Source organism: Aeromonas sp. DNRA1 (assembly GCF_963888745.1).
GTDB lineage: Bacteria > Pseudomonadota > Gammaproteobacteria > Enterobacterales > Aeromonadaceae > Aeromonas > Aeromonas hydrophila.
In genome coordinates, this window is the sequence record NZ_CAWPKQ010000001.1 from 1,136,389 (window position 1) to 1,250,014 (window position 113,626).

A 113,626-nucleotide genomic window follows, 5' to 3' on the forward strand; every position below is an offset into this window, starting at 1 on the left:
GCCCAATTTTGATGTCAGACAGCTGATGGGCAAGAACATTGATACCTTCCACAAAGACCCTTCCCATCAGCGCAGCATGCTGGCCAAACTGAACAGCACCTATCGCGCCCAGATAACCGTCGGGGGGCGTATCTTCTCGCTGATCGCCAATCCGGTCTTCAACGATGGCGGCGAACGCCTCGGCTCCGTAGTCGAGTGGGCCGATCGGACCAAGGAGATCGCCATCGAGAACGAGATGAAGGCCGCCAGCGCCGCTGCCAAGATCGCCGCAGCAGAGAGTTTGCGCGTCAAGAAGGCGCTCGATGGCGCAAGCACCAACGTGATGATCGCCGACACCGATCTCAACATCATCTACATGAATGAGTCCGTCAAAGAGATGCTGAGCCTGGCTGAACCGGATATTCGCAAAGAACTCTACAACTTCAATGCAGCCACCCTGATGGGGGCCAACATCGACAGCTTCCACAAAAACCCGGGTCATCAGCGCAGCATGCTGGCCAAGCTGAACAACACCTATCGCACCCAAATCCTGCTTGGCGGGCGCACCTTCTCGCTCATCGCCAACCCGGTGTTTGGCGACGATGGCGAACGACTGGGCTCCGTGGTCGAGTGGTCGGATCGCACCAAGGAAGTCGCCATCGAACGGGAGATGTCGGAGATCGTGCAGGCGGTGATCAACGGCGAACTGCACCGCCGCATGGACCTGACCGGTAAAAGTGGCTTCTTCCAGACCCTGGGAGAGGGCATAAATCGTATCGCAGAGGTGATCGATACCAGCCTCAACGACGTGATCCGGGTGGTGCAATCCCTGGCCAGAGGCGACCTGACCCAACAGGTCGAGGCCGACTACCCCGGAGTGTTTGGCACCACCAAGGACTCCCTCAACCAGACCATCGTCTCGCTGACCAATATCGTTACCGAAGTACGGGGCGCATCTGACAATCTCTCCAGCGCGGCCGAACAGGTCAGCGCCACTGCCCAGTCCATCAGCCAGTCAAGCAGTGAGCAGGCCTCCAGCATGGAAGAGACCAGCGCCTCCATCGAGCAGATGAGCGCCAGCATCAACCAGAACACCGACAATGCCCAGGTCACCGATGGTATGGCCAGCAAGGCCGCCAAGGAGGCCGTGGAAGGCGGTGAGGCCGTCAAGCTCACGGTCGATGCCATGAAGCAGATCGCCAAGCGGATCGGCATCATCGACGACATCGCCTACCAGACCAATCTGCTGGCCCTCAATGCTGCTATCGAGGCCGCCCGGGCCGGGGATCATGGCAAGGGCTTTGCCGTGGTAGCCGCCGAAGTGCGCAAACTGGCGGAGCGCAGCCAGGTAGCAGCCCAAGAGATCGGCGAGCTGGCCTCTAGCAGCGTCGACATGGCGGAGAAAGCGGGCCGTCTGCTCGATCAGATGGTGCCCTCCATCAACAAGACCTCGGATCTGGTGCAAGAGATCAGCGCCGCCTCCGCCGAACAGTCCACTGGCGTCAGCCAGATCAACATCGCCATGAATCAGCTGAGCCAGGTCACTCAACAAAATGCCTCCTGCAGTGAGGAGCTGGCCGCCACCGCCGAGGAGATGAGCAGCCAGGCCGAACAGCTGCAACTGGCGATGGAGTTCTTCACGCTGGAACAGCACAAGCACGGCGCCAACCAGAAGGCAGCTGCCCGTGGTGGCCCACGGGGACGCTTCATGCACGATGGCAACGGTCAGGAAGGTATAGGCACCACGCCACGCCCTCACAATGACACCGACTTTGTCCGCTTCTAACCTGATGCGGGTGAGCTAAGCTCACCCGCATCTCGCTCACAGCAGGGAGTTTGCGCGTGTATCAGACCCAGTTGCATGATGATGAATTTGCGCAGTTTCAACGCTGGATCCACCAGACGGCGGGTATCGACTTGTCTCCGGCCAAGAAGGCCCTGGTCGCCAGCCGCCTGTCAAAGCGGCTCTGCCACTACGAGCTGGAGAGCTACGGCGACTATTTCAACCTGATCATGAATAGCCGGGGGGCAGAACTGCAGGTCGCACTCGATCTGCTCACCACCAACGAGACCTATTTTTTCCGCGAACCCAAACACTTTGAATTTCTCGGCAACAAGGTATTGGCACAACTGCCAAAAGAACGGGCGGTGCGGATCTGGAGCGCGGCCAGCTCTTCCGGTGAAGAACCCTACAGCCTGGCCATGACCCTGGCCGACAATCTGAACCATGGCAGTTGGGAGGTGATCGCCTCGGATATCTCGACCCGAGTGCTGGAGCAGGCCAGAGCGGGGCAATATCCCATCGAGCGGGCCCACAACATCCCACAGCCATTTTTGATGAAGTACTGCCTGAAAGGGATCGGTTTTCAGGAAGGCACCTTCATCATTGATCGCAAGCTGCGCGAGAAGGTGCAGTTTCATCACATCAATCTGAATCAGGAACTACCCGACATCGGACTGTTCGACGTCATCCTGATCCGCAACGTGATGATCTATTTCAACCGGGAGACCAAGGCACAGGTACTGCAACGGTTGGTACCGCGCCTGCACAAGGGAGGTTATCTCATCGTCAGCCATGCCGAGAGCCTGAACGGTCTGCCCCATGGCCTGCAACTGGTATCACCTTCCATCTATCTGAAACCATAAGGGTTTCAAGATGAGAGAGGTCACGCTGCAACCAGGTGAATTCTATTTTGGGCAGGATGACACCATCATCCGCACCCATCTTGGTTCCTGCGTGGCCATTACCATGTGGCATCCGGAACAGAAGCGAGGCGGTATGTGCCACTACATGCTGCCCAGCCGCGGTCACAGCACCATGAGTCTGGACGGCCGCTATGCCGATGAGGCAATCCAGTTATTTATCAATGAGATAAGAAAATATCCCGCCCCCATCCGCGAATACGAGGTCAAGCTGTTTGGCGGCGGCAACATGTTTATCGAACAACAAACGCTCAACACCATGAATGTGGCCATCAAGAACATCAAGGCCGCCTGGCAGCTGACCCAGCACCTGGGCCTGACCATCAAGGCCCACCATCTTGGCCATGCGGGACACAGAAGCCTGATTTTTGAGCTGGCCAACGGCAATGTCTGGGTGCGTCATCACCGCTTGCCACATCGCTAAGGGGACGGGAATGAAACAGATCAAGGTCATGCTGGTGGATGATTCCGCCGTGGTCAGACAGGTATTGCAGGCCATTCTCGAGCAAGAGCCCGATATAAAGGTCATCGCCACCGCGTCTGACCCGCTGTTTGCGCTGGAGAAACTGAAAAAGGAGTGGCCGGACGTGATCGTGCTGGACGTGGAGATGCCGCGCATGGATGGCATCACCTTCCTCACCAAGATCATGGCCGAACACCCCACTCCTGTGGTCATCTGCTCTTCCCTCACCGCAAAGGGGGCGGAAACCACACTGCAGGCCATGGCCGCCGGCGCCGTGGACATCATCACCAAGCCCACCGTCGGCCTGAAAAGCTTTCTGCAGGAGTCGGCGCAGGAACTGGCCATGGCGGTGCGCGCCGCCGCCCAGGCCAATGTCAGACGACTGACCAAAGTGCCCGCCCCCAGCGTCGCCCCCAAGCTCAACGCCGACGCCATCATGCCCCCCGCCAGCCAGCATGCCATGGCCCAGACCACCGAGCGGATCGTGGCGATCGGAACCTCCACCGGCGGCACTCAGGCGCTGGAAGCTGTGCTGACCACCCTGCCCCGGGTCTGCCCAGGCATTGTCATCGTGCAACACATGCCGGAGAAGTTCACCGCTTCATTTGCCGAGCGGCTCAACAGCCTGTGTCAGATAGAAGTGCGGGAGGCCAAGAGCAATGACAGGGTGATCCCCGGGCTGGCGCTGATCGCCCCCGGCGGCAAGCACATGCTGCTCAAGCGCAGCGGCGCCTACTATCACGTCGACGTGATGGACGGCCCCCTCATCAACCGCCACCGCCCCTCGGTAGACGTACTGTTTCGCTCGGTGGCCAAGTTTGCTGGCGGCAACGCCACCGGCATCATCATGACCGGGATGGGAGATGACGGCGCCCGCGGGTTGCGGGAAATGCTGGAGGCGGGTGCCAATACCTTCGCTCAGGATGAGGCCTCCTGCGTGGTCTTTGGCATGCCCAAGGAGGCCATCAAGCTTGGCGCCGCCCGCCATGTCTTGCCGCTGCAGGATATACATCACGCCATCGTCGGCCGCTAACAAACTGCAGAGAGATGAGACGACACAGCCCGGCATGACCGGGCTGTTTTATCTCAATGCGGCATATCGTCGAGCAGGGCAAACAGGCGGTCAATCTCGGCCGAGGTGTTGTAGTGCATGCAGCCTATGCGCAGCACCCCATCGCTCACGCCCAGTTGCTCAACCAGTGCCAAGGCATAGAAGTGGCCAGCCCAGCTGCATACCTGATGCTGCCCCAAAAACTCGGCCATTTCGGCCGGGGTATGGCGGTTTGACGTCAAGGCGAAGGTCGGGGTGCGCCCCAGGCTGTCGTGAATGCCGTGCAGGGTGAACCAGGGCCGCTCGGCCAGCTTGGCCAGCAGGTGCTCGCTGAGCTGCCGTTCATGGTCCTGGCTGCGGGCAAACGCCAGATCGAGCCGCTCCTCCAGCCCATGCTCGGTGCCGTCCAACCCGGACAAGGAGGCCAGGTATTCGACGGTGGCCTCCACCCCGGCCAGCGCTTCCCAACTCTGGGTACCTGTCTCCCACTTGTAGGGCGCCACGTTCTTGGCCGGTTCCACCTTGTAGGGAGTGAAATGCGCCAGGTGACGATGCTTGCCGTAGAGAATGCCGAGGTGCGGGCCGAAGAATTTGTAGGCGGAACACCCCAGAAAATCGCAATCCCAGGCCTGCACATCGATACGTTCGTGGGGCGCAAAGTGAACCGCATCCACATAGAGCAAGGCCCCTACCCCGTGCACCGCATCGGCGATGCGAGGGATATCGACCAGGGTGCCGGTGGTATTGGAGGCCGCCGTCACCGCCACCAGCCTGGTCTTGGGCCCCAGCAGACTGAACAGATGCCCATAGTCCAGCCCGCCGGTGGTCACGTCCACTCTTGCCTGATGCACCACCACGCCGCGATCCGCCGCCGCTTGCTGCCAGCTGGAGACGTTGGAGTAGTGATCGAGCGCGGTGACGATGATCTCGTCACCGGCCTGCCACTCCCGCGCCAGCGCTCGGCTGAGCGCAAAGGTCAGGGTGGTGAAGTTGGCGCCAAACACTATCTCCTCTGCCCGCTCAGCCCCCAACAACGTGGCCACCGCCAACCTGGCCCGCAGCGCCTGCTGCTCGGTCACCCTGGCCGAGAAAAAGGGGCCGCCCAGATTGGCGTTGAAGTGACCGAGGTAATCGGTCATGGCGGTGAGTACGGCATGTGGCACCTGAGCGCCACCGGGGCCGTCGAAGAAGATGGGGGCTTTGCCCTCAACCAGCTGATTGAGAGCGGGAAACTGGCCGCGCAACACGGCGATATCGAGAGCCTGCATAGGGAGAGTCCACAATCCATGTTAACAGTTGAATAACATGGCGAGAGTAAAATGCGGCAGCAGTAATGTCCATCAAGGAAGCGGTCAGCCATCACACTTAGAAGAGAAGGTGATTTTTTCAGTACAAAACGCTACTCGACACATGTTGTCTGATGATGCTTCACACCCGCGATGAGTCCTGGATCCGGTCTGACAGCGACAGGGAAGTCGTTGATAAGCGTGAAAAATGAGCGACAAATATCAAAAAATGACCGAATGGCACTTTTTTATCGCCAGATAGGCCCACCAGGGGTTCACAAAGAGCGAAGATCTGATAGTATGCGCCTCGCACTTGGGGAGGGGTTCCCGAGCGGCCAAAGGGATCAGACTGTAAATCTGACGGCTCTGCCTTCGAAGGTTCGAATCCTTCTCCCTCCACCATTCAAGTGCAACAATCAGGAAAATACCACGTGGAGGGGTTCCCGAGCGGCCAAAGGGATCAGACTGTAAATCTGACGGCTCTGCCTTCGAAGGTTCGAATCCTTCTCCCTCCACCATCTTCCTGAACACAACATGCAAGGCCCCTGTGGAGGGGTTCCCGAGCGGCCAAAGGGATCAGACTGTAAATCTGACGGCTCTGCCTTCGAAGGTTCGAATCCTTCTCCCTCCACCATCATTCAAGAAAACCCGGCCCAGTGCCGGGTTTTCGCTTTTAATGCCTCTATCCATTTGACACTGTCAGATCTGACAATTGCCTGTCGGCCCGCTTTTGGAAACAGTATTGCCATCGCATCAAGAGACATGACCATGTTCGAGATCTGGGATGAAGAGGGACAGGCAACCGGGCTGAGTCTGCCGCAGTTGCAACAACGGCTGAGCTCCTATCGCGGCGAGGTGATGGTGCGCTACACCAACCGCATCGGCCTGCCCACCACCCTGTTTCTGACCGTCGACCAGGGCCTTGCCTATCAGCGCTTCAAGGCCGATACCCCTCTGCTCGACTGGGCCTGGCTGGCACAGGCCGTACAGCCTGCCCCCTCTTCAGATCGCCCTGCATTGTCATCTGAGCGCAGCGGCTTGCTGACCACAATCTCTGGATAGTGCCGCTAGCTCATCGACAAGTTGTTGCAAAACATCGCGAAATTTCGTCAGCTCCACCTCGCATCCTGCACGCCCATCTTTGCGGATTTGCTCTTCCAGATGCCATGCCTGCTCTGCCACTTCGTCAATCCTCATCATGGCTATCGTTCCCGCCTGTCGATGCACCCAATCTGCAAGCGCCTTGTCATCCTCATGGCTCAAGCCAAGAGATTGTTCCAGATCCTGACGAAACGACAGCAGCATTGTCTCAAATGAAGAACCAAATGCTGCCTGTAACAGGTTGATATCGAGCAACCTGGGTACTGGCAATATCTGCCACTTCATCAGCATCTGGCGAAGTCCGTCCATGAGTACGGGCTTGCCCAGCACATCATTCATGCCAGCCGCCAGACAGCGCTGCGCCTGCTCCGGCAGTACGTTGGCCGTCATGGCAATGATTGGGAGATGTGCCAGCTCCTCCGTGGCTCGCACCCGGCGGGTGAACTCATAACCATCCATCACCGGCATCTGGCAATCACACAAGATCAGGTCATAGCGGTGAAAAGTCAGCATGGCGAGCGCCTGTCGACCATTTTCAGCCAGATCGCACTGCAGATTGAGCTGTTTGAGCTGGCGCTTTACCAAAACCTGATTCAGGTGGTGATCCTCGACAACCAGCAATCGCTGCTGCAACAGTGGTTCATCCGCTCCAACTGACAGAAAATCGGACGACAGTTGCTCGGCCAAGCCCAGCTGGCGATAACAGACATCCCTCACGGCCTGCCAAGTCAGGGGATTACTGTTGAGGCAATGATGGCCATCATCACAAAGCTGATAACCCAGCACGCTGCCAAGCGGCGCAACCCTGATGGTGGCCGGTTCGCTCAGGTCACCAAACAGCAAGTCTGCGCCCTGCGGGGCTTCACACAACCGCAGCCCCAGCGACAACAGATGCAGCCGCAGCGTGTGGCGAAGTTTGCCATCCGGCAATGCCATAAAGGCACTCAGCCCCGCCAGCTTGGGATCAGGCTCGTGGCGCGCTTCCAGTACCAGGGGGATGGACAATCCGATATGAGTCCCCAACCCTGGGGCGCTCTCAAGGCTCAATCGCCCCCCCATCAGTTCTGCCAGCGTCCGGCTGATACTGAGACCAAGTCCAGTTCCCCCATAACTGCGGGTCGTGGCGCCATCCGCCTGCTCAAACGCATTGAAAATCCGGGCCTGTACATCAGCACTCATGCCAATGCCGGTATCCTGTACACCAAACAGCAACCGCTGCTGTCGCTCTGTCTGTACCTCCAATCTGATCGACAGTTCAATAAATCCGTATTCGGTGAACTTGATGGCATTGCTCAACAAATTGAACAACACCTGTTTCAGACGCAGCGTATCGCCATGAAAACGCGCGCCGACCCCATCGTCGACTTGCAAGTAAAGTTGCAATCCTTTGCGCTGCAACTCACTGCTGGTCATGGTGAGCGTGTTGTCGATGAGCTCGCGCAGCAAAAAAGAAGTGGGAGCCAGCCTCATCTTGCCGGCATCCAGCTTGGAATAATCCAGCACATTGCCTATCAGCTGGAGCAGCCCTTCCGCCCCCTGATTGATGATGCCCACCATCTGGCGCTGCTCAGGATCCAGCGAGGTAAAACGCAGCTGTTCCGCCATGCCGATGATGCCGTTCATGGGGGTCCGGATCTCGTGGCTCATGGTGGCGAGGAAATCGGCCTTCTGCCTGGCTGCCAGCTCAGCCTCCTCCTTGGCGGAGGCGAGATCGGCCTCCACCTCGCGCCGGCGGATTATCTCCTGGCGCAGGCGAAAGTAAGCAATAGAGAGTGAAAGAATAAACAAGGTGATACCGGCGCCGACAGGGATCAGAGTGCTGACCAGCTTGTGCCACGAAATTCCTTCGTTGTAATTGACCGCCAACCAGGTATTGCGGATCTGCCGCTTTTCCTTGTCACTCATGCTGGCCAATACGCGATTGATGAGCGGCAGCAGCGGGGCATAGGCATCTCTCACCGCGACCGCCAGCTCATCTCGGAAAGGTGTGGGTGCCACTATGTGCAGCGAATCATCAAACCGCTCGTTGATAAGCCGTGATATCACCGCCAGATTGCCCATATAGGCATCCCCCTTGCCAGCCGCCACCATGGCCAGTCCCTCTTCCGGACCAGGTACGACTGTGATCCGGATATCCGGGATACGCGCCTTCAGCCCGGCGGTCAACATACTGTCGGTCACGATAAGGTGCTTGCCAGCAAGCTCAGTAAAACCACCGATCGTGTTGCTGCCACGGGCCATGGCGATGACCACGGGAAAGGAAGTAATGGGCTGACTCAGCTGCCAACCTACCATCTGTTGACTGATGCGGGTGGGAATGATGGTCACATCTACCTCCTGATGAAGCAGCGCCTGCAACAGATCGGGCCAACTTTGATCAGCATGGTAGAGATAGGCTAGTCCCAGTTTGTCTTTGAATAACGCAAGATAGTCACTGATAAGACCGGTCAGTTTGCCACTGCTGTCGGCGTAGGAAAAAGGTACCCAGCCGGGAATCAAACCCAGTGTCAGAGGAGGTAAACGGGAGAGCCACTCTCGCTCATCGGGACGCAGCAAAAAAGCACTGTGACCCAGAAAACTCAAGCTGTTGTCACCCAGCCAGCGCTGTTCCAGGGCACTGCGCTGCTCCACCGTCAGCGCCTGAATAGCCGTGTCGAACCGAACCCCCAATCTGGGCTTATGATTGCTGATGCCCAGATAGAGGCTCTCCATCAGCAAGGGGGACTGAGCCACCACAGCCAATTCGGGGTGCCGGGAAATAAATTGATTAGTGACATGCAGGTTGCCAATATAAGCATCCGCTTGTTTATCCAGCACAGCCTGCAAGGCCGAGCTGGAGTCCTGAAACAGAATGCGGGAAACATCAGGATAATGAATGCTGACCAGTTTCTCGGTCAGAAAACCGGCTTCAATAGCGATATGAGATTGATTCAAGCCACTGACATCACGAAAGAAAGGGGAATCATGGCGCACCACGACCACGGTTGGTGACGAATAATAAGGGCGCGTGTATGAAATACATTCCCGCTCTTCAGAGCGAAAGGCATCCAGTAAAATGTCAACCTCACCACGACAACTGGCTGTATATAACCGGTTCCAGTCTGGGTAGATTTCCCATTCAATCTGATAGTCAAGATTTTTGGCCAATATGCTTATCAGCTCGACACTAAAGCCACTGGCATTCTGGCCATCCCACTGCTGAAATGGCCCCCAGCCGCCCACCAATAACCCGACTCTTATTGTTGGTAATACAGCAGTTTTTTTAGCAAAGAGTGGTTGACTGAAAATGCTGATATTAAATACCAGTATTACAATTATGCATCGGGATATAGCCACATGAGGACACCTCATCGTGCCGCCCCAGAAAAAGGTGACATTATATAAACGCTCGAAAAAATGCGGTGCGCAAAGTAGTATAGAAATGAGATGTTTGGTAGTTTAAATATTATTCGCCGTTTTATATGGGGCTCATCCATGTCTTTCAAGATCATTCTTGCCGACGACCATCCACTGATACTGGCAGGTATCCGCAGCCTTATTGCACACAATCAACCAGGTTGCGAGGTTGTTGCCGAGGCGCATCAAGTTTCCGAACTATTAAATACATTACAGCAACATGGCTGCGATCTTTTGATCACCGATTTCAGCATGCCAGGAGATGAGCGCTGCGATGGACTGACTTTGATCCAGCAATTGAAACGAGATTATCCCACCCTGCCTATTCTGGTGCTGACCCAGATCCACAATGCCGGTATCTTGCAATCACTGCTCCAATTGGGGGTAAGCGGTGTCCTGCTCAAAAAAGCGGTGATCAGCGAATTGTCCGATGCCATTCGCCAAATACTATCCGGGCACAGCTATATAGGTAGCTCGGTGAAAACCCTGCTGACCGAAGCGGGCTTGAATCAGCAGACCAGCCTGAGTCAACTTACTCCCAAAGAGAGCGAAGTGGTACGTTTATTGGCCAGTGGCATGTCCGTCACTCAGGTGGCCGAGTACTTGCACCGCAGCGTAAAGACCATCAGCACCCAGAAAAAGAGCGCCATGATGCGGCTCGGCCTACAAAGCGATAGCGCCCTGTTTCACTATGCCAAAGAGCAAGGGCTTGCCTGAACCTTGACCAGGATAAATCAGTCGGACCTTAAATTGCGGCATCATAAATAAGGGTTACATTACCTTTATAAGTGCTTCCCGGATATTCCATCATCAAGGTTAATGCTGGCTTCTGCACTTTAAATATGATGCTTCGTGCTTCATTTATGAAATGTGGACCTCGTACACTTGCTGTGAACCTCTTCTTGACGCCATGCTTCAAGGGAAGCTCTTCTTTGGATTTATTTACATAAATCACATCAAGTCTAACTTGCATCCCGAGTTTTTCATTATTCAACATACAGACTTCACCATAGTTATACTGGCAGTTCAGCCAAACATGATAATCCGCACTGACCCATAACCGATATGGTAATTCTGCAATCAAATAGGGAGGCTGATGTGATTTACCACGATAAATCCAGTCATGCCATCCACCTGGGGGCTGCAACACAATTTTGTCACCACCCGGAGGAAACTCCACTTTTATTTGATGTTGAACTTTCAATGTTAACTCTATTGTCAGTTGACTATCTTCATACGCCCCATTGCCAAGATCTATATCTTTATTTTGGCCCACTGAAAGATTTATTGAACCAGTATAATTTCCATTTGGCATTTCTAGTGGAGAAGGAGGTCTAATCTTGAATCCAAAAAACATAGCTTGTATATCAGATGTACCATCCACTGACATTTCTGTATAGCACGACTTCCCCCCAACATTCCCCCACAATACTATCCAGGCAGTTAGATTTATATTTCCAGCAACCTGTCGCTCAAGATATCTGCACCCACCTTTAGGGTTTGTAAATGATGTGTTATATATTTTCCAACCATCATCTGCATTTACAACAGAATCAAAATGTACTCCCAACTTATCAGGTATAAATAAAACAGAAAATTGCTGCCCTTTATCAGATGTCACAATCATGGTTTTGTTTCCCAACGAGCCTAGAGAAACAAAAGAATCTCTTGTATTTGAAAAATTCTTTTTCACATTACGTTTTACTTTAGTTTTTAATGAAAACAACAAACTATCAAGAGACATTACGCTACCACTACAGGATGAGAGCCACATTCCATCACTGGTTTTCACACATTTTGTAGTGCTAACAAAGGTTCCATTATCAGCCTCATAGACTGCAGGATTATACTCAGCAGTCACTTTAACGACTGCAGCCTGACATGGAACTCCAAACAGCAAGCTTGCCACTAACCACCAATATCCATGCATAGCACCAGCTCTCATTATTTTTTCCTGCTTAAGCACTTACTGACTGGCCAAAGTTTGCGCACTGCAGACCAGATCGCCTAGTAACAACACTTTCTGTTGACGCTCTGCTCGGGCAGTGTCCAATGCCAGATCGCACTGCTGCGTCCCCTGATACTCAACCTGCAAGCTGGGATTGCGCTCACTCATCTCCACTGCAAAGAAGCCGTCGGCCTCGCTGACAGTGCGGCCCGCGTGATTGACCACCATGGCCCCCTTCAATGGCGCCCCTTGCTCATTCAGCAGGCGGCCTATCACTGTCACCGTCTTCATCACGCGGACCTGGTGATAGGCAACACCCCCTTTGTTGAGGTGATAAGGCAGCATGTTGGGGCGAATGCTCACCGAGGGCGCATCGTGCTCTGCCAGATCCAGCTGCACGGAGCCACTGCGATAGGCGGCAACGGGTATCAGGTTGCGACCGGGCCGCAACTTGATATTGCCACCCTGATCGTCATCGGCGCGCAGAGACAGCTCGGGCATGTCGGACTCCAGGTCCACTATCATGCCCGCCTCGTACCCCTGCGGCTGGCCTGTCATTGTCAGGCTGCCCTCACCAAAGGCCAGGGTACTGTCGAGGTTGAGCCCCCCGCTCAGCGCCCGGTTATAGGAGGAAGATTGCAGGTGGGCATCACCGCTGACCAGCTCCCCCTGAAACCTGGCATAGCCTGCCGTGCCGACACCGTAACTGTCGGTGGTCAAGTTGGCCCCCACGCTCTGCAGGGCGCCCCACTCCAGCTGTTGCTGGTACCCAAGGGAGGCGTTGCGCTCCTGCCCGCCGGAGCGGGAGGTTCGGCTGCCGATACCGATAGCCAGCAGGCTACGCTCCCCTCCCAGGTTCATGCTCAGGGATAGCATGCCGCCTCTGTCCCTCGCATGATCGGTACTGATGCTGCCCGGCCGGTCGAACACCGTCAGGTTCCAGCTCACGGTCTGACCGAGCAGATCGCCGTTGTAACGCCAGCCTAGATCGGCGCCCAGCCCGCGCCCCACCTGATGGGCCAGATAGAGGTTGGCGGAGTGGCGCTCATCAAGCCGCTGCTGCAACGACAGGTTGCTCTGCTTGAGGTCACGACTCTCCTCCGCGACTTGCCCTTGCTGGCGCTGCTGCTGATGGCTTAGCACCAGGCTGCCTTCGCCATAGTGGTACAAAGCCTGCAGATCGAAGCCGCTACCGAGCGCCTGTGCCGCCATCAGGTTGCCAAACAACCGCCACTGTTTATCCAGGCTCCAGTCGGCCGAGAGACCGTGCTGCCAGCGCTGGTCGATATACTGGCTGGAGGCCCCGACTATCACAGAAGGGGTGAGCAGATGGTTGAGCATGACGCCGCTGCTCAGAGGCCGGGCCGTGTCCTCTTCCCAGTTGCTGAGCAAGCGGGTCTGCTGGCCCACAAACAGGTTGAAGCGCCAGCTTTCATCCGGGTTTTGCCAGTTCATCGGCTTGTAGATCATCTCTCTGCGCCGCTCGGTCACCTGACCATCTTCCAGCACACGCAGCTCCACCTCGTAGATGCCAGCGGGCAGTACCTTGGTATCCAGCGCTTGCAAACCCGAGATCACCTGCTGCGAGTTGATAAGCTGCCCATCCCGATAGATCTCGACCATGCCGGGTCGGCTCGGGGTGACATAGACAGGCGTGGTACTGGCCTGGCCCTGCTCTATCAACAGGGTGTCGGAGTCCCCCAGCATGACCCCCAGCACGGTCGGGGTTCCGCCGCCAAACAGGGTGGGCTGACGCACCAGACCCTGGGCATAGGGCGAGAAGTAGCCCAACCGGTAGAAGTGCCCCGTTCCTTCGTGTTCGGCATAAAGTTGCTGCACATGGTGCTGCGCCCCCTGCCCGTTGCCAGACTGGCTCACTTCTCCCTCCAGCAGCGGAGTCCACTGTCCTATGCTGCCCTGCGCCATCAGGTTGTAACGGCCACTGCGCTGATCCCCTTCCCCCTGGGTCAGGTTCAACTGGTGACGCAACAGGGCGCCATAGCTGCCCCCACTGGGCAGGTTATGATAACGGGTCAGCGGCTGCCCCTTCTCGGCACCAGCCGTCAGCACCGACAATTGAGAGTTCTCCAGGCTGTACTCCAGCGCCAGCACTTCGTCGGTACACTGATTCAGACATGGGCCCAGTCGATGGGATGCAGCCAGCACCTTGCTCCAGCGCTGGCGGTCCCGTTCTTCCAGCTCGCTCTCGTGGCTGTCGGTCAGAACCAGCAGCTGCACACTGGTGTCTTTGCCCAGCACTATCTCGCCTTCCCCCAACAGCTGCCCATCCACCAGGATGCGCACCGCCAACGGGACGCCGAAGAAGTGATCGGCAAAACCATCAGGCAAATCTTCTGCTTGTTGTAGCAGGTCAAGGGGTTGTGCAACATGTCCCCCCGTAGCCCAGGCCGGTACACACAACACAACCAAGATCAACAGGAAAGAGAAATACGGCACGAGCTATCTCACTCTTCTAAGCACAGACAAAAAGGCTCCCCCGATACAGGGAGCCTCCATCAATCGGCTTATACGCCGCCTTTGGGGGCTTCCGATTCAAATATCATGTTGACCACCCCCTGGTAGTTGCCTGGCTTGTAGCCAGCGACCGGGGCATCCGCCGGGATCACTTCCAGCCCCAGCAACTTGCCGGTCTTGGCATCATCAGCCTTCATTACTTCAACGGAGGTGGTCGACAGGGCGACACCACCCACCTTAACGGTCAGGGGAATGTTGTCGTTGCCGCTGGCCATCACGGCCGGGTTGGTCAGGTAGCCGGTGATGGCACCTATGGTGCTCTTGGCATCCAGCTGTTTGCTCAGCTTGTCCAGCTTCTTGGTATAAGGGTTGTAGGCCAGCTTCTGCGGCGTGCTCATCCAGTTGTCCCCGCCGGTCGGCTGTACATAGAACGCCTCAGTCGGGATCTGGGCGGTCACTGTGACCTGATGCTCAATACGTTCGGCAGCCATCAGATTGGCCGACACCAGCATTGCCAGAGGCGCAGCTATCCATACTTTCATTACTCTCTCCTTTCTCGGATATAAGAAACATCAGTGACCAATCACCATGTTTCTGCTCTTGTCACCCTCAATCAGTTCAAACCGGTAAAGGTGATCGCTCTTTTTCATCAGTTGCTTCTGCATGTTTGGCAACAGATGGATCTTGCTTGGGGTGGAACAGTTTTTTTTCCGCCCATCACACTCTTCAAAAAAATCCAGCACTATGGTGGCGTTGCCCTTATTCACGACTGTCGTCATGGTGTCCGTCTTTATAAATCGGGTATCAAATCGACTCTCTTTTGGCATCACAAAAATGATGGCGCCAAAGCCAGTCAATATATTTACCCCGGCCGAGACTTGCTGCTGTTCCTTCTGAACAGAATTTGCATCAAGATCGAAGCCATCCTCCTGTTTTGGCAACACAGGAATGAAACGGACCCTGAAATAGCGCTCCTTGTCCCGCTCCCCCATAAACAGCAGCCGGGTCGCCTGCACCCCGTTGGCTGGAATAATCATGCGGGAGGGGCTGGCAATCAGTACCCGACGCCCCTCGGTCAACTCTGCCGACTCCTGCGGCTGGCCAGCCGCATCGTAGGTGATCTCGTGAATGGCAACCTTGACGAAGGCGGTCACATCACCCTGATTACGAATACGCTTTAAATAAGTACTCTGCTGACCAGACATGTAGTCATAGAGCGTACCGATACTGATTTCAGCCGATGCCAGCGCATTGCCACTGAATATCAGCGACAAGATAAAAAATATTTTCTTCATGACAGTTCCAGACTGGGTTTCACATGCAGGACTTTTATTTATCAAAAAATACGAGCTGGCTGCATATCACTGAAGTCAGTCTATTTAGAACCTGAGGGGAAGTTAATAAGAATAGTCCTATATTGACTTTGCAAATTCAGCCGCATTATCAGAGGATTCCTACAGAGCGCTACACCATCCCTCCTGTATTATCCTCAGCCATATCCATCAACAGGTGAGTGCCATGTTTGCATTTCAAGAAGAGTACCCAATAAGTGACATGGCAAGCATCTCGGCCACCGAGCTTGCTGTGCCGTTTTATCAGCCGATCATCGGTCGGGATCATCAGGTCAAGGGTTATGAGGTGCTGGCCAGACGCTGGGAGCCTGCCCAGCAGAGCTATCAGGGCATCGACTTTGCCTCCCTCAGTGAGGATCAATCCCTGCATCTGGATATCGTCATGCTCAGGGCCATCATGCGGGATCTGCCGACCCTGGCACAGGCCGGCCCCTATCTGCTCTCCATCAACCTCAATCCGGCCTTGTGCAGCCCGACCTATCAGAACCTGTTGCTGCTGGTGCTGATGCAAGCGCGCAAACTGGGGATCGAGATCTGGTTCGAGGTGCTGGAACAGGCCCCGCTTCAGCGACAGCACAGGGCGCTGATCGAGGTACTGCGCAGCCACGGTGCCCATATTGCCTGCGATGACTTTGGCACCCTGGAGTGCAACTTCCAGCGCATGCTGGCGCTGCCCTATGAGATCATCAAACTGGATCGATCCCTGCTGCTGCAAGCCAGCAAGACGCCCCACGCCCTGCGCATGCTGACCGGTCTGGTGGAATACCTGCAGCGGCTCGGCATGAAGGTGGTGTGCGAAGGGGTCGAAACCCTGCAGCACATCGAGACAGCCAACCGCCTCGGTTGTGACTATCAGCAAGGCTACGCCTACGCCATGCCCTCCCCCCTCTCTCGCTGGGCCTGAACCGCCCATTTTTGGCCGCCGACTCGCGCCGGGGACATTCCCCTGCCAAATTGCATGATACGGTGAGGGCGAGTACAATCTCGCACCCCGTTTATCCGGTACATGCTGCTGCAGCACGGATATGCCGTTATAGGGTCGCGCCGAGCGAGTATCCACTCCCGGCGTAGCTCAACCCATACGGCGCCATCAGGTGGCGCCGTCCTGATTTGCAATCAGATACGAAGAGTCCGCCATGTTTAAACCAGAATTGCTCTCCCCCGCAGGTTCCCTCAAGAACATGCGTTACGCCTACGCCTATGGCGCCGATGCCGTCTATGCCGGCCAGCCCCGTTACAGCCTGCGGGTGCGCAACAACGAATTCGATCACGAGAATCTGCAGCTCGGTATCAACGAAGCCCATGCCCTCGGCAAACAGTTCTACGTGGTGGCCAACATCCAGCCCCACAACTCCAAACTCAAGACCTTCATCCGCGACATGCGTCCGGTGGTGGAGATGAAGCCGGATGCGCTGATCATGTCCGATCCCGGTCTCATCATGATGATGCGCGAAGCCTTCCCGGATATGCCTATTCACCTGTCGGTGCAGGCCAACGCGGTCAACTGGGCCACGGTGAAGTTCTGGCATCAAATGGGCCTGACCCGGGTCATCCTCTCCCGCGAACTGTCGCTGGACGAGATCGAGGAGATCCGCATGCAGGTGCCGGAGATGGAGCTTGAAGTGTTCGTCCACGGGGCGCTGTGCATGGCCTACTCCGGCCGCTGCCTGCTCTCCGGCTACATCAACAAGCGCGACCCCAACCAGGGCACCTGCACCAACTCCTGCCGCTGGGAGTACAAGGTGCACGAAGGCAAGGAAGATGACGTGGGTCAGATCGTCCACCGTCAGGAGCCCATCGCCATCCGCCCTGACAACACCCTGGGCCTTGGCAAACCGACCGATGCGCTGGTGCTGCTGGAAGAGTCCAACCGCCCGGGCGAGTACATGAGCGCGTTCGAAGACGAACACGGCACCTACATCATGAACTCCAAGGACTTGCGCGCGGTCGAGCACGTAGAACGACTGACCAAGATGGGCGTGCACTCCCTGAAAATCGAAGGCCGCACCAAATCCTTCTACTACTGCGCCCGCACCGCCCAGGTCTATCGCAAGGCCATCGACGATGCGGTCGCCGGCCGGCCGTTTGACCGCAGCCTGATGGGCACCCTCGAAAACCTGGCCCACCGCGGCTATACCGAAGGCTTCCTGCGCCGTCACAACCACAGCGAATACCAGAACTACGACTACGGTTACTCCGTCTCCGACACCCAGCAGTTCGTTGGCGAGATCACCGGTCGCAACGGTGACATGGTGGAAGTCGAGGTGAAGAACAAGTTCCTGGTGGGCAACAGCCTGGAGCTGATGACCCCGCAGGGCAACCTCAGCTTCAATCTGGAGCAGATGCAGAACCGCAAGGGCGAGCTCATCGACACCGCACCGGGCAATGGCCATGTGGTCTATGTGCCGGTACCGAAGGAAGTGGACGTTGACTACGGCATCCTGCTGCGCAACCTCGGTGAGCGCCAGGATACCCGTCAGCCGCACTCGGCCGCCTGAGATGGCACTGCTCATCACCGACAAGTGCATCAACTGCGACATGTGCGATCCCGAGTGTCCGAACCAGGCCATTAGCCTGGGCGAGGAGATCTACGAGATCGACCCCAGTCGCTGCACCGAGTGCGTCGGTCACTACGAGAAGCCGACCTGCATCAGCGTCTGCCCCATCGACTGCATCATCTGGGATCCCGCTCACGTGGAGACCGAAGATCAACTAATGGAAAAGTTCGTGCGAATGCACCGGCAGTAACATCGACATCAGCGTCTGCTCTACATGGACTGCATCATCTGGGATCCCGCTCACGTGGAGACCGAAGATCAACTGATGGAGAAGTTCGTGCGGATGCACAGGCAGTAAAACATCGGTCATCCGTAGGTCGCTGACGACACATAAAAAAAGCCCCGCATGCGGGGCTTTTTGACTTTTGGCACTCACGGTACCTAGACGTATTCCATAAAGACCCGAGAGGTGAGCTTGGTGATGAGCTCGTAGGGGATGGTGCCGATCTGGTCGGCCACCCGCTCTACCGGTAGCCCTTCACCCCACAGCACCACCTCGTCGCCGGCCTTGTCGGTGGCGCCGGGGCCGAGATCCACCGTGGTCATGTCCATGGAGACCCGACCCACCAGCGGTACGATGCGGCCGTTGACCAGCACCGGCGTGCCGTTGGGGGCCATGCGCGGATAACCGTCGCCATAGCCGATGGCAATCACCCCGAGCCGGGTATCGCGATCCGACACCCAGTTGGCACCATAGCCCACCGGCTCGCCCGCCTTGTGATCCCGCACTGCAATCAGTTGTGTCTTGAGGGTCATCACCGGCTGCAGGTCGTAATCGGCCGCCACCGTATTGGGGAAAGGGGAGACGCCGTAGAGGATGACGCCGGGGCGCACCCAGTCGCAGTGGGAATCCGGCCAGGCCAGGATGCCCGCCGAGTTGGCCATGGCCCGCTCGCCCAACAGCGGTGCGGTCAACTGGCTGAACAAGTCGATCTGCTCGCGGGTGGTGGGCTGCTCCAGCTCATCGGAGCGGCTGAAGTGGGTCATGATGTTGAACGGTTGAACCACGTTCTTGCACCTGGCGAGCCGCTCGATAAAGGCAGGCATCTCGTCGGCCCGCACGCCGAGGCGGTGCATGCCGGTGTCGAGCTTGAGCCAGGCCACCACAGGGGCAGGCAGATCAGCCTGTTCCAGCGCCTCGAGCTGCTCCCAGGTGTGCACCGCGGTCTGCAGGTTGTTGGCCGCCAGCACCGGCAGGTCGGCCGCGCTGAAGAAGCCCTCCAGCAGCACGATGGGCTTGACCACGGCGCAGGAGCGCAGCATCAGTGCCTCTTCGATGCGGGCCACCGCGTAGGCATCCGCATCCACCAGGGTGCGGGCGACCGGCAGCAGCCCATGGCCATAGGCGTTGGCCTTGACCACGGCAATGATCTTGCATTGGGGGGCGTGGCGTTTCACCACGGCGAGGTTGTGGCGCAGGGCCGCGGTATTGATTTGGGCGATAGCCGCTTTCATCTGTTTTCCCTTACGAGGGCATGATAACGCGCGAACGCGCCAGGCACCGGGGGGTGTCAGCCCTTAATTGTCATCGTCTAAGGCCGGACCGGCAGAATTGTCGAACCGGGAAAACTGTTTCTAGAACTCTCTTTGCCATCATCAGGGTGCCGCATGCAAAGCGTGCACACCCGAAGATCAGTAGTCATCATCAAACGCCGGGCCCGCGTAGTTGTCAAAGCGCGAGAACTGGCCCTGGAAGGTGAGGCGCACCCGCCCGATGGGACCGTTACGCTGCTTGCCGATGATGATCTCGGCGATCCCCTTGTCCGGGCTGTCGTCGTGGTAGACCTCGTCGCGGTAGATGAACATGATCAAGTCCGCATCCTGCTCGATGGAGCCCGATTCCCGCAGATCCGAGTTGACCGGGCGCTTGTCGGCCCGCTGTTCCAGGCTTCGGTTCAGCTGGGAGAGCGCCACCACCGGGCACTGCAGCTCTTTCGCCAGCGCCTTGAGGGAACGGGAGATTTCACCGATTTCCAGAGTACGGTTGTCAGACAGCGCCGGCACCCGCATCAGCTGCAGGTAGTCCACCATGATCATGCTGATGCCGCCGTTGTCCCGTGCCACCCGGCGAGCGCGCGAACGCACTTCGGTCGGGGTGAGGCCGGAGGAGTCATCGATGTACATCTTCCCCTTCTCCAGCAGCAGCCCCATGGTGGAGGAGAGCCGCGCCCAGTCCTCGTCGTCGAGCTGACCGGTCCGCACCTTGGTCTGGTCGATGCGCCCCACCGAGGCGAGCATACGCATGATGATCTGCTCGGAGGGCATCTCGAGGGAGAAGATCAGCACCGGCTTGTCGGCGGTGAGGGCCGCGTGCTCGCACAGGTTCATGGCAAACGTCGTCTTGCCCATGGAGGGACGGGCCGCGACGATCACCAGATCCGAGCGCTGCAGGCCGGCGGTCATCTTGTCGAGATCACCGTAACCACTCGCCACCCCGGTCACCCCGTTGTGGGGCGTCTTGAACAGCTCTTCAATCTTGTCGACGGTCTGCTCGAGGATCAGCTTGAGCGGCTGAGGGCCCTCGTTGGCACTGGTGCGCTGCTCGGCGATCTGGAACACCTTGCTCTCGGCCAGGTCCAGCAGATCATTGGAAGTGCGCCCCTGCGGCTCGTAGCCCGCTTCGACTATCTCGTTGGCGACCGAGATCATCTCTCGCACTACCGCCCGCTCACGCACGATCTCGGCGTAGGCACTGATGTTGGCGGCACTCGGGGTGTTCTTGGCGATCTCCACCAGATAGGCGAAGCCACCGGCCTCTTCCAGCTGTTCGGAGCGCTCCAGCTCCTCCTGCAAGGTGATGAGATCAATGGGGTTGCCCGCATTGGAGAGGCGGGTCATGGCCTGGAAGATCAGGCGGTGCGGGCGGCTGTAGAAATCCTTGTCGATCACCCGCTCGGCGACCCGATCCCAGGCCTCGTTGTCCAGCATCAGGCCGCCCAGTACGGACTGTTCGGCCTCAAAAGAGTGGGGAGGTACTTTCAGCTGTTGTGTCTTGGCGTCTTTTTTCGCCGTCACTTGCTCTGCCATACACATAAAAACCGCAGCGGGAAGGGGACGGGAATTTTACAAAAGAAACCCCGTCATCGCGAGTGCAAATGCACGCTATTCACTTCTGTCAGCCACAACCGCCTTCCTGATGGTTGTTGACGCCGCCTGTCGATGAAATCCGTCTCGCATTCATACAATCATGAAGGGCCAGACTAGGGTCTGATCCTGCGGTTTGGCTCTCGCCTTGTTGCGCAGTTTGCGCTCCTTGCGGCTCGGTCGTCGACTTTTCATGGCCTGTCTCCTCGCAACGCCCCCGACCGGGGCAATCTGTTCATGAATAATTCATGCCAATCATGTTAATCATAGTCGCAAGCTGCAATACAACGAGGGACAGGCAGCCTGCCATGCGCCTCGCTGAGCTTGCCAAAGCAGAGCATGCCCCACCCACTGATGAGAGTGAAAAGAGTCAAAATGAAAAAGATGCTGACCCTGTTTGCCGTGATCCTGGCCATTGGCCTGGGGGCACCCATTGCCGAGGCCAAGAAATTTGGCGGCGGCAAATCCTTTGGCAAGAGCTATAAAACGGCTCCGGCCCAACCGGCCGCCAAACCCGTCGACACCAAGAATCCCACCGTGGGCGCCCAAGCACCCAAGAAGGGCGGCATGATGGGCGGTCTGCTCGGCGGCCTGCTGGCCGGCGGTCTGTTCGCCTACCTGCTGGGCAGCGGCGCCTTCGAAGGTCTACAAGGGATGGACTTCCTGCTGATCGCCCTGCTGGCACTGGGGGCCGTGTTCCTGATCCGCACCCTGCGCAAGGGCAAGATGGCGGCGCCACAACAGCAGACGGCCTATGCCGGCTATCAGCCGCCCCAGAGCGCGGCGCCCCAGCAGTTCGAGCAGAACCACAGCGCCCCGCAGGCCACCGGTTTTGCCGACAGCGACGTGCCGTTCCGCCTGCCGCCAGGTTTTGACATGAACGGTTTCCTGGCCGGGGCTCGCGATCACTACCGCACCCTGCAGGAGGCCTGGAACAAAAACGATCTGGAAAAGGTACGCGAGTACGTGAGTCCTGAGCTGTTTGAACAGCTCAAGGCCGAGCGCGCCGAGCTCACCGGTGAACAGCATACCGAAGTGATGTATGTGGACACCCAGCTGGTGCGCGCCGACTACGGCAGCGACTGGGCTCAGGTCAGCGTGCGCTTCAGTGGCCGCTACATGGATCGCCAGGAGCAGGTCGAGGAGGACATCAAAGAGGTGTGGCACCTCGAGCGCAACCTCGCCAAGGACAATGCTCCCTGGCATATCGTCGGCATCGAGCAGCTGTAAATACGCTTTTCCTGCGATGATAGAAAAAGGCGGCCTGCGGGCCGTCTTTGCTTTTTGGCATTTCCCGCCCCCTGCGCCCACTCATGCCACCCCTTGTAGTGGCTATGAGATTGAGGTGTGATTGTGTAGTATGACCGACCTTTTTTTGTTCAATTGACTCTTCATCGAGGCGTGGCCCATGGCTCTTCCCTTTCTGCGTCGCAGCAACATGCCTCGTCTCCTGGCCAGCCTGCTGTGCTGCGCCACCCTGATCCTCATCTCCCTCGTCACCCTCTACTGGCAGACCTGGTCGATGACTCGCCAGCAGGCCCAGACCGCTGCCGAACACGCCATGACACAGATCGACAGCGCGCTGCACCATTCGACCCTGGCGGCCAGGGCGGCGCTGCCGCTGGCCAGTCGTCCCTGTCGCGAGGTGGCCCGCGAACTGCGGGTGCTGGTCGCCACCTCCCCCTATGTGCGCTCGGTCAACCTCTCCCGCAACGGTCGCCTCTACTGCTCCTCCATCTTCGACGAGATCGATCTCAAAGACAGGCTTCAGAACAGCCAGCACGAGCGGCTCAGACTGGAAGCCGTCACCCAGCTCGGACGTAAACCGTCGCTGCTGTTCTATCACCTGAGCGAAGGGGATCATGCGGTGGTGGTCGCCATCAACCCCTATCATCTGAGCAAACCGTTGCAATGGCACCTCGCCGGACCCCACAGCTGGGTACAAATAGGCAAGCAGTGGCTCGACCTGCAGGGCAAGGTGCACGATGGTCAACCGCCCAGGCTGCGGGGCTTCAACTACCGGCTCGACTCGACCATGTTCGGCTACAGCCTCAACCAGGGGTTCCCGCTGAGTGCCGTGCTGGCCATGACCCTGCAAAAACAGGGCAGCATGGTGCTGCTGATCCTGGCCCTCGGGGGGCTGGCCGGCCTTGCCACCTACCGCTGGTGGAGCCATATCTCGACCCCGACCCAGGAGCTCAGGCGCGCCATCATCAAGCAGGAGTTCGTGCCCTATCTGCAGCCCATCGTCGTCAGCCAGAACGGTCAGCTCCATGGCTGCGAGGTATTGATGCGCTGGCAGCACCACCGCCAGGGGCTGATCCGGCCGGATCTCTTCATTCCGCTGGCGGAGGAGAGCGGCCTCATCATCCTGATGACCCAGACCCTGATGCAGCAGGTGCGGCTGCAGTTTGCCCCACACGCGGCGGCGCTGCCGCCCCGCTTCCACTTCAGCTTCAACATCTGTGCCCGCCACTGCCAGCAGTTGAGCCTGCTGGATGACTGCCGCAGCTTTCTCGCCGCCTTCACCGCCAACCCGATCACCCTGGTGCTGGAGCTGACCGAGCGCGAGCTCATCACCCCCAACCACCTCACCGAGCGGCTGTTTGAGGAGTTGCGGCAGATGGGGGTCAGGATCGGGCTGGACGACTTTGGCACCGGCCACTCCAGCCTCACCTATCTGCAGCAGTTTCACGTGGACTATCTCAAGATCGATCAGAGCTTCGTCGCCATGATCGGCACCAACGCCCTCTCCCGTCATATTCTTGACAGCACCATCAGTCTGGCAACCCGGCTGGGGCTGCAAACCATCGCCGAAGGGGTCGAGACCCAGGAGCAGGCCGACTTTCTGGTCGAGCGGCACGTTGATTACCTGCAGGGCTACCTGTATGGCCGCCCGCTCACGCCACAGCAATTTCTGCAGCAGCTGAGCCCCACTCCTGCGCCTTGAAGTTCCTCTGACACCAATGGGGTTGCATTGACACCCATGCTGGCGGAAAATCCCCGCCGCGCCTTTCCCTGCTCCGTCAAATAGAGCAAACGTTTATTTGCTTTATTAATGTGCAGTAGCTCAAAGGAATCAGCTCTGTTTATTTCCAATTATTACTTTTTGCCTAGAATCGCCACACTCCTGTCATGCAGGAACGATATACAGGACTATAACAACAAGAGGAATATTACCGATGAAGAAGACGCTACTGGCCGTCACCGTCTCTATTACCCTGTTCGGGCTGACCGCCTGCAATTCAGAAAACAGCAGCAAGGAACATATTCCGCTGGATCTGACCATTGCCCACATCAATGATACCCACGCCCACCTCGACCCGACCGAAAATGCGCTGGCGATCCAGCCCACCGGCCAGGAGCTGTTCAAGTTCAACGCCAAGCTGGGCGGCTATCCGCGCCTGAAGTTCAAGCTGGACGAGCTGCGCAGCCAGGCTGCCAACGAGGGCCGCAACTTCATGGTGCTCAACGGTGGCGACGCCTTCCAGGGCACCCTCTATTTCACCCAGTTCAAAGGTGAAGAGGAGTCCCGGCTGCTCTCCGACATGGGTATCGATGCCATGGTGCTCGGTAACCACGAATTCGATCTGGGCAACCAGGCTATTAAAGACTTTGTCTCACGGGTGAATTTCCCGGTATTGGCTTCCAATATGGTGAAATCCAGTAGCGCCACCCTGAAGGACAGTGAAAATATTCACGAATATGTCATTAAGGAAGTCAATGGCGAAAGCGTGGGTATTTTCGGGCTGGTGCTGGAAAATATGCATGACATCTCCTCGCCGGATACCGACACCAAATTCCTGCCGATGATTGAGACCGCCCAGAAAATGGTCGATACCCTCAAATCCAAGGGCGCCAACAAGATCATCATGGTCACCCATATCGGCCTGCAAAATGACCAGGCAGTCGCCAAGGCCGTCAACGGCATCGACCTGATCGTCGGCGGTCACTCCCAGACCTTCCTCGGTGACATCACCGAGCTCAACAGCATCGGCTACACCGCCCACAACCAGAACCCGGCCGACGACAACACCTATGCCCAGATCGTCAGCAACCCGGACGGTGGCAAGACCTGTATCGTGCAGGCCGGCGAATGGGCCAAGGGCTACGGCCTGGTCAACGTCTCCCTCAGCAAGGAAGGCCAGCTCACCAAGTGTGAGGGCCGCAACACCCTGATGACCGGCGATGACTTCACCAAGGAAGTGGCCAAGAAGAAAGTGCCGCTCAGCGGCACCGAGCAGACCAATGTAGTCGACTTCATCAACAAGTCCCCGGTCATCGAGATCGTGCCGGAAAACACCGCCATGCGCGATGTGATCGACACCGAGTACAAGCCGGCCGTGGCCGAGCTCGAAGCCAAGATCATCGCCGATGTGCCGACCAAACTGACCCACGTGCGCGTGCCGACCACTCCGGACGGCGCCGGCCTCATCGATCCCCTGGTGGCCGAGTCGCTCTACTGGAAGCTCAACAAGCTCAACACCAAGGTCGACTTCACCATCCAGAACGCCGGTGGCGTGCGCGCCGACGTGAACGCGGGCCCACTCTCGGTCGGTTACGTGATGGGTACCCTGCTGCCGTTTGGCAACAAGATCGCCGCCTTCAACCTCAAGGGCAAGGACGTTCGGGCCACCCTGGAGTACGCCGTTGACTACTCCATCGGTCTGGAGACCGGGATCGCCGCCTCCAGCGGTGCCTTCCCCTACGTCGGCCACCTGAGCTACACCTACGACGGCAAGCTGGCCAAGGGCTCCCGCATCACCAAGCTGGAACTGCTGGACGCCAACGGTCAGTGGCAGCCGCTGGATGACGAGAAGGTGTACCGGGTCGGTGCCAACACCTACATCGCTTCCGGCAAGGATGGCTACAACGGCCTGCTCAAGCGTGAAGAGCTGCCCAACAAGGGTGACTATGTCGACTCCGGCGTCGGTGAGAACGAGATGTTCATGGAGTACGCCGAGTCCCAAGGCACCCTCAACCCGCTGCCCTACGCGACCGTGACCTACTACAAGCCCTGATCCGGCTCACAAGCTGTTGCAACGGCGCCTGAGGGCGCCGTTTTTATGGCATACTCCCCGCCAATCGATGCCGAGGAGACCCTTTGATGGCGAAGTACGACAAGATTTCCCCCGAGACCCAGCAGGAGGCGATGAAAATTGCCCGTGCCAACCAGAAGCCGGGGCAGACCAAGGAGCAGACCCAGCTGATCGCGCAGGGGATCCAGAAAGGCATAGACGAATACAAGAAACAGATGAAGGTGCGGGCCCGCGAGGCCAGCCGTCAAAAAAAACTGCAGGCCAAGGCCAAACAGTCTCACGCAGCGTCGCAGGATGAGGAGCAGGAGGAGACCGTCGAGCTGGTCGAGGTTTCTCGCCAGCATCCGCTGCCCTGGCTGCTACTGGCCATCAGCTGGCTGGGCTTTGCCGCCTGGTTCTGGCTGCGCTGAAGCCCAAGCCGACAAACCTTTGCCCGGGATCTGCTTCACAGCCCGGGCCCTTGTGGCTGGTCATCCCCGCCCAAGGCTGATTAAATCCCGCCACTGCTGCCCACGCCTTTTTTCAGGATACCCGTTATGAACCCGGCTCCACTTTACCTGCTGGCACCCCTGGTGCTGTTTATCGTAACCCTGCTGCTCTATCGCATCTCGCCACTGCGCGCCGTTGCGGCCGGCAGCGCCCGCTGGTTTATTCTGCCGGCCTTCACCCTCTTCATCCTGCTCATCATCATCAATGGTGCGGCAGACCCGAGCCTGCGCAACCCGGCCTTTCACTGGCTGATGCCGGGGCTAGGCTTCGCCCTCAGCCTGTTCCCGGCCCTGCCCAAGGCGCTGGTGCCGCGCCTCGCCATCAAGGAGGGAGCCTTCGCCGCCCTCGGCCTGATGTTGATGAGCCTGGCCATGGTCTACTGACCGGCTCGTCACTGATGCGAATATGACTCAAGGGGCACTCTGTGACGGGGGCCCCTTGTATAAACAATGGCCTGCAGGCATCTTGGGAGGAGGATAGCCAGCAAGGAGGCCAGATGGACAATCCGCCCGATTTCATGGCGCAGTGGGATTATCGGGATCCCGCCGCCAGCGCCCTGCGTTTTCATGCCCTGTTGCCCGAGGCGCGCGCCGCCGCCGATCTGCAGTACGAGCTGGAACTGCTCACCCAGATAGCCCGTACCCATTCACTGCAACGCCAGTTTGCCGAGGCGCACCAGCTGCTCGACGAGATAGAACCCCGCCTCACCGACACCACCCCGCGAGCCCGCCTGCGCGCCCTGCTGGAGCGCGGCCGCACCTTCAACTCCGCCGGCGACAAGGCCAGTGCCAAGACGCTGTTTGAGCAGGCCTGGCAGCTGGGGCTCAAACACAAGGAGCTCTATCTCGCCATCGATGCCGCCCACATGATCGCCATCGCCGCCCCGCTGGAAGAACAGAGCCGCTGGCATCAGCTGGCGATGGAGCTGGCCGAGCGAAGCACCGATCAAAAGGTGCGTGGCTGGCTCGCCACCCTTTACAACAACCAGGGCTGGACCCTGTTCGAGCTGGGTCGTTTCGATGAGGCCAGAAGCTTCCAGCAAAAATGCCTGGCCTGGCACGAGCAGCACAACAACCAGGCCAAGGCCTTTATCGCCCGCTGGAGTCTGGCCCGTCTGCTGCGGGCCCAGGGGCAGCACGAACAGGCGCTGGCCGACCTGATGCAGCTAAAAGGCGATATGGCGGCCGCCGGGGCGGCGGAGGATGGCTATCTGTTCGAGGAGCTGGGGGAAAATGCGCTGGTACTGGATGATCCGGCAGCGGCCGAATACTTCTCCCGCGCCTGGTTCCTGCTCTCGCAGGATCGCTGGCTCAAGGCCAACGAGGCAGAGCGGCTGGCCCGCCTCAAGCTCTTGGCCAAGCTCTAGCAAGCGACCGCCACAAACGCAGCGGGGCGGCCATTGGCCGCCCCGCATATTTATCCCCGGGAAGGTGACACTCTCCCGACGCCGGCCTCACGCCAGACTCGCCTCTTCCCAGCCCTGTTTCTTGCGATAGATGGTGGAAGGGCTTATTTCCAGCAGCGCCGCCGCCTTGGGGATGTTGCCGTCACAACTGGCGATGGCCTGCTCTATGGTCTCTTTTTCCACCAGCCAGAGCGGGCGGATAGGAGCATTGGTTGCCACCACGGCAGCACTGCCGGTCGCGGCCGCAGCGGGGATCGCCGCCAGCAGGCTGGCACGGCTGCCGTTGAGCGGCGGCGGCAAGATGTCGGGGCTCACCAGCTCGCGATCGTTGAGCACCACTATGTTGCGCACCACGTTCTGCAGCTCGCGCACGTTGCCGGGCCAGGGGTAATCGAGCAGCACCCGCGCCGCCTCGGCATCGAAATCCTTGAAGCGCTTGTTCTCTTCCTTGGCATAGCTCTGCAGCAGGGTTCGCGCCAGCAGCAGTATGTCCTCGCCCCGCTCGCGCAGCGGCGGCAGGCTGAGGGGGATGACGTGCAACCGGTAGTAGAGATCCTCGCGAAAACGCCCCGCCTTCACCTCCAGCAGGGGATCGCGGTTGGTGGCGCAGACGAAGCGCACGTCGACCGTCTCCAGCTTGCCGCTGCCGACCCGCTGCAGAGTACCGGTCTGGATGAAACGCAGCAGCTTGCTCTGCAGGTCCAGATCCATCTCGCAGATCTCGTCGAGGAACAGGGTGCCGCCGTCCGCCAGGCTGGCCGCCCCCTTGCGATCCCCCTGCGCACCGGTGAACGAACCCTTCACGTGACCGAAGATTTCGCTCTCCATCAGGTCGTGGGGAATGGCGGCGCAGTTGAGGGCGATGAAGGGCTGCTCGCGACGGGGGCTGCACTGGTGAATGGCCTCGGCGCACACCTCCTTGCCGGTGCCGCTCTCGCCGGTGATGAACACGGTCGCCTTGCTCGGCGCCGCGCTCTCGATGATGCGATAGACCGCCTGCATCGGCATGGAGGCACCGATGAAGCCGGCAAACGAGCTGCGCTCGAAGTTTTCACGGTACTGGGCCACCAGCGAGCTGAGCTGCTGGTGCTTGAGGGCATTACGCGCGGTGGCGCACAGCCGCTTGCCGTCGAACGGCTTGGTCAGGAAATCGAAAGCGCCGAGCCGCATCGCCTCCACCGCTACGTCCACCGAGCCGTGGGCGGTGATCACCACCACAGAGCAGGGCAGCTGCTGTTCGGTGATCTGCTGCAGGATGTCCATGCCGGACATGTCGGGCAGCTCGAGATCCAGCAACACCACCGGCGGCGGGCTGCTCAGCAGCTGCGCCAATGCCTGCTGGCCGCAATCGGCCCGCAGCACCTCGTAGCCATCCTGGGCCAGATACTGTTCATAGACCACCGCCAGACTGCGGGTATCTTCCACCAACAGGACTCGAGGTTTGCTTTCAGCCACGGGAGCCATCCTTGCAATTGATTTTGTTGTCTATTTCGGGTGTCGTTCGCCATGTTAGCACAGTTGGCGATACTCTCTTTTATCCCGCCATTCGGGCAGAGTTACAAGTAAAAACGGCTCCCTAAGGAGCCGTTTTGTCAACGTTGTCCGCTTACTTCTTGGCGTTGTCGCCATCGGCAGCCGGCTTCTCGATAGCCAGCAGCTCAACGTCGAATACCAGCACGGCATTGGCCGGGATGGAACCCGCACCGTGCTCGCCGTAGGCCAGCTTGGACGGCAGGAAGAACTTGAACTTGGAACCGACAGGCATCAGCTGCACGCCTTCGGTCCAGCCCGGGATCACCTGGTTGAGCGGGAAGGTGGCCGGCTCGCCGCGATCGACGGAGCTGTCGAACTTGGTGCCGTCGGTCAGGGTGCCGGTGTAGTGGACCTTGACGATGTCGGTGGCCTTCGGCTTGGCGCCGGTACCCATCTTCTCGACCTGGTATTGCAGGCCGGATTCGGTGCTCTTCACGCCCTCTTTCTTGGCGTTGGCAGCCAGGTACTCTTCACCCTTCTTCTGGTTTTCCACGGCATCCTTGTCAGCCTTGGCCTTGGTCAGCTCGTTGATCTTGGCGTCGTACTGCTGCAGAACCTTCTGGATCTCCTCGTCGGTCATCTTGGCTTCTTTGCCCAGACCGTCGGTCACACCCTTGAGGATGACGCTGTTGTCCAGCTTGATGCCGAGCTCCTGCTGACGTTCCAGGGTATTGGCGATATAACGACCCATGGAGAGGCCAATTGCATAGCCGGATTGCTCTTCAAAGCTCTTGGCTTCAGCCTTGGGGGCCTCTGCCTGCTTGCTGGCTTCTGCCTTGACCTCTGCGGTATTCGCAGCAGTCTTCTCGTCTTTTTGGCAAGCAGTCAGACTCACGGCAACTGCCGCGGCCAACAGGGACACCTTCAGAAAATTGTTCATCAGTTTCTCCAAAACTCTAAATACCGCTCTCGGTTCCTTCGTGAAATGAGAGGTTTATCGTGATAAGCGCCTTATACTAACGCCGTGATCGCAGGTAACGAAAGCATGAGACAGGAAAAATGATAAAAAGTGCCATTTATCTCGTCGCGATTTGCCTGATACTGACAGGCTGCGAACAGAGCTCATCGCCGGACCGACAACTGACCCTCGCCAGCCAGGGGCTGCTGAGCGCCGATCTGGCCAGCGACGGCAAGCAGGCCATCGTCTCCAGCCTGAGCCAGGGCACTGTGGTGTGGGACCTGGAACAGGGCAAGGAGCGCTGGCGCTGGCGCCAGTCCGACAATCCGGACAACTTCATCATCATCACCCGTTTCTCGGCGGACGACAGCCACGCCGTGACGGCCACCCCCGACAGCTTCGGGATCTGGCGCCTGCAGGATGGCCAGTCGCAAGGCTACTATTCGCTTCCTGAATCCAGGCTGAGGGACATCGCCCTGTCGACCGACGGTCGCCAGGTGCTGATCGGCCGGGAAGACGGCAAGGCGGAAGTGGTGGATACCCGCACCGGCCGCCGGCTGCAGTTTCTCGGCCACACCGAGCAGGTCAACACGGTGGATCTCTCCCCCAACGGCCGTTACGCCCTCACTGGCGGCAACGACTACAGCGCCTACCTGTGGGATACCCGCACGGGCCAGGTGGTGTGGCGCTTCAACCACGCCGGTCGGGTGGTGCTGGCCCGGCTCGACCCGAGCGGACGGCTCGCCTTCACCGCCGACAGCCGCCAGGCCAGCATCTGGGATCTGACAACCGGCAAGGAGCTGAGCCGGTTGCAGTTCGATCACCGCTTCGAGGTCTACACCGCGGCGCGTTTTGCCAACGACGGCAAGTGGCTCATCACCGGCGCCCCCTCCCGTCAGCTCTCCCTGTGGCAGGTGAGCGACGGCAGCCTGCTGCAGAGCTGGCGCGTCTCGCCCCATCCCAGGGTGAAACCGCCGAGCGCAGTGGTCTACGGCGTGGCTTTGCGCGACAATAGCCACCTTGTCAGCGCCAGCTCCAGCGGCCTGGCCGAAATCTGGACTATCAAGTAAGGACCAAAAGGCCCATGAGTCAGCAATTAAACGATCGCCTAGAAACCCTGGAAAGCCGCCTCGCCTTCGCCGAATACACGGTGGAGCAGCTCAACGACGAGGTCACCACCCAGGGCCGCGAGCTGGATCGACTCAAGCATCAGATCCAGCTGCTGGTGGACAAGCTGCAGAGCGTGCAGCCGAGCCAGATTGCCAGCATGGCCGAAGAGACGCCGCCACCGCACTACTGATGAGTGCCAGCCATAAAAAACCCGCGCCTAGCGCGGGTTTTTTTATCATCGGCAATGCCGTGATCAGTGCTGATGGCCCTTGCCACCGCAACCGCCGCCACCGCAGCAGCCGCCGTGACCGTGGTCGTCGCCGTGGTCATGACCGTGATCGTGGCCGTGATGGCCACCACCGCAGCAACCGCCGTGCTCATGACCGTGGTCGTGATCATGGTCGTGGCCATGATCGTGACCGCAACCACCGGCACCGTGAACGTGGCCGTGAGCCAGCTCTTCGGCAGTGGCGGCGCGCACGTCCTTGATCTCGACCTTGAAGCCCAGGGTCACGCCAGCCAGCGGATGGTTGCCATCCACCTTGACGAACTCTTCGGACACTTCGATCACGGTCACCGGACGGTGGCCATCGTCGGTCTCGGCCACAAAAGTATCCCCTTCAGACACTTCCATGCCGTCGAACAGCTCGCCGGGCACTTCCTGCACCAGGTTCTCGTCGTACTGGCCATAGGCCTGCTCCGGCGTCAGGGTGACGTCGAACGCCTCGCCCACGCTGCGACCTTCCAGCTCGGCTTCGAGGCCGGAGACCAGATAACGGGTACCATGCAGATACACCAGAGGCTCTTTACCGACAGTGGTGTCGATGACTTCACCGTGTTCGTCGGTGACCGTGTATTCCAGCGTAACCACGCTCAGGGGAGCTACTTTCATGTCAGGGATCCTGCGGATAGAAAAAAACGGGCCCAGAATACCTCAAAAAGGCAGACAAGCATATGGTCGGTCCGGCCTCAGCGTGATGAAAAAGTCATCAACAGCCACCAGCCTGACCGGCGTGCCATCACCTTGAGGCTGGCACTCACTCGGGACGAAACACGCCGATTACCTGTTCCGTCTCCCGGGTCACCTTGTCCACCTCGGCCTGAGTCTGTACCTGGGTATCCCCGCACTCGACACAGGTCACCTTCTCGACTCCATGCTCCATATACAGCATCATGGTGTCCATTTTGCAGCACGCCGGGCAGACCGCACCGGCAATGAAGCGTTTTTTACGTCTGGTTTCCATTTTTGTTACCTCCAGGCAGCATCATATCAGGGTTTTTACATGCATCACGCCATCGAATATCAGCATTTTTCCACTTCGCATCTGCAAGTCGGTGCCCGCAAGCGCGTGCCGGTGGGCCAGCTGCTGCGGATCACCCGGGGCGCGGCGCTGCTGCGACTCGGCGCCCATGAGTGGCTGATGCCGACGGGAAGCCACTTCTGGCTCTGTGCCGATGCCCTGGCCGCATTCACTCCGCTGGCGGGCTGCCAGCATGATCTGCTGACCTGCTCGGTACGCGTGGAGCAGCCAGAGCGGGCGGGTTGGCTGCAGCCCACCCCGCTGCTGGCGGCGCTGCTCGACGGCCTGGCCCAGTGGCAGCGCCCCCGCGACTGGCAAGGTGCCTACGGTCACCGCTTGCAGGTAATTCTCGACGAGCTGCCGGCCTGTCCCATTGCCTCCCAGCCAGACCATGCCCTGCAGGCCGCCTGGCAGGCGCTGGCAAACGGTCAGGAGGGCAGCGATGCGGCATGGCAGCAATGTCTGGCGCAGCATGGCCTCAGCGACCCGGCACTGGCGGGCGACGCACTGCGCGCTCAGTGGCAGCTGCTGCAGGCGGTACGGCTGCTCAAGAGCGGCAGCCAACGCGCCCAGGTGGTGAACAAGCTGGGTTATGGGGATGAAGCCGCGCTCACCCACGCCTGCCAGCAGTGGCTCGGCACCCCGCTGGAGGCGTTGCAGGCGCGCTGAATGCCCCGCCCATGAGGGCCCCAGGCAGTGCGCACAGATGCGGATTGCGGCAATAAACGGATGAAATGAGTCCAGTTTTGCGGCCAATGGTCGTTAATAACCACAAGGCCATTTCTTCTATAATCCTTTATGCTAGGGGCCTGAATTGACTGATACCGTTTTGACTCACAGGACATCTGCCATGAAAAGCAAGGCCAACCAATCCCAAGGCATGTTGCTGTTTCATCTCTCGGCCAAGCAATCCTTCGCCATCGGCACCCTCAAGGTGAAAGAGATAGTGCCCTACACCCAGCTGACGGCCATGCCGCACTCGCACCCGACCGTGCTCGGCGCCGCCAGCATGCGTGGCACCACCATCCCGGTGATCGACATGGCCATGGCGGTGGGTTATCGCCCGATCAGCCAGGAAGAGATGCCGCACTGCTTCATCATCATCACCGACTGCCGCCGTACCCTGGTGGGCTTTCTGGTGCGCGGCATCGACAAGATCACCGAGTGCAACTGGCGTGACATTGAGCCGCCGCCCGCCACCCTCGGCCACAACGTGTTCGTCACCGGCGTGACCCGGGTCAATGACCAGCTGATCCAGCTGCTGGACGTGGAGCTGATCCTCTCCCGGGTCTATCCGGACGACCCCAGCCACCTCTACCCGGTACTGACCGACGTGCAGCGGGAGCGGATCAAGCCGATGCGGATCCTGCTGGTGGATGACTCCTCGGTCGCCCGTCGCCAGCTGATGGCGGCGCTGGACTACATCAACATCCCCTATGAGGTGTGCACCAACGGCAAGGATGCGCTGACCCTGATGCAGACCCGCGCCAGCCAGAAGACCCCCATCGACATCCTGGTGAGCGACATCGAGATGCCGGGGCTCGACGGCTATGAGCTGGCCTTCGAGGTGCAGAGCGACGCCAAACTGGCGGGCGCCTACATCATCCTGCACACCTCGCTCTCCAGCGAGATAAGCGTGGAGCGGGCCCATCAGGTGGGCGCTCACGAGGCGCTGACCAAGTTTGAAGCCAACGAACTGATCCAGGCCATGCTGCGCGGTGCCGAGCACCACGACAGCCTGCCGGCCTGATCCCGACGGCGAGAAGCCCGGCTTCTCGCCGTTGCCTTTTCTGTCCCTGTCACCCCGCGGACCCAGCATGCTGATCGAAAGCCACTTCCACGCCCCCTGGTGGGCGCGCAACCCCCATCTGCAAACCATTTTGCCCAAGTGGCTGCGCCGGCAACCGGCCCGCTTCGTGGCGGAGCGCTTCGAGCTGGCGGACGGCGACTTCGTCGATCTCGCCTGGAGCGGCGAGATCAGCCGGGATGAGCGGCCGCTCATCGTGCTGTTTCACGGGCTGGAGGGGAGCATTCACTCCCACTATGCCAAGGGACTGTTCGCCCACCTGCAACGCCAGGGCAGCGAGGCGGTGCTGATGCACTTTCGCGGCTGCAGCGGCGAGCCGAACCGGCTGCTGCAGGCCTATCACTCCGGCGCCATCGAGGATGCCCAGGCGCTGATCGCCGAGCTGGGCCGCCGCTTTCCCGGCAAGCCGCTCATCGCCATCGGCTATTCGCTGGGGGGCAACATGCTGGTCAATCTGCTGGCGCGCGCCTGCCCGAGCGAGCTGACGGCGGCGGTGGTGATCTCGGCGCCGCTGCGGCTGGACAGCTGCGCCGATCGGGTCAATCAGGGCTTCTCGCGGGTCTATCAGAGCTATCTGCTGCGCACCATGCGCCACAACCTGCAGCAGAAGATCCAGCGGCAGGCGGCGGCCGGTGTCCGCTGGCAGCCGCAGCAAGTGCGCGCCATTGCCACCCTGCGCGACTTCGATGAGCAGGTCACGGCGCCACTGCACGGTTTTGACAGTGCCGATCACTACTATCAGCGCTGCTCAGGCCTGGGGATGCTGGCGCAGATCCCCATCCCCACTCTGGTGATCCACGCCGCCGACGATCCCTTCATGACCGAGGCGGTGATCCCGCAGGCGGAGCAGCTCTCACCCATGGTGCGCTACGAGCTGAGCCGCCAGGGCGGCCACGTGGGCTTTCTGCACGGTACACCCTGGCGGCCGCGGTTCTGGCTGGAGGAGCGGATCAGCCAGTGGCTGCGAGAGCAGACTCAGGGGGCGAGCCGGTAGCCGTTGCGGCCAGCCTCCTTGACCTGATAGAGCGCCTCATCGGCACGCACCAGCATGTCGGCGATGCCATCCTGCCCCCCGTGCCACAGAGCGATGCCCTGACTCACGGTGACCCGATCCGACACCTCCGACAGCGCATGAAGGATACCTCGCCCGGCCAGCGCGGCAGCAATGCGTTTGGCGATCGCGCTGGCGGCCAGCGCATCGGCACCGGGCAGCAACAGCACGAACTCCTCCCCGCCATAGCGGGCCACCACGTCGGCCGGCTGGCGAATGGCCTCGCGCAGGCAGTCGGCCACCGCGATCAGGCAGTTGTCCCCCTGTAGATGGCCGTAGTGATCGTTGAAGCGTTTGAAGAAGTCCACATCCAGCAGCAGGATGGCAAACTCCCCGTGCTGCTCTCTCGCCTCCTGCAGGATCTGCTCACCGACGTTGTCGAAGTGGCGCCGGTTGGCCAGCCCGGTCAACGGGTCCCGCTTGGCCATGGCATCGAGCTGGCGGGCCAGGGTCAGATTCTCATGCTCACGGGACACCGCCAGCTCGAACCAGCCGTTGAGCATCCGCCTGCCCGTCTCCAGCATGATGATGAGACAGCCCACCGCCATCCAGTGCACCGCCGGAAACGGCACCTTGACCAGCAGCGCCTCCAGCAGCAGAAACAGCAGCGGCGGGGTGCTGAAGCAGTAGAACAGCCGCACCTCGCAATAGAGCGCCACCAGCGCCGTCATCAGCAACATGCTGATGAGATCGAACGCCAGGCTGAAACCGCCTCTCAGCTCCACCAGGGCCATGGCGTAGCCGAGCAGCGCCCAGCCAGTCCCCCACAGCAGGGCGCCGGCACGCAGGCAGGGCTGCCAGATGACGGGGGGCTGGCGGGAGAGCCAGTGCCAGAACAGCGGAAACGACAGGCAGGCCAGGGTCATCAGCACCAGCTGCACCTCGTAGCTCCAGGGCAGTACCCGGGCCACCACCAGATGGGCGTCCTGATAGACATAGAAGCGAGCCAGCAGGAACAGGATCGCCAGCTGGTTGACGGCCCAGAACCAGCGCAAACCCTTGCTCAGGGCGTGGCGGCGAGACTCATACAGATGGTGATCGAGGTGGCTGGAGAGACGACGTTGTTCGTCAGATAGCATGTTCATACCTGCTTGCTGCCATATAAATCCCTTGCGCTTGCTGCCGACAGATAGACAATACCCGCTCTCTGGTAACGGAAGATAAAACCATGATTATCCCCTGGCAAGAGCTGGATGCAGACACCCTCAACAACCTGCTCGAACACTTCGTGCTGCAAGAGGGCACCGAGTACGGCGAACATGATGTCAGTCTGGCCGACAAGGTCGCCGATGTCAGGACACAGCTGCAGCAGGGGCTGGCCGTGATCGTTTACAGCGAGCTGCACGAAAGCGTGAACATAGTGCCCAAGGCGACCCTCGACAGGGCTCAGGTGGACGATATACCGGAATAGCCGGCCCATTGCCATCCCGATCTGGGTCTTGCCAGCCGGGCCGACACGTTGGCGGCACGCACCCGACAGTTCCCGCCGGGCTGGCGCGTCCCTTTCAGAAAATAAAAATGGCCCTCCGAACTTGCGGAGGGCCATTTTTATTTTGATCAGCGTGATAGGGCCGGATGTTATGCATTGATTGTTGCCCCGCGGCAATATGCTGCGGGGAAATAGGCCATATCAATACCGGTTTAATTAATAGTGGCGGCCATGCAGAGAACCTGGCCATAGCGGCAATATAAAATTAATAAAGTGAATCAGCTCACAATATTAAATAAATATGACAACGACGCTCACCAACAATAGTGACGTAAATAGTCTTGTTCAGCGTGAAAGATACCGCACTGCCATTGCACTGAAACATGGCGGCAGCGTGGCATGGTCTTTTTATTTCATTACCGATTCGCCCCGCCCAATGGCGTAGTAATGAAAACCATGATCTCTCATCCGGCCCGGATCAAACAGGTTGCGGCCATCGACGATCAGCGGATAACGCAACGCCTGCTTGATGGCGGCAAAATTGGGCGCCTTGAAGTGGTTCCACTCAGTGCAGATCACCAGGGCATCCGCACCAAACAGCGCCGCCTCCTTGGTGCCCATCAACCGCAGCTTGTCACAGTTGCCATAGATTTGCTGGGCCTCCTGCATCGCCTCAGGATCGTAGGCCTGCACAGTCGCCCCGGCCTGCCACAACGCCTCCATCAAGGCCCGGCTCGGCGCCTCGCGCATGTCGTCGGTGTTGGGCTTGAACGCCAGCCCCCACAGGGCGATGGTCTTGCCGGCCAGGCTCTCCCCTTCGGCGCAGAAGAACGCTGACAACAGCTGAAACAGCCGCGATTTTTGCAATTCATTGACTCGCTCCACCGCCCGGATCAGCGGCGTGTCGTACTCCAGCTCCTGGGCCGTGGCCAGCAAGGCTTTGACATCCTTGGGAAAACAGGAGCCGCCATAGCCGCAACCCGGGTAGATGAACTGATAGCCGATGCGCTGATCCGAGCCTATCCCCTGGCGCACCATCTCGATATCGGCGCCGACCCGCTCGGCCAGCCCGGCCATCTCGTTGATGAAGCTTATCTTGGTGGCCAGCATGCAGTTGGCGGCGTACTTGGTCAGCTCGGCGCTGCGCACATCCATGAACAGGATGCGATCGTGGTTGCGGTTGAACGGCTCGTAGAGCTCGCGCATCAGCTGGCGTGAGGCCTCGTTGGCGGTGCCCACCACGATGCGATCCGGCCGCAGGCAATCCTGGATGGCGGAGCCCTCTTTCAGAAATTCGGGATTGGAGACCACGTCGAAGGAAAACGACTGATCCCGCTGCTGCAGGATGGCGTTGACCCTGGCGGTCACCTTGTCGGCGGTGCCCACCGGCACGGTCGACTTGTTGACGATGATGACGGGCCGATCGCGATACTGGGCGATGGTCTCGGCCACCGTCAGCACGTGGCTCAGATCGGCGGAACCATCTTCCCCCGGTGGCGTGCCTACTGCCAGAAACTGCACATCGCCGTGCTTGACGGCCAGTACGGCGTCCGTGGTGAACACCAGGGAGCCGCTCTTGATGTTGCGCTGCAGCAGGGATTCGAGACCGGGTTCATAGATGGGCACCTGGCCATCCATCAGGGCTGCCACCTTCTGTTCATCGACATCGACACAGATCACCTGATGACCGACGTCGGCCAGTACGGTGGCCTGAACCAGGCCCACGTAGCCACTTCCAAATACAGTAATGTTCATATTGATACAACCAAAATGTCAGAGAAAATGTAATTTGGAAAAACAAGAGTTTGGGGGGTTATAAATATTTATCACATTACCTAAGATGACCGCACCAGTTAATTGTTACCAGCTGTTTCTGGACCATTGCAGGCCCGCTTTTATATCCGTATGTTGAGTAAAACAGTTTGGGGGAGCCCAATTTAATGGGCGCTGATTAATATTCTTCGTTGGATCTCTTATGCAAGATTTTCTGCCATTTTCGAGGCCCGCCATCGGTGATGCCGAGATAAGTGCTGTCTGTGACGTATTGAAATCGGGCTGGATCACCACGGGCCCGAAGAATCATGAACTGGAACAGCAATTCTGCGACACATTCGGCTGCCAGCACGCGGTCGCACTCTGCTCCGCCACCGCCGGCATGCACGTCACTCTGCTGGCGCTGGGCATAGGCCCGGGAGATGAGGTGATCACCCCCTCCCAGACCTGGGTCTCCACCATCAACATCATCACCCTGCTGGGGGCCGAACCAGTCTTCGTCGACGTGGACCCGGATACCCTGATGACCAGCGCCGAGCTGATCGCGCCGCTCATCACCGCCAGGACCAAAGCCATCATCCCGGTCCACTACGCCGGCGCCCCGGTCGACCTGGATCCGATCCTGGCGCTGGCCGGCCAGCACGGCATACCGGTCATCGAGGATGCCGCCCACGCGGTCGGTACTCGCTACCGGGAGCGCTGGATCGGCGCCAGCGGCACTGCCATCTTCTCCTTCCACGCCATCAAGAACCTGACCTGCGCCGAAGGGGGCATGCTGGTGACCGACGACAAGGCGCTGGCGGACAAGGTACGGATGCTCAAATTCCACGGCCTGGGGGTGGATGCCTTTGATCGCATGAACCTGGGCCGCAAGCCGCAGGCGGAGGTGATCACCCCGGGCTTCAAATACAACCTGGCCGACATCAACGCCGCCATCGCCCTGGTGCAGCTGGCGCGCCTGCCCGAGCTCAACGCCAAGCGGGCCGAACTGGTGGCACGCTATCAGGAGCGACTGGCCGGCCTGCCGCTGGCGCCGCTCGCCGTCCCCGAGTATCCCCACCTGCACGCCTGGCACCTGTTCATGGTGCGAGTCGACCCGGATCGCTGCGGGCTCGACCGGGATCAGCTGATGCAGGCACTGCAGGAGCGCGGCATCGGGACCGGTCTGCACTTTCGGGCAGCCCATACCCAGAAATACTACCGCGAACGCTACCCGACCCTCAGCCTGCCTCATACCGAGTGGAACTCGTCACGCCTGTGCACCCTGCCACTCTTCCCGGACATGACGCTGGCCGACGTCGACCGAGTGGTCGCGGCCCTTATCGACATATTGGAGTAATGCAACGTGAACAACACTGACATCAAGCTGGTTTCGGTGGTCATCCCCGTCTACAACGAGGAGGCCAGCCTGCCCGCGCTGCTGAGCCGGGTCACCGCCGCCTGCGATCAGCTGTCACAGGATTACGAGGTGATCCTGATCGATGACGGCAGCCACGACGGCTCCACCGAGCTCATCCGAGACGCAGCCGCCGGTGAGGGCAGCAAGCTGGTCGGGGTGCTGCTCAACCGCAACTACGGCCAGCACGCCGCCATCATGGCCGGCTTCGAGACCGCCAAGGGGGATCTGGTGATCACCCTGGATGCGGATCTGCAGAACCCGCCGGAGGAGATCCCTCGCCTGGTGGAGGCCGCCATGCAGGGCTACGACGTGGTGGGCACCATGCGCCGCAATCGGCAGGACTCCTGGTTTCGCAAGACCGCCTCCAAGCTCATCAACAAGTCGGTGCAAAAGGCCACCGGTGTGCACATGAGCGACTACGGCTGCATGCTGCGCGCCTATCGCCGTCACATCATCGACGCCATGCTCTGCTGCCAGGAGCGCAGCACCTTCATCCCCATCCTGGCCAACAGCTTCGCCCGCCGCACCATCGAGCTGGAAGTGGGCCACGCCGAGCGGGCCCATGGCGAGTCCAAATACGGGCTGATGCACCTCATCAACCTGATGTATGACCTAGTCACCTGCATGACCACCACCCCGCTGCGTCTGCTCAGCATCGTCGGCAGCGTGGTGGCGGGCATCGGCTTTACCTTCTCCATCCTGCTGATCCTGATGCGCCTCATTCTGGGCGCCGACTGGGCCGCCGATGGCGTCTTCACCCTCTTTGCCATTCTCTTCACCTTTGTCGGCGTGCAGCTGCTGGGCATGGGGCTGCTGGGAGAATACATAGGCCGCATGTACACCGACGTGCGCGCCCGTCCCCGCTACTTCATCCACCAGATCGTACGCAGCGCCACCACCCCTTCGCAACAGGAAGCTGAACAATGAAAGTCGTCGTCTTTGCTTATCACGATATCGGTTGCACCGGTATCGAGGCCCTGCTCGAGGCAGGCTACGAGATCCAGGCCGTCTTCACCCACGCCGACGATCCGGGCGAGAACCGCTTCTTCGGCTCGGTCGCCCAGCTCTGCGCCGAGCATAACCTGCCGGTCTACTCCCCCGAGGACGTGAACCACCCGCTCTGGATTGAGCGCATTCGCGAGCTGGCGCCCCAGGCCCTCTTCTCCTTCTACTACCGCAACATGCTCAAGCAGGCGATCCTCGACATCCCGACCGTCGGCGCCTTTAACCTGCACGGCTCCCTGCTGCCCGCCTACCGCGGCCGCGCGCCCATCAACTGGTGTCTGGTCAACGGCGAGACCGAGACCGGCATCACCCTGCATCAGATGACCGCCAAGCCCGACGCCGGCGCCATTGTCGCCCAGCAGGCGGTGACCATTGCCGATGACGACACCGCGCTGACCCTGCACGGCAAGGTGCGCCTCGCCGCCCGGACACTGCTGGAGCAGGAGCTGCCCAAACTGCGCGCCGGCGACATCCGCCTCACACCGCAGGATGAGAGCAAGGCCAGCTACTATGGCCGCCGCACCCCGGCCGATGGCGAACTGCACTGGCACCGCCCAGCCCGCGAACTGCACAACCTGGTACGCGCCGTCACCCAGCCCTACCCGGGCGCCTTCAGCTTCGCCGGAGATCGCAAGCTGACGGTGTGGAAGAGCCACTGGCTGGCCCAGCAGAGCGACAAGCAGCCGGGCACCATCCTGAGCCAGGAGCCGCTGCGCATCGCCTGCGGTGAAGGGGTGATGGAGATCGTGGCCGGTCAGGCCGAAGGCGGGCTCTATGTGCGCGGCGCCCAGCTGGCCCGCGAACTGGGGCTGGTCGAAGGGATGAAGATCGGCGCCAAGGCGAGCAATGCCCTGCGCAAGGCGCGGCTGACCCGGGTGCTGATCCTCGGCGTCAACGGCTTCATCGGCAACCACCTGACCGAGCGCCTGCTCCAGGATGGCGGCTACGAGGTGTATGGCCTCGACATCGGCTCCAGCGCGGTGGACCGCTTCATCGGTCACCCCAACTTCCACTTCGTGGAAGGGGACATCAGCATCCACACCGAGTGGATCGAGTATCACATCAAGAAGTGCGACGTGATCCTGCCACTGGTGGCCATCGCCACCCCCATCGAGTACACCCGCAACCCGCTGCGCGTGTTCGAGCTCGACTTCGAGGAGAACCTCAAGATCGTCCGCTACTGCGTGAAGTACCACAAGCGCATCATCTTCCCCTCCACCTCCGAGGTGTACGGGATGTGCGACGATCACAGCTTCGATGAAGACAGCTCCCGCCTCATCGTCGGCCCCATCAACAAGCAGCGCTGGATCTACTCGGTCTCCAAACAGCTGCTGGATCGGGTCATCTGGGCCTACGGCAAGAAAGAGGGGCTCAACTTCACACTGTTCCGTCCCTTCAACTGGATGGGGCCGCGTCTGGACAGCCTGGACTCCGCCCGCATCGGCAGCTCCCGCGCCATCACCCAGCTGATCCTCAACCTGGTGGACGGCACCCCGATCCAGCTGGTGGACGGCGGCGCCCAGAAGCGCTGCTTCACCGACATCAAGGACGGCATCGAGGCCCTGTTCCGCATCATCGAGAACAAGGAGAACCGCTGCGACGGCCAGATCATCAACATCGGCAACCCGGACAACGAGGCCAGCATCCAGCAGATGGCCGAGATCCTGCTCGCCAAGTTCGAGGCTCACCCGCTGCGCGACCAGTTCCCGCCGTTTGCCGGCTTCAAACTGGTGGAGAGCAAGTCCTTCTACGGCGACGGCTATCAGGACGTCTCCCACCGTCGGCCGAGCATCGCCAATGCCCGCCGCCTGCTGGACTGGGAACCGACCATCGAGATGGAAGAGACCATCGGCAACACCCTGGACTTCTTCCTGCAAGGGGCGGTCACCACGGGAGTCGAGCATGACTGAGGTAGGTCTGCGGATCGACGTCGATACCTTCAGGGGGACCCGTGACGGGGTGCCCCGCCTGCTGCAACTGCTCGACAAGCATCAGGTCAAGGGGAGCTTCTTCTTCTCGGTCGGACCGGACAACATGGGGCGCCACTTGTGGCGCCTGCTAAAACCCCGCTTTCTGCTGAAGATGCTGCGCTCCAACGCAGCATCCCTCTATGGGCTGGACATCCTGCTGGCCGGCACCGCCTGGCCCGGCAAGTCCATCGGCAAGCAGCTCGGCTCCCTGATGCGTGACACCGACAGCGCCCGTCACGAGGTGGGGCTGCACGCCTGGGATCACCACGGCTGGCAAGCCAACACCGGCCGCTGGGACGAAGCCGAGCTCACTCGTCAGACCCGGCTCGGGGTGGATGCGCTCAACCAGATCCTGGGGCGCGAAGTGGATTGCTCCGCCGCCGCCGGCTGGCGCGCCGACCCGCTCACCACCCAGGCCAAGGAGCAGTTCGGCTTTCGTTACAACAGCGACTGTCGCGGCAGCGGCCTGTTTCGGCCTCTGCTGCAGGATGGCCGCCCCGGCACCCCGCAGATCCCGGTCAACCTGCCCACCTTCGACGAAGTGGTGGGGCATCAGGTGACGGTCGACGGTTTCAACCGTTTCCTGCTGGATCAGCTGGCGACCCCGCCGGCGCAGGGCCCCCACGTCTACACCATCCACGCCGAAGTGGAAGGGATCGTGATGGCGGATCAGTTCGATGCCCTGCTCGGCGAAGCCAGGGCGCGCGGCATCCGCTTCGTACCGCTCGGGGATCTGTTACCATCCGACCCGACCACGCTGCCGACCGGCCGGCTGGTACGCGGCACCCTGCCCGGACGGGAAGGCTGGCTCGGCTGCAAGGCCGAGGCCTGAGATGAATGACGCCACCTCGGGTGGCAGGACTAACCATCGCGCTAATCACACCATGCAACAGAGGATGTCATGACGTTGACCAAGTGGGCCCTGCCCCTGTTCTTTCTCTTCTTTTACCTGCTGCCGCTCGACCAGCGGCCGCTCTGGAGCCCGGACGAAAACCGCTACGCCGAGATCAGCCGGGAGATGGTGAGCACCGGCGACTGGGTCGTGCCCCACTTCCTGGGCTTGCGCTACTTCGAGAAACCCATCGCCGGCTACTGGTTCAACAGCATCAGCCAGCAGCTGTTCGGTGACACCAACTTCGCCGTGCGCTTCGCCTCGGCCGCCGCCACCGGCCTGAGCGCCCTGCTGATCTGCTGGTTTGCCCTGCAGCTGTGGCAGTGCCGGCGCAAGGCCTTCCTGACCGGGCTCATCTATCTGTCGCTGCTGATCGTCTACGGCATCGGCACCTACAGCGTGCTGGACGCCATGGTGACCCTCTGGCTCAACGCCGCCATGGTGAGCTTCTACATCATCCGCAAGGAGGGCTCCCTTGGCAGCCGGGTCGGTGGTTATCTGCTGTTCGGCCTCGCCTGCGGCATGGGTTTTCTCACCAAGGGCTTCATCGCCCTGGCGGTGCCCGTCGTGGTCATCGTGCCCTACGTCATCTATCAGCGCCGCCTGCTCGAACTGGTGCGCTTCGGGCCGCTGGCCATCCTGAGTGCGGTCCTGCTGGCCGCCCCCTGGGCCATCGCCGTGCACCTGCGCGAACCGGACTACTGGCACTACTTCTTCTGGATTGAACACATCCAGCGCTTCGCCGCCGACAACGCCCAGCACAAGGCGCCGTTCTGGTACTACCTGCCCATGGGGCTGCTCGGCACCCTGCCCTGGCTCGGCCTGCTGCCAGGCGCCCTGCGCAAGGGCTGGCAGGAGCGCAAGATGAGCCCGGAAACCCTCTACCTGCTGGCCTGGGTGATCCTGCCCCTGCTGTTCTTCAGCATTGCCAAGGGCAAGCTGCTCACCTACATCCTGCCCTGCTTCGCCCCGCTGGCCATGCTGATGGCCGCCAGCGCCGTCGACCTGCTCAAGGAGGGGAAAGAGCGGGCCTTCAAGGTCAATGCCTGGCTGAACGGCCTGTTCGGCCTCATCTGCCTGGTGGTGCTAGCCGTGCTGGCGTTTGCCCCCAGCCACGCCGTCTATGGCGAGGAGGATCAGGGTGCGCTGGCGGTGGCCATGGTCATCTTCGCCGGCTGGAGTCTGCTCGGCTTCCTCCAGTTGAAAGAGGTCAGTCGCCGCTGGACCCTGAGCGCGCTCTGCCCCATGGTGCTGGCCATCGGCCTGCCCTGGGCGCTGCCGCAATCGCTGATCGACTCCAAGCTGCCGGAGCGCTTCATCGAGGCCAATCAGGCCGTGCTGATGAAGTCGGGCACTCTGCTGGCCAACGACGTCGGACTGGCCTCCTCCCTCGCCTGGGAAACCCAACGCAGCGAGATCAATCTGTTCGACAGCAAGGGCGAGGTGCATTATGGCCTCGGCTACCCGGATGCGGCGGGGCGCTACGTGGCCCGCGCCGACTTCCCGGCCTGGCTGGAACAGGCACGTAAAAATGGTCAGGTGGCCCTGTTGATGAAGACGGATCGCGACGGCAACACCGGGCTCGTGCCCCCCGCCGACGAGACCATCGTCAGCCACCGGCTGACCCTGCTCATCTACCACGGAGCCCAGTGATGGACATCCTGCTGCTGTTGCTGGTGTGCCTGCTGACCTGCAGCGGCCAGATGCTGCAAAAGCAGGCGGTCGTCAGCTGGCAGCGCCGGCCCTGCAACCACTGGCAAAAGCTGCGCTCACCCTGGCTCATCGCCAGCGTAGCGGCGCTCGGCTGTGGCATGCTGCTCTGGATCTACCTGCTGCAGCGGCTGCCGCTCGGCATGGCCTACCCCATGCTCAGCATCAATCTGGTGCTGGTGCTGGTCGGTTCCAGACTGTTCTTTCACGAGCAGATCAGCTACCACAACTGGCTGGGGGTGGGGGCCATCATAGTGGGCGCCCTGCTGCTGGGAGGCTTGCTATGAGCGATGACCATCCGCAGGCGGGCCAACTACCGGCCAGCCCTGCAAGATCGGCGCTGAAGGGGTATCTCTACGTGCTCGGCAGCATCTTGCTGGTGACGGCGGCCCAGCTCGGCATGAAGTGGGGGGCGATCCAGCTGCCGACCTGGCAGATGGATCTTGCCGTGATGTTGGCCCATCCGCTGCCGCTGCTGGTGATCCTGGCCGGGGTCGGCTGTTACGCTCTGTCGCTGCTCTGCTGGCTGGCGGCGTTGCACTCCACCCCGCTCAACATCGCCTACCCCCTGCTCAGCACCAGCTATGCGCTGGTCTACCTGCTGGCGGTCAACATTCCGCTCTTCGCCGAACCGCTGGAGCCCGGCAAGGCGCTCGGGGTGCTGTTCATTCTGCTGGGGGCCGTGCTGGTGGGGATCAAGCCTGCGGCCGGCACCAAGCAGGCTGACTAGTCTTTCTCTTTGCTGGTCGCAAGGGCTGCCACGGCAGCCCTTTTTTGCGTCTGCCGCCGATGCCGGCACGCTGGCACGCCCGCGAAGCAGTTGCGCGGTGGTAGTGTCAGGTCGCACACTTGACCGCACTCGGAACATGCCTTTATAACGGAACTCCCAAGGAAGAGAGAATTCTATGTCGGCAAAGCATCCCATCATTGCGGTTACCGGTTCGTCCGGGGCCGGCACCTCCACCTCCACCAACGCCTTTCGCTCCATGTTTCATCAGCTCGGTTATCAGGCGGCCGTGGTGGAAGGGGACAGTTTTCATCGCTACACCCGCCCGGAAATGGACGTAGCGATCCGCAAGGCGCGCGAACAGGGGCGCCACATCAGCTATTTCGGCCCCGAGGCCAACGACTTCGGCCTGCTGGAGAGCTTCTTTCAGGAGTACGGCCAGAACGGCAGCGGCCAGTATCGCCGCTACCTGCACAGCTTCGACGAGGCGGTGCCCTTCAACCAGATGCCGGGCACCTTCACCCCCTGGCAGAACCTGCCGAGCGACACCGACCTGCTGTTCTATGAGGGGCTGCACGGCGGCGTGGTCACCGATGAGCACAACGTGGCCCGCCACGTGGACTTCCTCATCGGGGTGGTGCCCATCGTCAACCTGGAATGGATCCAGAAGCTCATTCGCGACACCTCGGAACGCGGCCATTCCCGCGAGGCGGTCACCGACTCCATCGTTCGCTCCATGGACGACTACATCAACTTCATCACCCCCCAGTTCTCCCGCACCCACATCAACTTCCAGCGGGTGCCGACCGTGGATACCTCCAACCCCTTCAGTGCCAAGGTGATCCCGAGTCTGGACGAGAGTATGCTGGTGATACGGTTTCGCGGCATCAAGCAGGTGGATTTCCCCTACCTGCTGTCGATGATCGACGGATCCTTCATGTCACGGATGAACACCATCGTAGTGCCGGGCGGCAAGATGGGCTTCGCGATGGAGCTGATCCTGCGCCCGTTGATCCAGCAACTGATTGAAACCGGCAAGATCACCTGAGCCAAGGAGCTGATGATGCGGTTAGCGTTTATCTCTGTGGGATTGGCCGCCCTGCTGGGTGGCTGCAGCAGCGGCCCGGCCGCGCCGACCCTGGAAGCGGGCACCATGGTGGTGCGCCCGGCGGCCAGCTGGCCGTTCGGGGCGACGCCGCGCTATGCGCTGGCCGAGCAGTTCCAGTATGCCGGTGACAGCGCCGAGGGCTGGCTGGAGCCGGTGCAACAGGCGGTCAATCAGGAGCTGGGGCGCAAGGGGTGGCAGAGCGTGCCCCTCGACGAGGCCGATGTGTGGGTCGCCATCGGGGTGGCCGGCAGCCAGGATCTGAGCGATGGCGAGATCTTCGCCCGCCTCGGCATGACCCCCGGGCTGCAGGCCAAGGCCGATGCCCGCAAGGGTACCCTGGCCATCGTGCTGCTCGACCGGCGCACCCAGCAGGCGGTGTGGAGCAGCGCCATCTCCCTGGCCAGCGACGCGGCCATCGCCGAAGGGGAGCGTCAGCAACTGAGCCAGCAATTGGCCGCCAAGATGCTCAACGCCCTGCCGCACTGATCCCCAATATGCAAAACGGCCTGCATTGAGCAGGCCGTTGTCATCACACCATGACGATCACTTGCGCTGGCAAGTCAGCAGGGTTACCCCTTTCTGGCTGAGGATGGCCTGCTTTTCCTGATTCCAGAAGGTGGTCACCCCATCGGAATACTTGGCACCGGACTCCGCCTCGACCCGGCCCAGCTTGTGATAGACCCCGGCATAGGGGAACTGCACCATGTCGGCCTGGGCATCATAGGTCACGGCCAGCAACTCCTCACCGCACTGATACTGGCTGTACTGGTACTGGGTCGGTTGCGGCATGCTGCAGGCCGCCAGCCCCAGCAGGGGGAGTAACGCTATCATCTTTTTCATTGCACTTTCCTTATGTCATGGTGTTATTCAATCGGAAGAGCCACTGCTATCAGGCTTCAAGAATTTGATAACTATGGGTAATTTCTACCGCTTTTTCCAACATCAGGGAAACTGAACAATATTTTTCCATCGACAGATCCACCGCGCGGGCCACCTGCTTTTCGGCCAGCCCCTTGCCGGTCACCACGAAGTGGAGGTGGATCTTCTCGAATACCCGCGGCACCGAGTCAGCCCGCTCACCGGCCAGCTCCACATGGCAGGCGGTCACGGATTGACGCGCCTTCTCCAGGATGGAGACCACATCGATCGAGCTGCAACCGCCCACCGCCAGCAGGATCATCTCCATCGGGCTGGCACCTTCGCCGGGGTTGGCTCCGTCCAGGATCACCTTGTGACCGGACTCACTCTCGCCCACAAACTGCATGCCTTCCACCCAGCTGACCTTGGCTTTCATTTCACATTTCCTCTTGATGACGACAGATCTGACTGACATAGCATACCGCAGACGACGCGACAGCGGCACATATCCACCATTTTCACGAACTTCCTGACTAACTAGATCAAAATCAACATCTGATGCCCCCATCTTCCCTACAATGGCGAACGGAACGCAGCAGGGGTTGCAAGGGGAGCTGGCAAAAGCCCTCAAAGCCTTGTCAGCACAGACAAAGGCTCTTATCCTACTGCGACTAATACAAGGAATGGCAAGGTTGGCAGCTTGCCCGGACGCACGAGTCCATAAAAAGACACTACAGAGGAATTCTCATGGTCATTGGCAAACCGCAAAGCGATCCCACCCTGGAATGGTTCTTGTCGCACTGCCACATTCATAAGTATCCCGCCAAGAGCACCCTGATCCACGCGGGTGAGAAAGCGGAAACCCTCTACTACATCGTCAAGGGCACTGTGGCCGTCTTGATCAAGGACGATGAAGGCAAGGAGATGATCCTCTCCTATCTGAACCAGGGCGACTTCCTGGGCGAGATGGGGATGTTCGAGGAGAGCGAAAACCCGGAGCGTTCCGCCTGGGTGCGTGCCAAAGGTTCCTGTGAAGTGGCCGAGATCTCCTACAAGAAGTTCCGCCAGCTGATCCAGGTCAACCCGGAAATCCTGATGCGCCTCTCCGGCCAGATGGCGGCCCGCCTGCAGCATACCAGCCAGAAAGTCGGCAACCTCGCCTTCCTGGACGTGACCGGCCGGATCGCCCAGACCCTGTTGAACTTGGCCAAGCAGCCGGATGCCATGACCCACCCGGATGGCATGCAGATCAAGATCACCCGTCAGGAGATAGGCCAGATCGTCGGCTGCTCCCGTGAAACCGTCGGCCGGATCCTCAAGATGCTCGAAGAACAGGAGCTGATCTCCGCCCACGGCAAGACCATAGTGGTGTTCGGCACTCGCTGATCCTCGCTACTGGCGGCCCCGCACTGGGTCGCCGGATAAAAAAGGCTGCCACGGCAGCCTTTTCTGATCGTCTCCCCTATAATCCCGAACGCCCCTGCCGTCATGGCCTTCGCCAAGAGAAATCCTATGCACCTGCAATGCCCTATCTGTCGCAGCCCGCTGCAACTTCATGAAGCCTCCCGCGGGGTCTACTGCGCCACCAAGCACCACTTTGATCCCGCGCCGGAAGGCTATCTGGATCTCATCCCCGGCAAGAAGAACCCCAAGGACAGCGACAGCCGCGCCCTGATGCGCGCCAAACGCCACTTCCTCGAGCAGGGCCACCAGCTGCCGCTGGTCGAGGCGATGGCCAGCCTGCTTGCCCCCCTCGAACCGCGCGAGCTGATCCACCTGGGCTGTGGCGAGGGTTACTACTGCCGGACCCTGGCCGAGCGCCTGCCGGGCTGGCAATTTGCCGGCGTCGACATCGCCAAGAACACCATCTTTGCCGCCAACAAGGCGCAGCCGGACGCTCAGTTCATCATCGCCGATCCGGCCCGCGCGCCGATCCTGCCGGGCACGGCCCAGCTGCTGCTGGTCAACGATCTCAAGGTCAAGACCGAACAGCTGGTCAGCTGGCTGGCACCGGGCGGCTACCTACTCTACCTGCAGCCGGGCCCCCGCCACCAGTGGCAGCTGAGGGTCAGCCTCAACCCGGTCAGCATGGAGCACCCGCTGAGCTGGCCGAGCCTGGCCGGCCTCAACCCCATGGGTCAGCTGCGCTGCCAGTTCAGCATGCAGATGGACCAGGGGCTGCGCAGCTTCATCCTGGAGACCAGCCGCCTCGGCTGGCGCGCCAGCGGTGAGCAGCGCCACGCCTTCAGCCACCAGGGACCGGACGAGCTGGAGCAGGATCTGCTGCTGAGCCTGTGGCAAAAGCCGCTGTGAGCGCTCACCCCATGAAAAAAGGCCCTGACGGGCCTTTTTTATTGCGCGGAGATGCCGTTACAGCTTGATCCAGGCATCGCTCCAGGCCGTGCCCTTGCCGGGCTCATAGGCCCAGGCTGCGCCGGCACACCAGCCGGTGTAGGGATGGGGCTTGCACTGGTAGTTGCTGCCCAGGTTGCTCACCTTGTCACCGGCCTTGTAAGCGGTGCCCTCCTTGTAGGGCGGGTTGCCATCCGGTGGCGTGGTACCGCCGCTGCCCTTGATCAGGATCTCGTGGGTGGCGCTGCGGCTCAGCCCCTTGTCGTCGGTCACCTTGAGCACGAAGCCGTAGCGGGTGTCGCTGGTCGGGGTCGGCGGCAGGATGGCGCTCAGGGTGGACTGCGTCAGATCCGAGGCGCTGGCCCCGGCAGGCAGGGTCCAGGCGTAGCTGAGGGGCTTGCCTTCCGGATCGCTCGAGCCCTGGCCGGAGAGCAGCACGGTGGCGCCGCCCAGCGCCTCGCTCGGGCCGCTGATGCTGGCCACCGGCGGCAGGTTGGTGCCACCACCGTTGTCCTCGATCACCACCTCGGGGAAGAAGTGCTGCACGCAGCGGCTGTAGTCACGCTCCTTGAAGGCGCTGAAACGGGTCTGGTAGCCCACCAGCTTGCAGGCGTAGCTCTTGCCACCGTTGGGGTTGCCCGGCACATAGCTCCAGTCGTTCTCCCAGTAGATGGGCAGGGCGCCGGCGCCGGCCTCGTCAAAGACCTTCATGTTCTTGCAACCGAGCACCTCGTCGGCAGGCACCGGCACGCCCAGATACTGGGCCTGGGCCTGGTAGTAAGTGATCCGGTTCTGAGACTGGGCATGCTCGGCCGAACCGCCGCACTCCACCCCGCCGTTGATGATCTGGGTGGTCACCCCGAAGCCCGGCACCAGGCCGTTCTGCCGGTCGTGGGCGTTGGGCTGCCAGGTGCCGTCGATCACGTGCAGCATGGAGGGCTTGGGCGGCTGCGGATAGACGAAGAAGAACACGGCGCTGGCCAGGTTGAGCCAGGTGTCCGCCACTTTCTCCGGGTTGTCCAGCAGGGTGCGCACAGTGCCGAACATGGCCTCGGAGAAGGGGCCGTAGTTGTAGTTGTACGACAGCTGCTTGGCGCCACGACCGAAGTAGCTCTTGAACTCGCCGTTGTCGAACTTGCCGCACGGCCACTGCTGACCCTGCCACACATCCGGCCGGCACTCGGCGTTGTAGCCGCCGCGCATCTGCTCGGTCCAGCCCATCTCCCGCACCCACACCAGCCCCTGGCGCCACTCGGGCTCGGGGCGCCAGCTCTCGTGGCCGCCGGTCTCCTGGGCGAAGTGGGCAAACATGGTGGCCAGCGACTTGCGGCAGATGGCCTCGGCGTTGCGCCCGTCGCTGTAGTCGCCGCAGAAGGCCGGGAACTTGGCCACCGCCTGCAGGAAACCGCGATAGGTGTACTCCGGCGCCCGCAGCGGGAACAGGAAGTTGAACTGCGACTCGCTGAGCAGCCCCTCCACTCGTTTGACGTTGGCAGGGTTGAGCGGCAGGCCGGGGGCCACCGCCTCAACCACGGCGTTGTCGCGGGTGGCGATGGAGGCCTTGACCGCCGTCATGGCCGGGAAGTCGGTGAGCGCATGCTCCTTGGCATCCAGCTCGCTCTGGCTCAGGTAGACGGTGCTGCCGTCAGCGGCGCCGCTGCCTCCCTGCGCGGGCGGGGCAATGCCCTCCCCGTCACCCGGTGGCATCGCCTCGCCCGCCCCCAGCAGGGCCCACGGAGAATCCCACTCGTTGGCGACCTGCACGCCTGGGCTCTGGCCCGGATTGGCATACCACTTGGCCTCGTAGATCTGACCGTTGAAACTGACCTGGCTGCCGCCGCCATAGCCCTGATTGATGTCATAGGCGCTGGCGGCCCACAGCTGACCGCTCAGACAGAGCCCGGCCAGCAGGGTGGCCACAGAGGACTTTCTTGTCATCATATTTACCTCTTGCTTGATGAAAGGCGGGGCTTGGCCCCCGCCAGTGGCACCTCGCATTGCGCGAGGAGAAAGGAGAAAAGCACTCAGCGCGCCGCCAGCGGCATGCCGTTGACCGTGTAGCCAAGCCCGGCCGGGGCCGGGGCAAGCTGGGCCTCGGCCTGTGACTGGTTGCGACACAGCACGCTGGCGCTGCGCGGCTCGCTCGCGCTCGGCACGTTGACGTGGAACTTGTTCATCACGCTGGCGCTCAGCCGGTGGTTGGCCAGCTTGAAGCGCAGCAGGCCGTCGCGGGTCTCCACCTGCAGCTGGCAGTCACTGTTGCCGAGCCGTTCGCCATCATCGCCATAGGCAAACCCATAGGCGCCGTGCAGGGCCGGATAGAGGTAGCTCGGCAGCTGCCCCTGCGGGTCGTAGTACCCGACCAGGGTGGTCACCGGCACGCCGAAGGCGGCGGGCTTGCGATCTACCGCCAGATCCGCCGGCGCCCCCTCGTTCCAGCGGCTGCCGTCGGAGCGGTAGCTCTTCTTGAAGCCGCGCGAGACGGTGATCTGCTGGCCGTTGATGAAGAGGGTGCTGTTGTAGCCGGCGTTGTGGTCGATGCTGACGATGCGGCCGCGATTGACCGCCGAGGCGGCCGGCAGCTGGATGTTGCGGGTCCAGTTGCCATCCCACATGGCCACCTTGACCAGATCGTACTCGGCCAGCAGGGCGGCCAGCTTAACCTCCCCCAGATCGCTCACCGGCGCGGTGATCTGCTCGGCGAGGTCGACCCGGTGGCGGTAGGGCTCCATTCTGCCCTGGCTTTCATTCCACTTGCTGAAGCCGGTGGGGGACGCTGCATCGAACACTGCCTTGCTTTCGAGGAAGCGCTGGATGATGGCGGCCGAGTTGGGGGTGTAGAGAGTGAAGCGGTTGAAGCCGGAGAGCGGCTCGCCGCCGGCCATGGCGTCGAAACCGAACTTGCGGCCGTCAAACGGCGCCTGGCACTGACCGTCGAGGCAGGCGCTCTGGCCGCTGCGGCTCGCAAAGAAGTTAGGGATGAAGCGATTCTTGTCACCATCCCAGCCCCAGGTGGCATTGATCTGATCGGCGCTGCGGTGCACCGAGCCGGCAAAGCCGCCCACATAGTGGCCAAGACCGTAGTTGTGGCCCACCTCGTGGCTGAACTCGTTGCCAAGGGAGGCGTCCAGGGTGACGATACCGCCCCCGCCGGAGCCGCCGTGCACCTGCACCCCGTTGGCGTACTTGCCGCGGCTGTTGTGGGCCGCCAGCTGGGCCACCACATAGGGATGGCTGTTCTCCCCCTCCCCGGCGGTGCTGTTGATGCCGTAGTTGGCATTGTCGATGCCAAGAGAGATGAGCTCCTTGCCAATGCGCTGGCGCATGGTGCCACCGTGCCAGCCCCCCTCGCTCGGATCAAAATCGGTGAGCAGGGTGCCATCGGGCAGCATCACCTCCGACAGCGACAGCGGCGCATACTGGCTGACGATGAGCCGACTGGCGGGAATGGTCTGGAAGTACTCCCGCTGGGCTTCTTTATCTTTGGCAAAGGCGAACTGGTCGCGCGGTGTGGTCAGCATGCCGATGTCGATGGTGTGAATGAGCAGCTCCCCCGGCGCCCCCACCTTGAGGTCGGTCAGCTCGCCGATCAGATCTCCCTGGCTCAGGCGCAGGGTGAGGCCGGGCATGATCCACTCGGCCGGCAGCACGACGCTCCAGGCATCGCTGGCATAGGTGATGCCGTTGTTTTCCAGCTCACCATCGCGGATCCACTGGCCGCGCACGAACTTGAACTGCTGACTCTGGCCGCGGGAGAGGGTCACCTGACGGCCGCTGAAGTAGACGGTGGAGTTGTAGCCGGCATTGGAGGCGAGGCGCACCATCTTGCCCTCCAGGCTCGCCTCGCGCGGCAGGTGGATGTCGCGCACCCAGCGGCCGTCGGCGGTCTGGATGGTGACCAGGGCATGGGGCTGCAACTTGCCGAGCAGGAAGGCGCCACTCGGATCGCTCAGCCTGGCCAGCTCGCTGCTGCTGTTGATGACGGTACTGGTACCGGGGCCCGGGGTAAAGTCGACCCCCTCCTCCGGCGTTCCTTCCAGGTAGTAGGCTGTCTTGGGCAGGCGGGAGGGCGGATCCAGCGTGAGACTGCCGAGCAGCTTGCCGGCGCCGTCGCGGGCCTCGAGCGCCAGCTGCGCCTGGTTGCCGGCCTGCAGCGGGCGCACCAGCAGCAGGCTTTTGCGCAGGGCGGTGAGGCGGGGCTGGTTGTCCCCCTCCCGCGGGTGGGCGGGCAGGATCTGGCTCTGGGCAAACTGGACGCCGGCCAGCAGCGATCCCTGCAGATCGTTCTGCGGCCGGGTGGCGTCAAAGACCAGCGGAGTGGGTGGCTGTACGGCGGCCAGCAGCGGGCCGCTTGCCAGGGCTGCGCCGATCAGGCAGGCAAGACGTGTGGTGCATGTGGTCATGGCGGTGCTCTTTGTTGTTATGGGGAAAAAAGGGGGCATGCCTGGCATGCCCCGATGGATTTTATGGTGAGGTTATTTGCAGCTGGCGGCGCCGATGTCCTGCCAGACGTCGTGCTTGCCAGGCTCGTTGCCGCGGGTCCAGTACTGGGCCTTCCACTGACGACCGTTGTGGCTGGTCACGTCACCGGCGTTGTAGGCGACGCCAGCATCCCAGCCCAGCTGCACCTGGCTTATCAGCTTCCACTGATCGGCGGTGCGGCTCGGTTCATTGCCCTGGGTCCAGTACTTGGCCTGCCACACCAGCTGGTTGTGGCTCACCTTCTCGCCACCGTTGTAGGTGGTCGAGGCCTTCCAGGCCGGCCAGTTGGCGGCATCCGGATCGGTGGCGTTGCAGTCGCCGCCACCACTGACCGGGGTCACGGTGAGGCGGGTCTTGCCCTGGGCATCCAGGGCGCCGTCGGTCACGGTGACGGTGAGGTCATAACCGGTCTCCACGGTGACGCTGGGGCCCGTTACCACCAGGGTCTTGCTGTTCTGACCGCTGGCGGTGAGTCCGGCCGGCACGCTCCACTGATAGCTCAGGGTGTCGCCGTTGGGGTCGGTGGCGCTGGCGGTGATGCTCACCTGCTTGCCGGCCTGCACCGAGACCTTGTCCTGCACCGTGACGACCGGCGGCAGGTTGGGTTGCGGCGCCTTGTTGGTCACCACCACCTGATCCTTGGCGCTGAGGTTGTGGTCATCGATCACGGTCAGCTCGAACACCAGATTGACGTCCTGGCTCACCGCATCGACGCTCACCTTGGCCTTGGCCTGGGTGGCATCGCTCAGGGTCGCCTTGGGACCGGAGATCTGGGCCCAGCTGTAACTCAGCACCGCCCCTTCCGGATCGCGAGAGGAGGAACCGTCCAGCACCAGCTGGGCCGGCCCGGTCACCGCGAGATCGGTGCCGGCGTTGGCCACCGGCGGCTTGTTGACCGGCGGTGTGCTATCGCCGTGGCCCAGCCCCTCGTGCATGGCGTTGAGAATGTCGCCGTTGTCGGCGTCAATTTCCCAGGCGAACATGCCGCCGAGCTGGTTGGTCAGCACGTACTGCCCCTTGGCCTTGACCGAGCGCTCGTCATCGAAGGTGATGAGCTCGCCGGTGGAAGCCTTGAACACGGACGGAGCCTCGGCCACTTCGTCATAGCTGTACTGCCAGTCGCCGGCCATCTTGCCCTTGGCGATGCCACGGTAGTCGATGACCCCCTTCTCCCAGATCCCTTCCGCTTCGGTCCCCGCAATCGGGCCGGTGGCGGTGCCGGTGAAGGGGTTGTTGCCCTGATACCCGCTGACGCCGGTCCAGCCGCGACCATACATGGCGGCACCCACCACCACCTTGCCCGGCTCGACGCCCTGACCCAGCAGCGCCTTGACCCCCTTGTCGGTGGTGTACTTGGTGTTGGGATCCCAGCTCGACTCGTAGAGCGCGGTCTGGTGACCCAGCCCGGTGTTGGTCCAGGCGCCGTTGAAGTCGTAGCTCATCAGGAAGATGTGATTCATGTATTGCTGGGCGGCGCGATAGTCCACCTTGGCAATCTTGTCACCGCCGGCGCTGATGGCGGAGGTGAGCTCATAGGTGCGGCCGGTCTCTGCGCTCAGCTCGTCGAGCATGGCACGCAGCTCCTTCATCAGCAGCACATAGGTTTCGCCGTCGGAGGGGCTGCCGAGGTTGGGGTTGGCCCCGAGGCCACCCGGGAATTCCCAGTCGATATCCACCCCGTCGAAGAATTTCCAGGTCTGCAGATACTCCTTCACCGAGGCGACGAAGGTGTCGCGCTTGGTCTTGTCACCGAAGAAGAAGAAGGGGTCGGAGAGGGTCCAGCCACCGATGGAGGGGAGGATCTTCAGGTCCGGATAGGCCTTCTTGAGCGCCATCAGGTTGCCGAAGTTGCCCTTGTAGGGTTCGTCATAGGCGGTGAGATTGCCCTGCCCCATCTGGATGGCGGCCCAGGGATCGTGGATGGAGACCTTGAAGTCCTCGCGCCCGGCACAGGAGCGCTGCAGCGCCTCGAAGCTGCCGGAGATCTCTTTCAGGCTGTCGTTGATGCCGTTGCCACCGCAGATCGGGGTGAAGCCGTAGAGGATGTGGGTCAGGTTCTGGGCCGGGATCTTGTCCACGGTGAACTTGCGACCATAGACTCCCCACTCCACGTAGTAGGCCCCCATCACCTTGCCGGTCTTGTTGACGTAGGGCTTGTTGTTCTCCTTGAGCGGCGCCTTGAGCGGCTGCAGGTGGCTGCCGTCGGTGTCGGCCACCAGGATCTCTTTCTTGTCGGAGAGGGTGCAGCCGTCGGCGTTGCACAGCGCCACCTGCATCTGGTAGCGGCCCCCCTTGGTGACCTTGAAGTTGGCGGTGCCGGAGGCGGACGCGGCACCGGACCACACCTCCTTGCCGTCGAGCAGTACCTTGGCGGTCTGGCCGACATCACCGGACCAGAGGTTCCAGCTCACGCTGACCGGCGCGCCATCGGCGTGCACCTTGACCAGCTTGTTGTAGGAGGTGGCGGCTTGATCCACTTCGACGATGGCGAACTTGGTTTCGCCCCAGCCGATGGTGGGTTTGCCGGGGGCGGCAGCGAAGGCGGAGGAGGCGCACAGACCCCCGACCAACAACGCCAGTACGGAGGGTTTTGGACTTAACATAGTTGAATATCCTTATTTCGTTCTTGGAATAGATAACGAAAAAGGCAACGCAACCTGACAGGTAACGCAGACAACATCGCACCATGGCTTGGCCCATGGACGAAACAACCTGTGGTGGCCCCGCTATCTTAGGTACTGCTGACCCTTAGACCGGAAGCTTTGCGTCCCGGACTTTCATCCGGTTTGCCTTTTGCACAACTTGATTTGCGACAAAAATAATCGCGACCTGACTATAAGGGAGTCAAAGGAGGGAGGGCAAACCCCCGAGCGGTTATTAATAAACCACTTTTTATCGAAAACGAGCCTCAAACGAGAAGAAAAGGCACTTTTTTGTGTCAGAAAGTGCCGATCTTGCTGGTTGGGGGCCGTCGATTAAAATTCGGACGAATTCCCGGTTTCGTGATCATCATCAAGTTTGGCCGGCCGCAAGATGCTGTTCATCAGCGCCCTCAGCTTGAGCGGTTTGACCGGTTTGCTGATGTAGCCGTAGCCGTGTTCGCGGATCTGCGCCTGCAGCTCGCTCTTGCGATCCGCACTGATGATGATGCCGCCGATATGGTTGCCGTGGGCGAGACGCAGCATGTGCAGCGCCTGCAGCCCGGTCTTGCCGTCGTCCAGATGGTAATCGGAGAGCACCAGCTGCGGCAGGAAGCCGCCGGCGATGAGATCCTCCGCCTGGGCCAGGCTCTGGGCACAGACCACCTCGCAGCCCCAGCGTCCTAGCAGGGAGTGCATGGCGATCAGGATGTCGCTCTCGTTGTCGATACAGAGTACCCGGATCCCCTCCAGCTGGCTGTCGCGCTGGGCGGGGGCCGCCACCTGCGTCGTTGCGACAGGACGGGTCGCCAGATTGAGGGTGATGGCAAACACCGAGCCCGCCCCCGGCCAGCTGCGCAGGGTCAGGTTGTGGCCGAGCACCAGGGCAATGCCGCGAGCGATGGCAAGGCCGAGCCCCAGCCCCTGCTCTCGCGCGGTACGGGAGTGATCGAGTCGGGAGAACTCGTCGAAGATAGCCTCCTGCTTGTCGGCCGGAATGCCGGGGCCGTTGTCCCACACCTCGATGCGCACCTTGTCGCCGAGCCGGCGGCAGCCGAGCAGCACCCGCCCGCCCGGGTTGTAGCGAAAGGCGTTGGTGAGGAAGTTTTGCAGCACCCGCCGCAGCAGGCGCACGTCGCTGTAGACCGCGACACCGCTCTCCACCACCGAGAACTGGATCCCCCCCGCCTGCGCCAGCACGCCAAACTCCGCCTTGAGGTTGTCGAACACGTCGCGCAGGGCGAAATCCAGTTTCTTGGCCTTGAACTTGCCCGCTTCGAGCCGCGAGATGTCGAGCAGATCGGTGATGAGATCCTCGGTCGCCCCCAGCGCGTCGTCGATGTGGCGGGCGATGCGGGCCGGCTCGTCTGCCGGCGGCAGCATCTCCAGCAGGGAGGAGGTAAACAGCTTGGCGGCGTTGAGCGGCTGGGTCAGATCGTGGCTCACCGCCGCCAGGAAACGGCTCTTGGAGTGGTTGGCCCGCTCCACCTGCTGGTTCACCAGCAGCAGCTGGCGGTTGAGCTCGGAGAGCTCGTGGGTGCGCTCGGCCACCCGCGCCTCCAGGTGTTCGTTGGCCTCGCGCAGCACCCGCTCGGCGTCGCGAAACGGGGTGATGTCGGTAAAGGTCATCACAAAGCCGCCCGCCGGCATGGGATTGCCCTGCATCTCGATCACCCGGCCATCGGGGCGCTCACGGGCCGAAATGTGCTGGCTGCCGCGCTGCATGAAGGCCACCCGCCGCGCCACGTGGGCCTCGACATCGCCTGGGCCGCACAGCCCCTGTTCGGCGTTGTAGCGGATGATCTCCTCGATGGGGCGGCCCACCTGGATGAGGCCGGGCGGATAGTGGAACAGCTCGATGTAGCGCCGATTCCAGGCCACCAGTTTCAGCTCCCTATCCACCACCGAGATCCCCTGCCCCATGTGTTCGATGGCCCCCTGCAGCAGGCCGCGGTTGAAGCGAAACACGTCGGAGGCTTCATCCACTATGGTGGCGATCTCTTCGAGCTGCATGTTGCGCCCCTGCAGGGCCGAGGCCAGCACCAGGCGGGCGGACGAGGTGCCAAACACCCCTGCCAGCAGCCGCTCGGTGTGGGCAATCAGCTCGGCGGAGGCCTGCATCTGGGGCGCCAGAGTGCCGCCCCGCTCGCCGGCGAAGCGGCCGAAGGCGCGCTTGACCCGGCTCGAGCCGACGAAGCGGGCCGCCAGCATCTCCAGCTCCTTGACCGAGACCCGCGCCTGATAGAGCGCCGTGGTATCGCGGCTCGGCTTGCCGACGAAGTTGGCCGCCTGCAGCCGCTCGCTCACCGCCGCCTGCGACAGCAGGGAGCCCGCCACATAGCCGATGAGGTTGAGCAACAGGCTCAGGAAGATGCACCAGGCCCCTAGGCTGAGATCGCGAAATGCCGGCCAGTCCGGCGGCGCCAGCAGGGCCGCCAGCGGCGAGCCGGCCAGCAGGCCGCTCTCCGCCAGCAGGGTGGCGAACCAGAGGCTGACCCCGAGGGCAAGACCAAGGTAGACCCCCTTGCGATTGCCGTGCCGCCAGTAGAGGCCGAGCAGCAGCGCCGGCGCAAACTGCGCCACGGCACCGAACGACAGGTAGCCGATGCGCGACAGGCTGGTGAGATCCCCGAGCCAGAGGTAGAGCCCCCAGGCCGCCAGCAGGATCAGCAGGATGGCGCCGCGGCGCACCTGCAGCAGCAGCCTAACCAGCCGCTCATCGCGCCCCTGCTGCCAAAAGCGGCGCAGCAGCACCGGCAGCACCAGATCGTTGCTGACCATGATGGCCAGCGCTATGGTGCAGACGATCACCATGCCGGTGGCCGCCGAGGTGCCGCCAAGAAACGCCAGCAGCGCCATGCCGTCAAAACCGAGCGACATGGGCAGGCTGATCACATAGGTGTCCGAGGCCATGCCGGCCCCCACCCACTGCTTGCCCGCCAGCGCCAGCGGCCAGATGAAGAGCCCCATCACGAACAGGTAGAGTGGAAACAGCCAGCGCGCCCAGTGCAGATCCTGGCCCTGGTTGTTCTCCACCACGGTCACGTGAAACTGGCGCGGCAGGCAGATGACGGCGCACATGGCGACCAGGGTGTAGATGGCGAGCTCCAGCAGACTGCCCGGCGTCACCGCCACCACCGCATCGAGAAAGTCGCTGGCCACCAGGGTGCGGGCCTGGCTCGGCTTGCTGAGGATAAGCCAGAGCGCAAAGCCCCCCACCGCCATGAAGGCGAGCAGCTTGACCACGGATTCGAAGGCGATGGCCACCACCATGCCACGGTGGTGCTCGGTGGCGTCCAGGTGGCGGGTGCCGAACAGGATGCTGAACAGGGCCAGCAGCAGGGCCACGCCGAGGGCCAGCCCGGCGGTATTGCCGGTGGGGCCGGCAGACACAGAGTTGGCCATCAGCAGATCCAGCCCGGTGACGATGGCTTTCAGTTGCAACACCAGGTACGGCAATATGCCCATGATGGCGATCAGCGCGATCACCATGGCCAGGCGCTGGGACTTGCCGTAACGGGCAGCGATGAAGTCGGCGATGGAGGTGATGTGCTCGCGCTTGGCCACCAGGATGAGGCGGGCCAGCAGGCGCCAGCCGAACAGGAACACCAGCATGGGGCCCAGATAGATGGGCACAGGTGACCAGGGCGACTCGCTGGCCTGGCCCACCGTGCCGAAGAAGGTCCAGGAGGTGCAGTAGACCGCCAGCGACAGGCTGTAGAGCAGGGGTTGCCCCTTTAAACGGCGACGTTTGTTCTTGTCCGCCACGTAGGCGATCAGAAACAGCAGCCCCAGATAGGAGAGCGACAATCCGATCAGCAACCATCCCTGGTGCATCTGTAACCTCTTGTCCGTGTTGAAGATTCAAGCGCAGCAGCAGCCAGTCTAGAGAGCCGCCCGAAAAATGTCATCTTCTTAATTGCAGCGAGAGTTTATCGTTTTTCAATAAAAAATGGTTGAATAAATATCGAAAAACGATAAACATTTGGCGGTGTTTATTGATAAACAATAATTCGGTGCTGCGCGTGGCCCACCCTTTCACTCCAAGAGGTAAGCGATGAAACACAACAAGCTCGAACGTATGAGCAACCTGATCGAATGGATCCTGCTGTTCGCCCTGCTGGCCACCCCGATCATGACGGTCATGGGGGTCTGGTCCCAGCTGCTCGGCGGCAGCGACTATCTGCAGCAGGAGCTGATCGAGGCACTGGCGGTGCAAGAGAGTTCCACCCTCAACAATGTCCCCCTGACCATGGCACAGCCGGCGCTGGCCAGCACCGCCCCCTCGATTGCCGACTACCCCCTCAGTCTGAGCACCCGTCTGCTGGGCACCCTGGTGATGCTGCTGCCAGATTTGGTGTTCATGCTGATGCTGTGGCAGTTGCTCCAGCTGTTTCGCGGCTATCGGCAGACCATGCTGTTCACCTTCAGCCAGATCTGCCGCTACCAGTTGATCGGCCTGCTGCTCTGTGTCAGTTTCGTCACCAAAATCATCACCACCCCGCTGCTGGACATAGTGCTCACCCTGCCGGGCCCCGAACTGCACGGCCAGATCAACATAGGTTCATCGGACTTCCAGTTGCTGCTGGCCGGGCTTATCGTGTCGGCGCTGGCGCTGGTGATGCGCGAGGCCAAGCGGCTGGCCGATGAACAACAACTGACGGTGTGAGGAACCCATGCCCATCATCATCCGACTCGATGCCCTGCTGGCCGAACGCAAAATGACCGCCCGCGAGCTGGCCCTGCGGGTCAACATCACCGAGGCCAACCTCTCCATCCTGAAAAACGGCCATGCCAAGGCGGTTCGCTTCTCCACCCTGGAGGCAATCTGCCGCGAACTGGGCTGCCAGCCCGGGGATCTGTTGGCCTTTGAGCAGGAGTCCTGAGCCAGCCGTCACCATGCAACAAGGGGAGCCGAAGCTCCCCTTTTTCTTTGCTGCTCAATGTGGTTGCTGACCGGATAGGGCGACTCAGGCGGCCTTCAGCTCACCCTCCCGCAGGCGCAGCACGAACACCGGCAGCACCACCAGCACCATCATGAAAAAGATGCCGCCTCCCAGCGGTTCGAACAGCAGGCCGCACAGGGTCATCAGGGCGGCCACCGTCATGCCGAGCCCCAGCGCCGCATAGAGCGCCTGGGTCGGGATCAGCTGTTCGGCCGGCAGCTGGCGGGTCATGAAGCGCACGGCGCCGAGGTGGCTGATGCAGAAGGTGACCGCATGCAATAGTTGCCCCGCCGCCAGCACCAGCAGCTCGGTGGAGGCACCGAGCAGGATCCAGCGCACCACGCAGCCCAGCGCCCCCACCAGAAACAGGGTCTGGGCGCCGAAGCGATTGAGGAAGCGCTTGTCGGCGGCAAACATGCCGATCTCCGCCACCACCCCCAGCGCCCACAGATAACCGATGGTGGTGCCGCTGTAACCCGCCGCCTTCCAGTGCATGGCACTGAAGCCGTAATAGGCGGCGTGGCTGCCCTGCAGCAGAGCCGAGATCAGCAGAAAACGGCGCACCTGGGGGGACTTGAGGGTATCGAGCAGGGAGGCCTTGGCCCGCTCGCCCTGAATGTCCTGCGGCGCCGGGTGCAGCGGCAGCCAGCTCAGCATCAGCATCAGCAGCAGCCCGGCCACCATGGTGTGCAGTATCCAGTCGCTGCCAAAATTCCCCACCAGCGCCCCCACCAGGGTCGAGGCGACGATGAAGGCGAACGAGCCGCACAGGCGCACCTTGCCGTAGTCGAGGTGCGCCTGCACCACCATGCGGGTGGCCAGCGCCTCCCCCACCGGCATCAGGGTCGGGTAGATGAAGTTCGCTACCAGGGTCAGCCCCACCAGCCACCAGAGGTTGTGGCTGAGGTAGAAGCCGAGGAAGGCCAGCAGACTGAGCAGGCAGAGCAGGCGGGTGACCGGCAGCAGGTGCCCCGCCCCCTTGATCTGCCCCATCACCATCAGATTGCCGGCAAAGCGGATCGCCATGCCCGCGCCGAGCAGCAGGCCGATCATCTCGGCGCTGACCCCGATCCCCTCCAGCCAGAGCGACCAGAACGGCAGATAGGCACCATAGACGAAGTAGAAAGCGCCAAAAAACAGGGCTAACCAAGAGAAGGCGGGCATAGATCCTCGACACTGAGAAACGGGGGCACAAATGATAACCGATTTGTCGGTGGGGATCCTGCGATCCCGGGTGGGACGCCGCACAGATAATAATGAAAAACATCAATAGAATTGAACTATTGGCGCAAGGCTGGTGTCTATTGAGTAACACCTCCTCCTGGTTAGTGTTGCAATCCTTCCACCCGCCTTCGGCGGGTTTCTTTTTGGCCGCCTTTTTGTCCGCCATCGGGGGCCCGGTTCCAGCCATGAAAAAGGGGCCCGCAGGCCCCTTGTCGTGGTGTGCATTCATCAGAACACGTACTTGACCCGTGCACTCAGGTTGCGACCCGGCTCGGTCTGGCGGCTGGTGCTGGCACTGGCGCTCTGACCGGTGATGCTCTCGTAGTTGACGTACTCCTTGTCGAACAAGTTGAAGACACCCACGTTGAACTGCAGATCCTGCACCGGCTTGAACTGGGCATAGATGTCCACTACGCCCCAGCCCGCGCTCTTGATGTTGTCGTTGCCCTTGGCATCCTTGCCCACCTTGCTCATGTCGTCGGCAAAGCGCAGGGCGGTGTTGATGTTCCAGTTGGCCTGCTCCAGTCGAACACCCAGGGTCCCCTTGAGCGGGCTCAGGCTGTTGATGTAGTTGCCGTCGCCATCCTTGCCCTCGATGTAGGAGAGGTTGCCCCAGACGTTGACCAGATCGTTCAGCCAGTAGTCCGCCTTGGCCTCGGCCCCCTTGGTGGTCGCCTTGTCCAGGTTCTGATACTGATACAGCGCGGTGCGGCCCTCGGTGCCGACCCCGGCCAGCTCGATGAAGTCGTCGAACTTGTTGTAGAAGGTGGCCACTTCATAGCTGAAGCCGCCGGCGCTGCCGCGCACCCCCAGATCGATGCCATCGCTGCTCTCGGGCTTGAGGTTCGGGTTGGGCTCGATGCGATAGCCGTATGCCTGGTGGTTCAGGGTGGAGAAGGCATTGTCATACATGGGAGTCTTGTAGCCGTGGCTGTACTGGGCGAACAGGTTGGCCGCCTCGTGCGCCTTGAACACCAGTCCCAGCTTGGGCGAGAACTCCCCTTCGGAGAAGCGCTTGAGGTTCTCGCCGGTGTAGGCGGGATCCTGATCCGGGTTCATCCGGTAGTAGTCGTAGCGGGCACCCGGCGTCAGCACCCAGCGCTCGCCGAATTTCAGCTCGTCGAACGCCCACAGGGCGCCGTGCTCGGTGGTGGTGGAAGGGAAGCTCAGCTCGTTGTAGCCGACGAAATCCCCCGGCACGGTCGGCGCCTTGAAGCGGGTCCGCTCGTTGTCGGTGTGCTCATACTCCAGACCCCAGGCCAGCCGCTGGCTCGCCAGCGCCTTGCTGAACTTCAGCTGGGCTCCCAGGCTCTTCTGCTCGAAACCGTTGTTGTCCAGCGAGTTCTTGGTCACGTAGGGGTTGGTCGGCCGCATCGGATATTTGGAAGAGGCGTACTGATCCATGGTCTGCTTGGTGCGGGCGTAGTAGAGCTTGCTGTCGATGCGATCAACCCAGGGCGCGTTCAGGGCGATGCCGTGATCCAGCACCAGCGACAGGTTGTCGGTCTCCTTGTCGGTGATCGGCTGGTTGAAGACCGAGCCCGCCTTGGTGAGGTCGACGGCATCGGGGTCCTGCCCCTCGTTGAAGTAGTCGACGGTCAGCTTGAGGAACTGGGCATCGCTCAGGTTCCACTGGCTCTTGAACAGCACGGCCTGGCTGACGATGTCGAACTCGTTCTTGTCGCCATCGTAGTTCTGGGTCACCCCGCCGTCACGCCAGGTGTAGCGCAGCAGGTTTTCGAACGCGCCGGCGCGCAGAGCCCCGGTGACGCCGGCCATCTTCTGGTGGCTGCTGGAGGCATAACCGGTGGTGGCATCCAGATAGCTGTCGCGACCCTTGAGGAAATCGGCCGCATCCTTGGTGGTGATGGCGATGACGCCGCCCAGTGCATCGGAGCCGTAAGCCGCCGAGGCGGGTCCCTTGACCACCTCGATCTGCTTGATCATGTCGGTGTCGAAATAGCTCTGACCCACGCCGCCGTTCTTGTAGGCGTCGTTCTGGCGCACGCCGTCGCGCACTATCTTGACCCGGTTCTCGCCCATGCCGCGAATGATGAAGGTCTGGGCATCGCCGGCGCCGCCGAGGGCGGTGACCCCCGGCTCGTAACGGAACAGGTCGGCAACGTTGCTCACCACCTGCTCTTCAATCTGTTCGGCGGTGATGACCGAGATGGGCCCGGAGACATCCTCCAGTTTCTGCTCCATCCGAGAGCCACTGACCACCATGACTTCATCTGCTTTCTTGTCCGCCGCAAAAACCGGGGAAGCGAGGCCGGCCGCCACGGCAAGGGCGACCAGCGATAGGGTGTTGTTATGGGCCACTGCAAATCCTTATTGAGAACTGTTATCAAACAGCTGGCATCTTACCCACCTCTCAACAAAGATCAATAATAAACGGAATCATTCTCATTTTCTTTTGTTGTGATTCGGTTCTACACTACACCCCTCTGTTTTACCGCCCGCCATGCTGCCATTGTATGGTGCAGGCACCTCATCGCTGCGAGACATCCATGACCCGACTACTGCCCCTGTTCACCCTGCCCCTGCTGCTGGCCGCCTGTGCCACGACGGCCCCCGTCAACGATGCCGGCACCCTCTATCACTATCAGCTCAAGGCTACTCAGGGGGAGGCGCTGACCCTCGAACAGGCCCTGGCCCGGGTGGCGGATGCCGACATAGTGCTGGTGGGCGAGCTGCACACCCATCCGGCAGTGCACCTGCTGCAGGCCAGAATGCTGGCGGGCCTGGCCGCAGACGGTCGCCCTCTGGTGCTCTCCATGGAGCAGTTCAGCCGCGCCGATCAGCCGGTGCTGGATGCCTACCTGGCCGGTCGCATCGGCGAGGCGGCGCTCATTCGTGACGGCAACGCCTGGCCCAACTACCAGAGCGACTATCGTCCGCTGGTGGAGTTCGCCAAGGCGCACCACCTGCCGGTCATCGCCGCCAATGCGCCCAAACCGCTGGTGAGCTGTGTCGGCCAGGAGGGGCCGGCCTGGCTGGAGAAGCTGCCCGCCCCCCGTCGCAGCCAGCTAGCCCGCACTCTCACCCTCGGCGATGATCCCTATCGCCAGAAGTTCATGGCCTCGCTCCATCATGGCGATGCCGACAGCAACGCCCGCCGCTTTGCCGCCCAGACCAGCTGGGACGACACCATGGCCGAGAGCATGGTGGATTACCTGCGCAGCCACCCCGGCCAGCGCATCATGCACATCGCCGGCAACTTCCACGTAGAGGGGGGGCTGGGGCTGGCCAGCCGCATCGCCAGCCGCAACCCGGATCTCAAGGTGGCGCTGGTCGTGCCGGAGCTGACGGCGCCGCAAGCGGGTGACGGACAAGCTGCGACCGGTCGGGTTGCCGACGTGCGGATCGGCATCGCCCCTCTGCCGGAACGCTGGCTAAATGCCGATGAAATGAAGCAAGATATGGGCGCACTGCATCAATCCCGCAGTCGTGACTGCAGCCAGTGGCTGCAACCCTGACCTTGCGTCTGAGGAGCCCAGTGGCTGCCACCCTGACAAACATTTGCCCAAGGATTTCATATGGATGTGTTACTGGTCATCGACATGCAACAGGGGCTGTTCACACAGCCTCGCCATCAGGACACTCAGGTCATCGCCAATATCAATCGATTGGCCGAACGCGTGCGGGCAGAACAGGGTCGTGTCATCTATGTGCAGCACGACGAACCCGGCACCGAGCTGGATCCCGCCAGCCCGGGCTGGCAACTGCACGCCGATCTCGCACCGCAGGGGCATGACAGCCGGGTACGCAAGACCGCCTGCGACAGCTTCCTCGACACCGAGCTCGGTTTCCTGCTGGCGGAGCAGCCGGTAGACAGGCTGCTCATCTGCGGCTGTGCCACCGACTTTTGCGTCGACACCACCTTGCGCAGTGCCGCCGCCCGCGGCTTCGAGGTGGTGGCGTTGACCGACGCCCACACCACGGCGGACAGGCCCCACCTGAGCGCTGATCAGATCATCGAGCACCACCACTGGATGTGGCGTCACCTCAGCCTGCCAAAAGGCAGAAGCGTGACCCTGCTCACGACGGATGCGCTGCTCGGCGCCACCCAACCCGAGCCGGCATGTTAATCTGCCCGCTCTGAAGCGATCACCCGATTGGAGTCTTGTGTGCGTCTACTCTCTGCCGTTGCCTTCACGCTGCTGTTACCGGCAATCACCGCCTGCTCAGGCCTGCCGGGACGCCAGCCGGATGGCCCGGCCCCCCTGTTCAGGACCCACATCAATGAGGAGGGGAGCAAGCGCTTCACCTTCGAAGCTGCCCCGCTCGATACCCTGCCCACCCGCCTGCAGGACGATGACGGCAGCCGCCTGAGTCGCAGCAAGAGCCTGCTGGAGCGGCGTGAAGCGCTGCAGGATGCCCAGCTCACCCAGGCGCTGGCCGAACGCAAATACTGCCGTGAAGGCTACATAGTGCTCAGCCAGACCTCCTGGAAGATCCGGGGCGAGTGCAACGAGACCGCCACCCGGGCCGACCGCGACGCCTTCCCCAACAAGGCCTCCTGGCAGGACTGAGCAGCGCCGGCCATAAAAAAAACGGGCAGCCCCAGGGCTGCCCGTTTTGTCATGTTGGTGATCGCGTAGATCAGACCGGCGCATCGGCCGGGCTGGTCAGCTCGGCACCGTTGTCGACGCGCTTGTGCCCTTCCACCAGGTGGACGAAATCCACCAGCTCGTCGCCGGAGACCCGGAACGCCTGGCCGAAGCCCTTGACGAACAGCCCCTGCTCGGGCTTGAGGCGAAACAGCACGAAGTCCTTGAGGTTGGAGAGCCCTTTGACTATCTCGCCGAAGCGCCCTTCCAGCGCCGCAATGGCCTGCTCCCAGCGCACGTCGTCGCGGGCCACCACTTCGGCCACCGCATCGAAGGTAAGGCGCTTGCGGGCAAACAGTTCGCGGGCCCCGTTCTCGTCCTCGATCAGCATCAGCGACACCTTGGGCACCTGTTGCAGGTTGCGGGCGTGGCGGGCGATCTCGGAGATGAGCACATAGTAGCCATCTTCCTGCAGCACGAAGGGGGCATAGCTGGCATTGGGGTTGCCTTCACTGTCCACCGTCGCCAGCTGCAGGGTGCGGCAACCGTCGCGAAACTCGCGGATCTCCGGTTGCAGACGGTTCTGCAGACGCTCCTGACGTTCACTCATGCTTTGACTTCCTCTTGATACTGGTGGCGCAGGGCCATGAAGCGTTCCACCTGGGCCGGCAGCAGCTGACGCTGCTCGTCACGCCCCAGATAGACCTTGAAAATGCAGCGACCGCTGTGGCCGAAGAACTGGAAGGAGTGCCCCTCCTTGCCCATGAACAGCTTGCTGACCAGGGCTATGCCGACCACGTTGTCGAGCTTGAGGTGGCCGTGCATCTCGCCGTCACGCCCCATCAGGTTGTAGTAGCCGCGGGCGCTCTTGCCACGGGGGAAGGGGGCCTTCACCTCAAAGATGGAGCCGTCGGATTCGACGATGGTGGTCACCTGGCCCCAGTCGGCCAGATCCGCCAGCAGGGCTTCGGCCTGTTCGGCGGGCACCAGGGTGACCAGCTCGGCCGGCAGGTGGCGTACCACCTCCCATTCGCTGACGGCCAGCTCGGCGGCGATGGTGGATGGGTGAGCGCTGGGATCTTGTTCCAGCAGCCCATGAATGCGTTGTGCAATGCTCATCGGTTCTCCCTTGGGGTGCCTGTGGCATCCCTGTTCTGTCATGGCGGATACTGTAATGAAGGCCCCAAACCAATGCAATTGATAATCGCTTTCATTCTCAGTGCTTTTTTTTCGACGGCTTGATATTCTCGGCGGCAACCCAACTTCATTCACCCTTCGGAGGTTAGCATGGGCCGTCGTTTTGCCCTCGCACTCAGCCTGCTCGGCTGCTCAGCCCTGTCCCTGCCCACTCTGGCGCAGGAACGTATCGTCAGCATAGGCCCGGCCACCACGGAACTCATTCTGGCGCTGGGCGGTGAGCAGAGCCTCATCGCCACCGACATCAGCAGCCCAGAGCCGAAAAACCTGCCGCGGGTCGGCTATCACCGCGCCCTCGCCGCCGAAGGGATCCTGAGCCTGGCGCCGACCCGGCTGGTCGGCAGCGACGAGATGGGGCCGCCGCCCGCCCTGGAGCAGCTGCGCCGGGCCGGGGTCGAGGTGGACGTGCTGCCCACCGCCCCTACCCTCGCCAACCTCAACCAGCGCATCGATACCCTAGCCACCCTGCTCAAGGATCCGGCCGCCGGCTCCCGCCTGAAGGCCGAGATCCAGGCCCAGAGCGAGCAGCTGGCCGCCCAGGCCAAGCAGAACAAACCGCTCAAGGTGGTCTTCCTGCTGCTGCACAAGGGCCAGCCCACCAGCATCGCCGGCGGCAACACCACCGCCAGTGCCCTGCTCACCCTGGCCGGCGGCATCAACCCGGTGGCCCAGCTGCAAGACTACAAGCCCGTCTCCACCGAATCCCTGATCGAGCTGCAGCCCGATCTGGTGCTGGTGAGCGGCCGCGACTGGCAGCAGTATCAGGATCCTGAAACCGTGCTGAGCCAGGTGCCCGCCCTCTCCGCCACCCCGGCCGGCAAGAACAGAGCCATCCACGCCATCGACGGTCACGCCCTGCAAGGGGGGCTCAGCCTCACCTCGCTGCAGCAGGCCAGCCAGATCGCCAAGTGGATCAATCTGGGTTCATGATGCGTCTGCCACTGCCCTGGCTGCTGTGCCTCACCGGCGGCGCACTGGCGCTGCTGCTGGTCGGATCCTTGGCGACCGGCCCCATGGCCCTCTCCTTTGGCGAGAGCCTGCGTGCCCTGTTCGCCGGCCAAGGAAGCGGGATTGAGGCCCACAAGCTGCTGATCGTGCAGGAGATCCGCCTGCCGCGTACCCTGCTTTGCATCGCGGTGGGGGGGATTCTCGGCCTCTGCGGCGCCGTGATGCAGGGGCTGTTTCGCAACCCCCTGGCCGATCCCGGCATCATCGGGGTCTCCGGCGGGGCGGCGCTCGGCGCGGCGCTGGCCATCGTGCTGCTGGCCCCCCTCGGCCAGCAGTGGCAGAGCCTGCTCGGCATCGGCCTGCTGCCCCTGCTCGCCTTTCTCGGCGGAGCGCTGACCACCACCCTGGTCTATCTGCTCGGCACCCGGGAGGGGGGCACCTCGGTCACCGTCATGCTGCTGGCCGGGGTGGCCGTCACCGCGCTGTCCGGCGCCGTGATCGGCCTGCTCACCTATCTCGCCGACGATCAGATGCTGCGCAACCTGAGCCTGTGGCAGATGGGATCACTGGCGGCGGGCAAGCCGGTGGACGTGGCGCTGGCACTGCTGACCCTGGTTGCCCTGCTCATTCTGTTCTTGCGCGATGCCAACCCCCTCAACGCCCTGCTGCTGGGTGAAGGGGAGGCCCGCCACCTCGGCATCCAGGTGCAGTCCCTCAAGCGGCGGCTGATCCTGCTCACCGCCGCCGGGGTCGGCGTAGCGGTGGCAGTGGCCGGCATGATCGGTTTCGTCGGCCTGGTGGTGCCCCACCTGGTGCGGCTGCTGGCCGGCCCCAACCACGTCCGGCTGCTGCCGCTCTCCGCCCTGCTCGGGGCTGCCCTGCTGCTGGGCGCCGACATGCTGGCCCGTACCCTGCTGGCGCCGGCCGAGATGCCGGTCGGCATCATCACCGCCCTGCTGGGCGCCCCCTTCTTCATCTGGCTGCTGGTCAAGGGCCGCCGGACGCTTTAACCGGAGGACTCCTCTTGTCTGCTTCATCGACCCTGCTGCACTGCCGCCAGCTCAGCCTCAGCCGGGGTGGCCGCCCGATCCTGGACAGGCTCGACCTCAGTCTGCAGGCGGGCAGCCTCACCGCCCTGCTCGGCCCCAACGGCGCCGGCAAGAGCTCGCTGCTCAAATGCCTCACCGGCGAGCTGGAACATCAGGGAGAAATCCACCTGTTTGGCCGGGAGCGGCAAGAGTGGGCCGGCACCGAGCTGGCCCATCGGGTCGGGGTGCTGCCGCAGAGCTCCTCCCTGAACTTCCCCTTCCTGTGCGAGGAGGTGGTGGCCATGGGCCGGTTGCCCCACAGCGAACCGGCCAACCGGCGCGACGAGATAGTCGGGGCCGCCATGACCCATGCCGGGGTCGATCACCTGGCTGGCCGCCTCTATCCCGGCCTCTCCGGCGGGGAGCGCCAGCGGGTGCAGTTCGCCCGGGTGCTGGCCCAGATCTGGCAGGCACCGGACGAACCGCAGCAAGCGCGGCTGCTGCTGCTCGACGAGCCCACCTCGGCGCTTGATCTCAAATACCAACACCAGCTGCTCACCATGGCGCGCGCCCTCGCCGCCCGCCATACCGCCGTGCTGGTGGTGCTGCATGACCTCAATCTGGCGGCCCGTTACGCCGACCGGCTGGTGATGCTGGAACAGGGCAGAGTGATGGCAGACGGCCCCCCGCGCGAGGTGCTGACACCTGATCTCATCGACCGGCTCTACGACTACCCGGCCCAAGTGATCCTCCACCCCGAAAGCGGGCTGCCCATGGTGGTGTGATGCGGTGATGGCCGTAGGGCAGATAGCAACAGAGCGCCATCAGGCGCTCTGTTTGTTTGCAAGGCGGGCAGGCTTATCACCCACCAGACAGCCTCATATGATTCTTTACTCGTCAAGCAATCTGATAGCGACCCGGCTTGTGGTTGAGTGTCAACACCAGGTTACAGATGATGGCCGCCACCACGGAGAGCGCCAGGATCCAGGGCTGCACCACGAAGAAGGAGGCGATGACGATGGTGCAATCCAGCCCCATTTGCAGCTTGCCGGCGCGGATGCCGAACCGATCCTGAATAAACAACGCCAGGATGTTGAAGCCGCCCAGGCTCGATTTGTGGCGAAACATGATGAGCAGCCCCATGCCGATCAGGGTGCCGCCGATCAGCGCCGCATAGACCGGCTCAATCTTGCCGATTTGCAGCACGGCGTTGAGGTGATCCGTCATGAAGGAGACGGCCGCCACCGAGACGAAGGTGTTGAGGGTGAAGCGCGGCCCCATCCTGAACCAGGCCAGGGCATAGAAGGGCAGGTTCATGCCGAAGAACAGCAGGCCGAAGCTCAGCCCCGTCACCTGCTGCAGCAACAGCGCCAGCCCGGCGGTGCCGCCGGTGAGCAGACCGACCTGATGAAACAGAAAGATGCCGAGGGAGACGAAGCCGGCCGCGGTCAGCAGGGCGATGACGTCTTCATAGAGGGGGTGCGCAGTCCGAACGGAGTGCGCCGAGCCAGAGGTGTTGTCCATAACCGGTATCCAATAGCGAAGTGAAAGAGTGTCTGTTGCCCGTCTGGCGGGCGCGAGCCCTGTCCGCAGGGCTTCGTTATGGGGTTCAGTCTATTTTTTGCGACCATGATCACAATAGTTGTCGCCCACGCCCCGTTTTGGTGCCTGTCATTCTCCATTGACAGCCGCTGCACCAAGATGCAGCATGCCGCGCCTGAACTACCCCCGCCGCGCCGACACGGGCGGATTGCCATGGCACAGACCCGCCGGCTCTGCTACAAAGCGCGCAGCCCCTTTTCCCATCACCGTCAGGAGCCCCATGATCTGCACAGGACCCCAACCATGAAGTATCTGGTCACCGGCGCCGCCGGCTTTATCGGTTTTCACGTCGCCAGACGGCTGTGCGAGGCGGGTCATCAGGTGGTGGGGCTCGACAACCTCAACGACTACTACGAAGTGAGCCTCAAGGAGGCTCGCCTGGCGATGCTGACCCCCTTCCCCCATTTTCGCTTCGTGCAGGGCGAGCTGGCGGACCAGGCTGGCATGGCCACCCTGTTTGCCGAGGGGCAGTTCGAGCGGGTGATCCACCTGGGCGCCCAGGCGGGGGTGCGCCACTCGCTGGAAAACCCGTTTGCCTACAGCGAGAGCAACCTCACCGGCATGCTGACAGTGCTGGAGGGGTGCCGCCAGCACGGCATCCGGCATCTGATCTACGCCTCCTCCAGCTCGGTCTACGGCATGGGCGAGCAGCTGCCGTTCAGTGCCGATCAGCAGGTGGACCACCCGGTCTCCCTCTATGCCGCCACCAAGAAGAGCGGCGAGCTGATGGCCCACGCCTACTCGGCGCTCTACGGCCTGCCCACCACGGGGCTGCGCTTTTTCACCGTCTACGGCCCCTGGGGCCGGCCCGACATGGCCATCGCCAAGTTCACCCGCGCCATCCTGGCGGGCGAGCCCATCGACGTCTATAACCAGGGCGATCTCAGCCGCGACTTCACCTTCATCGACGACATCGTCGAGGGGATCCTCGCCGTCGCCGAGCTGCCGCCCCGCCCCAACCCTCACTGGCACGCCGGCGAGCAGAGCCCGGCCGAGAGCGCAGCCCCCTACCGTATCCTCAACATCGGTCATGGCCAGCCGGTGCGGCTGCTCGACTTCATCGAGGCGCTGGAACAGGCGCTGGACAAGCCCGCCATCAAGCGGATGCTGCCGATGCAGGCGGGCGACATGCACGCCACCTGGGCCGACAGCGAGCCCCTCCACACCCTCACCGGCCTGCGCCCCGCCACCTCCATCAAGGAAGGGGTCGCCGCGTTCGTGCGCTGGTATCTCGACTACTACCAGCCCGCCCGCTGACCGATTCAGGTACGGCGTGCCTGCCGAGCGGGCACCAGCACCATGACCGCCATGGTCAGCAGCACGCCGAGCACACCCCAGCCCACCTGCCGCCAGATCACCTCCTCCCCGCTCAGCATGCTGGTCAACAACACTAGCACCGGGATCAGGTAGGTGTAGGCCGAAACCTGCTCCGGCTGCAGCACCACGCTCCCCTGCTGGAACAAAAAGAAGCTGAGTGCCGTGGCAAAGAGCGCCAGATAGGCAAGGCCGAGCCAGAGCGGCAGCGACACCTGCTGCCAGTCGGTTGTCAGCAGCCGCGGCGCCACCACCAGGGTGAGCAGCAGGGTGGCGCAGATCAGGGTCCAGCAGGTGAGGTGGGCAAACGACTCGCCCCGGTAGTAGCGCTTCACCAGTATGGGGTTGAGCGCCATCCCCACGCAGCCCAGCAGATAGATGCGGTTGCTGGGGGTGAGGCTGAGGCTCGCCAGCTGGCTCAGTTCGCCGCGAAAGATGATGAGCGCGGCCGCCACCATGCCCCCCAGCAGGGCGAACGCCATCGACCAGCCGATGCGGCGCTGCAGAACAAGCATGCTGGCCAGCGCGCTGATGAGGGGTACCGTGGTGTAGAGCGCGCTGGCATCAAGGGCGCTGGTCTCCTGCAGCGCCACGAACATGGCGACGAAGTAGCAGAGGGCAGGCAGCGAGATGAGGGTATAACGCCCCAGATCCCGCAGCGCAGGCAGCACCAGACGGCGCTGACACACCAGCAGAATCACGAAGGTGAGCGCCGCCAGCAGGTAGCGCGCCCAGGTGACCACCAGCGGGTCCAGCACCGCGGTGAGGGCGCTGCCGATGGGGAAGGAGAGGCTGATGAGCAGGGTGAATAGCAGCACCTTGCCGTGGGCCTGCACAAAATGAAAACGGGGATGGGACATGGCATGCACCTGTGCAAAGGGGCGCCCCGCCGGGCGCCGCACTGGATGGGAATGATTCAATAACTGCCGTCGGTAGCAACCGGCTTCTTGCCCTCGATAGTGGCCAGCAACTGGCCGAGCAGGCTGGAGGCACCAAAGCGAAAATGCTCGGCAACCAGCCACTCATCGCCAAAGTGTGCGGCCGCCATGGCCAGATACTCCCCCGCCTCCTGCGCGCTTTTCACCCCGCCTGCTGCCTTGAAGCCCACCCGGTGCTGCGCACCGCACTCGGCGATGGCCGCCAGCATGGTGCGGCACGCCTCGGGGGTGGCATTGACCGGCACCTTGCCGGTGGAGGTCTTGATGAAATCGGCCCCCTCCTCGATGGCGAGCAGAGAAGCGGCGCGGATAAGCGCGGGCTCCTGCAGCTCGCCGGATTCGATGATCACCTTGAGCAGCCGCGGCCCGCACAACGCCTTGCAGCCGCGCACCAGCGCCCGGGCGGGCGTCTCGTCCCCCGCCTTGAGCGTACGCCAGGGGATCACCAGATCGATTTCGTCGGCGCCATCGAGCAGGGCTGCGCGGGTCTCGGCCAGCACGACATCCAACTGATCGTCGCCGTGGGGGAAGTTGACCACGGTGGCGACCTTGATTTCGGGGGTGCCCTGCGCTGCCAGAGTGAGCCTGGCCAGCCCCACGAAGCGCGGATAGATGCAGACCGCGGCGGTGTTGCCGACGGGGGTCTGCGCCAGGTGGCAGAGGGCGATGATGCGCGCGTCGTGGTCATCGTCATTGAGGCTGGTGAGGTCCATCAAGCGGATGGCCCGGCTGGCGGCCTCGGTAGCAGCGCAGGCAGGTGCAAAAGCAGTAGCTGAAATCATGGAAGGCTCCTGTCGGGATAAGAAAGGGGCGCCGCAGCGCCCCGGAACAAGGGATGGGACGCTCAGGCCAGGGAGAAGAAGATCCCGGCGATGGCGGAGCTCATCAGGTTGGAACAAGTGGCAGCCAGCACGGTACGCAGGCCGTAGCGGGCGATGAAGTCGGTGCGGGAGGGACAGAGGGTGCCGAGGCCACCGATCAGGATCCCCATGGAGGCCAGGTTGGCAAAGCCGCACAGGGCGAAGCTGATGATCACCTTGGACTTCTCCTCCAGCACCTGCAGGCCGGCGGCGGTCACAGTGCTGGCGTCTTTCAGGTAGGGGGAGAGGTCGCTGTAGGCCACGAACTCGTTCACCACCAGCTTCTTGCCGATCATGGCCCCGGCGATGCCGATGTCCGCCAGCGGCACCCCGAGCAGGAAGGCGAGCGGCGAGAAGATCCAGCCCAGGATGAGCTCGAGGGAGAGCGGCATGCCCACCATCTCTCCCACCCCGCCCAGCAGGGTGTTGACCAGGGTCACCAGCCCGATCATGGCGATCAGCATGGCGCCGATGGCCGCCGCCAGCTTGAGGCCGCTGCTGGCCCCCTCGCCTGCCGCCGCCAGCACGTTCTCCGGCTTCTTGCCGTCAAACTGGATGCTGTTGTCGAACACATAGTCCGGCTGGCTGGTTTCGGGAATGATCAGCTTGGCAAACAGGATCCCGCCCGGCGCCGCCATGAAGGAGGCGGCCAGCAGGTACTGCATGTCCACACCCATCATGGCGTAGCCCGCCAGCACGGTGCCGGAGACCGAGGCCATGCCGCCGCACATGACGGCGAAGAACTCCGAATCGCTCATCTTGGGCATGTAGGGCTTGACCACCAGCGGCGCCTCGCTCTGGCCGACGAAGACGTTGGCCACCGCCGACATGGATTCGGTCTGGGAAGTACCGAGCAGGCGCGCCATGGCGCCGCCGATGAAGCGGATCACCAGCTGCATGATGCCGAGGTAGTAGAGCACGGCGATCAGCGCCGAGAAGAACACCACCAGCGGCAATACGTTGAGGGCAAACACGAAGCCGATGCCGTCCACCGAGAAGTTGACCAGGTTGCCAAACAGGAAGTGGATGCCCGCCTTGCCGCTTGCCAGCACGGCGTCGACCCCGTGGGCCATCCCCTCCAGCGCCCGGCGCCCCAGCGGTACATAGAGCACCAGGGCACCGATGGCGACCTGCAAGGCCAGCGCCAGCCCCACGGTGCGCAGGCGAATGGCCCTGCGGTTGGTCGATGCGAGCACGGCGATGAGGATCAGCGCCGCCATACCGAGAAATCCTGCTGCAAACATAACTGACCTCCTGGTCGTTCCCTGCTTACTGGAAGTGGTGCTTGATAAAGGCGTTGATGAGGCGGATGAAGTCCGTTTCCGCCAGCTTGGCGCACTTGAGGGTCTGCTCGTGGGAGAGCTGCACGTCGCCAAGCCCCTCCGCCATGTTGGTGATGGCGCAGATGGCCAGCACCGGCAGTGCGCAGTGGGCGGCACTGACCACTTCCGGTACCACCGACATCCCCACCACGTCGCCACCGATGATCTGCATCATGCGGATCTCGGCCGCGGTCTCGAAGCAGGGTCCGCTGTAGGAGACGAACACCCCCTGATTGACGGCGATCCCCTCCCGCTCAGCCAGCGCCAGCGCCTCGCTGCGCAATGCCTTGTCATAGGCATTGGCCAGGCTGAAGAAGCGCGGGCCGTAAACCTCGTCATTGGCGCCCGTCATGGGGGTGCCCGGCATGGTGTTGATGTGATCGTTGAAGATGACCAGGGAGCCGACCCCAATCCGCTCCGGGCGCAGCGAGCCGGCCGCGTTGGTCACCAGCAGCAGCTCGCAGCCCAGCCGCTTGAAGGTGCGCACCGGGGTGGTCATCACCTTCATGGTTTCGTGTTCGTAGTAGTGGCCGCGCCCCTTCATGCAAACCACGTCCACCCCGTGCAGCTTGCCGAGCACCAGCTCGCCGCTGTGGCCGGCCACCGTGCTGACCGGGAAGCCATCCAGCTCCTCGTAGGGAATGGTGACCTTCTCCTCCAGCGCATCGGCCAGCACGCCGAGGCCTGAGCCCAGGATCATGGCGGCACGGGGGGCGAAACCCGGCTTGCGGGCGAGAATGGTGGCGACGGCGTTGAGTACCGGATCTTGTTGCATGAGCTGCACCTCTTGAGGCTGTAAATGGGACATGGCGCTCACTCTAGGGGAGGTATTGGGCGATAAAAATCGTTAAAATCGGCCTGACTATCCCGATTTTCAGCACAATTTCCCGCCGGGAAATGGCTGAAAACCAAAGGAAGCGGCATGAATGGCGCTGATTGGCCCCGTTTTGCCGCCAACCAGCCCCGGTACGGTCAAAACGGACCGGCAAAGGTGTGAGCCGGATCGACCATCTGCCGCGCAGCGGCCCTGCTGCCGCCCGCACCGGTCGCACAAACTTTGACGGGGATCGCACCCGGTCCTCAATCAGCCACCGAAGGAGGTCGCTTGGCCCTCGACAGTCACTGGCGCGATCGCGTCACCCTCAAGATGCTGCGCTACTTCCATGCGGTGGCCAGCCAGGGACACTTCAGCCGGGCCGCCCTGCAGCTCAATGTCTCCAAGTCGCCGCTCAGCGCCCAGATCAAGGAACTCGAGTCCCTGCTGGGGCTAGCGCTGTTCGAGCGCCACACCCGCCAGGTGAGCCTTACCGCCACCGGCCGGCTGCTGCAGGCCGAGTGCGCCCTGCTGTTCGACGTGCTGGAAAGCGGCCTCAACCGGGTGGTGCAGGCGGGGCGCATGGAGCGCAACCAGATCCGCATCGGGCTGGTCAGCTCCATCTTCTGGGCCGGCTTTGGCGAAGTGATCCGCCAGTGTCACCAGCGCTACCCCGAGTTCGAGATCACCTTCACCGAGCTCTCCCCCGAGCGGCAGAAACAGGCGCTCACGCGCAAGGAGATAGACCTCGGCCTCGCCCGCTTCGCCGACACCGTCAACATCCATCCGCTGCTGGCCGAAACCATCTATCGCGAGTCCATGGTGCTGGTGGTGTCGGACGAGCATCCGCTGCGGGATCGCAAGCGGGTCTCCCTGCCCGAGCTGGCAGGGGAGCCGTTCGTGCTGATGAGCCGCGCCAACTCCTCCTCTACCGACCTCATCATCAACGCCTGTCTGGTGGAGGGCTTCTACCCCCACCTCAACCAGGAGGTGGTCGAACCCAACACCCTGATGGCGGTGGTGGCCACCAGCCTGCAGGTAGCGCTGGTGCCGGCCAGCTACGCCCGCCAGAAGTGGCCCCACGTGCGCTTCATCCGGCTCGAGCAGGCGATCCCCGCCGATCTCTGCGTGCTTTACGCCCCGCCCGGCGATGGCCAGCCGGCTGCGGTGGCGATCCGCCACTTCATCGACACCATGAGCGCGCAGATGAACCGGCCGACCGCGGATTGATGAGTTAATCGGATGGCGCTTCGCCGCCTCCCCCCCTTAGGATGAGAATCTGGAGCGGATGGCGCTTCACTGCCTCCACCTCCCCCCTTAGGATGAAAATCTGAAGTGGATGGCGTTTCACTACCTCCACTTCCGCCCTTGGGATGGAAATCTGAAGCGGATGGCGCTTCACTGCCTCCACTTCCGCCCTTAGGATGGGGATGTGAAGCGGATGGCGGTTTGCCGGGCACCGGCTGGGGTATACTGGCCACACTTGGTGCCACACGGGCATGCATCCGCGCCCTCACCATGATGAGAAGGAGCCACCTCATGATCCGTATTCTGCTGTTGCTGGGCGCAGCCCTGTCTGCCTACGGACTGCAACAGAGCCACACCCTGGCGCCGCTGCTGAGCCTGCTCGGCCTGCTCTCGCTCTGGGTGGCGAGCGAAATTCGCCTGATGTATCGCCAGCTGCCCGCCGCCGAGCCGGACGAGCAGCCCTATCACCTCGACGTCTGAGGGGCCAGCAAGGCCCCTCTCTTCTCTCCTTGTTTATGCCTGGTCAATTCCATGAAACCGACTCGTACCCTCTACTCTCTGCTGTTGCTGCTTGGCTGCCTGCACGGCTCCCCGCTGCTGGCCCGCACGCCCTGTCCGGCCGGTGATGACTGTCCGCCTGCGGACAATGGCCAGTGGCTCCCGGAACCGGGCAGTGATGCCAGTGCCGACGGCATGGACGATGCTGATGGTATTGATGGCGCTGACGGTATTGATGGTGCCGATGGTGCCGATGGTGCCGATGGTGCCGATGGTGCCGATGGTGCCGATGGTGCCGATGGTGCCGATGGTGCCGATGGTGCCGAGCCTGGACAGGGGCAGCTTATCTAGCAACCCCTTTGCTGGCGGCGACCCTTATGAGCCGTCGCCAACCCCTGCCGCATCAGCTTCGGTCATTGGTTCCATACCGTTTTGATCTCTGGATACCCGGATCCATAACAACAGGATCCACTGGATTAATGGCGGAGCAGGCCATGTTCCCCTATATCTTCTGTACCCCAACAGGAGAGAATCCATGTCGAGTTCCAGCGAAAACAGGCTGTTTTTGCTGCTTTTTTTATCGCTGTTGCTGGCCGGCACCGGGCAGGCAGCGGCGCAAAGCAGGGATTTCAGACAGGCGCCCAAGGCGCTCAGCGCACTGAAGAAAGGTCAGCAGGCACAGAGTCAGGGCAACCTGACCCAGGCCATCCACTTCTACTGCGCCGCCGCCACCACGGGTAACCCGGAAGGTTACTTTCGCATCGGCCGCCTGCTCGCCACCGGCCCGGGCTCGGTTCGCAACCCCCGCATGGCCAACGCCTACCTGGCCATGGCGATCCGCCTTGGCAACCAGCAGGCCGCCCGCTACTACAACAGCCGGGTCGGCAATGCCGTGATGGGGGATCAATGCGGCAGCGGCGTCGGTGGATCCGGCGGCTACTTCGCCGCCATTCCCACCACCCCCTTCAATCTGGAGGCCTATCTGGCCCGCCAGTCGCCCGCCAAGCAGAAGCTGGCCACCATGCTGCGCCACGCCGCCAAGCGCCATCGCATCGACGAGCGGCTGGTGCTGGCCATCGCCATCGCCGAATCCAACCTCGACAGCCGCGCCGTCTCTCCCAAGAATGCCCAGGGGCTGATGCAGCTCATTCCCGAGACCCAGCAGCGCTTCGGGGTGACTCGCCCCTTCGATCCGGAGCAGAACATCAAGGGCGGCGTGGCCTATCTCAAGTGGCTGCACACCCACTTCGACGGCAACTGGACCCTGATGTCGGCGGCCTACAACGCCGGCGAAAAATCGGTGGAGCAGTATGGCGGCATCCCCCCCTATCAGGAGACCCAGCAATATGTGCGGCGGGTGCTCTACTTCGCCGGCCACAAGCAGCCCTGAGCCAGGCTCACTGGCGGCCCGCTATTGACAAAAACCACACCCGCATTTGCGCAATCGTTTGCCTTCCAGTAGGATCCGGCGCTTTCTCGCACGTTCTACAGGTAATCCATGAATTTCATCAAACGCTGCTCGCGCCTGCTCACCCTGTTTGCCCTCTTCTCCTCCACCGTCGTGGCGGCCAAGCCGGCCCCCGCCCCCATCCTGATCCAGGGGGCGATGGATGTCGAAGTCGAGACTCTGGTGGCCGCCCTCAAGGACAAGCAAGAGCTGACCGTGGGCGCCTGGACCTACTGGCAGGGCACCCTCTCGGGTTATCCGGTGGTCGTCTCCCGCACCGAGGTGGGACTGGCCAATGCCGCCGCGGCCACCACCCTCGCCATGGAGCGCTTCCAGCCGCGCCTCGTCATCAATCAGGGCACGGCGGGCGGCCACAATCCGGCGCTGCACCGGGGTGACATCGTCATCGGCACCAAGAGCTTCAACATGGGGGCCTATCGCAGTGACCTGACACCGGCCGAGCAGGGCGTCGACCCGAGCAGATGGCACAACTTCGAGGTCACCATGCGCCTACGCGACAACGGCAAGCTGGTGGAACACACCTCCTTTGCCGGCGATACCGAGCTGGTTGGCCGCGCCCTCGGCATCGCTGACCGTTATCGTCACGGTCGGGTGGTCCCCGGCATCATAGGCACCGCCGACGAGTGGAACCGCCAGGTCGCCCGCATCAACTGGCTGCATCAGACTTACCAGACTGCCGCGGAAGAGATGGAAACCTCCTCCGCCGCCCTGGTGGCAGAGGCTTACAAGGTGCCCTTCGTGGGTATCCGGGTACTCTCCAACACCGATCTGCACGGCGAGGAGTTCGATCCGCAGACCGCCATCCACTGCCAGCAGTTCGTCATCGATTACGCAAAGGCCCTCATCAACGGCTTCAACAAAGCCTGATAAGCCAGAGAGGCCACTATAGCGGCCTCTCTACTTTGTAATCCCTATCAGGCAGGACTTGCCCCACGGTTTCTCCCGCAGCCGATATCAACTCCCCGGACATGCCCTGCGCCCATAGTGGCGGTAGTAGCCCACCAGATTGCTGACCAGAAACAGCCCCTCCATCAGCGCCGCCACGGGCGACCCCACCAGCAGGTTGTTGACCAGCCAGCAGAGGGTACCCAGCAGCATCCAGCGCCGCAGCAGGCGATCATCTAGGCAAAACGCAGCCCGGGTCTGCAGCAGGCTGGCCAGCAACCCCAGCAAGGCGAGCGGTCCCTGATAGGTGGCGAGCACCGCGAGGCAGGACAACCCCATAAAGAGCCACATCAAGAGGCGACGCGTGGCCAGCATGCTGACCACGAAGCGCAGGCTCGCCAGCCAGAGCAGCAGGGCGGCCGACGCTTGTCCCAGCAGCGCGAAATGGGCGCCATTGAGGGCGCAGGAGAGCGCCAGACAGGCCAGAATGGCCCGGCGCGTCCGCAGCTGAAACGACAGCAGATCCAGCAGCAGCGCCAGACTCACCACCAGTTGTGACCACAAAAACAGCGACATCATCCCCACTCCAGGCTTGTTCGAGGGGCCCAGCATGGCGGGAATGGACGCAGCGCGGCATTAACCCGTGTTAATGCGCCGGCGGATCCGCGACAGGGTGACCGGGCTGATGCCGATGTAGTTGGCGAGTTGCACCTGAGTGAGCCGCGCCGGCCAGTGGGGGAAGGTGCGGCAGAGCTCCCGGTAGCGCTCTTCGGGGGAGTGCAGCAGCAAGAAGGCCTCCTTGCGCTCCTTGTAGCACAGCTGCTGGCGCAACAGGGCCATGCAGACCGGCTGCCAGGCGGGCTCGTCCAGCAGGGCGAGCGGTACCCGCACCAGCTGCAGCGCCGTGACGGCCTCCAGCTGGTAGCGGGCAGGCGACCCGGTGAGCCAGCTGTCGTAGAGCAGACAGAGCTCCCCTTCGAAGTAGAACTCCTTGCAGCGCTCCTGCCCGTCCCAGGCGTAGTGACAGGCGCGGGCGATGCCTCGCTCGAGGTAGAAGGCCGACTCCTGCATCGCCCCCTGGGCCAGCAGCGGCTGACCCGGCTGCAAGGTCAAACGGAGCAGGCTGGCGGCAAGCGGCTCACCGATGACGGGTGACAGCCCCATGGCGGCGAGGGTGGCCGCCAGAGGCGGGGCTGAAGGCAGGCTGGTCATGCAAACTCCGGGGCAAACAGGGCCTTCATCATGCCAAGTTTGGCGCCCCGTTGCAGCAGGCTGTGATGGCCCCGGCAAAGGGAATGGCCGACCGGGTGCCACCTTTGCCCCCCCTCGCCCATTGGTTTACAATCGACGGGTTTTTTGGAACCCGGTTGACCTGCGTCGACCTGGCCCCACCACGACATCAGTCTGTTAGTGTCAAGACATTAACCTGCTGAAAAGGAAGAGAATTAGCCAATGGCTCAATTTATTTACACCATGAACAGGGTCGGCAAGGTAGTGCCGCCCAAGCGTCATATTCTCAAGAACATCTCCCTCTCCTTCTTCCCGGGCGCCAAGATCGGCGTATTGGGTCTGAACGGCGCCGGTAAATCGACCCTGCTGCGCATCATGGCAGGCATCGATACCGAGATCGAAGGGGAAGCCCGTCCGCAGCCCGGCATCAAGATTGGCTACCTGCCGCAGGAGCCGAAGCTGGATCCGGAGCAGACCGTGCGCGAAGCGGTCGAAGAGGCGGTCGGCGAAGTGAAACGCGCCATGGCCCGACTGGACGAGGTCTATGCGGCCTACGCCGACCCGGATGCGGATTTCGACAAGCTGGCCCGCGAACAGGGCGAGCTGGAAGCCATCATCCAGGCCCAGGGTGGCCACAACATGGAAAACCAGCTGGAGCGCGCGGCCGACGCCCTGCGCCTGCCGGCCTGGGATGCCCAGATCAAGCACCTCTCCGGTGGTGAGCGCCGCCGGGTGGCGCTGTGCCGCCTGCTGCTGGAAAAGCCGGACATGCTGCTGCTGGACGAACCGACCAACCACCTAGATGCGGAATCCGTGGCCTGGCTGGAGCGCTTCCTGCACGACTACGAGGGCACAGTCGTGGCCATCACCCACGACCGTTACTTCCTCGACAACGTGGCCGGCTGGATCCTGGAGCTGGACCGCGGCGAAGGGATCCCGTGGGAGGGCAACTACTCCTCTTGGCTGGAGCAGAAAGACGCCCGTCTGGCGCAGGAAGCCAGCACGGAAGCGGCTCGTCGCAAGTCCATCGAGAAAGAGCTGGAGTGGGTTCGCCAGAACCCGAAAGGCCGTCAGGCCAAGTCCAAGGCCCGTATGGCTCGCTTCGAGGAGCTCAACACCAACGACTACCAGAAGCGCAACGAGACCAACGAGCTGTTCATTCCGCCCGGACCGCGCCTCGGCGACAAGGTGGTGGAGGTGGCCAACCTCTGCAAGTCCTACGGTGACCGCCAGCTGATCGACGATCTCTCCTTCTCCATTCCGAAGGGGGCCATCGTCGGCATCATCGGTCCGAACGGTGCCGGTAAATCGACCCTGTTCCGCATGATGTCGGGTCAGGAGCAGCCGGACTCCGGCTCCATCACCCTGGGTGAGACCGTGGTGCTGGCCTCGGTGGATCAGTTCCGCGACAGCATGAACGACAAGAAGACGGTGTTCGAGGAAGTCGCCGACGGCCAGGACATCCTGCGCATCGGCAACTACGAGTTCCCGAGCCGGGCCTACATCGGCCGCTTCAACTTCAAGGGCGCCGATCAGCAGAAGCGGGTTGGCGAGCTGTCCGGTGGTGAACGCGGCCGCCTGCACCTGGCCAAGCTGCTGCAGACCGGCGGCAACGTGCTGCTCTTGGATGAACCGACCAACGATCTGGACATCGAAACCCTGCGCGCCCTCGAGAACGCCCTGCTGGAGTTCCCGGGTTGCGCCATGGTCATCTCCCACGACCGCTGGTTCCTCGACCGCATCGCCACCCACATCCTGGACTACCAGGACGAGGGCAAGATCGCCTTCTTCGAGGGCAACTTCACCGAATACGAAGAGTGGAAAAAGAAGACCTACGGCGCCGAGGCCATCCAGCCGCATCGCGCCAAGTACAAGCGCATCGCCAAGTAACAGGGCAAACAAGTGCGGCTGCTGCATCAGCCGCACCGTTCCCACCACGACAAGCGAATCGCCAAGTAAACCGGTACATGCGACAAGGGGAGCCCAGGCTCCCCTTTCTTGTGCCCGATCGCTTACAATCCAAGACGGATACCTTATGCATGGATGTAGCAAGATGACGACCCAGCCCACCACAGAGAAGAAACTGACCATCCAGATCCGGGTCGAGCCCGGTTGCCTCGGGCCGGACGGCAAGGCGCACATCGAGACCTTCTGCACCGCCGCCGCCAAGATCTTCGCCGCCGTGGAGCCGGAGCTGGTGAACTGGACCCTGCTGCCCCGCTATGACAAGCAGTTGCCGGAGCAGGAGTTTTTCATCGACGGCCGCAAGCTGACCGAGGAGCAGGCCAGCCTGTTTCTGCGCCGCCTGGGGCGTGAGCTGGGGGAAGTGCAGGAGACCCTCGACTCCGTGCTGGCCCAACTGGTAGAGCGCTATTTCAAAACCCTCTGAGCTCTGCCCTCTCTGCGCCAAAAAGGTTCTCCGACGAGAACCTTTTTTGTTGGCGAAAAAGCAAACGTTTGAATTTTTGCTCTATTCATTGATCCGCCTCGCAGATCCGGGGTTTGTAAACGGCGCCGCCTGTGTAAAAATGTGCGCGTTGTCACGGTATCAGGACGAGTCTGGCTGTTTAACCACCAGAAACAGGGCATCACGCCCGCATGGATGGGACCGGCTCTTCGCCTGCTGCTTATTTCAAGTCACCTATTGGAATCCAACATGAATCAACCACACCAGGCCCCCGCACAGGCCGCCGGGCAAGGATTGCTTGAGCGTCTGTTTGCCCTGAAGGGCCATGGCACCAACGCCCGCACCGAAGTGATCGCCGGCATCACCACCTTCCTGACCATGGTCTATATCGTCTTCGTCAACCCGCAGATCCTCTCTGCGGCCGGCATGGACACCCAGGCCGTGTTCGTCACCACCTGCCTCATCGCCGGCATCGGCAGCATCCTGATGGGTCTGCTCGCCAACCTGCCCATCGCGCTGGCACCGGCCATGGGCCTCAACGCCTTCTTCGCCTTCGTGGTGGTGGCCGGCATGGGCTACTCCTGGCAAGTGGGCATGGGCACCATCTTCTGGGGTGCCATGGGCCTGTTGATCCTCACCCTGCTGCGGGTACGCTACTGGCTCATCGCCAACATTCCGCTCACCCTGCGGGTCGGTATCACCGCCGGCATCGGTCTGCTGATCGCCCTGCTCGGCCTGCACAACGCCGGCATCGTGGTCGCCAGCCCCGCTACCATGGTGACGGTGGGCAACCTCACCTCCCTGCCCTGCCTGCTGGGGCTGCTCGGTTTCTTCCTGATCTGCATCTTCTCCGCCCGCGGCGTCCACTCCGCCGTGCTGATCGCCATCGTGGTGACCACCACCCTGGGCTGGCTGTTTGGCGACGTCACCTTCAAGGGCTTCGTCTCCATGCCCCCCAGCATAGAGCCGGTGTTTGGCCAGCTGGACCTGATGGGCTCGCTCGACATCAGCCTGGCCGGGATCATCTTCTCCTTCATGCTGGTCAACCTGTTCGACTCCTCCGGCACCCTGATCGGCGTCACCAACCGTGCCAAGCTGGCCGATGACAAGGGTCACTTCCCGCGCATGAAGCAGGCCTTGCTGGTGGATAGCGCCAGCTCCGTCGGCGGCGCCTTCATGGGCACCTCCTCGGTCACCGCCTTCATCGAGAGCAGCTCCGGCGTCGCCGTCGGCGGCCGTACCGGCCTCACCGCCATCGTGGTCGGCCTGCTGTTCCTGCTGGCGATCTTCTTCTCTCCGGTGGCAGCCATGGTGCCTGCCTACGCGGCGGCGGGCGCCCTCATCTACGTGGGCGTGCTGATGTGCTCCGAGCTGACCCGGGTGAAGTGGGAAGATCTGACCGAAGCGGTGCCGGCCTTCATGACCGCGGTGATGATGCCGTTCAGCTTCTCCATCACCGAGGGGATCGCCGTCGGCTTCATCTCCTACTGCGTGATGAAGGCGGGTACCGGCCGCTGGCGCGAGATCAACCCCTGCGTGCTGGTGGTGGCCTTGCTGTTCGTGCTCAAGTTCGTCTGGGTCGACAGCCACTAAGCCGCGACGCACAAATACTGCGCAAACAAAAATGCCCGTCAGCGACGGGCATTTTTTTATGGCTGACGAAGTGGCGCTCAGCGAATGCCGCGCGCTTCGCGGATCCACTCCCAGGCCTGCTGGATCTCCTGGGTCTTCTCCTTGGCCATCTCCATCATCTCCGGCGGCAAGCCCTTGGCGGCCAGCTTGTCCGGGTGATGCTTGCTCATCTCCTTGCGATAGGCGCGCTTGATCTCCTGATCGCTGTCACTCTCGCTCACCCCCAGCAGCTGGTAGGCATCCTTGAGCCGGTCACGGGAGGGCGCCTCCTGCCGGTACTGCTGCCCGCCGTGCCCGCCATCCTGATACTGGCCACCGTGCGCCCGGTTGAAGAAGTTCATCTGCGCCTCGGCCATCGCCAGAATGCGGGCCAGCTCGATGCGGCTGAAGCCCAGCTCCTCGGCGATGGTGTGCAAGATGGCACGCTCGTTGGCCTCGACCTTGCCATCGGCGAAGGCGGCCTGCAGCTGCACCTCGAGGAAGAAGCGCAGGATATCGCGCTGGCCCTGGCTGGCACGGCGAAACTCGGCCAGGGTCTCCCGCAGCGGGAAGTCCGCCTCCTTGCCCTGGCGGAACGACTCTTGGGCGCGAGCCCGCTGCTCCCCTGCCAGCCGCATCCGGTCCATCAGGTTGGAGGCGACCCGGATCTCCTGCTCGGTCACCTGGCCGCTCGCCTTGGCGATGTGGCCCATGACGGCGAAGGTGGCGTGGAAGAAGACTGCCTGTTGCTGCTGGGTAGGCGCGCGGCGAAAATTCAAGCCCATGCCACGGTCGAAACGGTGGCCGATCCAGAGGCCAAGCAGGGCACCGAAGATGTTGCCGAGCAGAAAACCGAAGAAGGCGCCAAGCACCTTACCCCAAATACGCATGGTTCAAGACCTCGTGAAATTAATGAGTGTGTCCTTGCAACTGATCGTCCAGCGCCTGCAACCGCGCCACCGTGCCGATGTCACGCCACTCGCCGGCCAGCAGGCTGCCGCCCACCCGGCCTTGTGCCATCCAGTCGCGCAGCAGGGGCGCCAGCTTGCGCGCCCCCGGCGTGAATCCGGCAAAGGCGGCGGGATCATAGAGCCCGACTCCGCTGAAAGTCAGCGCCGGGGTATCGACCACCTTGCCCGCCTGCAGCGCAAAGTCCCCTGCCGGATGCTGCGGCGGGTTGGGTACCAGCCAGAGGTGGGCCAGATCCGTGTCCAGTGGCTGGCTCACCAGAGTGCGATAGTCCAGATCGAGCCAGGTATCGCCGTTGATCACCAGAAACGGCTCATCTCCCAGCAGCGGCAGCGCCTGAATGATGCCGCCGGCGGTTTCCAACGCACTCTCCTCGGCCGACCAGTGGATGGACACCCCGAGCGCACTGCCATCACCGAGCACGGCCACCAGCTTGTGGCCGAGCCAGGCGTGATTGATGACCAGGTTGGTCACACCAGCATCCTTGAGCTTTTCGATATGGTGCACGATGAGCGGCTTGCCCCCCACTGCCAGCAGCGGCTTGGGCAGACTGTCGGTGAGTGGGCGCATCCGCTCGCCGCGACCGGCGGCCAGGATCATCGCCTTCATGACGTTACTCCGCTGCGGGCCAGCCCGGGCAGCACCACCTGCTCCAACCACTGGCCGAAGCGGGCCAGCGCCGGGTAGGTAGCGCCATGGCTGTGGCAGACATCCACCACATAGCCGAGGGTGCGGGGAATGTCCTTGAGGTAACCGGACTTGCCATCGCGGTGGTAGAGACGAGTGAAGATGCCCGCCGCCTTGAGGTGACGCTGCATGCCGGTAAGATCAGCTGAACGACGAAACGCGGCGTAATCGAGCTCGCCCAGCAGATTGGCCTGCCGCAGGGTATCGAAGCCCTGCCGCATGCCCTGTTCGATCACCGCGTCCGGCCAGCGCACGTAGCAGTCTTTCAGCAGCGAGACCAGGTCATAGCTGAGCGGACCTATGACCATGTCCTGGAAGTCGATCACCGCCAGCCGGCTGTCGGCCGGGGTCTCGCCGCCGCACACCATCAGGTTGCGGCTGTGAAAATCCCGGTGCATCACCCCCTGCGGCTGGGCCAGGTTGTTCTCGGTGAGGCAGGCGAAGGTCTCAGCCAGCAACTGCTGCTCTTCATCGCTCAGGGTCAGTTGCAGATGGTGACCAAGCAGCCACTCGGGGAAAATACTGTTCTCCCGCGCCATAAAGGCCGTATCGAAGGGTTCGAGATCCAGCGTAACCGCCCCCAGGGCCGGCAGCAGCGCGATGGCCTTACCGTACCAGGCCAGCACGTTGTCTGCGTTCAGGCAGCCGATAAGCTGGGTATCCCCCAGATCCGTCACCGCCAGCAGCCCCTGCTCGTAATCCACCGCCCGCACCTCGGGGGCCAGCAGACCACCGGCGTGCAGAGCCGAGGCATTACGGACAAACTCATGATTCTTTTCGGTTTTAGGATTGGCATCCACCCAGATCAGACCACCGCCACGGTGGTAGCGGCGAAAACTGGCGTCACCGGAAATGAGGGTCAACTGCAGGCTGGCATCACCGGAAATCCGGCGCGCCCAGTGCAACAAGAGGGAATCGCGATCGTGCATAAGTCGGGGACCAAATTGGAAAGCAGCACTTGGCTGTTAGCCCTGGCCGCAATAATGCTTTATCATTGCCGGCTAACATAAAGCAATGACATGCAATGTCAACTCGATGAATCCTGTCGTAAAATGCATGTCTTGAATCAGCCGTAGCTACCACGGATTGCGCGAGTCTTTCACATGACAAAACGGACACTGGGATACTCCTATCCCATCGCCCTGACCATCAGCCTTGTTCCAGCCCTGACCCCGGCCATCGTGCAGGCGGCGCCGCTGACGCCGCCGCCCGCCACCGGGATCCTGGACGGGCTCTGCTATGACTATGTCCCCAAGATTGAGAAGCTGGCGCCCGGCAAGGACGCCAACGCCCAACCCGTGGAAGTGGATGCCGATCGGCTCGAAGCCAAGCAGGGCGGCACCGCCGTCTACCAGGGCGACGTCAAGGTGCGCCAGGGCGTGCGCAAGTTCGATTCCGACTACGCCGAGCTCGATCAGAAGAGCCGGGACGTCATCGCCATCGGCAACATCTACTACAACGACGGCCAGATCACGGTCACCAGCGACAAGACCCTGAAATCCAACCTGGATACCAAGAACTCCGAGCTGGAAGAGGGCAAGTATCAGGTGCATGGCTCGCCGGTGCGCGGCTCAGCCGACCGGGTCACCATGACCAACAACAACCAGAACATCACCCTGGAAGGGGCCCAGTACACCACCTGCCCGCCGGGTCAGGAAGTGTGGACCCTGAAAGCGGGCAGCATCGACATCGATCAGACCGAAGTGTTCGGGGAGGCCTGGAACGCCAGTCTCTGGCTCTACGACTACCCGGTGTTCTACTTCCCGTACATCAACTTCCCCATCAAGGATGAGCGCAAGACTGGCCTGCTCTACCCGGGTTATACCCAGAGCTCCAAGAACGGCATGGACATCACCCAGCCGTTCTACTGGAACATAGCGCCGAACTACGATGCCACCATCACCTCCCGCTTCATGGACAGACGGGGCCTGATGGAGCAGGTGCAGTTCCGCTACATGCCGGATCCGGCCCACGTCGGCAGCCTCTATTTCGAGAACCTGGCCAACGACAAGCAGTACGACGAGACCCCGAGCCTCAACCAGGCCATGTCCGACGGTCACCGTTACCTGCTCAACGCCAACCACACCTCGCTGTTTGCCGACAACGCCATGCGGGTGTCGCTCGACTACACCAAGGTGCGGGATCGGGATTACAACTACTTCAACGACTTCTCCCCCAAGGTGGGCACTCAGGTCGAGAACCAGTTGCAGCAGTCCCTGATGGCCGGTTACTTCCAGCCCAACTGGAACATCAACACCGAGGTGCGCACCTACCAGATCCTGCTGGCCAGCGCCCAGCAGCCCCACGAGCTGATGCCGCGCATCGACCACAACTATTACCAGCAAGGCAGCTGGTACGATCTCGCCTGGAACACCGAGATCACCAAATTCGGCTACAACAACGCTCAGGCCATCGCCGAGAACAAGGGCAGCGCCTACACCGGCACCCGGGTCTACACGGCCCCGACCCTGACCATGCCGCTCATCAACGAGGCAGGCTACTACCTCGACAGCCAGTACAAGCTGATGTACACCCGTTACGATCAGGAAGTGCCGGACAACATGAGCCAGACCTTTGTCAGCCGCTTTACTCCTGAAAACGGCAACGGGGTCACCCTGGACGAAGGGATCATCACCCGCACCCTGCCCTCCTTCCGCCTCAAGGGTGGCATGACCTTCGAGCGCAACCAGAACTGGTTCGGCGGCGATGCCAACCAGACTCTGGAGCCGGAGTTCCAGTACCTCTATGTGCCCTACAAGAACCAGGACAACATAGGTGTCTACGACTCCACCAGCATGCGCCAGGACTACTACAGCCTGTTCAGCGACCGCCGCTACGCGGGTCTGGATCGTATCAGCGACTCCAACAGAGTCTCCATCGGCCTCACCAGCCGGGTGTATGATGAGGTCGGTGATGAACGAATTCGGCTGGCCGTTGCCCAAGCTTTCGATTTTGTTGCGCCCAGGGTCAAGCTCTATCCCAGCGAGACCCTGAACACCAACACTCGTTCTCCGCTCTCCTTCGAGGGGGATGCCAAGATCAACGAGCAGTGGTTTGCCCATGCCGGCGCGCAATATGATGTGGACCAGAGCCGGCTCAGCTCCGCCAACAGCGCCATCGAGTATCGCCGCGAGAAGCTGATCAGCCAGCTGAACCATCGTTTCGTACGCGATGCCAACTACGATCTTGAAAACAAGGGACAGGTAACCGACCTCAACCAGATCGGCCTGCTGTTGACCACCCCGCTCAACGACCAGTGGCACCTGTACGGGGGTTACTATCAGGAGCTGAATCAGAGCGTGAAGTCTGATCGCAAGGTAGGCCTGAAGTACGACTCCTGCTGCTGGAGCATCAACTTCAACCTGGAGTGGGTCAACACTCCGGACAACGTGACCATGCGTCCGACCTCGGAGCGCAGTCTGGGTATTCAGTTTGAAATGAAAGGATTGGGTAGCGTGGGTACCGGCTCCAAGGGCACCTCCCTGGACACCGAAGCACTGCCTTACATTCGTCCGTTTAACCTGCGAGACCAATAAGCGGTCTGGCAAACGCCTTGAGAGATGGATATGAAGAAGACGTTGATTTCCCTGCTGACTGCAGGCCTATTCGGAGCCATGAGCCAGGGTGCCTTCGCCGCCCCCGAACTGATGGACAAGGTGCTTGCCGTGGTCAACAAGGATGTGGTGCTGGCCAGCCAGCAGGAAGCCCTGGTTCAGAAGGTGAAAGCCTCTGCCCAGGAGAGCGGCCAGTCCCTGCCCGATGACGCCACCCTGCGCAAACAGGCGCTGGATCGGCTGATCCAGGAGAGCCTGCAGCTGCAACTGGCGGATCGTCAGGGCCTCAAGATCAGCGATACCCAGCTGGAGCAGGCCATCCAGAGCATCGCCGCCGACAACAAGATGACCCTGGATCAGCTGCGAGCCCAACTGGCCCGTGAAGGGCTGACCTATGCCCAGTATCGGGAAGAGGTGCGCCGCGAGATCCTGATGAACGAGGTGCGCCGCAACCAGGTGCGCCGCCGAATCAACATCTCCGAACAGGAGGTGAAGCAGGTGGTCGACATCCTCGCCAAGCAGGGTCAGCAACAGCAGCAATACCATGTCGGCCACATCCAGGTTGCCCTGCCGGACAACCCGAGTGCCGAGCAGCTTAACGCCGCCAAGAGCAAGATTGAACGCATCCTGGCCGCCCTCAAGCAGGGCGCCGACTTCCGCAAGATGGCCATTGCCGAGAGCAGCGGACCCAAGGCGCTGGAAGGGGGTGACTGGGGCTGGATGAGCCCGCAAGAGATGCCGACCCTGATGGCCGAGGCCGTGCAAGGCACCAAGAAGGGCGACATCATCGGACCGCTGCGTTCTGGTGCCGGCCTGCACATCATCAAGGTGTTCGACACCAAGGGCCAGCAGCAGGTCGTGCAGACCGAAGTGCGCGCCCGCCACATCCTGATCAAGCCCTCCATCATCCTGAGCGAAGAAAAAGCCAAGGGCATGCTGGACGGCATCCTGCACGACATCAAGAGCGGCAAGGCCAGCTTTGCCAGCCTGGCGGAGAAGTACTCCGAAGATCCGGGTTCTGCGGTGCAGGGTGGCGAGCTGGGCTGGTCCGATCCCAACGTCTATGTGCCGGAGTTCCGCGACATGGTCAACCGCCTGCAACCGGGCCAGATCAGCGAACCCTTCCGCACCACCCACGGCTGGCACATCGTTCAGCTGGAAGAGCGCCGCAGCCAGGATGCCACCAACAAGGCCCAGGAGCAGCGTGCCTATCAGCTGATCTACAACCGTCGCTTCACCGAAGAGTCCCAGGCCTGGCTGGACGAGCTGCGTGACGAGGCCTACATCCAGATCGAAGGCGCCGGCAGCTGATGAGTTGTCGTCGTCTCGCCATCACCCCGGGTGAACCGGCCGGGATCGGTCCGGATCTGGTGCTGCAGATTGCCCAGCAGGATTGGCCGCACCAGCTGGTGGTGATCGCCGATCCGGCGCTGCTGCGCGAGCGGGCTGCCCTGCTGGGGCTGCCCGTCGAGCTGCAGCCCTATGATACCGACCAGCCTGCCCGCCCGCAGCGGGCGGGCACCCTGACCGTCTGTCCGGTTCCCCTCGGCGCCGCCGTGGTGCCGGGCATGCTCGACGAGGGCAACGGCACCTACGTGCTGGCCACCCTGCAACGCGCCTGCGACGGCAACATGAGCGGCGAATTTGCCGCCGTGGTGACCGGGCCGGTGCACAAGGGGATCATCAACCAGGCTGGCGTCTCGTTCAGCGGTCACACCGAGTTCTTCGCCCAGCAGTCGGGCACCGCCGACGTGGTGATGCTGCTGGCGACCGAGGGGCTGCGGGTCGCGCTGGCGACCACCCACATTCCGCTGGCCTATGTGGCGATGGCCATCACCGAGGATCGGCTCGGCAAGGTGATCCGCATCCTGGATGCGGATCTCAAGAGCAAATTCGGCATCGCCAAGCCCCGCATTTACGTCTGCGGCCTCAACCCCCACGCCGGGGAAGGCGGCCATCTCGGCCGTGAAGAGATTGACGTGATCGAACCCGCCCTGGCAGGCCTTCGCCAGGAGGGGATCGATCTGGTCGGCCCGTTGCCGGCCGATACCCTGTTCCAGGACAAATACCTCAAGGATGCGGATGCGGTACTCGCCATGTACCACGACCAGGGGCTGCCCGTGCTCAAATACAAGGGCTTCGGCAGTTCGGTCAATATCACCCTTGGACTTCCTTTCATCCGCACTTCGGTGGATCACGGCACCGCACTGGATCTGGCAGGCAAGGGCCTCGCCGACTCGGGCAGCCTGATCACCGCGATCAACCACGCCATCAAGATGGTAGAGAAAAAAAGATATGAGCAGTAAGGTGCAGAGCAACAAGGTGCATATGGGCCACACCGCCCGTAAGCGTTTCGGTCAGAACTTCTTGCACGATCGCTACGTGATCGATCAGATCGTGGCCGCCATCAATCCCCAGCCGGGTCAGAACCTGGTGGAGATCGGCCCGGGTCTGGCCGCGCTAACCGAGCCGGTCGCCTCCCAGATGGACAAGATGACCGTGGTCGAGCTGGACCGGGATCTGGCGGCGCGTCTGCGTGAGCACCCGACCCTAAAGGACAAGCTGACCGTCATCGAAGCGGATGCCATGCGCTTCGACTTCGGTACCCTGATGGGGGAAGGCAAGGGGCCGCTGCGCATCTTCGGCAACCTGCCCTACAACATCTCCACCCCGCTCATCTTCCACCTGTGCGAGTTCGCCGACCGGGTAGAGGACATGCACTTCATGCTGCAAAAGGAGGTGGTCCTGCGTCTGGCCGCTGGTCCCGGCAGCAAGGCCTATGGCCGGCTGAGCGTGATGACCCAGTACTACTGCCAGGTAGTGCCTGTGCTGGAAGTGGGCCCTGGCGCCTTCAAGCCGGCACCGAAGGTGGATTCCGCCGTGGTGCGTCTGATCCCGCACAAGAACCCGACCATCGTCGCAAAAGACATTCGTTGCCTGAACCGGGTCTGCACCGAGGGCTTCGGCCAGCGTCGCAAGACCATTCGCAACAGCTTCTCCAACTTCATCACGGACGCCCAGCTGACGGAGCTTGGTATCGATGGCAACCTGCGCCCGGAGAATCTCTCCCTCGAGCAGTTCGTCATGATCGCCAACTGGCTGGCAGATCAGCAACAGGCCTGATCCCGTGGCCACTCCGCACATCGTGATCCGCCCATACCCCCGTTATGTGGCGGATTCCAAAGACCCTTACCAGTTCCACTATCTCATCGAGATCGAGAACCTGGGGCCGGGCCCGGCGCAGCTGCTGCACCGGCGCTGGCTCATCACCGATGCCAATGGCAAGATGCTGGAAGTCGAAGGCCCCGGCGTGGTCGGCGAGCAGCCGGTGATCGCAGAGGGAGAGACCTTCAGCTATCAGAGCGGCGTACCGCTGGCCACCCCGCTCGGGGTGATGGAAGGGAGTTATACCCTGCAAGACGAGTCGGGGCAGCAATTCGAGGCGCCCATCGCGCCCTTTACGCTGGCCGTCCCCCACATTATCAACTGAGGTTTCATGGCGAACTGTTTTGTTGGCGATATCCAGGGCTGTTACGACGACTTGCGCCGTCTGCTGGATCTGGCCGAGTTCGATCCCGCTAACGACGTACTCTGGCTGTGCGGCGATCTGGTCGCCCGCGGCCCGGACTCTCTCAATACCCTACGCTTCGTCAAGGGGCTGGGCAACCGGGCCGTCACCGTGCTCGGCAACCACGATCTGCACCTGCTGGCGGTCGCCGATGGCGTCGCCCCGCTCAAGAAGAAGGACAAGCTGCAGGAGCTGATGGAGGCACCGGACCGGGACGAACTGCTGGAGTGGCTGCGCCATCGTCCGCTGCTGGCGGAGCACCCCGACCTGCCCATCATGATGGTGCATGCCGGCATCTCCCCGGCGTGGGACGCCCGCACTGCCCGCAACTGCGCCCGCGAGGTGGAGAGCCTGCTGCGCGGCGATCAGTACCAGTGGCTGCTGCACAACATGTATGGCGATCAGCCGGATGGCTGGCAGGACGATCTGGTCGGGATCGAGCGCTACCGCTACATCATCAACACCTTCACCCGGATGCGCTTCTGCTATTTCGACGGCCGGCTCGACTTCAAATGCAAGAAGGGCCCCAAGGAGTCGACCCCGGGCCTGCGTCCCTGGTTCGAGCAGCGCGAGCACCATGTGGATGACCCCATCCTGGTGTTCGGCCACTGGGCGGCCCTGATGGGCAACACCGGCAAGCAGGACATCAAGGCGCTGGACACCGGCTGTGTCTGGGGCAACAGCCTCACCCTGTGGCGCTATGAAGATGACGCCCTGATCGCCACCCCCTGCCCCACTTACGCCAAGTGACGATAAGGGGACTGCGTCTGAGCAATCAGGGCCTCACCCTGTGGCGCTATGAAGATGATGCCCTGATCGCCACCCCCTGTCCCACTTACGCAAAGTGACGATAAGAGGACTGCATCTGAGCAATCAGGGCCTCACCCGGTGGCACTATGAAGATGACGCGCGGCTCGTCACTCACAGTCCTGCCAACGCCAGGTAGACTGCAAAACAAAACGGGCCCGGCATTGCCGGGCCCGTTTTGTTATGGTGCATCGCTCACCCTAGAGCTTGCGCCCCAACCGCTTCTCGATCTGCTGCCGCTCCCACTCGGGGCCGAACAGCTTGAACGGCTGGAACAGATTGATGGCATGGGAGATCAGTCCGAGCCCCCAACCCAGCGCCGGCCACCAAGCCCAGATATAGCCCGGGTTGCTCAGGTAGTTGATGACAAACAGCCCGCAAATCACCAGCAGGTAGCTGGCAATGTGGTAATAGAAGCCCTTGAGCCCCTCCACATAGCGCATGGCGGCCCGCTCTTCTACCGATACCCGAATCTCATCCCGTTCCATCGTGTCACTCCCTCTCATCTCGTGCTCCTGTTGGCTTGTACCGTCAAGTTGCGCCACTTCGAGCTCAAAGACGGCGGCCAGGGCCTTGAGGGATTCCAGTCCGGGCTGCTGGCCCTGCTCGATCCGCTGAATGGTGCGAACGCTCAGGCCGGTAAAGGCGGCCAACTGCTCCTGTGACCAGCCCCGCTGCAATCTCAACTTCCTGACGATCATCTCGAACTCCTTGTGGTTGATTGACGGGGCCAGCATAGGGGCCGGCGGGTGCCATGCACCACGACAGCGCCCTGACACCAACCTGACTTTCCTTTGGATTCAGTGCATTAGATAAAAGAGAGTGCTCAAAAAACCAGCCTTCCCTCCCCACGACGCCCCACCTGACAGCAGGACGACAGAGGTGCTTTGTGCAAGATAGCGCCTTGGTATCGAGCAGGCGAGCTTATAACTCCTGCATCAACTCGGCGGCAATCTCGAAAGAGCGCAGACGAGCCTGATGATCGACGATGGGACCGTTGAACATCAGCTCGTCGGCCCGGGTTTCCGCCAGCAGCGCCTTGAGGCCGTGACGCACCTGGTCCGGGTTGCCCACCAGCGAACGGGCCAGGGTCTGCTCCATGGCCAGCAGCTCGCGCTCCGACCACTCCTCTCCCAGCTCGATGACGGGGGCCGGCAGCTTGCCTGCGTTGCCCCGATGCAGGCGCAGGAACTGCTGTTGCAGGGTGGTGAACTGGAAGCGCGCCTCCCGCTCGCTGTCGGCGGCGATCATGTTGATGCAGACCACCGCATGGGGCTTGGGCCAGCGGGTGGAAGGGCGATACTGGGCGCGGTAGATCTCCAGCGCCTGCAACAGCATGGCGGGGGCGAAGTGGGAGGCAAAGCCGAACGGCAGCCCCATGGCCGCCGCCAGCTGGGCGCTGTAGAGGCTGGAACCCAGCAGCCAGATGGGCAGATGCAGCCCCTGCCCCGGTACCGCCTGCACCGCCCCCACCTCGTCGCCAAAGTAATCCATCAGCTCGCGCACATCGGCAGGGAAGTCATCCACCTCACCGCTGCGCTGGCGTCTGAGCGCCCGCATGGTGCGCTGATCGGTGCCCGGCGCACGGCCAAGCCCGAGATCGATGCGATCCGGATAGAGCGAAGCCAAAGTGCCGAACTGCTCGGCGATGACCAACGGCGAATGGTTCGGCAGCATGATGCCGCCGGCCCCGATGCGCAGGGTATTGGTGCCGCCGGCCAGATGACCGATCAGCACCGAGGTGGCGGCGCTGGCGATGCCCGGCATGTTGTGGTGCTCGGCCAGCCAGTAGCGGCAATAACCCAGGCGTTCGGCATGACGGGCCAGATCCAGCGAGCGGCGAAACGACTCGGCCGGCTGGGAACCTTCAGCCACGGGCACCAGATCGAGTACGGAATAGGGGATGGCAGACATGGGTCACTCCATTGATTCACAGACCAGTAACAAGTGGGGCAATGTAGCACGGGATACCTGAATGAATCACGTGATCAGCCGGCAAAATTGGCCGGAGCGAGCGCCGATAGCCCTGGCAGGCGCCGTTTCCGTCAGCCACATCCCGATATCCATGAATGGGTTATTGTGTTTTCTGTCATCCTGTTGGCACACTGCAAGCTGATCGTCTCTGCAATCGCCCGTGTGACAAGGATGTGTCCATGACAACTGCCAGGCCAGGTCGTAAACCCTTCTACGTGCATATCGCCACCCTCTTCATCCTGCTGTTTACTCTGCTTGGCTGCGCCCTCATCGCCTTGCAGTTCCAGCAAGGGGCGCGCCAGGGTTTGGAGCACGAGCGACAGAACTTCCTGCAGTATCGCCAGCAGCTGGCCCTCGCCCTGCAACTGAACGAGCGGCCGGCCCGCATGTCGCTCAGCCTGTTGCGCAGCGGCCAGCTGGCCGCCATGACCACGTTGACCGAACGCCTGGCCTATCTGCCGCAACTGGCGGAGGTGCTGGCCAACAGCCCCAGCTATGGGGCCGTCTACGCCGGCTACGAGGATGGCGACTTCTTTCTGGTGCGCAAGCTCACCGAGCGGGCCAGAGCCCAGCTGGGCGGCGTACCGGCCGCCAGTACCCTGCTGGTGCAGAGCCTCAGCCAGGGCAAGGGGGAATTTCTCTATTTCGATCAACGGCTGACCCTGCTCGAGCGCCGCCCCATGCCGAACTACCGCTACGATCCCCGCAGCCGCGACTGGTACAAGCAGGCCCGCTGGCGCGCGGGGATCGCTACCACCAGTCCCTATCTCTTCTTCACCACCAAGGAGCCGGGCATGACGCTGGCGGTGGAGAGCGACGACCGGCGCGCCGTGATCGGGCTCGACACCAGCGTCGAGGGGTTGTCGGCCCTGATCGGCAAGCTGCAGCTGCCCGCCCAGAGCCAGGTGATCCTGTTCGATGAGTACGCCACCCTGCTCGCCGCCGATCCCAGACACCTGCCCAGCTTCGAGCAGCTGAGCCAGCTGCCCATGCTGGCGACTTTGCCCCATCCGGCCCTGCCGGATCTGCAGCAGCGGATCATCAGCCAGCCCACCCTGCTGAGCGAGCCAGCGGAGCTCAACCTGACCGCCGCCGATGGCAGCTCCTGGCTGGTCAACCTCTCCCCCCTCGGGACCGACTCCCCCTTCCATATCGCCCTGCTGGTCTCGGCCGACCTGCTCTATCAACAGGTCCGGGACGAGGCCCTGGTCAACCTGGGCTGGGCACTGACGGGCCTGCTGTTGCTGCTGCCGGTGATCTGGCTGGTTTCGCGACGCACCGCCACCCCGCTGCTGGCGCTCACCCAGGAGGCTGAGCGGATCCAGCACTTCGATTTCGGCGAGAGCCAGGTCCCCGAGTCGGCCATCCGCGAGATCGACGATCTGGCCCGCACCATGTCCGGCATGCGGCTGACCCTCGGCAACTTCATGAACATGGGGCGGGCGCTGGCAGCCGAACACCGCTTCGACTCCCTGCTCAGCCGCATCCTGCACGAGACCATCGCCGCGGTGCAGGCCGAAGGGGGGTGCCTCTACCTGGCCCAGGAGCGGGGCATGGTGGCGGTACAGGCGCTGTGGCGCAAGGCGCCGCTGCCGGCCGGACAGATCCGCTGGCAGCAGACCCTGTTTGGCGAGCTGGCCCGGGGCGAGCGGCTCAGCCTCGCCATCGACCAGAGTGTCTGGCAGCAGTATCTGGCCGACTGGGGCCCCTTCCCCGGCCCCTGCCAGCTGGTGGCCGAGCCACTGCGCAACCATCGCCAGGAGCTGAGCGGCTGCCTGCTGCTGATCCTGCCTGACTGCCCGGCCCGCGAGTTGGCCTCGCGCATCAGCCTGATCGAGGCGCTGGCGGGCACCTCGGCCTCCGCCATCGAGAACCAGCGCCTGCTGGAGGAGCAAAAACAGCTGCTGGAATCCTTCATCGAGCTGATGGCTGGCGCGATCGACGCCAAGAGCCCCTACACCGGCGGCCACTGCCAGCGGGTGCCTGAGCTGACCCGGATGCTGACCGAGGCCGCCTGCGCCCAGCAGCAGGGGCCGTTCGCCGAGTTTCGGCTCAACGAGGAGGAGTGGGAGGCCATCCATATCGCCAGCTGGCTGCACGACTGTGGCAAGGTGACCACCCCCGAGTTCGTGGTGGACAAGGCCACCAAGCTGGAAACCCTCTACGACCGGATCCACGAGATCCGCACCCGCTTCGAGGTGCTCAAGCGCGACGGCTACATCGAAGCGCTGGCGGCCCGCCTGCCGGCATCGGAGCGGGAAGCGGCCAGGAGCGAGGTGGCCCCGCTCTGGAGCACCCTGGACCAGGAGTTCGCCTTCGTCGCCGAGTGCAACCTCGGTGGTGAATGGATGGCGCCGGAGAAGCTGGCCAGGCTGGATGCCATCGCCAGCCGCACCTGGCTGCGCACCCTGGACGATCGACTCGGCATCAGCCGGGAGGAGCTCAAGCTGCGCCAGGGCGAGCCGGCCGCCCCGCTGCCCTGCGTCGAACCCCTGCTGGCGGACAAGGCCGCCCACCTAATCCCCCGCCCCGCTCACGATCAGCTGGACGAGCACAACCCCTGGGGCTTCAAGGTGCGAGTGCCCACTCACCTCTACAACCGCGGCGAGCGCTACAACCTCGCCATCAGTCGCGGCACCCTCACCGAGGAGGAGCGCTACAAGATCAACGAGCACATCATCCAGACCATCCGCATGCTCGAGCGTCTCCCCTTCCCCCGCCATCTGCGCAGCGTGCCCGAGATTGCTGGCGGCCACCACGAACGAATGGACGGCAACGGCTATCCGCGCCAGCTGCTGGGCAGCCAGATGAGCATCCCCGCCCGCATCATGGCCATCGCCGACATCTTCGAGGCGCTGACCGCCAGCGATCGCCCCTACAAATCGGGCAAGACGGTCTCCCAGTCGCTGGCCATCATGCAGAGCATGGTGCGCGAGCAGCACATCGATCCCGCCCTGTTTGCCCTGTTTGTCAGCAGCGGCATCTGGCGCGACTATGCCGAGCGCTTCCTCGCCCCCGAGCAGCTGGATCCCGTGGATGAAAGCGCCCTGCTGGCCGCACTGGCCTAGGCCGGGTCATATTTTCTTACATTTGCGGGCTGGCCTGAACGCCCCCGGCTGGTTATAACGGTGCCCCTATAGCGAAGGGGGAGCAATAGACTCCCCCTCACTCTTTGTCACACCACACTGTTCAGGTTATCTATGTCAAAACATTTCGTTCTGCTCGGCGCGCTGACGCTGTCCGGCTGCTCCTTGCTGTCTCCCCCCGCTCCCACCGTCACTCCGGTACACCTGGCCGATGCCAGCCAGCGCGGCTTCTACATCGAATGCAGCAGCATGACGGCCTGCTTCAAGCAGGCCAACCAGACCTGCCCGCAGGGCTACAAGGAGACCGACCGCCGTCAGCAGACGCTCTACAGCACCCAATACACGGCGGGCAGTTATGACGATGAGAAGAAGGTCTACAAGGCTGGCAAACCCTATCGCATGGCCAACACGGTTCACTCTCTGACCATCCAGTGTCCGGTCGATATGGGCATCACGCCGCGCTGACCTGCGCTTTGCGGCCGGCACGGGAAACCCAAATCCTGGCCGGCCCTTCTCTTGCCTCACCGAGAACGAGCCTCTTATGTCACCCAGAATATGCCTGCTGGGCAGCATCTTGCTGTCCGGCTGCGCCCTGCTGCCGGCACCCACCACCGTCACCGAACTCCCCGCAATCAATCCCGCCCAGCAACGCTTCCAGATCGAGTGCGCTGGACTGGAAGAGTGCCAGCAGCAGGCGACACTGAGCTGCCCCCACGGCTATCAGCAAGTCGACCGAAGCAAGCGCACCGTTACCACTCACCAGATGAGCAGGGGAGCCGCCGATCCGGTGACGGGATTTCGCCCTAGCTTCCCCCAGTCCAGCACCTTCACTACCCACATTCTGCTGGTGCAGTGCCCCCGCACACCGGCACAGCCCCACCCGCTGGGTCGCTGACGACAAAGGGCCTGCAGGCCCTTTTTCCGGTATATCCATCACTCAGCCCGTCGCCTCGGCGTGCTGGCGGGCCAGCTCGTCGCTCATCAGCTCCCGCATCCTGAATTTTTGCAGCTTGCCGGTCACCGTCATGGGGTACTCCTCCACGAATCGGATGTATCTGGGCACCTTGAAATAGGCGATGCGGGCCGCCAGGAACTGTTTCAGTTCCTCCTCGCTGGCCTCCTGGCGGGGTCTGAGCTTGACCCAGGCGCACACCTCTTCGCCATAGCGCTCGCTGTCGACCCCGAACACCGCCGCATCCTGCACCGCCGGATGATCGTAAAGACGCTCTTCGATCTCGCGCGGATAGATGTTCTCGCCACCGCGGATGATCAGCTCCTTGCTGCGCCCGACGATCCGCACATAGCCCTCTTCATCCATGATGCCGATGTCCCCCGAGTGCAGCCACCCCTCCTGGTCAATGGTCTCCGCCGTCTTGACCGGATCCTGCCAGTACCCCTGCATCACCCCGTTGCTGCGACAGCAGATCTCGCCCCGCTCGCCGATTGCGACTATCTCTCCGCCGGGGTCGACCAGCTTGATCTCGGTGTGGCCGATGGCGCGGCCGACCGTGGTGACCCGCTTGTCCAGCGGCGCATCGATGGCGGTCATGTGATTGATGGGACTGCACTCGGTCTGGCCGTAGGCGATGGTCACCTCGGTCATGTGCATCAGGGTCTGTACCTTGCGCATCAAGGGCTCGGGGCAGATGGCACCGGCCATGATGCCGGTGCGCAGGGAGGAGAGATCGAACTGGTCAAACTCCGCCAGCTCCAGCTCGGCGATGAACATGGTCGGCACGCCGTGCAGGGCGGTGCAGCGCTCCTCGCTCACCATCCGCAAGGTGGCCGCCGGATCGAAGGCTTCGGCCGGAAACAGGGCGCAGGCCCCCACGCTGATGCAGACCAGGTTACCGAGCACCATGCCAAAACAGTGGTAGAGCGGCACCGGGATGCAGAGCCGGTCCTGCTCGCTGAACGCCATGCCTTGCGCCACCTGGCGGCCGTTGTTGAGGATGTTGCTGTGGCTGAGGGTGGCCCCCTTGGGGTTTCCCGTGGTGCCCGAGGTGAACTGGATGTTGATGGCGTCATCGGGGTTGAGGATGGCCGCTACCCGTACCAGCCAGGCTGGGTCCTGCTGATCGCCCAACGAGAGCACATCGGGGAAGTTGAGCATGCCGGCGCTTGGTTCCCCCCCGAACCGGATCACCATCTCCAGGCTCGGCAGCCGGGATGATGCGAGACGGCCGGGTGGGCAGTGCGCCAGCTCGGGGGCCAGCTCCCCCAGCATGGCGAGATAGTCTCAGCCCTTGAACGCACTGGCACAGATGAGGGCACGACAGCCCACGTTGTTGATGGCAAAGGCCAGTTCGTAGCTGCGGTAGGCGGGATTGATGCAGACCATGATGGCCCCGATGCGGGCCGTGGCGAATTGCACCAGGCACCACTCGATGTTGTTTGGCGACCAGATGCCGACCCGATCCCCCGGCCGGATCCCGAGCGCCAGCAGGCCCAGCGCCAATCTGTCTATCTGGGTCAGGTATTCACGGTAGTTCCAGCGGATCTGCTGGTGGCGCACCACCACTGCGGGCCGGTCGGGGAAACGTTCCGCCACATGTTGCAGGTAGGCGCCTATGGTCTGGTGAAGCAGCGGCTGATCGCAGGGACCGGCCCGGTAGCTGAGCAGTGAGGTCATGGGGTGACTCCTGGCCACATAGGTTGGACGTGCCTACTGCTCGGCTGGCGTGTTTTTGCAGCCTGTTACATTAATGTAAAAACAAGGCCTGTAAAAGACTCACTTTGGTCTAATGCCGGCCATAAAAAAACGGCCAACCGAGGTTGACCGTGTGACAAGGGGCGAACCGGATCAGAACAGCAGATGCGCCACCCCGGCGATGACCGGCAGGGTGATCAGGGTACGCAGCAGGAAGATCACGAACAGCTCCCACAGCTTGACCGGGATCTTGCTGCCCAGCAGCAGGGCGCCCACTTCCGACATGTAGATGAGCTGGGTGACCGACATGGCGGCGATCACGAAGCGGGTGATGTCGCTCTCGATGGTGGAAGCCAGCACCGCCGGGATGAACATGTCGGCAAAGCCCACCATGATGGTCTTGGAGGCCGCTTCTGCCTCTGGCAGTTGCAGCAGCTCCAGCAAGGGTACGAAAGGGGCCCCCAGCCAATTGAAGATGGAGGTGTGCTCGGCCAGCATCAGGGCGCAGGTGCCGATGGCCATCACCACCGGCAGCACGCCGAAGATCATGTCCAGCGCATTCTTCACCCCTTCCCGTGCCACTGCCCCCATGTCGGTCATGCCCTCGGCCTTGGTCAGGGCCCGCTCATAGCCGTAACTCAGCACGCTGTGCTGGTGCGGCACCGACTCCTGCTTGCGACACAGGGGAGTACCGTCGCTGTAGACATCCTTCTTCCAGCAGAGCGGCGGCAAACGCGGCACCACGATGGCGGCTACCACCCCGGCCAGACAGACGGTCAGGTAGAAGGGCACGAACATGTGCTCCAGCCGAACCTGAGAGATCACCACCAGGCAGAAGGTGATGGAGACGGCGGAGAAGGTGGTGCCGATGACGGCCGCTTCCCGCTGGGTGTAGAACTTGCCTTCGTACTGTTTGCTGGTCAGCAGGATGCCGACGCTGCCATCCCCCAGCCAGGAGGCGAAACAGTCCACCGCAGAGCGACCGGGCAGACGGAACACCGGGCGCATGATACGGGTCATCATGGTGCCGACAAACTCCAGCAGACCGAAATCGAGCAGCAAGGGCAGCAGCAGGCCGGCGAAGATGAAGACGGAGAACAGCACCGGCAGCAGATCATGCAGCACCAGGCCACCGGTCGCATCGGAGCGCAGCACCTCGGGACCGGCTTCAAAGAAGGTCAACAGCACGAAGATCCCGCCCAGCACCCGCACGCAGGCCCAGAAGGGAGAAACGTTGAACAGGCTGTTGAGGAAAGGGCGTCTGACCAGGATCGCCGGCTTGAACAGCCAGGCTACCAGCGTCATCAGCATGGTGGTGGTGATGATGGCGCTGACCATGGCCACCAGATAATCGGCAAACACCGTCTGTACCAGCTTCGCCAGCACAGCCACGGGGATGGTGACGTTTCCGTCATAGATGACGGGGGTCATGAACAGCAGGATCCCGATAAGTGACGGGACCAGGAACATCAGCACGTTGCGGCGGGTATTGAGCGCAGGTGCTTGCAGAGTCTTTTCCAGCATGGTCTACAGCCTTAATGTTACTTTTCCTTAGCCAGGCAAACCTGCATATCCATGCTTTCACCCGGCAAAACGGGCGAAAGAATACCCCAATAAAATGCACAAACAAGCTTTTAATGGATCATTTCAAGCATAAATATTTATACAGGCAAACCTTCCATAAGAATGCACGCAAGCAGATGCGCATATCAATTCATTACGATTGGTTAGCACATTGTTTCAGCAAGGTTACATTCAGGTGCGCAGTATAATCAGTTGCGGTTGGCAGGCAATAAGTGACATAAGAAATATATCTATATGGTGATACGGTCGATCCCCATAAAAAAACCGGAGCCTGGGAAGGCTCCGGTTTCTCAGCACCGGGTGGCGGTATCACGACCGCGCACGGGATGTGGGTCAGTCACGCACATAGATGACTTCTACGCCATCATCGTCTTCGTCGTCCCACTCGTCGTCGTCCAGCGATTCATCAAACGCCTTGGAGGCAGCCAGCGCATCGGCTTCAGCCTTGGCCAGCTGGTTCTTGTGGTAGTCGTCCCACTTGAACTCCACCTTCTCGATAGCGTCTTTGGCATCTTCCGCCAGCTGACGGGGCATGGTATCCAGCAGGTCCAGGATGTCGTAGCAGACCTTCTTGGTCCCTTCCTTGCTGATGGCAGTGATGGCGTAGACAGGGCCTTCATGATTGAGGGCAGTCTTGACGCGATCCATCACTTCCTGCGCCTCTTCTTCCAGGATCAGATCCATCTTGTTGAACACCAGCCAGCGCGGCTTGCTCGCCAGTTCCGGGCTGTACTTTTCCAGCTCCCGGACAATGGTCACCGCATTTTCAGCCGGATCAGAACCATCGACCGGGCAGATGTCCACCAGATGGATCAGCACGCGGCAGCGCTCGAGGTGCTTGAGGAAGCGGATACCGAGGCCAGCGCCTTCGGCGGCACCTTCGATCAGACCGGGAATGTCGGCGATGACGAAGGAGCGGGAGTTCTCACCACGCACCACGCCCAGGTTCGGTACCAGGGTGGTAAAGGGGTAATCGGCCACTTTCGGACGGGCCGCGGAGACGGCACGGATGAAGGTGGACTTGCCGGCGTTGGGCAGACCCAGCATGCCGACGTCGGCCAGCAGCAACAGTTCCAGCTTCAGGGTACGCACTTCACCCGGGGTACCGTTGCTCTTCTGGCGCGGTGCCCGGTTGACGGAGCTCTTGAAACGGGTGTTGCCAAGACCATGGAAGCCGCCCTTGGCGACCAGCAGCTTCTGCTCGTGGTGAGTCAGGTCACCCAGCAGTTCGCCGGTGTCTTCATCGCTGGCGCGGGTGCCGACCGGTACGCGCAGGATCCTGTCCTTGCCGCGACGGCCGGTACAGTTGGCGCTCTGGCCATTCTCGCCACGTTCGGCGGCGTGAAAACGCTCGAAACGGTAGTCGATCAGGGTGTTCAGGTTTTCATCGGCAACCAGATATACGTCGCCACCGTCACCGCCGTCACCGCCGTCCGGGCCGCCGTTCGGAATGTACTTCTCACGGCGAAAGCTTACACAACCGTTACCACCGTCACCGGCATCGACTCGAATCTGGACTTCATCAACAAACTTCATAGGTAACCGTCACCTTAATTCGAAAAACCGATACGCAATTATAGTGGTACAGACCCCTGCGGGCGATACGCATCTTGCCAAGCATGCCCTTTCAGAGCCAGGGTCAGCTGCGTGCCGTTTTTTCGTAAACTGCTGCAGAAAAACAAAAGCCCCGCCTGTTGGCGGGGCTTCGGATCCTTGCGGTCCGTAATTACTCAGCAACGATGCTAACGTACTTACGGTTCAGCGGACCTTTAACTTCGAACAGGATTTTACCAGTCGCAGTAGCGAACAGGGTGTGATCCTTGCCCAGACCAACGTTGGTACCGGCGTGGAACTTGGTGCCACGCTGACGAACGATGATGCTGCCAGCCAGAACTGTTTCGCCGCCGAAACGCTTCACGCCCAGGCGTTTAGCTTCTGAATCGCGGCCGTTGCGGGATGAACCGCCAGCTTTTTTGTGTGCCATCTATCGTACTCCTCTAATTAAGCGCTGATGCCAGTGATTTTGACTTCAGTGAACCACTGACGGTGGCCCGCTTGCTTACGGTGGTGCTTACGACGACGGAACTTGACGATAGTCACTTTCTCGCCACGGCCGTGAGCCACAACTTCAGCTACAACCTTGCCACCTTCAACGAAAGGAGCACCTACTTTAAAAGTGTCGCCTGCAGCAACCATCAGCACTTCGTTGAAGTCGATGGTAGCGCCAGTCTCAACGTTCAGCTTTTCCAGACGAACGATTTGACCTTCGGCCACACGGTGTTGTTTTCCGCCGCTTTGGAATACCGCGTACATTTGATTAACTCCGTAAAGGCGTGTCTTTTGCTCAAGGCCAGACACGCGCAAAAACCTATAACAATGGGCCGGCATTCTACGCAAATCGATTTGCTCAGGCAAGGCCAATTTAGCAAAAAGTTTATTTTGTGCGCATATCTGCCGCCGTGAACAAACGCTTAACTGTAACCCATTGTGAAATCGTGTAGAATCCCCGCCATTGCTAAAATCGCAGTCATCACTGCCGTCACGTTACGAGACTTATGGACCAACAGACTATCCGTGCGCTCTGTGCCGCCGACATGACGGCGGTCAATGAACTGATCCTGGCAAGACTCCAGTCCGATGTCAGCCTGATCAACCAGCTGGGTTTCTATATTGTCAGTGCAGGCGGGAAACGGATGCGCCCCATGCTGACCGTCATGGCCGCCCGCGCACTGGGATACGAAGGTGAAGATCACCTGAAACTGGCAGCCATCATCGAATTCATTCATACCTCCACCCTGCTGCACGACGACGTGGTCGACGAATCCGACCTGCGCCGCGGCCGCGAAACCGCCAATGCCCTGTTCGGCAATGCCGCCAGCGTGCTGGTGGGTGACTATCTCTACAGCCGCTCCTTCCAGATGATGAGCGAGCTCTCCAACCTGCGGGTGATGGAGATCCTCTCCGATGCCACCAACACCATCGCCGAAGGGGAAGTGTTGCAGCTGATGAACTGCAACGATCCGGATACCACCGAAGAGAGCTACATGACGGTCATCTACTGCAAGACCGCCAAGCTGTTCGAAGCCGCCACCCGCCTCGCCGCCGTACTGACCCATCAGCCAGATCCCGTCGAGCAGGCGATGACCGACTATGGCAAGTATCTGGGCACTGCCTTCCAGATCATCGACGACGTGATGGACTACTGCTCCCAGAGCGACGAGATGGGCAAGAACGTCGGCGATGACCTGGCCGAAGGCAAACCGACCCTGCCGCTGCTGCGGGCCATGGAAGTAGGTAGCCCGGAAGAGCGCCAGCTGGTGCGCGATGCCATCGAGCACCGCAACGGCATGGAGCACCTCGACCGGATCCTGGCCATCCTCGACCGTACCGGCGCGCTGGAATACTCCCGCATGCGGGCCCGGGAAGAGGCCGACAAGGCTATCGCGGCCCTCGCCATCCTGCCGGACTCCCAGCACAAGCAGGCATTGGCAACACTGGCCCATATGGCGGTCCAGCGCAGCGCCTGATGCTCAGCCGGAAATAAAAAAGAGGCCCTTTGGCCTCTTTTTTATTGTCCGGGAAACACAGCCTTGCTCACTCATCACCATCCTCTATCGCGCCAGCGCCCACAGAATAACGGCCCCGGCCACCACTAGACAGCCGCCGATGCGGCGCAGCTGCTCGGTGGGCTGCTCGCTCAGCAGCCGCAGCATCTGTTGCCAGGCGCGCGGCATCAGCAGCGGTCCCAACCCCTCGAACAGCAACAGTAAGCCCAGCCCCATCAAGATGGATGTCAGCATCACCTCTCCTTTCAATCACCATGTCCACAAGCTGCCGGGATACCGGCAAGCCCCTGACCGCCAAACAAAAGGGCCTGAATAATCAGGCCCTTGAGTATCATTGCGACTCGCTTACTGCTTGCTGCCGTGCGGCGACTTGAGGTAGCGGAAGAACTCGCTGTCCGGCTTGAGGACCATCAGGTCATTGCCACCGGCGAAGCTCTTGCGATAGGCCTCCATGCTGCGCACGAAGCTGAAAAACTCGGGGTCTTTCTTGTAGCTGTCGGCATAGATCTTGGCGGCCTCGGCATCCCCTTCACCACGCAGCTGACGGGCATTACTCTCGGCGTCGGCGATCATCACGGTCACCTTGCGGTCGATGTCGGCACGCAGGATCTCGGCCTGCTCGCGGCCCTGGGAGCGATGCTCACGGGCTACCGCAGTCCGCTCGGCACGCATCCGCTGATAGATGGAGCTGGAGACTTCCACTGGCAGGTTGATCTGCTTGATCCGCACATCCACCACCTTGATGCCGAGCTCGGAGGAGCGCGCCATCTTCATCAGGGCATCTTCCATCACGGTACTGCGCTCACCGGAGACGATGTCCTTGATGGTGCGGTTACCGATCTCGGAACGCAGACCGTTGTTGATCTTGCGCTTGAGCAGGTCTTCGGCCTGGATCTTGTTGCCACCACCGGTCGCCAGGTAGTACTTGGAGAAGTCCTCGATCTTCCACTTCACGTAGGAGTCGATGATGAGGTCCTTCTTCTCGGATGTAACGAAGCGATCCGCCTGGCCTTCAAGGGTCTGGATGCGGGCATCCATCTTGCGAACCTGGTCGATGAGCGGCACCTTGAAGTGCAGGCCCGGCTCGTACAGGCGCGGTTCACCGGAGTCGACCCGCTTCACCTTGCCGAACTGCACGACGATGCCCTTCTGACCTTCATCGACGATGAAGACCGACGAGAAGCAGACCATGGCGGCCACAGCGATGACACCAATAGCTATCTTTTTCATCTATTAGTTTCTCCCTGAGCTGAAACGGTCGCCGCTACGCAGCGGAGTCGGAGTGGAGTTGGCCCCTTCATTGGACGGCGGGGTCTGTTCCACCACCGGCGCACCTGCCGGACGAGCCGGTTGCACTGCGTTCGCCTTGCCGGAAAGCTTGTCGAGCGGCAGATAGATCATGCTGTTGTTGCCAGCCGGCATGTCGACCACCACCTTGTTGGCCTGCTGATACAGCTCTTCCATGGTCTCCAGGTAGATACGATCGCGGGTCAGCTCGGGCGCAGCCTGATACTGGGGCAGCAACTCGTTGAAGCGAGCGACTTCACCCTTGGCCTTCAGCACGATCTGGGACTTGTAGGCTTCAGCCTCCTGCTCCAGACGCTTGACCTGGCCACGGGCCTTCGGTTCCACTTCACGGGCATAGGCTTCGGCTTCACGAATGAAGCGCTGTTCATCTTCCTGGGCGGAGATGGCGTCATCGAAGGCGTCTTTCACCTCTTCCGGCGGACGTGCCGGCAGGAAGTTGACGTCGACGATCTGCAGACCCATGTGATACGGCTCGATGATGCTGTCGATCACCTGCCAGGTCTCCTGGCGCACCTTCTCACGACCGGTGGTCAGCACGTCATCCATCCGGGTGTGGCCCACCACGTAACGCAGGGCGCTGTCGGTGGCCTGGCTCAGGCTCTCGTCGGCGTTGGTAACGCTGAACAGATACTGCTCCGGGTCGACCACGCGATACTGCACGTCCATCTCGACCCGCACCACGTTCTCGTCCTGGGTCAGCATGAAACCGGAAGCCGGCAGGGAGCGGACCGATTCCACGTCCACCGGGATCACCCGGTCGATGAAGGTCGGCTTCCAGCGCAGGCCAGGATCCACGTTGTGGGAGTACTCGCCAAAGCGCAGCACCACGCCCCGCTCGGCTTCACGAATGGTATAGAAGCCGCTGACGACCCACACCACTACCGCCACCACCAAGGCGATGGAGAGGCCAAACTTGCCTACATCGCCACCACCAGACTTGCCGCCACCGAGCAGACCACCAAAACGGCGGCTCACCTTGCGCAGCATCTCGTCCAAATCAGGGGGTCCCTGATTCTTGCCGTTGTTCCCCCAGGGGTCACGGTCTTTGCCGTTGTTACCAGGCTCATTCCAAGCCATCAGCGTCTCCATTAATACATGCGGATGGATATCATCTCTATCGGGCCATCAACCGTTGATGAAGCCAGCAAACATTCATCTCATCGACGAATCAATGCCTGATAAAGCGTTGTAAACTCTCACCTTCTTGTTTCATGAGGCGGTTCCAGTCAGCCAGTTGCAGGCGGACTTCCAACACAAAATCCCCCTCCTCGCTGAAACCTTCCTGCTCGATGCCCTTGAGGCGATAGAGCGCACTGCGCAATCTGGCGGCCGAAGGCGGCAACTGCAGGGTGTGGTGCACCATGGATCCGGCCAGCAATTCAGTCAGGGCCGTAAACAGGTCTGCAC

At 61.8% G+C, this 113,626-nt stretch carries 103 protein-coding genes, 3 tRNA genes, 1 pseudogene and 1 riboswitch (2 of these 108 running past the window's edge); of the genes and pseudogenes, 62 read left to right on the top strand and 45 right to left on the bottom strand.

The window, feature by feature from the left end:
- The 4 genes in view from AACQ43_RS05180 to AACQ43_RS05195 are tightly spaced (at most 56 nt apart) and all read left to right on the top strand, a layout consistent with a single transcriptional unit that may run on beyond the window.
- Window positions 1-1,765, top strand: the 3' portion of a protein-coding gene (locus AACQ43_RS05180; protein WP_168966304.1) for a methyl-accepting chemotaxis protein. 404 nt of this gene lie to the left of the window's left edge; the window shows 1,765 of its 2,169 coding nt (coding positions 405-2,169); its start codon lies beyond the left edge, outside the window; its stop codon occupies window positions 1,763-1,765.
- A 56-nt stretch (window positions 1,766-1,821) separates the two neighbouring features.
- Window positions 1,822-2,625, top strand: coding sequence for a CheR family methyltransferase (locus AACQ43_RS05185; RefSeq protein ID WP_146061027.1), 804 nt, complete (start codon window positions 1,822-1,824; stop codon window positions 2,623-2,625).
- A 10-nt stretch (window positions 2,626-2,635) separates the two neighbouring features.
- Window positions 2,636-3,106 carry a chemoreceptor glutamine deamidase CheD gene (gene cheD, locus AACQ43_RS05190; RefSeq protein ID WP_168966306.1) on the top strand — a complete coding sequence of 157 codons (471 nt, stop codon included), beginning with the start codon at window positions 2,636-2,638 and terminating at the stop codon, window positions 3,104-3,106.
- A 10-nt stretch (window positions 3,107-3,116) separates the two neighbouring features.
- Window positions 3,117-4,178 carry a protein-glutamate methylesterase/protein-glutamine glutaminase gene (locus AACQ43_RS05195; RefSeq protein ID WP_076362278.1) on the top strand — a complete coding sequence of 354 codons (1,062 nt, stop codon included), beginning with the start codon at window positions 3,117-3,119 and terminating at the stop codon, window positions 4,176-4,178.
- 53 nt (window positions 4,179-4,231) lie between these two features.
- Here the strand turns inward: AACQ43_RS05195 and AACQ43_RS05200 are convergent, their stop codons facing one another.
- Window positions 4,232-5,464 carry a cysteine desulfurase-like protein gene (locus tag AACQ43_RS05200; RefSeq protein WP_168966307.1) on the bottom strand — a complete coding sequence of 411 codons (1,233 nt, stop codon included), beginning with the start codon at window positions 5,462-5,464 and terminating at the stop codon, window positions 4,232-4,234.
- 335 nt (window positions 5,465-5,799) lie between these two features.
- Between AACQ43_RS05200 and AACQ43_RS05205 the strand changes: the two genes are divergently transcribed.
- From AACQ43_RS05205 to AACQ43_RS05220, 4 genes are all read left to right on the top strand, one after another.
- Window positions 5,800-5,884, top strand: a tRNA-Tyr gene (locus AACQ43_RS05205).
- 31 nt (window positions 5,885-5,915) lie between these two features.
- Window positions 5,916-6,000: transfer RNA gene (locus AACQ43_RS05210), tRNA-Tyr, on the top strand.
- A 31-nt stretch (window positions 6,001-6,031) separates the two neighbouring features.
- A tRNA-Tyr gene (locus AACQ43_RS05215) sits at window positions 6,032-6,116 on the top strand.
- 134 nt (window positions 6,117-6,250) lie between these two features.
- The gene (locus tag AACQ43_RS05220) at window positions 6,251-6,544 is read left to right on the top strand and encodes a hypothetical protein (RefSeq protein ID WP_248280961.1); all 294 of its coding nucleotides are present in this window, start codon (window positions 6,251-6,253) and stop codon (window positions 6,542-6,544) included.
- On the opposite strand, the gene AACQ43_RS05225 is transcribed toward AACQ43_RS05220, so the two are convergent.
- Complete coding sequence (locus AACQ43_RS05225; protein ID WP_168966308.1) at window positions 6,503-9,934, bottom strand: response regulator; 3,432 nt, start codon at window positions 9,932-9,934, stop codon at window positions 6,503-6,505. The two genes, AACQ43_RS05220 and AACQ43_RS05225, sit on opposite strands and share 42 nt — an antisense overlap.
- A gap of 123 nt (window positions 9,935-10,057) precedes the next feature.
- Between AACQ43_RS05225 and AACQ43_RS05230 the strand changes: the two genes are divergently transcribed.
- The gene (locus AACQ43_RS05230) at window positions 10,058-10,696 is read left to right on the top strand and encodes a response regulator (RefSeq protein WP_168966310.1); all 639 of its coding nucleotides are present in this window, start codon (window positions 10,058-10,060) and stop codon (window positions 10,694-10,696) included.
- Window positions 10,697-10,724: 28 nt separating this feature from the next.
- Here AACQ43_RS05230 and AACQ43_RS05235 read toward each other — a convergent pair whose 3' ends face one another.
- The 4 genes from AACQ43_RS05235 to AACQ43_RS05250 all read right to left on the bottom strand — a co-directional run bounded on the left by AACQ43_RS05235 (window position 10,725) and on the right by AACQ43_RS05250 (window position 15,697).
- A complete protein-coding gene (locus tag AACQ43_RS05235; RefSeq protein WP_168966312.1) occupies window positions 10,725-11,924 on the bottom strand; it encodes a hypothetical protein in 1,200 nt (399 codons plus the stop codon).
- Window positions 11,925-11,945: 21 nt separating this feature from the next.
- On the bottom strand, window positions 11,946-14,276 hold the full coding sequence (locus tag AACQ43_RS05240) for a fimbrial biogenesis outer membrane usher protein (RefSeq protein ID WP_248280962.1): 2,331 nt from the start codon (window positions 14,274-14,276) through the stop codon (window positions 11,946-11,948).
- A 176-nt stretch (window positions 14,277-14,452) separates the two neighbouring features.
- Window positions 14,453-14,944 carry a CS1 type fimbrial major subunit gene (locus AACQ43_RS05245; RefSeq protein WP_168966316.1) on the bottom strand — a complete coding sequence of 164 codons (492 nt, stop codon included), beginning with the start codon at window positions 14,942-14,944 and terminating at the stop codon, window positions 14,453-14,455.
- A 30-nt stretch (window positions 14,945-14,974) separates the two neighbouring features.
- The gene (locus tag AACQ43_RS05250; RefSeq protein WP_168966318.1) at window positions 14,975-15,697 is read right to left on the bottom strand and encodes a hypothetical protein; all 723 of its coding nucleotides are present in this window, start codon (window positions 15,695-15,697) and stop codon (window positions 14,975-14,977) included.
- Between the two features lie 223 nt (window positions 15,698-15,920).
- Here AACQ43_RS05250 and AACQ43_RS05255 point away from each other — a divergent pair, with 223 nt between their 5' ends.
- From AACQ43_RS05255 to AACQ43_RS05265, 3 genes are all read left to right on the top strand, one after another.
- Entirely contained in the window at window positions 15,921-16,658 is a 738-nt protein-coding gene (locus tag AACQ43_RS05255; protein WP_168966320.1) for an EAL domain-containing protein, read from the top strand.
- A 232-nt stretch (window positions 16,659-16,890) separates the two neighbouring features.
- Window positions 16,891-18,252 carry a prephenate-dependent tRNA uridine(34) hydroxylase TrhP gene (gene trhP, locus AACQ43_RS05260; RefSeq protein WP_017408769.1) on the top strand — a complete coding sequence of 454 codons (1,362 nt, stop codon included), beginning with the start codon at window positions 16,891-16,893 and terminating at the stop codon, window positions 18,250-18,252.
- Window position 18,253: 1 nt separating this feature from the next.
- Window positions 18,254-18,502 carry a YfhL family 4Fe-4S dicluster ferredoxin gene (locus AACQ43_RS05265; RefSeq protein ID WP_005334896.1) on the top strand — a complete coding sequence of 83 codons (249 nt, stop codon included), beginning with the start codon at window positions 18,254-18,256 and terminating at the stop codon, window positions 18,500-18,502.
- Window positions 18,503-18,693: 191 nt separating this feature from the next.
- On the opposite strand, the gene alr is transcribed toward AACQ43_RS05265, so the two are convergent.
- Both alr and dnaB read right to left on the bottom strand, forming a co-directional pair.
- Window positions 18,694-19,767, bottom strand: a complete 1,074-nt coding sequence (alr, locus tag AACQ43_RS05275) for an alanine racemase (protein WP_168966322.1) — start codon at window positions 19,765-19,767, stop codon at window positions 18,694-18,696.
- 177 nt (window positions 19,768-19,944) lie between these two features.
- Window positions 19,945-21,339 (bottom strand): replicative DNA helicase, encoded by a 1,395-nt coding sequence (dnaB, locus tag AACQ43_RS05280; RefSeq protein WP_049047755.1) that lies wholly within the window; start codon window positions 21,337-21,339, stop codon window positions 19,945-19,947.
- A gap of 432 nt (window positions 21,340-21,771) precedes the next feature.
- Between dnaB and AACQ43_RS05285 the strand changes: the two genes are divergently transcribed.
- From AACQ43_RS05285 to AACQ43_RS05310, 6 genes are all read left to right on the top strand, one after another.
- Window positions 21,772-22,626 (top strand): Tim44 domain-containing protein, encoded by an 855-nt coding sequence (locus AACQ43_RS05285; protein WP_011704944.1) that lies wholly within the window; start codon window positions 21,772-21,774, stop codon window positions 22,624-22,626.
- A gap of 178 nt (window positions 22,627-22,804) precedes the next feature.
- A complete protein-coding gene (locus AACQ43_RS05290) occupies window positions 22,805-24,346 on the top strand; it encodes an EAL domain-containing protein (protein WP_168966324.1) in 1,542 nt (513 codons plus the stop codon).
- Between the two features lie 232 nt (window positions 24,347-24,578).
- Complete coding sequence (locus AACQ43_RS05295) at window positions 24,579-26,417, top strand: bifunctional metallophosphatase/5'-nucleotidase (RefSeq protein ID WP_011704942.1); 1,839 nt, start codon at window positions 24,579-24,581, stop codon at window positions 26,415-26,417.
- An 86-nt stretch (window positions 26,418-26,503) separates the two neighbouring features.
- Complete coding sequence (locus AACQ43_RS05300; protein WP_168966326.1) at window positions 26,504-26,845, top strand: DUF2956 domain-containing protein; 342 nt, start codon at window positions 26,504-26,506, stop codon at window positions 26,843-26,845.
- A gap of 126 nt (window positions 26,846-26,971) precedes the next feature.
- Window positions 26,972-27,307 carry a hypothetical protein gene (locus tag AACQ43_RS05305; RefSeq protein ID WP_005303968.1) on the top strand — a complete coding sequence of 112 codons (336 nt, stop codon included), beginning with the start codon at window positions 26,972-26,974 and terminating at the stop codon, window positions 27,305-27,307.
- 113 nt (window positions 27,308-27,420) lie between these two features.
- Window positions 27,421-28,290: a tetratricopeptide repeat protein gene (locus tag AACQ43_RS05310; RefSeq protein ID WP_146062086.1), complete on the top strand. Its 870-nt coding sequence runs from the start codon at window positions 27,421-27,423 to the stop codon at window positions 28,288-28,290.
- Window positions 28,291-28,377: 87 nt separating this feature from the next.
- On the opposite strand, the gene AACQ43_RS05315 is transcribed toward AACQ43_RS05310, so the two are convergent.
- Together AACQ43_RS05315 and fkpA are read right to left on the bottom strand one after the other, a co-directional pair.
- On the bottom strand, window positions 28,378-29,784 hold the full coding sequence (locus AACQ43_RS05315; RefSeq protein ID WP_076362264.1) for a sigma-54-dependent transcriptional regulator: 1,407 nt from the start codon (window positions 29,782-29,784) through the stop codon (window positions 28,378-28,380).
- A 151-nt stretch (window positions 29,785-29,935) separates the two neighbouring features.
- Entirely contained in the window at window positions 29,936-30,742 is an 807-nt protein-coding gene (gene fkpA, locus AACQ43_RS05320) for an FKBP-type peptidyl-prolyl cis-trans isomerase (protein WP_168966328.1), read from the bottom strand.
- A gap of 119 nt (window positions 30,743-30,861) precedes the next feature.
- Here fkpA and AACQ43_RS05325 point away from each other — a divergent pair, with 119 nt between their 5' ends.
- Both AACQ43_RS05325 and AACQ43_RS05330 read left to right on the top strand, forming a co-directional pair.
- A complete protein-coding gene (locus AACQ43_RS05325) occupies window positions 30,862-31,830 on the top strand; it encodes a WD40 repeat domain-containing protein (RefSeq protein ID WP_168966330.1) in 969 nt (322 codons plus the stop codon).
- Window positions 31,831-31,844: 14 nt separating this feature from the next.
- Entirely contained in the window at window positions 31,845-32,060 is a 216-nt protein-coding gene (locus AACQ43_RS05330) for a SlyX family protein (protein WP_011704936.1), read from the top strand.
- Between the two features lie 63 nt (window positions 32,061-32,123).
- On the opposite strand, the gene AACQ43_RS05335 is transcribed toward AACQ43_RS05330, so the two are convergent.
- Both AACQ43_RS05335 and AACQ43_RS05340 read right to left on the bottom strand, forming a co-directional pair.
- A complete protein-coding gene (locus AACQ43_RS05335) occupies window positions 32,124-32,762 on the bottom strand; it encodes an FKBP-type peptidyl-prolyl cis-trans isomerase (protein WP_011704935.1) in 639 nt (212 codons plus the stop codon).
- Window positions 32,763-32,907: 145 nt separating this feature from the next.
- Window positions 32,908-33,114: a YheV family putative zinc ribbon protein gene (locus AACQ43_RS05340; protein ID WP_146062083.1), complete on the bottom strand. Its 207-nt coding sequence runs from the start codon at window positions 33,112-33,114 to the stop codon at window positions 32,908-32,910.
- Window positions 33,115-33,153: 39 nt separating this feature from the next.
- On the opposite strand from AACQ43_RS05340, the gene AACQ43_RS05345 reads away from it, so the two are divergent.
- The 3 genes from AACQ43_RS05345 (at window position 33,154) to AACQ43_RS05355 (ending at window position 35,972) form a co-directional block, all read left to right on the top strand.
- On the top strand, window positions 33,154-33,840 hold the full coding sequence (locus AACQ43_RS05345; RefSeq protein ID WP_168966332.1) for a hypothetical protein: 687 nt from the start codon (window positions 33,154-33,156) through the stop codon (window positions 33,838-33,840).
- Between the two features lie 181 nt (window positions 33,841-34,021).
- Window positions 34,022-34,921, top strand: a complete 900-nt coding sequence (locus tag AACQ43_RS05350; RefSeq protein WP_113994663.1) for a chemotaxis protein — start codon at window positions 34,022-34,024, stop codon at window positions 34,919-34,921.
- A 67-nt stretch (window positions 34,922-34,988) separates the two neighbouring features.
- On the top strand, window positions 34,989-35,972 hold the full coding sequence (locus AACQ43_RS05355; RefSeq protein WP_029301673.1) for a hydrolase: 984 nt from the start codon (window positions 34,989-34,991) through the stop codon (window positions 35,970-35,972).
- Here the strand turns inward: AACQ43_RS05355 and AACQ43_RS05360 are convergent.
- Window positions 35,954-37,114 carry a sensor domain-containing diguanylate cyclase gene (locus AACQ43_RS05360; protein ID WP_168966336.1) on the bottom strand — a complete coding sequence of 387 codons (1,161 nt, stop codon included), beginning with the start codon at window positions 37,112-37,114 and terminating at the stop codon, window positions 35,954-35,956. The genes AACQ43_RS05355 and AACQ43_RS05360 overlap by 19 nt on opposite strands.
- Before the next feature lie 83 nt (window positions 37,115-37,197).
- Between AACQ43_RS05360 and AACQ43_RS05365 the strand changes: the two genes are divergently transcribed.
- Window positions 37,198-37,440 (top strand): YheU family protein, encoded by a 243-nt coding sequence (locus tag AACQ43_RS05365; protein ID WP_011704929.1) that lies wholly within the window; start codon window positions 37,198-37,200, stop codon window positions 37,438-37,440.
- Between the two features lie 426 nt (window positions 37,441-37,866).
- On the opposite strand, the gene AACQ43_RS05370 is transcribed toward AACQ43_RS05365, so the two are convergent.
- Window positions 37,867-39,213: a UDP-glucose dehydrogenase family protein gene (locus tag AACQ43_RS05370; protein WP_045790506.1), complete on the bottom strand. Its 1,347-nt coding sequence runs from the start codon at window positions 39,211-39,213 to the stop codon at window positions 37,867-37,869.
- 220 nt (window positions 39,214-39,433) lie between these two features.
- Here AACQ43_RS05370 and arnB point away from each other — a divergent pair, with 220 nt between their 5' ends.
- The 9 genes from arnB (at window position 39,434) to AACQ43_RS05415 (ending at window position 48,528) form a co-directional block, all read left to right on the top strand.
- Window positions 39,434-40,570 (top strand): UDP-4-amino-4-deoxy-L-arabinose aminotransferase, encoded by a 1,137-nt coding sequence (gene arnB, locus AACQ43_RS05375; RefSeq protein ID WP_042065241.1) that lies wholly within the window; start codon window positions 39,434-39,436, stop codon window positions 40,568-40,570.
- A gap of 6 nt (window positions 40,571-40,576) precedes the next feature.
- The gene (arnC, locus tag AACQ43_RS05380; protein WP_042065239.1) at window positions 40,577-41,557 is read left to right on the top strand and encodes an undecaprenyl-phosphate 4-deoxy-4-formamido-L-arabinose transferase; all 981 of its coding nucleotides are present in this window, start codon (window positions 40,577-40,579) and stop codon (window positions 41,555-41,557) included.
- Window positions 41,554-43,545 (top strand): bifunctional UDP-4-amino-4-deoxy-L-arabinose formyltransferase/UDP-glucuronic acid oxidase ArnA, encoded by a 1,992-nt coding sequence (arnA, locus tag AACQ43_RS05385; RefSeq protein ID WP_168966338.1) that lies wholly within the window; start codon window positions 41,554-41,556, stop codon window positions 43,543-43,545. The genes arnC and arnA overlap by 4 nt, the downstream gene beginning before the upstream one ends.
- Window positions 43,538-44,437, top strand: a complete 900-nt coding sequence (gene arnD, locus AACQ43_RS05390; RefSeq protein ID WP_017410349.1) for a 4-deoxy-4-formamido-L-arabinose-phosphoundecaprenol deformylase — start codon at window positions 43,538-43,540, stop codon at window positions 44,435-44,437. The genes arnA and arnD overlap by 8 nt, the downstream gene beginning before the upstream one ends.
- 69 nt (window positions 44,438-44,506) lie before the next feature.
- Window positions 44,507-46,150 (top strand): lipid IV(A) 4-amino-4-deoxy-L-arabinosyltransferase, encoded by a 1,644-nt coding sequence (arnT, locus tag AACQ43_RS05395; protein ID WP_168966340.1) that lies wholly within the window; start codon window positions 44,507-44,509, stop codon window positions 46,148-46,150.
- Window positions 46,150-46,494, top strand: coding sequence for an EamA family transporter (locus tag AACQ43_RS05400; protein WP_017782083.1), 345 nt, complete (start codon window positions 46,150-46,152; stop codon window positions 46,492-46,494). The genes arnT and AACQ43_RS05400 overlap by 1 nt, the downstream gene beginning before the upstream one ends.
- Entirely contained in the window at window positions 46,491-46,937 is a 447-nt protein-coding gene (gene arnF, locus AACQ43_RS05405) for a 4-amino-4-deoxy-L-arabinose-phosphoundecaprenol flippase subunit ArnF (RefSeq protein ID WP_017410346.1), read from the top strand. The genes AACQ43_RS05400 and arnF overlap by 4 nt, the downstream gene beginning before the upstream one ends.
- 175 nt (window positions 46,938-47,112) lie before the next feature.
- Complete coding sequence (locus AACQ43_RS05410; RefSeq protein WP_011704920.1) at window positions 47,113-47,982, top strand: phosphoribulokinase; 870 nt, start codon at window positions 47,113-47,115, stop codon at window positions 47,980-47,982.
- A gap of 15 nt (window positions 47,983-47,997) precedes the next feature.
- Entirely contained in the window at window positions 47,998-48,528 is a 531-nt protein-coding gene (locus AACQ43_RS05415; protein ID WP_168966342.1) for a DUF4136 domain-containing protein, read from the top strand.
- A gap of 57 nt (window positions 48,529-48,585) precedes the next feature.
- Here the strand turns inward: AACQ43_RS05415 and AACQ43_RS05420 are convergent, their stop codons facing one another.
- Both AACQ43_RS05420 and AACQ43_RS05425 read right to left on the bottom strand, forming a co-directional pair.
- Window positions 48,586-48,882, bottom strand: coding sequence for an MliC family protein (locus AACQ43_RS05420; RefSeq protein ID WP_011704918.1), 297 nt, complete (start codon window positions 48,880-48,882; stop codon window positions 48,586-48,588).
- 49 nt (window positions 48,883-48,931) lie between these two features.
- Window positions 48,932-49,336, bottom strand: a complete 405-nt coding sequence (locus AACQ43_RS05425) for an OsmC family protein (protein WP_016349708.1) — start codon at window positions 49,334-49,336, stop codon at window positions 48,932-48,934.
- A 311-nt stretch (window positions 49,337-49,647) separates the two neighbouring features.
- Between AACQ43_RS05425 and crp the strand changes: the two genes are divergently transcribed.
- Both crp and AACQ43_RS05435 read left to right on the top strand, forming a co-directional pair.
- A complete protein-coding gene (crp, locus tag AACQ43_RS05430; RefSeq protein WP_011704916.1) occupies window positions 49,648-50,286 on the top strand; it encodes a cAMP-activated global transcriptional regulator CRP in 639 nt (212 codons plus the stop codon).
- Window positions 50,287-50,412: 126 nt separating this feature from the next.
- Window positions 50,413-51,213: a putative RNA methyltransferase gene (locus AACQ43_RS05435; RefSeq protein ID WP_168966344.1), complete on the top strand. Its 801-nt coding sequence runs from the start codon at window positions 50,413-50,415 to the stop codon at window positions 51,211-51,213.
- A 57-nt stretch (window positions 51,214-51,270) separates the two neighbouring features.
- Here the strand turns inward: AACQ43_RS05435 and AACQ43_RS05440 are convergent, their stop codons facing one another.
- From AACQ43_RS05440 to AACQ43_RS05455, 4 genes are all read right to left on the bottom strand, one after another.
- Window positions 51,271-53,193 (bottom strand): glycoside hydrolase family 19 protein, encoded by a 1,923-nt coding sequence (locus tag AACQ43_RS05440; RefSeq protein WP_211162453.1) that lies wholly within the window; start codon window positions 53,191-53,193, stop codon window positions 51,271-51,273.
- A gap of 83 nt (window positions 53,194-53,276) precedes the next feature.
- Window positions 53,277-55,655, bottom strand: coding sequence for a M66 family metalloprotease (locus tag AACQ43_RS05445; protein WP_168966346.1), 2,379 nt, complete (start codon window positions 55,653-55,655; stop codon window positions 53,277-53,279).
- A gap of 72 nt (window positions 55,656-55,727) precedes the next feature.
- Window positions 55,728-58,337, bottom strand: coding sequence for a glycosyl hydrolase family 18 protein (locus AACQ43_RS05450; RefSeq protein WP_168966348.1), 2,610 nt, complete (start codon window positions 58,335-58,337; stop codon window positions 55,728-55,730).
- A 110-nt stretch (window positions 58,338-58,447) separates the two neighbouring features.
- Window positions 58,448-58,535, bottom strand: a riboswitch (cyclic di-GMP riboswitch).
- 174 nt (window positions 58,536-58,709) lie between these two features.
- Window positions 58,710-62,210, bottom strand: coding sequence for a hybrid sensor histidine kinase/response regulator (locus tag AACQ43_RS05455; RefSeq protein WP_168966350.1), 3,501 nt, complete (start codon window positions 62,208-62,210; stop codon window positions 58,710-58,712).
- A gap of 220 nt (window positions 62,211-62,430) precedes the next feature.
- Between AACQ43_RS05455 and AACQ43_RS05460 the strand changes: the two genes are divergently transcribed.
- Entirely contained in the window at window positions 62,431-63,042 is a 612-nt protein-coding gene (locus tag AACQ43_RS05460; protein WP_168966352.1) for a DUF2975 domain-containing protein, read from the top strand.
- Between the two features lie 7 nt (window positions 63,043-63,049).
- The gene (locus AACQ43_RS05465) at window positions 63,050-63,259 is read left to right on the top strand and encodes a helix-turn-helix domain-containing protein (RefSeq protein ID WP_011704909.1); all 210 of its coding nucleotides are present in this window, start codon (window positions 63,050-63,052) and stop codon (window positions 63,257-63,259) included.
- A gap of 84 nt (window positions 63,260-63,343) precedes the next feature.
- Here the strand turns inward: AACQ43_RS05465 and AACQ43_RS05470 are convergent, their stop codons facing one another.
- Both AACQ43_RS05470 and AACQ43_RS05475 read right to left on the bottom strand, forming a co-directional pair.
- On the bottom strand, window positions 63,344-64,483 hold the full coding sequence (locus AACQ43_RS05470; protein ID WP_168966356.1) for a 3-phenylpropionate MFS transporter: 1,140 nt from the start codon (window positions 64,481-64,483) through the stop codon (window positions 63,344-63,346).
- Between the two features lie 288 nt (window positions 64,484-64,771).
- Window positions 64,772-66,865, bottom strand: a complete 2,094-nt coding sequence (locus tag AACQ43_RS05475; protein ID WP_168966359.1) for a TonB-dependent hemoglobin/transferrin/lactoferrin family receptor — start codon at window positions 66,863-66,865, stop codon at window positions 64,772-64,774.
- A gap of 188 nt (window positions 66,866-67,053) precedes the next feature.
- On the opposite strand from AACQ43_RS05475, the gene AACQ43_RS05480 reads away from it, so the two are divergent.
- From AACQ43_RS05480 to AACQ43_RS05490, 3 genes are read left to right on the top strand one after another with little or no spacing between them, the layout of a single operon-like run.
- Window positions 67,054-68,022, top strand: coding sequence for a ChaN family lipoprotein (locus AACQ43_RS05480; protein ID WP_168966361.1), 969 nt, complete (start codon window positions 67,054-67,056; stop codon window positions 68,020-68,022).
- Between the two features lie 60 nt (window positions 68,023-68,082).
- The gene (locus tag AACQ43_RS05485) at window positions 68,083-68,634 is read left to right on the top strand and encodes a cysteine hydrolase family protein (protein WP_168966363.1); all 552 of its coding nucleotides are present in this window, start codon (window positions 68,083-68,085) and stop codon (window positions 68,632-68,634) included.
- 39 nt (window positions 68,635-68,673) lie between these two features.
- A complete protein-coding gene (locus AACQ43_RS05490) occupies window positions 68,674-69,078 on the top strand; it encodes a lipoprotein (RefSeq protein ID WP_010634919.1) in 405 nt (134 codons plus the stop codon).
- Between the two features lie 70 nt (window positions 69,079-69,148).
- Here AACQ43_RS05490 and hutZ read toward each other — a convergent pair whose 3' ends face one another.
- On the bottom strand, window positions 69,149-69,706 hold the full coding sequence (gene hutZ / locus AACQ43_RS05495) for a heme utilization protein HutZ (protein WP_011704904.1): 558 nt from the start codon (window positions 69,704-69,706) through the stop codon (window positions 69,149-69,151).
- Window positions 69,703-70,215, bottom strand: coding sequence for a heme utilization cystosolic carrier protein HutX (hutX, locus tag AACQ43_RS05500; protein ID WP_011704903.1), 513 nt, complete (start codon window positions 70,213-70,215; stop codon window positions 69,703-69,705). Before hutX ends, hutZ begins: the two co-directional genes overlap by 4 nt.
- Window positions 70,216-70,383: 168 nt before the next feature.
- Between hutX and AACQ43_RS05505 the strand changes: the two genes are divergently transcribed.
- Genes AACQ43_RS05505 through AACQ43_RS05515 form a run of 3 tightly spaced genes read left to right on the top strand, consistent with a single transcriptional unit; the run spans window position 70,384 to window position 73,054 of the window.
- Window positions 70,384-71,223, top strand: a complete 840-nt coding sequence (locus AACQ43_RS05505; protein WP_168966365.1) for a heme/hemin ABC transporter substrate-binding protein — start codon at window positions 70,384-70,386, stop codon at window positions 71,221-71,223.
- Complete coding sequence (locus tag AACQ43_RS05510; protein WP_010634923.1) at window positions 71,220-72,251, top strand: FecCD family ABC transporter permease; 1,032 nt, start codon at window positions 71,220-71,222, stop codon at window positions 72,249-72,251. Before AACQ43_RS05505 ends, AACQ43_RS05510 begins: the two co-directional genes overlap by 4 nt.
- A gap of 14 nt (window positions 72,252-72,265) precedes the next feature.
- Window positions 72,266-73,054: a heme ABC transporter ATP-binding protein gene (locus tag AACQ43_RS05515; protein ID WP_168966367.1), complete on the top strand. Its 789-nt coding sequence runs from the start codon at window positions 72,266-72,268 to the stop codon at window positions 73,052-73,054.
- Window positions 73,055-73,166: 112 nt separating this feature from the next.
- Here AACQ43_RS05515 and AACQ43_RS05520 read toward each other — a convergent pair whose 3' ends face one another.
- Complete coding sequence (locus AACQ43_RS05520) at window positions 73,167-73,793, bottom strand: YitT family protein (protein WP_168966369.1); 627 nt, start codon at window positions 73,791-73,793, stop codon at window positions 73,167-73,169.
- Window positions 73,794-74,114: 321 nt separating this feature from the next.
- On the opposite strand from AACQ43_RS05520, the gene AACQ43_RS05525 reads away from it, so the two are divergent.
- Window positions 74,115-75,128 carry an NAD-dependent epimerase gene (locus tag AACQ43_RS05525; RefSeq protein ID WP_106551875.1) on the top strand — a complete coding sequence of 338 codons (1,014 nt, stop codon included), beginning with the start codon at window positions 74,115-74,117 and terminating at the stop codon, window positions 75,126-75,128.
- Between the two features lie 5 nt (window positions 75,129-75,133).
- Here the strand turns inward: AACQ43_RS05525 and AACQ43_RS05530 are convergent, their stop codons facing one another.
- The 4 genes from AACQ43_RS05530 to xapA form a co-directional block, all read right to left on the bottom strand.
- Entirely contained in the window at window positions 75,134-76,045 is a 912-nt protein-coding gene (locus AACQ43_RS05530; RefSeq protein WP_168966371.1) for a DMT family transporter, read from the bottom strand.
- A gap of 56 nt (window positions 76,046-76,101) precedes the next feature.
- Entirely contained in the window at window positions 76,102-76,905 is an 804-nt protein-coding gene (gene deoC, locus AACQ43_RS05535; protein ID WP_168966373.1) for a deoxyribose-phosphate aldolase, read from the bottom strand.
- Between the two features lie 62 nt (window positions 76,906-76,967).
- Window positions 76,968-78,227, bottom strand: a complete 1,260-nt coding sequence (locus AACQ43_RS05540; protein WP_168966375.1) for a NupC/NupG family nucleoside CNT transporter — start codon at window positions 78,225-78,227, stop codon at window positions 76,968-76,970.
- Window positions 78,228-78,252: 25 nt separating this feature from the next.
- Window positions 78,253-79,080, bottom strand: coding sequence for a xanthosine phosphorylase (gene xapA / locus AACQ43_RS05545; protein WP_146062062.1), 828 nt, complete (start codon window positions 79,078-79,080; stop codon window positions 78,253-78,255).
- 330 nt (window positions 79,081-79,410) lie between these two features.
- On the opposite strand from xapA, the gene AACQ43_RS05550 reads away from it, so the two are divergent.
- The 5 genes from AACQ43_RS05550 (at window position 79,411) to mtnN (ending at window position 83,200) form a co-directional block, all read left to right on the top strand.
- The gene (locus AACQ43_RS05550) at window positions 79,411-80,349 is read left to right on the top strand and encodes a LysR family transcriptional regulator (RefSeq protein WP_168966377.1); all 939 of its coding nucleotides are present in this window, start codon (window positions 79,411-79,413) and stop codon (window positions 80,347-80,349) included.
- Window positions 80,350-80,658: 309 nt separating this feature from the next.
- Window positions 80,659-80,847, top strand: coding sequence for a hypothetical protein (locus AACQ43_RS05555; protein WP_011704892.1), 189 nt, complete (start codon window positions 80,659-80,661; stop codon window positions 80,845-80,847).
- A 51-nt stretch (window positions 80,848-80,898) separates the two neighbouring features.
- Window positions 80,899-81,216, top strand: coding sequence for a hypothetical protein (locus AACQ43_RS05560; protein ID WP_168965260.1), 318 nt, complete (start codon window positions 80,899-80,901; stop codon window positions 81,214-81,216).
- A 184-nt stretch (window positions 81,217-81,400) separates the two neighbouring features.
- Window positions 81,401-82,255, top strand: a complete 855-nt coding sequence (locus tag AACQ43_RS05565; RefSeq protein ID WP_029303826.1) for a lytic transglycosylase domain-containing protein — start codon at window positions 81,401-81,403, stop codon at window positions 82,253-82,255.
- A gap of 108 nt (window positions 82,256-82,363) precedes the next feature.
- On the top strand, window positions 82,364-83,200 hold the full coding sequence (gene mtnN, locus AACQ43_RS05570; RefSeq protein WP_168966379.1) for a 5'-methylthioadenosine/S-adenosylhomocysteine nucleosidase: 837 nt from the start codon (window positions 82,364-82,366) through the stop codon (window positions 83,198-83,200).
- A gap of 87 nt (window positions 83,201-83,287) precedes the next feature.
- Here the strand turns inward: mtnN and AACQ43_RS05575 are convergent, their stop codons facing one another.
- Window positions 83,288-83,797 carry a YgjV family protein gene (locus tag AACQ43_RS05575; RefSeq protein ID WP_168966381.1) on the bottom strand — a complete coding sequence of 170 codons (510 nt, stop codon included), beginning with the start codon at window positions 83,795-83,797 and terminating at the stop codon, window positions 83,288-83,290.
- Between the two features lie 57 nt (window positions 83,798-83,854).
- The gene (locus tag AACQ43_RS05580; RefSeq protein ID WP_168966383.1) at window positions 83,855-84,430 is read right to left on the bottom strand and encodes a Crp/Fnr family transcriptional regulator; all 576 of its coding nucleotides are present in this window, start codon (window positions 84,428-84,430) and stop codon (window positions 83,855-83,857) included.
- Between the two features lie 240 nt (window positions 84,431-84,670).
- Here AACQ43_RS05580 and ettA point away from each other — a divergent pair, with 240 nt between their 5' ends.
- The 3 genes from ettA (at window position 84,671) to AACQ43_RS05595 (ending at window position 88,448) form a co-directional block, all read left to right on the top strand.
- Window positions 84,671-86,338: an energy-dependent translational throttle protein EttA gene (gene ettA / locus AACQ43_RS05585; protein ID WP_016349627.1), complete on the top strand. Its 1,668-nt coding sequence runs from the start codon at window positions 84,671-84,673 to the stop codon at window positions 86,336-86,338.
- A gap of 163 nt (window positions 86,339-86,501) precedes the next feature.
- On the top strand, window positions 86,502-86,837 hold the full coding sequence (locus AACQ43_RS05590) for a hypothetical protein (RefSeq protein WP_045790534.1): 336 nt from the start codon (window positions 86,502-86,504) through the stop codon (window positions 86,835-86,837).
- 267 nt (window positions 86,838-87,104) lie between these two features.
- A complete protein-coding gene (locus tag AACQ43_RS05595) occupies window positions 87,105-88,448 on the top strand; it encodes an NCS2 family permease (RefSeq protein WP_005304142.1) in 1,344 nt (447 codons plus the stop codon).
- 77 nt (window positions 88,449-88,525) lie between these two features.
- Here the strand turns inward: AACQ43_RS05595 and djlA are convergent, their stop codons facing one another.
- From djlA to AACQ43_RS05610, 3 genes are read right to left on the bottom strand one after another with little or no spacing between them, the layout of a single operon-like run.
- Window positions 88,526-89,356 (bottom strand): co-chaperone DjlA, encoded by an 831-nt coding sequence (gene djlA / locus AACQ43_RS05600; protein ID WP_168966386.1) that lies wholly within the window; start codon window positions 89,354-89,356, stop codon window positions 88,526-88,528.
- Between the two features lie 19 nt (window positions 89,357-89,375).
- Window positions 89,376-90,044, bottom strand: a complete 669-nt coding sequence (gene murU, locus AACQ43_RS05605; RefSeq protein WP_168966388.1) for an N-acetylmuramate alpha-1-phosphate uridylyltransferase MurU — start codon at window positions 90,042-90,044, stop codon at window positions 89,376-89,378.
- On the bottom strand, window positions 90,041-91,051 hold the full coding sequence (locus AACQ43_RS05610) for an aminoglycoside phosphotransferase family protein (protein ID WP_168966390.1): 1,011 nt from the start codon (window positions 91,049-91,051) through the stop codon (window positions 90,041-90,043). Before AACQ43_RS05610 ends, murU begins: the two co-directional genes overlap by 4 nt.
- 174 nt (window positions 91,052-91,225) lie before the next feature.
- Between AACQ43_RS05610 and lptD the strand changes: the two genes are divergently transcribed.
- The 6 genes from lptD to AACQ43_RS05640 are packed head-to-tail and all read left to right on the top strand — an operon-like array spanning window position 91,226 to window position 97,994.
- Window positions 91,226-93,658, top strand: coding sequence for an LPS assembly protein LptD (gene lptD, locus AACQ43_RS05615; RefSeq protein ID WP_076362451.1), 2,433 nt, complete (start codon window positions 91,226-91,228; stop codon window positions 93,656-93,658).
- Between the two features lie 30 nt (window positions 93,659-93,688).
- Window positions 93,689-94,987, top strand: coding sequence for a peptidylprolyl isomerase SurA (gene surA, locus AACQ43_RS05620; protein ID WP_146062051.1), 1,299 nt, complete (start codon window positions 93,689-93,691; stop codon window positions 94,985-94,987).
- Window positions 94,987-95,982 (top strand): 4-hydroxythreonine-4-phosphate dehydrogenase PdxA, encoded by a 996-nt coding sequence (gene pdxA / locus AACQ43_RS05625; protein ID WP_168966392.1) that lies wholly within the window; start codon window positions 94,987-94,989, stop codon window positions 95,980-95,982. The genes surA and pdxA overlap by 1 nt, the downstream gene beginning before the upstream one ends.
- Window positions 95,972-96,799, top strand: coding sequence for a 16S rRNA (adenine(1518)-N(6)/adenine(1519)-N(6))-dimethyltransferase RsmA (gene rsmA, locus AACQ43_RS05630; protein WP_044799293.1), 828 nt, complete (start codon window positions 95,972-95,974; stop codon window positions 96,797-96,799). The genes pdxA and rsmA overlap by 11 nt, the downstream gene beginning before the upstream one ends.
- 4 nt (window positions 96,800-96,803) lie before the next feature.
- Window positions 96,804-97,166, top strand: coding sequence for a Co2+/Mg2+ efflux protein ApaG (gene apaG, locus AACQ43_RS05635; RefSeq protein ID WP_017410312.1), 363 nt, complete (start codon window positions 96,804-96,806; stop codon window positions 97,164-97,166).
- A gap of 6 nt (window positions 97,167-97,172) precedes the next feature.
- Window positions 97,173-97,994, top strand: coding sequence for a symmetrical bis(5'-nucleosyl)-tetraphosphatase (locus AACQ43_RS05640; RefSeq protein WP_011704877.1), 822 nt, complete (start codon window positions 97,173-97,175; stop codon window positions 97,992-97,994).
- 257 nt (window positions 97,995-98,251) lie between these two features.
- Here AACQ43_RS05640 and AACQ43_RS05645 read toward each other — a convergent pair whose 3' ends face one another.
- Together AACQ43_RS05645 and AACQ43_RS05650 are read right to left on the bottom strand one after the other, a co-directional pair.
- On the bottom strand, window positions 98,252-98,752 hold the full coding sequence (locus tag AACQ43_RS05645) for a 2TM domain-containing protein (protein ID WP_017410311.1): 501 nt from the start codon (window positions 98,750-98,752) through the stop codon (window positions 98,252-98,254).
- A gap of 223 nt (window positions 98,753-98,975) precedes the next feature.
- Window positions 98,976-99,965, bottom strand: coding sequence for a luciferase-like monooxygenase (locus AACQ43_RS05650; protein ID WP_168966394.1), 990 nt, complete (start codon window positions 99,963-99,965; stop codon window positions 98,976-98,978).
- Between the two features lie 155 nt (window positions 99,966-100,120).
- Here AACQ43_RS05650 and AACQ43_RS05655 point away from each other — a divergent pair, with 155 nt between their 5' ends.
- The 3 genes from AACQ43_RS05655 to AACQ43_RS05665 all read left to right on the top strand — a co-directional run bounded on the left by AACQ43_RS05655 (window position 100,121) and on the right by AACQ43_RS05665 (window position 104,006).
- Complete coding sequence (locus AACQ43_RS05655) at window positions 100,121-103,093, top strand: HD domain-containing phosphohydrolase (protein ID WP_211162454.1); 2,973 nt, start codon at window positions 100,121-100,123, stop codon at window positions 103,091-103,093.
- 132 nt (window positions 103,094-103,225) lie between these two features.
- Window positions 103,226-103,576, top strand: coding sequence for a hypothetical protein (locus AACQ43_RS05660; RefSeq protein ID WP_168966397.1), 351 nt, complete (start codon window positions 103,226-103,228; stop codon window positions 103,574-103,576).
- 76 nt (window positions 103,577-103,652) lie between these two features.
- Window positions 103,653-104,006, top strand: coding sequence for a hypothetical protein (locus tag AACQ43_RS05665; protein ID WP_168966398.1), 354 nt, complete (start codon window positions 103,653-103,655; stop codon window positions 104,004-104,006).
- A gap of 42 nt (window positions 104,007-104,048) precedes the next feature.
- Here AACQ43_RS05665 and AACQ43_RS05670 read toward each other — a convergent pair.
- The 5 genes and pseudogenes from AACQ43_RS05670 to rplU all read right to left on the bottom strand — a co-directional run bounded on the left by AACQ43_RS05670 (window position 104,049) and on the right by rplU (window position 109,658).
- Window positions 104,049-105,743, bottom strand: a pseudogene (locus tag AACQ43_RS05670) (AMP-binding protein).
- Between the two features lie 171 nt (window positions 105,744-105,914).
- A complete protein-coding gene (locus AACQ43_RS05675) occupies window positions 105,915-107,285 on the bottom strand; it encodes a YjiH family protein (RefSeq protein WP_146062045.1) in 1,371 nt (456 codons plus the stop codon).
- A 393-nt stretch (window positions 107,286-107,678) separates the two neighbouring features.
- On the bottom strand, window positions 107,679-108,881 hold the full coding sequence (gene cgtA / locus AACQ43_RS05680) for an Obg family GTPase CgtA (protein ID WP_011704870.1): 1,203 nt from the start codon (window positions 108,879-108,881) through the stop codon (window positions 107,679-107,681).
- 190 nt (window positions 108,882-109,071) lie between these two features.
- Complete coding sequence (rpmA, locus tag AACQ43_RS05685) at window positions 109,072-109,329, bottom strand: 50S ribosomal protein L27 (RefSeq protein ID WP_005339028.1); 258 nt, start codon at window positions 109,327-109,329, stop codon at window positions 109,072-109,074.
- A gap of 17 nt (window positions 109,330-109,346) precedes the next feature.
- On the bottom strand, window positions 109,347-109,658 hold the full coding sequence (rplU, locus tag AACQ43_RS05690; RefSeq protein WP_005304210.1) for a 50S ribosomal protein L21: 312 nt from the start codon (window positions 109,656-109,658) through the stop codon (window positions 109,347-109,349).
- A gap of 242 nt (window positions 109,659-109,900) precedes the next feature.
- Here rplU and ispB point away from each other — a divergent pair, with 242 nt between their 5' ends.
- Window positions 109,901-110,872 carry an octaprenyl diphosphate synthase gene (gene ispB, locus AACQ43_RS05695; RefSeq protein ID WP_016349610.1) on the top strand — a complete coding sequence of 324 codons (972 nt, stop codon included), beginning with the start codon at window positions 109,901-109,903 and terminating at the stop codon, window positions 110,870-110,872.
- Window positions 110,873-110,956: 84 nt separating this feature from the next.
- On the opposite strand, the gene AACQ43_RS05700 is transcribed toward ispB, so the two are convergent.
- The 4 genes from AACQ43_RS05700 to hflX all read right to left on the bottom strand — a co-directional run.
- The gene (locus AACQ43_RS05700) at window positions 110,957-111,145 is read right to left on the bottom strand and encodes a DUF2065 domain-containing protein (RefSeq protein ID WP_011704868.1); all 189 of its coding nucleotides are present in this window, start codon (window positions 111,143-111,145) and stop codon (window positions 110,957-110,959) included.
- A gap of 111 nt (window positions 111,146-111,256) precedes the next feature.
- Window positions 111,257-112,141: a protease modulator HflC gene (hflC, locus tag AACQ43_RS05705; RefSeq protein WP_011704867.1), complete on the bottom strand. Its 885-nt coding sequence runs from the start codon at window positions 112,139-112,141 to the stop codon at window positions 111,257-111,259.
- A gap of 3 nt (window positions 112,142-112,144) precedes the next feature.
- On the bottom strand, window positions 112,145-113,296 hold the full coding sequence (gene hflK / locus AACQ43_RS05710; protein ID WP_005304223.1) for an FtsH protease activity modulator HflK: 1,152 nt from the start codon (window positions 113,294-113,296) through the stop codon (window positions 112,145-112,147).
- 91 nt (window positions 113,297-113,387) lie between these two features.
- A protein-coding gene (gene hflX / locus AACQ43_RS05715) for a ribosome rescue GTPase HflX (RefSeq protein WP_168966400.1) crosses the window boundary here: on the bottom strand, window positions 113,388-113,626 show its end. It continues 1,048 nt past the right edge of the window; 239 of the gene's 1,287 nt are visible here — the last part of the coding sequence; its start codon lies beyond the right edge, outside the window; it ends in the stop codon at window positions 113,388-113,390.

Bases quoted from the DNA above. Each gene is read 5' to 3' on its own strand.
- AACQ43_RS05590 (WP_045790534.1), top strand. From the start codon at position 86,502: ATGACGACCCAGCCCACCACAGAGAAGAAACTGACCATCCAGATCCGG.
- hutZ (WP_011704904.1), bottom strand. From the start codon at position 69,706: ATGAGTGAACGTCAGGAGCGTCTGCAGAACCGTCTGCAACCGGAGATC.
- AACQ43_RS05445 (WP_168966346.1), bottom strand. From the start codon at position 55,655: ATGACCACATGCACCACACGTCTTGCCTGCCTGATCGGCGCAGCCCTG.
- AACQ43_RS05465 (WP_011704909.1), top strand. From the start codon at position 63,050: ATGCCCATCATCATCCGACTCGATGCCCTGCTGGCCGAACGCAAAATG.
- AACQ43_RS05520 (WP_168966369.1), bottom strand. From the start codon at position 73,793: ATGGACAACACCTCTGGCTCGGCGCACTCCGTTCGGACTGCGCACCCC.
- alr (WP_168966322.1), bottom strand. From the start codon at position 19,767: ATGAAAGCGGCTATCGCCCAAATCAATACCGCGGCCCTGCGCCACAAC.
- AACQ43_RS05440 (WP_211162453.1), bottom strand. From the start codon at position 53,193: ATGATGACAAGAAAGTCCTCTGTGGCCACCCTGCTGGCCGGGCTCTGT.
- AACQ43_RS05530 (WP_168966371.1), bottom strand. From the start codon at position 76,045: ATGTCCCATCCCCGTTTTCATTTTGTGCAGGCCCACGGCAAGGTGCTG.
- rpmA (WP_005339028.1), bottom strand. From the start codon at position 109,329: ATGGCACACAAAAAAGCTGGCGGTTCATCCCGCAACGGCCGCGATTCA.
- AACQ43_RS05665 (WP_168966398.1), top strand. From the start codon at position 103,653: ATGTCACCCAGAATATGCCTGCTGGGCAGCATCTTGCTGTCCGGCTGC.
- AACQ43_RS05230 (WP_168966310.1), top strand. From the start codon at position 10,058: ATGTCTTTCAAGATCATTCTTGCCGACGACCATCCACTGATACTGGCA.
- AACQ43_RS05420 (WP_011704918.1), bottom strand. From the start codon at position 48,882: ATGAAAAAGATGATAGCGTTACTCCCCCTGCTGGGGCTGGCGGCCTGC.
- AACQ43_RS05425 (WP_016349708.1), bottom strand. From the start codon at position 49,336: ATGAAAGCCAAGGTCAGCTGGGTGGAAGGCATGCAGTTTGTGGGCGAG.
- hflK (WP_005304223.1), bottom strand. From the start codon at position 113,296: ATGGCTTGGAATGAGCCTGGTAACAACGGCAAAGACCGTGACCCCTGG.
- AACQ43_RS05370 (WP_045790506.1), bottom strand. From the start codon at position 39,213: ATGAACATTACTGTATTTGGAAGTGGCTACGTGGGCCTGGTTCAGGCC.
- mtnN (WP_168966379.1), top strand. From the start codon at position 82,364: ATGAATTTCATCAAACGCTGCTCGCGCCTGCTCACCCTGTTTGCCCTC.
- AACQ43_RS05610 (WP_168966390.1), bottom strand. From the start codon at position 91,051: ATGCACGATCGCGATTCCCTCTTGTTGCACTGGGCGCGCCGGATTTCC.
- rplU (WP_005304210.1), bottom strand. From the start codon at position 109,658: ATGTACGCGGTATTCCAAAGCGGCGGAAAACAACACCGTGTGGCCGAA.
- AACQ43_RS05300 (WP_168966326.1), top strand. From the start codon at position 26,504: ATGGCGAAGTACGACAAGATTTCCCCCGAGACCCAGCAGGAGGCGATG.
- AACQ43_RS05350 (WP_113994663.1), top strand. From the start codon at position 34,022: ATGAAAAGCAAGGCCAACCAATCCCAAGGCATGTTGCTGTTTCATCTC.
- AACQ43_RS05560 (WP_168965260.1), top strand. From the start codon at position 80,899: ATGAAACCGACTCGTACCCTCTACTCTCTGCTGTTGCTGCTTGGCTGC.
- surA (WP_146062051.1), top strand. From the start codon at position 93,689: ATGAAGAAGACGTTGATTTCCCTGCTGACTGCAGGCCTATTCGGAGCC.
- rsmA (WP_044799293.1), top strand. From the start codon at position 95,972: ATGAGCAGTAAGGTGCAGAGCAACAAGGTGCATATGGGCCACACCGCC.
- AACQ43_RS05235 (WP_168966312.1), bottom strand. From the start codon at position 11,924: ATGAGAGCTGGTGCTATGCATGGATATTGGTGGTTAGTGGCAAGCTTG.
- AACQ43_RS05335 (WP_011704935.1), bottom strand. From the start codon at position 32,762: ATGAAAGTAGCTCCCCTGAGCGTGGTTACGCTGGAATACACGGTCACC.
- pdxA (WP_168966392.1), top strand. From the start codon at position 94,987: ATGAGTTGTCGTCGTCTCGCCATCACCCCGGGTGAACCGGCCGGGATC.
- ispB (WP_016349610.1), top strand. From the start codon at position 109,901: ATGGACCAACAGACTATCCGTGCGCTCTGTGCCGCCGACATGACGGCG.
- AACQ43_RS05255 (WP_168966320.1), top strand. From the start codon at position 15,921: ATGTTTGCATTTCAAGAAGAGTACCCAATAAGTGACATGGCAAGCATC.
- AACQ43_RS05305 (WP_005303968.1), top strand. From the start codon at position 26,972: ATGAACCCGGCTCCACTTTACCTGCTGGCACCCCTGGTGCTGTTTATC.
- ettA (WP_016349627.1), top strand. From the start codon at position 84,671: ATGGCTCAATTTATTTACACCATGAACAGGGTCGGCAAGGTAGTGCCG.
- AACQ43_RS05510 (WP_010634923.1), top strand. From the start codon at position 71,220: ATGATGCGTCTGCCACTGCCCTGGCTGCTGTGCCTCACCGGCGGCGCA.
- AACQ43_RS05325 (WP_168966330.1), top strand. From the start codon at position 30,862: ATGATAAAAAGTGCCATTTATCTCGTCGCGATTTGCCTGATACTGACA.
- AACQ43_RS05470 (WP_168966356.1), bottom strand. From the start codon at position 64,483: ATGCCCGCCTTCTCTTGGTTAGCCCTGTTTTTTGGCGCTTTCTACTTC.
- AACQ43_RS05555 (WP_011704892.1), top strand. From the start codon at position 80,659: ATGATCCGTATTCTGCTGTTGCTGGGCGCAGCCCTGTCTGCCTACGGA.
- AACQ43_RS05450 (WP_168966348.1), bottom strand. From the start codon at position 58,337: ATGTTAAGTCCAAAACCCTCCGTACTGGCGTTGTTGGTCGGGGGTCTG.
- arnT (WP_168966340.1), top strand. From the start codon at position 44,507: ATGACGTTGACCAAGTGGGCCCTGCCCCTGTTCTTTCTCTTCTTTTAC.
- xapA (WP_146062062.1), bottom strand. From the start codon at position 79,080: ATGCAACAAGATCCGGTACTCAACGCCGTCGCCACCATTCTCGCCCGC.
- AACQ43_RS05345 (WP_168966332.1), top strand. From the start codon at position 33,154: ATGCATCACGCCATCGAATATCAGCATTTTTCCACTTCGCATCTGCAA.
- AACQ43_RS05295 (WP_011704942.1), top strand. From the start codon at position 24,579: ATGAAGAAGACGCTACTGGCCGTCACCGTCTCTATTACCCTGTTCGGG.
- AACQ43_RS05265 (WP_005334896.1), top strand. From the start codon at position 18,254: ATGGCACTGCTCATCACCGACAAGTGCATCAACTGCGACATGTGCGAT.
- AACQ43_RS05580 (WP_168966383.1), bottom strand. From the start codon at position 84,430: ATGACCAGCCTGCCTTCAGCCCCGCCTCTGGCGGCCACCCTCGCCGCC.
- fkpA (WP_168966328.1), bottom strand. From the start codon at position 30,742: ATGAACAATTTTCTGAAGGTGTCCCTGTTGGCCGCGGCAGTTGCCGTG.
- dnaB (WP_049047755.1), bottom strand. From the start codon at position 21,339: ATGGCAGAGCAAGTGACGGCGAAAAAAGACGCCAAGACACAACAGCTG.
- lptD (WP_076362451.1), top strand. From the start codon at position 91,226: ATGACAAAACGGACACTGGGATACTCCTATCCCATCGCCCTGACCATC.
- AACQ43_RS05660 (WP_168966397.1), top strand. From the start codon at position 103,226: ATGTCAAAACATTTCGTTCTGCTCGGCGCGCTGACGCTGTCCGGCTGC.
- AACQ43_RS05360 (WP_168966336.1), bottom strand. From the start codon at position 37,114: ATGAACATGCTATCTGACGAACAACGTCGTCTCTCCAGCCACCTCGAT.
- AACQ43_RS05220 (WP_248280961.1), top strand. From the start codon at position 6,251: ATGTTCGAGATCTGGGATGAAGAGGGACAGGCAACCGGGCTGAGTCTG.
- crp (WP_011704916.1), top strand. From the start codon at position 49,648: ATGGTCATTGGCAAACCGCAAAGCGATCCCACCCTGGAATGGTTCTTG.
- AACQ43_RS05540 (WP_168966375.1), bottom strand. From the start codon at position 78,227: ATGTTTGCAGCAGGATTTCTCGGTATGGCGGCGCTGATCCTCATCGCC.
- AACQ43_RS05225 (WP_168966308.1), bottom strand. From the start codon at position 9,934: ATGAGGTGTCCTCATGTGGCTATATCCCGATGCATAATTGTAATACTG.
- arnD (WP_017410349.1), top strand. From the start codon at position 43,538: ATGACTGAGGTAGGTCTGCGGATCGACGTCGATACCTTCAGGGGGACC.
- arnB (WP_042065241.1), top strand. From the start codon at position 39,434: ATGCAAGATTTTCTGCCATTTTCGAGGCCCGCCATCGGTGATGCCGAG.
- AACQ43_RS05655 (WP_211162454.1), top strand. From the start codon at position 100,121: ATGGGTTATTGTGTTTTCTGTCATCCTGTTGGCACACTGCAAGCTGAT.
- AACQ43_RS05330 (WP_011704936.1), top strand. From the start codon at position 31,845: ATGAGTCAGCAATTAAACGATCGCCTAGAAACCCTGGAAAGCCGCCTC.
- AACQ43_RS05525 (WP_106551875.1), top strand. From the start codon at position 74,115: ATGAAGTATCTGGTCACCGGCGCCGCCGGCTTTATCGGTTTTCACGTC.
- cgtA (WP_011704870.1), bottom strand. From the start codon at position 108,881: ATGAAGTTTGTTGATGAAGTCCAGATTCGAGTCGATGCCGGTGACGGT.
- AACQ43_RS05285 (WP_011704944.1), top strand. From the start codon at position 21,772: ATGAAAAAGATGCTGACCCTGTTTGCCGTGATCCTGGCCATTGGCCTG.
- AACQ43_RS05595 (WP_005304142.1), top strand. From the start codon at position 87,105: ATGAATCAACCACACCAGGCCCCCGCACAGGCCGCCGGGCAAGGATTG.
- AACQ43_RS05435 (WP_168966344.1), top strand. From the start codon at position 50,413: ATGCACCTGCAATGCCCTATCTGTCGCAGCCCGCTGCAACTTCATGAA.
- trhP (WP_017408769.1), top strand. From the start codon at position 16,891: ATGTTTAAACCAGAATTGCTCTCCCCCGCAGGTTCCCTCAAGAACATG.
- AACQ43_RS05355 (WP_029301673.1), top strand. From the start codon at position 34,989: ATGCTGATCGAAAGCCACTTCCACGCCCCCTGGTGGGCGCGCAACCCC.
- hutX (WP_011704903.1), bottom strand. From the start codon at position 70,215: ATGAGCATTGCACAACGCATTCATGGGCTGCTGGAACAAGATCCCAGC.
- AACQ43_RS05650 (WP_168966394.1), bottom strand. From the start codon at position 99,965: ATGTCTGCCATCCCCTATTCCGTACTCGATCTGGTGCCCGTGGCTGAA.
- deoC (WP_168966373.1), bottom strand. From the start codon at position 76,905: ATGATTTCAGCTACTGCTTTTGCACCTGCCTGCGCTGCTACCGAGGCC.
- arnF (WP_017410346.1), top strand. From the start codon at position 46,491: ATGAGCGATGACCATCCGCAGGCGGGCCAACTACCGGCCAGCCCTGCA.
- AACQ43_RS05455 (WP_168966350.1), bottom strand. From the start codon at position 62,210: ATGCACCAGGGATGGTTGCTGATCGGATTGTCGCTCTCCTATCTGGGG.
- AACQ43_RS05675 (WP_146062045.1), bottom strand. From the start codon at position 107,285: ATGCTGGAAAAGACTCTGCAAGCACCTGCGCTCAATACCCGCCGCAAC.
- cheD (WP_168966306.1), top strand. From the start codon at position 2,636: ATGAGAGAGGTCACGCTGCAACCAGGTGAATTCTATTTTGGGCAGGAT.
- AACQ43_RS05565 (WP_029303826.1), top strand. From the start codon at position 81,401: ATGTCGAGTTCCAGCGAAAACAGGCTGTTTTTGCTGCTTTTTTTATCG.
- AACQ43_RS05640 (WP_011704877.1), top strand. From the start codon at position 97,173: ATGGCGAACTGTTTTGTTGGCGATATCCAGGGCTGTTACGACGACTTG.
- AACQ43_RS05310 (WP_146062086.1), top strand. From the start codon at position 27,421: ATGGACAATCCGCCCGATTTCATGGCGCAGTGGGATTATCGGGATCCC.
- AACQ43_RS05645 (WP_017410311.1), bottom strand. From the start codon at position 98,752: ATGATCGTCAGGAAGTTGAGATTGCAGCGGGGCTGGTCACAGGAGCAG.
- AACQ43_RS05290 (WP_168966324.1), top strand. From the start codon at position 22,805: ATGGCTCTTCCCTTTCTGCGTCGCAGCAACATGCCTCGTCTCCTGGCC.
- AACQ43_RS05505 (WP_168966365.1), top strand. From the start codon at position 70,384: ATGGGCCGTCGTTTTGCCCTCGCACTCAGCCTGCTCGGCTGCTCAGCC.
- AACQ43_RS05700 (WP_011704868.1), bottom strand. From the start codon at position 111,145: ATGCTGACATCCATCTTGATGGGGCTGGGCTTACTGTTGCTGTTCGAG.
- AACQ43_RS05195 (WP_076362278.1), top strand. From the start codon at position 3,117: ATGAAACAGATCAAGGTCATGCTGGTGGATGATTCCGCCGTGGTCAGA.
- AACQ43_RS05250 (WP_168966318.1), bottom strand. From the start codon at position 15,697: ATGAAGAAAATATTTTTTATCTTGTCGCTGATATTCAGTGGCAATGCG.
- AACQ43_RS05410 (WP_011704920.1), top strand. From the start codon at position 47,113: ATGTCGGCAAAGCATCCCATCATTGCGGTTACCGGTTCGTCCGGGGCC.
- hflC (WP_011704867.1), bottom strand. From the start codon at position 112,141: ATGAAAAAGATAGCTATTGGTGTCATCGCTGTGGCCGCCATGGTCTGC.
- murU (WP_168966388.1), bottom strand. From the start codon at position 90,044: ATGAAGGCGATGATCCTGGCCGCCGGTCGCGGCGAGCGGATGCGCCCA.
- AACQ43_RS05245 (WP_168966316.1), bottom strand. From the start codon at position 14,944: ATGAAAGTATGGATAGCTGCGCCTCTGGCAATGCTGGTGTCGGCCAAT.
- AACQ43_RS05480 (WP_168966361.1), top strand. From the start codon at position 67,054: ATGACCCGACTACTGCCCCTGTTCACCCTGCCCCTGCTGCTGGCCGCC.
- AACQ43_RS05200 (WP_168966307.1), bottom strand. From the start codon at position 5,464: ATGCAGGCTCTCGATATCGCCGTGTTGCGCGGCCAGTTTCCCGCTCTC.
- AACQ43_RS05400 (WP_017782083.1), top strand. From the start codon at position 46,150: ATGGACATCCTGCTGCTGTTGCTGGTGTGCCTGCTGACCTGCAGCGGC.
- djlA (WP_168966386.1), bottom strand. From the start codon at position 89,356: ATGCGTATTTGGGGTAAGGTGCTTGGCGCCTTCTTCGGTTTTCTGCTC.
- AACQ43_RS05415 (WP_168966342.1), top strand. From the start codon at position 47,998: ATGCGGTTAGCGTTTATCTCTGTGGGATTGGCCGCCCTGCTGGGTGGC.
- AACQ43_RS05365 (WP_011704929.1), top strand. From the start codon at position 37,198: ATGATTATCCCCTGGCAAGAGCTGGATGCAGACACCCTCAACAACCTG.
- AACQ43_RS05485 (WP_168966363.1), top strand. From the start codon at position 68,083: ATGGATGTGTTACTGGTCATCGACATGCAACAGGGGCTGTTCACACAG.
- AACQ43_RS05460 (WP_168966352.1), top strand. From the start codon at position 62,431: ATGAAACACAACAAGCTCGAACGTATGAGCAACCTGATCGAATGGATC.
- AACQ43_RS05575 (WP_168966381.1), bottom strand. From the start codon at position 83,797: ATGATGTCGCTGTTTTTGTGGTCACAACTGGTGGTGAGTCTGGCGCTG.
- arnA (WP_168966338.1), top strand. From the start codon at position 41,554: ATGAAAGTCGTCGTCTTTGCTTATCACGATATCGGTTGCACCGGTATC.
- AACQ43_RS05340 (WP_146062083.1), bottom strand. From the start codon at position 33,114: ATGGAAACCAGACGTAAAAAACGCTTCATTGCCGGTGCGGTCTGCCCG.